107 protein-coding genes and 2 tRNA genes (1 of these 109 only partly in view) are annotated in these 113,784 nt (G+C 64.3%); 51 read left to right on the forward strand and 58 right to left on the reverse strand.

Annotated elements, in window-relative coordinates; genetic code table 11:
- Positions 1–284: 284 nt before the first annotated feature.
- A complete protein-coding gene (locus C8N34_RS00005) occupies positions 285–1,127 on the forward strand; it encodes an EamA family transporter (RefSeq protein WP_108126721.1) in 843 nt (280 codons plus the stop codon).
- 23 nt (positions 1,128–1,150) lie between these two features.
- On the opposite strand, the gene C8N34_RS00010 is transcribed toward C8N34_RS00005, so the two are convergent.
- On the reverse strand, positions 1,151–1,774 hold the full coding sequence (locus C8N34_RS00010; RefSeq protein WP_108126723.1) for a Dabb family protein: 624 nt from the start codon (positions 1,772–1,774) through the stop codon (positions 1,151–1,153).
- Positions 1,775–1,816: 42 nt separating this feature from the next.
- A complete protein-coding gene (locus C8N34_RS25870) occupies positions 1,817–2,431 on the reverse strand; it encodes a hypothetical protein (RefSeq protein ID WP_145693508.1) in 615 nt (204 codons plus the stop codon).
- Between the two features lie 149 nt (positions 2,432–2,580).
- Between C8N34_RS25870 and C8N34_RS26110 the strand changes: the two genes are divergently transcribed.
- The 6 genes from C8N34_RS26110 (at position 2,581) to C8N34_RS00030 (ending at position 5,098) form a co-directional block, all read left to right on the forward strand.
- On the forward strand, positions 2,581–2,748 hold the full coding sequence (locus C8N34_RS26110; protein ID WP_158640432.1) for a hypothetical protein: 168 nt from the start codon (positions 2,581–2,583) through the stop codon (positions 2,746–2,748).
- Entirely contained in the window at positions 2,735–2,941 is a 207-nt protein-coding gene (locus tag C8N34_RS00015) for a hypothetical protein (RefSeq protein ID WP_229825663.1), read from the forward strand. Before C8N34_RS26110 ends, C8N34_RS00015 begins: the two co-directional genes overlap by 14 nt.
- 69 nt (positions 2,942–3,010) lie before the next feature.
- Positions 3,011–3,811, forward strand: a complete 801-nt coding sequence (locus tag C8N34_RS00020) for a DUF6538 domain-containing protein (RefSeq protein WP_108126725.1) — start codon at positions 3,011–3,013, stop codon at positions 3,809–3,811.
- 69 nt (positions 3,812–3,880) lie between these two features.
- On the forward strand, positions 3,881–4,252 hold the full coding sequence (locus C8N34_RS00025; RefSeq protein ID WP_108126727.1) for a hypothetical protein: 372 nt from the start codon (positions 3,881–3,883) through the stop codon (positions 4,250–4,252).
- On the forward strand, positions 4,252–4,413 hold the full coding sequence (locus C8N34_RS26620) for a hypothetical protein (protein ID WP_211317718.1): 162 nt from the start codon (positions 4,252–4,254) through the stop codon (positions 4,411–4,413). The genes C8N34_RS00025 and C8N34_RS26620 overlap by 1 nt, the downstream gene beginning before the upstream one ends.
- A 100-nt stretch (positions 4,414–4,513) precedes the next feature.
- Complete coding sequence (locus C8N34_RS00030; protein WP_108126729.1) at positions 4,514–5,098, forward strand: hypothetical protein; 585 nt, start codon at positions 4,514–4,516, stop codon at positions 5,096–5,098.
- A 387-nt stretch (positions 5,099–5,485) separates the two neighbouring features.
- Here C8N34_RS00030 and C8N34_RS00035 read toward each other — a convergent pair.
- Both C8N34_RS00035 and C8N34_RS00040 read right to left on the reverse strand, forming a co-directional pair.
- Positions 5,486–5,560, reverse strand: a tRNA-Gln gene (locus C8N34_RS00035).
- 141 nt (positions 5,561–5,701) lie between these two features.
- Positions 5,702–5,776, reverse strand: a tRNA-Gln gene (locus tag C8N34_RS00040).
- A gap of 82 nt (positions 5,777–5,858) precedes the next feature.
- Between C8N34_RS00040 and C8N34_RS00045 the strand changes: the two genes are divergently transcribed.
- The 3 genes from C8N34_RS00045 (at position 5,859) to C8N34_RS00055 (ending at position 9,694) form a co-directional block, all read left to right on the forward strand.
- Positions 5,859–7,037, forward strand: coding sequence for a BaiN/RdsA family NAD(P)/FAD-dependent oxidoreductase (locus C8N34_RS00045; RefSeq protein ID WP_108126731.1), 1,179 nt, complete (start codon positions 5,859–5,861; stop codon positions 7,035–7,037).
- Between the two features lie 118 nt (positions 7,038–7,155).
- A complete protein-coding gene (rpe, locus tag C8N34_RS00050; RefSeq protein WP_108126733.1) occupies positions 7,156–7,851 on the forward strand; it encodes a ribulose-phosphate 3-epimerase in 696 nt (231 codons plus the stop codon).
- A 79-nt stretch (positions 7,852–7,930) separates the two neighbouring features.
- Complete coding sequence (locus C8N34_RS00055) at positions 7,931–9,694, forward strand: SulP family inorganic anion transporter (protein ID WP_242013740.1); 1,764 nt, start codon at positions 7,931–7,933, stop codon at positions 9,692–9,694.
- On the opposite strand, the gene C8N34_RS00060 is transcribed toward C8N34_RS00055, so the two are convergent.
- Positions 9,695–10,879: an NAD(P)/FAD-dependent oxidoreductase gene (locus C8N34_RS00060; RefSeq protein WP_108126735.1), complete on the reverse strand. Its 1,185-nt coding sequence runs from the start codon at positions 10,877–10,879 to the stop codon at positions 9,695–9,697. It abuts the gene before it with no gap.
- Positions 10,880–11,089: 210 nt separating this feature from the next.
- Here C8N34_RS00060 and C8N34_RS00065 point away from each other — a divergent pair, with 210 nt between their 5' ends.
- On the forward strand, positions 11,090–11,872 hold the full coding sequence (locus C8N34_RS00065) for a helix-turn-helix transcriptional regulator (RefSeq protein WP_158640433.1): 783 nt from the start codon (positions 11,090–11,092) through the stop codon (positions 11,870–11,872).
- Between the two features lie 4 nt (positions 11,873–11,876).
- On the opposite strand, the gene C8N34_RS00070 is transcribed toward C8N34_RS00065, so the two are convergent.
- The 3 genes from C8N34_RS00070 to rpsB form a co-directional block, all read right to left on the reverse strand.
- Positions 11,877–12,317: a hypothetical protein gene (locus C8N34_RS00070; protein ID WP_108126739.1), complete on the reverse strand. Its 441-nt coding sequence runs from the start codon at positions 12,315–12,317 to the stop codon at positions 11,877–11,879.
- A gap of 115 nt (positions 12,318–12,432) precedes the next feature.
- The gene (gene tsf / locus C8N34_RS00075; protein WP_054303587.1) at positions 12,433–13,341 is read right to left on the reverse strand and encodes a translation elongation factor Ts; all 909 of its coding nucleotides are present in this window, start codon (positions 13,339–13,341) and stop codon (positions 12,433–12,435) included.
- A gap of 70 nt (positions 13,342–13,411) precedes the next feature.
- Entirely contained in the window at positions 13,412–14,176 is a 765-nt protein-coding gene (rpsB, locus tag C8N34_RS00080) for a 30S ribosomal protein S2 (RefSeq protein ID WP_108126741.1), read from the reverse strand.
- Positions 14,177–14,485: 309 nt separating this feature from the next.
- On the opposite strand from rpsB, the gene C8N34_RS00085 reads away from it, so the two are divergent.
- From C8N34_RS00085 to C8N34_RS00095, 3 genes are all read left to right on the forward strand, one after another.
- Positions 14,486–15,376: a PfkB family carbohydrate kinase gene (locus C8N34_RS00085; protein WP_108127379.1), complete on the forward strand. Its 891-nt coding sequence runs from the start codon at positions 14,486–14,488 to the stop codon at positions 15,374–15,376.
- Positions 15,373–16,290, forward strand: coding sequence for a pseudouridine-5'-phosphate glycosidase (locus C8N34_RS00090; RefSeq protein WP_199750622.1), 918 nt, complete (start codon positions 15,373–15,375; stop codon positions 16,288–16,290). Before C8N34_RS00085 ends, C8N34_RS00090 begins: the two co-directional genes overlap by 4 nt.
- Before the next feature lie 62 nt (positions 16,291–16,352).
- Entirely contained in the window at positions 16,353–17,069 is a 717-nt protein-coding gene (locus tag C8N34_RS00095; protein ID WP_108126743.1) for a DUF502 domain-containing protein, read from the forward strand.
- Here the strand turns inward: C8N34_RS00095 and C8N34_RS00100 are convergent.
- Together C8N34_RS00100 and C8N34_RS00105 are read right to left on the reverse strand one after the other, a co-directional pair.
- Positions 17,040–18,074 (reverse strand): patatin-like phospholipase family protein, encoded by a 1,035-nt coding sequence (locus C8N34_RS00100; RefSeq protein WP_054303718.1) that lies wholly within the window; start codon positions 18,072–18,074, stop codon positions 17,040–17,042. The genes C8N34_RS00095 and C8N34_RS00100 overlap by 30 nt on opposite strands.
- 37 nt (positions 18,075–18,111) lie before the next feature.
- Positions 18,112–18,885 (reverse strand): 3-hydroxybutyrate dehydrogenase, encoded by a 774-nt coding sequence (locus tag C8N34_RS00105; RefSeq protein WP_108126745.1) that lies wholly within the window; start codon positions 18,883–18,885, stop codon positions 18,112–18,114.
- 293 nt (positions 18,886–19,178) lie between these two features.
- Between C8N34_RS00105 and C8N34_RS00110 the strand changes: the two genes are divergently transcribed.
- Positions 19,179–20,996 carry an extracellular solute-binding protein gene (locus C8N34_RS00110; protein WP_054303582.1) on the forward strand — a complete coding sequence of 606 codons (1,818 nt, stop codon included), beginning with the start codon at positions 19,179–19,181 and terminating at the stop codon, positions 20,994–20,996.
- Positions 20,997–21,245: 249 nt separating this feature from the next.
- On the opposite strand, the gene C8N34_RS00115 is transcribed toward C8N34_RS00110, so the two are convergent.
- Positions 21,246–21,869 (reverse strand): helix-turn-helix domain-containing protein, encoded by a 624-nt coding sequence (locus tag C8N34_RS00115; protein WP_054303581.1) that lies wholly within the window; start codon positions 21,867–21,869, stop codon positions 21,246–21,248.
- 66 nt (positions 21,870–21,935) lie between these two features.
- Here C8N34_RS00115 and C8N34_RS00120 point away from each other — a divergent pair, with 66 nt between their 5' ends.
- The 4 genes from C8N34_RS00120 (at position 21,936) to C8N34_RS00135 (ending at position 27,078) form a co-directional block, all read left to right on the forward strand.
- Positions 21,936–23,450: a class I adenylate-forming enzyme family protein gene (locus C8N34_RS00120; protein WP_108126747.1), complete on the forward strand. Its 1,515-nt coding sequence runs from the start codon at positions 21,936–21,938 to the stop codon at positions 23,448–23,450.
- Positions 23,447–24,085 carry a DsbA family oxidoreductase gene (locus C8N34_RS00125; protein WP_108126749.1) on the forward strand — a complete coding sequence of 213 codons (639 nt, stop codon included), beginning with the start codon at positions 23,447–23,449 and terminating at the stop codon, positions 24,083–24,085. The genes C8N34_RS00120 and C8N34_RS00125 overlap by 4 nt, the downstream gene beginning before the upstream one ends.
- A gap of 2 nt (positions 24,086–24,087) precedes the next feature.
- Complete coding sequence (locus C8N34_RS00130) at positions 24,088–25,284, forward strand: Bcr/CflA family efflux MFS transporter (RefSeq protein ID WP_108126751.1); 1,197 nt, start codon at positions 24,088–24,090, stop codon at positions 25,282–25,284.
- A 135-nt stretch (positions 25,285–25,419) separates the two neighbouring features.
- Positions 25,420–27,078, forward strand: a complete 1,659-nt coding sequence (locus tag C8N34_RS00135) for a calcium-binding protein (protein ID WP_108126753.1) — start codon at positions 25,420–25,422, stop codon at positions 27,076–27,078.
- 48 nt (positions 27,079–27,126) lie between these two features.
- Here C8N34_RS00135 and mfd read toward each other — a convergent pair whose 3' ends face one another.
- Complete coding sequence (mfd, locus tag C8N34_RS00140; RefSeq protein ID WP_108126755.1) at positions 27,127–30,594, reverse strand: transcription-repair coupling factor; 3,468 nt, start codon at positions 30,592–30,594, stop codon at positions 27,127–27,129.
- Between the two features lie 52 nt (positions 30,595–30,646).
- Positions 30,647–31,171 carry a hypothetical protein gene (locus C8N34_RS00145; protein WP_054303575.1) on the reverse strand — a complete coding sequence of 175 codons (525 nt, stop codon included), beginning with the start codon at positions 31,169–31,171 and terminating at the stop codon, positions 30,647–30,649.
- A gap of 170 nt (positions 31,172–31,341) precedes the next feature.
- Here C8N34_RS00145 and hemB point away from each other — a divergent pair, with 170 nt between their 5' ends.
- Together hemB and C8N34_RS00155 are read left to right on the forward strand one after the other, a co-directional pair.
- Positions 31,342–32,340: a porphobilinogen synthase gene (gene hemB, locus C8N34_RS00150; protein ID WP_054303717.1), complete on the forward strand. Its 999-nt coding sequence runs from the start codon at positions 31,342–31,344 to the stop codon at positions 32,338–32,340.
- A gap of 134 nt (positions 32,341–32,474) precedes the next feature.
- A complete protein-coding gene (locus C8N34_RS00155) occupies positions 32,475–33,023 on the forward strand; it encodes a lipid-binding SYLF domain-containing protein (protein ID WP_108126758.1) in 549 nt (182 codons plus the stop codon).
- Positions 33,024–33,106: 83 nt separating this feature from the next.
- Here the strand turns inward: C8N34_RS00155 and C8N34_RS00160 are convergent, their stop codons facing one another.
- A complete protein-coding gene (locus C8N34_RS00160) occupies positions 33,107–33,976 on the reverse strand; it encodes an NAD(P)-dependent oxidoreductase (protein WP_108126760.1) in 870 nt (289 codons plus the stop codon).
- A gap of 79 nt (positions 33,977–34,055) precedes the next feature.
- On the opposite strand from C8N34_RS00160, the gene C8N34_RS00165 reads away from it, so the two are divergent.
- Positions 34,056–36,521 (forward strand): penicillin acylase family protein, encoded by a 2,466-nt coding sequence (locus tag C8N34_RS00165; RefSeq protein ID WP_108126762.1) that lies wholly within the window; start codon positions 34,056–34,058, stop codon positions 36,519–36,521.
- Between the two features lie 230 nt (positions 36,522–36,751).
- On the forward strand, positions 36,752–37,789 hold the full coding sequence (locus tag C8N34_RS00170; protein ID WP_108126764.1) for a hypothetical protein: 1,038 nt from the start codon (positions 36,752–36,754) through the stop codon (positions 37,787–37,789).
- Positions 37,790–37,829: 40 nt separating this feature from the next.
- Here the strand turns inward: C8N34_RS00170 and hflX are convergent, their stop codons facing one another.
- The 10 genes from hflX to dusB form a co-directional block, all read right to left on the reverse strand.
- On the reverse strand, positions 37,830–39,104 hold the full coding sequence (gene hflX / locus C8N34_RS00175; protein WP_242013757.1) for a GTPase HflX: 1,275 nt from the start codon (positions 39,102–39,104) through the stop codon (positions 37,830–37,832).
- A 62-nt stretch (positions 39,105–39,166) separates the two neighbouring features.
- Positions 39,167–39,400, reverse strand: coding sequence for an RNA chaperone Hfq (gene hfq, locus C8N34_RS00180; RefSeq protein WP_054303569.1), 234 nt, complete (start codon positions 39,398–39,400; stop codon positions 39,167–39,169).
- 137 nt (positions 39,401–39,537) lie between these two features.
- Positions 39,538–41,052, reverse strand: a complete 1,515-nt coding sequence (locus C8N34_RS00185) for a potassium transporter TrkG (protein WP_108127383.1) — start codon at positions 41,050–41,052, stop codon at positions 39,538–39,540.
- A gap of 17 nt (positions 41,053–41,069) precedes the next feature.
- Entirely contained in the window at positions 41,070–42,446 is a 1,377-nt protein-coding gene (trkA, locus tag C8N34_RS00190) for a Trk system potassium transporter TrkA (protein WP_054303568.1), read from the reverse strand.
- 85 nt (positions 42,447–42,531) lie between these two features.
- A complete protein-coding gene (locus tag C8N34_RS00195) occupies positions 42,532–42,891 on the reverse strand; it encodes a hypothetical protein (protein WP_108126768.1) in 360 nt (119 codons plus the stop codon).
- A gap of 1 nt (position 42,892) precedes the next feature.
- Positions 42,893–44,302 (reverse strand): nitrogen assimilation response regulator NtrX, encoded by a 1,410-nt coding sequence (gene ntrX, locus C8N34_RS00200; RefSeq protein ID WP_054303566.1) that lies wholly within the window; start codon positions 44,300–44,302, stop codon positions 42,893–42,895.
- A complete protein-coding gene (locus C8N34_RS00205; protein ID WP_108126770.1) occupies positions 44,299–46,545 on the reverse strand; it encodes a sensor histidine kinase NtrY-like in 2,247 nt (748 codons plus the stop codon). The genes ntrX and C8N34_RS00205 overlap by 4 nt, the downstream gene beginning before the upstream one ends.
- A gap of 123 nt (positions 46,546–46,668) precedes the next feature.
- Complete coding sequence (locus tag C8N34_RS00210) at positions 46,669–48,033, reverse strand: response regulator (protein WP_108126772.1); 1,365 nt, start codon at positions 48,031–48,033, stop codon at positions 46,669–46,671.
- A complete protein-coding gene (locus tag C8N34_RS00215) occupies positions 48,033–49,136 on the reverse strand; it encodes a two-component system sensor histidine kinase NtrB (protein ID WP_054303563.1) in 1,104 nt (367 codons plus the stop codon). Before C8N34_RS00215 ends, C8N34_RS00210 begins: the two co-directional genes overlap by 1 nt.
- Entirely contained in the window at positions 49,133–50,113 is a 981-nt protein-coding gene (gene dusB, locus C8N34_RS00220) for a tRNA dihydrouridine synthase DusB (protein WP_108126774.1), read from the reverse strand. Before dusB ends, C8N34_RS00215 begins: the two co-directional genes overlap by 4 nt.
- 198 nt (positions 50,114–50,311) lie before the next feature.
- Between dusB and C8N34_RS00225 the strand changes: the two genes are divergently transcribed.
- From C8N34_RS00225 to C8N34_RS00235, 3 genes are read left to right on the forward strand one after another with little or no spacing between them, the layout of a single operon-like run.
- Positions 50,312–51,436, forward strand: coding sequence for a bifunctional 2-C-methyl-D-erythritol 4-phosphate cytidylyltransferase/2-C-methyl-D-erythritol 2,4-cyclodiphosphate synthase (locus C8N34_RS00225; RefSeq protein ID WP_108126776.1), 1,125 nt, complete (start codon positions 50,312–50,314; stop codon positions 51,434–51,436).
- Positions 51,433–51,930 carry a phosphatidylglycerophosphatase A family protein gene (locus tag C8N34_RS00230; protein WP_199750624.1) on the forward strand — a complete coding sequence of 166 codons (498 nt, stop codon included), beginning with the start codon at positions 51,433–51,435 and terminating at the stop codon, positions 51,928–51,930. Before C8N34_RS00225 ends, C8N34_RS00230 begins: the two co-directional genes overlap by 4 nt.
- On the forward strand, positions 51,927–52,409 hold the full coding sequence (locus C8N34_RS00235; protein WP_108126778.1) for a CinA family protein: 483 nt from the start codon (positions 51,927–51,929) through the stop codon (positions 52,407–52,409). The genes C8N34_RS00230 and C8N34_RS00235 overlap by 4 nt, the downstream gene beginning before the upstream one ends.
- Here C8N34_RS00235 and C8N34_RS00240 read toward each other — a convergent pair.
- A complete protein-coding gene (locus C8N34_RS00240; RefSeq protein ID WP_158640434.1) occupies positions 52,371–53,450 on the reverse strand; it encodes an AI-2E family transporter in 1,080 nt (359 codons plus the stop codon). The genes C8N34_RS00235 and C8N34_RS00240 overlap by 39 nt on opposite strands.
- A gap of 12 nt (positions 53,451–53,462) precedes the next feature.
- Positions 53,463–53,924: a type II toxin-antitoxin system RatA family toxin gene (locus C8N34_RS00245; RefSeq protein ID WP_054303557.1), complete on the reverse strand. Its 462-nt coding sequence runs from the start codon at positions 53,922–53,924 to the stop codon at positions 53,463–53,465.
- A gap of 68 nt (positions 53,925–53,992) precedes the next feature.
- Between C8N34_RS00245 and hpt the strand changes: the two genes are divergently transcribed.
- From hpt to C8N34_RS00260, 4 genes are all read left to right on the forward strand, one after another.
- Positions 53,993–54,538, forward strand: a complete 546-nt coding sequence (hpt, locus tag C8N34_RS00250) for a hypoxanthine phosphoribosyltransferase (protein ID WP_054303556.1) — start codon at positions 53,993–53,995, stop codon at positions 54,536–54,538.
- Complete coding sequence (locus tag C8N34_RS00255; RefSeq protein ID WP_108126780.1) at positions 54,535–55,029, forward strand: mismatch-specific DNA-glycosylase; 495 nt, start codon at positions 54,535–54,537, stop codon at positions 55,027–55,029. The genes hpt and C8N34_RS00255 overlap by 4 nt, the downstream gene beginning before the upstream one ends.
- Positions 55,026–55,199, forward strand: coding sequence for a hypothetical protein (locus C8N34_RS26115; RefSeq protein WP_170120515.1), 174 nt, complete (start codon positions 55,026–55,028; stop codon positions 55,197–55,199). The genes C8N34_RS00255 and C8N34_RS26115 overlap by 4 nt, the downstream gene beginning before the upstream one ends.
- An 83-nt stretch (positions 55,200–55,282) precedes the next feature.
- Complete coding sequence (locus tag C8N34_RS00260; RefSeq protein WP_108127387.1) at positions 55,283–56,170, forward strand: cytochrome c; 888 nt, start codon at positions 55,283–55,285, stop codon at positions 56,168–56,170.
- Positions 56,171–56,243: 73 nt separating this feature from the next.
- Here the strand turns inward: C8N34_RS00260 and lipA are convergent, their stop codons facing one another.
- Positions 56,244–57,194, reverse strand: coding sequence for a lipoyl synthase (lipA, locus tag C8N34_RS00265; RefSeq protein ID WP_054303554.1), 951 nt, complete (start codon positions 57,192–57,194; stop codon positions 56,244–56,246).
- Between the two features lie 105 nt (positions 57,195–57,299).
- Between lipA and C8N34_RS00270 the strand changes: the two genes are divergently transcribed.
- On the forward strand, positions 57,300–57,980 hold the full coding sequence (locus C8N34_RS00270) for an aquaporin (RefSeq protein ID WP_108126782.1): 681 nt from the start codon (positions 57,300–57,302) through the stop codon (positions 57,978–57,980).
- A 32-nt stretch (positions 57,981–58,012) separates the two neighbouring features.
- Here the strand turns inward: C8N34_RS00270 and C8N34_RS00275 are convergent, their stop codons facing one another.
- A complete protein-coding gene (locus C8N34_RS00275; RefSeq protein WP_108126784.1) occupies positions 58,013–59,134 on the reverse strand; it encodes a DUF6456 domain-containing protein in 1,122 nt (373 codons plus the stop codon).
- Positions 59,135–59,364: 230 nt separating this feature from the next.
- Here C8N34_RS00275 and C8N34_RS00280 point away from each other — a divergent pair, with 230 nt between their 5' ends.
- A complete protein-coding gene (locus C8N34_RS00280; RefSeq protein WP_108126786.1) occupies positions 59,365–59,658 on the forward strand; it encodes a DUF6477 family protein in 294 nt (97 codons plus the stop codon).
- Positions 59,659–59,727: 69 nt separating this feature from the next.
- Here C8N34_RS00280 and C8N34_RS00285 read toward each other — a convergent pair whose 3' ends face one another.
- On the reverse strand, positions 59,728–61,278 hold the full coding sequence (locus C8N34_RS00285) for a trimethylamine methyltransferase family protein (RefSeq protein ID WP_054303550.1): 1,551 nt from the start codon (positions 61,276–61,278) through the stop codon (positions 59,728–59,730).
- A gap of 256 nt (positions 61,279–61,534) precedes the next feature.
- Between C8N34_RS00285 and guaA the strand changes: the two genes are divergently transcribed.
- From guaA to C8N34_RS00330, 9 genes are all read left to right on the forward strand, one after another.
- Positions 61,535–63,094 (forward strand): glutamine-hydrolyzing GMP synthase, encoded by a 1,560-nt coding sequence (gene guaA, locus C8N34_RS00290; RefSeq protein WP_108126788.1) that lies wholly within the window; start codon positions 61,535–61,537, stop codon positions 63,092–63,094.
- Positions 63,091–63,369 carry a putative quinol monooxygenase gene (locus tag C8N34_RS00295; RefSeq protein WP_108126790.1) on the forward strand — a complete coding sequence of 93 codons (279 nt, stop codon included), beginning with the start codon at positions 63,091–63,093 and terminating at the stop codon, positions 63,367–63,369. Before guaA ends, C8N34_RS00295 begins: the two co-directional genes overlap by 4 nt.
- A 72-nt stretch (positions 63,370–63,441) precedes the next feature.
- Complete coding sequence (locus C8N34_RS00300) at positions 63,442–64,335, forward strand: DMT family transporter (RefSeq protein ID WP_108126792.1); 894 nt, start codon at positions 63,442–63,444, stop codon at positions 64,333–64,335.
- 98 nt (positions 64,336–64,433) lie between these two features.
- Entirely contained in the window at positions 64,434–65,603 is a 1,170-nt protein-coding gene (locus C8N34_RS00305) for an OmpP1/FadL family transporter (RefSeq protein ID WP_054303546.1), read from the forward strand.
- Positions 65,604–65,719: 116 nt separating this feature from the next.
- Positions 65,720–66,589, forward strand: coding sequence for a hypothetical protein (locus tag C8N34_RS00310; RefSeq protein WP_054303545.1), 870 nt, complete (start codon positions 65,720–65,722; stop codon positions 66,587–66,589).
- A 24-nt stretch (positions 66,590–66,613) separates the two neighbouring features.
- Positions 66,614–67,537 carry a homoserine O-acetyltransferase MetA gene (gene metA / locus C8N34_RS00315; RefSeq protein WP_054303544.1) on the forward strand — a complete coding sequence of 308 codons (924 nt, stop codon included), beginning with the start codon at positions 66,614–66,616 and terminating at the stop codon, positions 67,535–67,537.
- On the forward strand, positions 67,530–68,474 hold the full coding sequence (locus tag C8N34_RS00320) for an alpha/beta fold hydrolase (RefSeq protein ID WP_242013741.1): 945 nt from the start codon (positions 67,530–67,532) through the stop codon (positions 68,472–68,474). The genes metA and C8N34_RS00320 overlap by 8 nt, the downstream gene beginning before the upstream one ends.
- A gap of 29 nt (positions 68,475–68,503) precedes the next feature.
- On the forward strand, positions 68,504–69,385 hold the full coding sequence (gene ppk2, locus C8N34_RS00325) for a polyphosphate kinase 2 (protein WP_108126796.1): 882 nt from the start codon (positions 68,504–68,506) through the stop codon (positions 69,383–69,385).
- A complete protein-coding gene (locus tag C8N34_RS00330; RefSeq protein WP_108126798.1) occupies positions 69,378–69,992 on the forward strand; it encodes a TetR/AcrR family transcriptional regulator in 615 nt (204 codons plus the stop codon). Before ppk2 ends, C8N34_RS00330 begins: the two co-directional genes overlap by 8 nt.
- On the opposite strand, the gene C8N34_RS00335 is transcribed toward C8N34_RS00330, so the two are convergent.
- The 5 genes from C8N34_RS00335 to C8N34_RS00355 form a co-directional block, all read right to left on the reverse strand.
- Positions 69,986–70,996, reverse strand: coding sequence for a capsular polysaccharide export protein, LipB/KpsS family (locus tag C8N34_RS00335; protein WP_158640435.1), 1,011 nt, complete (start codon positions 70,994–70,996; stop codon positions 69,986–69,988). The two genes, C8N34_RS00330 and C8N34_RS00335, sit on opposite strands and share 7 nt — an antisense overlap.
- Positions 70,996–72,096 (reverse strand): ABC transporter ATP-binding protein, encoded by a 1,101-nt coding sequence (locus C8N34_RS00340; protein WP_108126802.1) that lies wholly within the window; start codon positions 72,094–72,096, stop codon positions 70,996–70,998. Before C8N34_RS00340 ends, C8N34_RS00335 begins: the two co-directional genes overlap by 1 nt.
- Entirely contained in the window at positions 72,093–72,902 is an 810-nt protein-coding gene (locus C8N34_RS00345) for an ABC transporter permease (RefSeq protein ID WP_054303539.1), read from the reverse strand. The genes C8N34_RS00340 and C8N34_RS00345 overlap by 4 nt, the downstream gene beginning before the upstream one ends.
- On the reverse strand, positions 72,899–73,789 hold the full coding sequence (locus C8N34_RS00350) for an ABC transporter permease (RefSeq protein WP_054303713.1): 891 nt from the start codon (positions 73,787–73,789) through the stop codon (positions 72,899–72,901). The genes C8N34_RS00345 and C8N34_RS00350 overlap by 4 nt, the downstream gene beginning before the upstream one ends.
- Before the next feature lie 313 nt (positions 73,790–74,102).
- Positions 74,103–75,506, reverse strand: coding sequence for an aminotransferase-like domain-containing protein (locus C8N34_RS00355; protein ID WP_108126804.1), 1,404 nt, complete (start codon positions 75,504–75,506; stop codon positions 74,103–74,105).
- An 84-nt stretch (positions 75,507–75,590) separates the two neighbouring features.
- On the opposite strand from C8N34_RS00355, the gene C8N34_RS00360 reads away from it, so the two are divergent.
- Entirely contained in the window at positions 75,591–75,803 is a 213-nt protein-coding gene (locus C8N34_RS00360) for a DUF1127 domain-containing protein (RefSeq protein ID WP_108126806.1), read from the forward strand.
- Positions 75,804–75,941: 138 nt separating this feature from the next.
- On the opposite strand, the gene rpsI is transcribed toward C8N34_RS00360, so the two are convergent.
- The 4 genes from rpsI to C8N34_RS00380 form a co-directional block, all read right to left on the reverse strand.
- Positions 75,942–76,427 (reverse strand): 30S ribosomal protein S9, encoded by a 486-nt coding sequence (rpsI, locus tag C8N34_RS00365; RefSeq protein WP_054303536.1) that lies wholly within the window; start codon positions 76,425–76,427, stop codon positions 75,942–75,944.
- Positions 76,428–76,429: 2 nt separating this feature from the next.
- A complete protein-coding gene (gene rplM / locus C8N34_RS00370) occupies positions 76,430–76,894 on the reverse strand; it encodes a 50S ribosomal protein L13 (RefSeq protein WP_054303535.1) in 465 nt (154 codons plus the stop codon).
- A 260-nt stretch (positions 76,895–77,154) separates the two neighbouring features.
- Positions 77,155–77,940 carry an SseB family protein gene (locus C8N34_RS00375; RefSeq protein WP_108126808.1) on the reverse strand — a complete coding sequence of 262 codons (786 nt, stop codon included), beginning with the start codon at positions 77,938–77,940 and terminating at the stop codon, positions 77,155–77,157.
- Positions 77,927–78,532 carry a uracil-DNA glycosylase family protein gene (locus tag C8N34_RS00380; protein WP_054303533.1) on the reverse strand — a complete coding sequence of 202 codons (606 nt, stop codon included), beginning with the start codon at positions 78,530–78,532 and terminating at the stop codon, positions 77,927–77,929. The genes C8N34_RS00375 and C8N34_RS00380 overlap by 14 nt, the downstream gene beginning before the upstream one ends.
- Before the next feature lie 109 nt (positions 78,533–78,641).
- On the opposite strand from C8N34_RS00380, the gene C8N34_RS00385 reads away from it, so the two are divergent.
- The 4 genes from C8N34_RS00385 to kdsA all read left to right on the forward strand — a co-directional run bounded on the left by C8N34_RS00385 (position 78,642) and on the right by kdsA (position 83,162).
- Complete coding sequence (locus tag C8N34_RS00385) at positions 78,642–79,853, forward strand: Na+/H+ antiporter NhaA (protein WP_108126810.1); 1,212 nt, start codon at positions 78,642–78,644, stop codon at positions 79,851–79,853.
- A gap of 154 nt (positions 79,854–80,007) precedes the next feature.
- Positions 80,008–80,667 carry an ABC transporter ATP-binding protein gene (locus C8N34_RS00390; protein WP_054303531.1) on the forward strand — a complete coding sequence of 220 codons (660 nt, stop codon included), beginning with the start codon at positions 80,008–80,010 and terminating at the stop codon, positions 80,665–80,667.
- Entirely contained in the window at positions 80,645–82,321 is a 1,677-nt protein-coding gene (locus C8N34_RS00395; RefSeq protein ID WP_054303530.1) for a KpsE/RkpR family capsule polysaccharide export protein, read from the forward strand. Before C8N34_RS00390 ends, C8N34_RS00395 begins: the two co-directional genes overlap by 23 nt.
- A gap of 10 nt (positions 82,322–82,331) precedes the next feature.
- Positions 82,332–83,162: a 3-deoxy-8-phosphooctulonate synthase gene (kdsA, locus tag C8N34_RS00400; protein WP_108126812.1), complete on the forward strand. Its 831-nt coding sequence runs from the start codon at positions 82,332–82,334 to the stop codon at positions 83,160–83,162.
- 61 nt (positions 83,163–83,223) lie between these two features.
- Here the strand turns inward: kdsA and C8N34_RS00405 are convergent, their stop codons facing one another.
- A complete protein-coding gene (locus C8N34_RS00405; protein ID WP_235451296.1) occupies positions 83,224–84,228 on the reverse strand; it encodes a TDT family transporter in 1,005 nt (334 codons plus the stop codon).
- Between the two features lie 81 nt (positions 84,229–84,309).
- Positions 84,310–85,101, reverse strand: coding sequence for a phytanoyl-CoA dioxygenase family protein (locus C8N34_RS00410; RefSeq protein WP_108126814.1), 792 nt, complete (start codon positions 85,099–85,101; stop codon positions 84,310–84,312).
- Positions 85,102–85,187: 86 nt separating this feature from the next.
- Between C8N34_RS00410 and C8N34_RS00415 the strand changes: the two genes are divergently transcribed.
- Both C8N34_RS00415 and speB read left to right on the forward strand, forming a co-directional pair.
- Complete coding sequence (locus C8N34_RS00415) at positions 85,188–86,078, forward strand: LysR family transcriptional regulator (RefSeq protein WP_054303527.1); 891 nt, start codon at positions 85,188–85,190, stop codon at positions 86,076–86,078.
- 39 nt (positions 86,079–86,117) lie between these two features.
- Positions 86,118–87,077, forward strand: a complete 960-nt coding sequence (gene speB, locus C8N34_RS00420; RefSeq protein WP_108126816.1) for an agmatinase — start codon at positions 86,118–86,120, stop codon at positions 87,075–87,077.
- On the opposite strand, the gene C8N34_RS00425 is transcribed toward speB, so the two are convergent.
- The 6 genes from C8N34_RS00425 to C8N34_RS00450 all read right to left on the reverse strand — a co-directional run bounded on the left by C8N34_RS00425 (position 87,066) and on the right by C8N34_RS00450 (position 94,266).
- On the reverse strand, positions 87,066–87,845 hold the full coding sequence (locus C8N34_RS00425) for a GNAT family N-acetyltransferase (protein ID WP_108126818.1): 780 nt from the start codon (positions 87,843–87,845) through the stop codon (positions 87,066–87,068). The two genes, speB and C8N34_RS00425, sit on opposite strands and share 12 nt — an antisense overlap.
- A gap of 144 nt (positions 87,846–87,989) precedes the next feature.
- Entirely contained in the window at positions 87,990–89,075 is a 1,086-nt protein-coding gene (locus tag C8N34_RS00430) for an ABC transporter ATP-binding protein (RefSeq protein WP_108126820.1), read from the reverse strand.
- A gap of 13 nt (positions 89,076–89,088) precedes the next feature.
- Positions 89,089–90,708 carry an alpha-glucosidase gene (locus C8N34_RS00435; RefSeq protein WP_108126822.1) on the reverse strand — a complete coding sequence of 540 codons (1,620 nt, stop codon included), beginning with the start codon at positions 90,706–90,708 and terminating at the stop codon, positions 89,089–89,091.
- A 7-nt stretch (positions 90,709–90,715) separates the two neighbouring features.
- On the reverse strand, positions 90,716–91,843 hold the full coding sequence (locus tag C8N34_RS00440) for a carbohydrate ABC transporter permease (RefSeq protein WP_108126824.1): 1,128 nt from the start codon (positions 91,841–91,843) through the stop codon (positions 90,716–90,718).
- Positions 91,843–92,835: a carbohydrate ABC transporter permease gene (locus C8N34_RS00445; RefSeq protein WP_054303521.1), complete on the reverse strand. Its 993-nt coding sequence runs from the start codon at positions 92,833–92,835 to the stop codon at positions 91,843–91,845. The genes C8N34_RS00440 and C8N34_RS00445 overlap by 1 nt, the downstream gene beginning before the upstream one ends.
- A gap of 81 nt (positions 92,836–92,916) precedes the next feature.
- Entirely contained in the window at positions 92,917–94,266 is a 1,350-nt protein-coding gene (locus C8N34_RS00450) for an ABC transporter substrate-binding protein (protein WP_108127389.1), read from the reverse strand.
- A gap of 246 nt (positions 94,267–94,512) precedes the next feature.
- On the opposite strand from C8N34_RS00450, the gene C8N34_RS00455 reads away from it, so the two are divergent.
- From C8N34_RS00455 to C8N34_RS00465, 3 genes are read left to right on the forward strand one after another with little or no spacing between them, the layout of a single operon-like run.
- A complete protein-coding gene (locus C8N34_RS00455; RefSeq protein WP_054303710.1) occupies positions 94,513–95,538 on the forward strand; it encodes a LacI family DNA-binding transcriptional regulator in 1,026 nt (341 codons plus the stop codon).
- A complete protein-coding gene (locus C8N34_RS00460) occupies positions 95,531–96,847 on the forward strand; it encodes a GH1 family beta-glucosidase (RefSeq protein WP_242013743.1) in 1,317 nt (438 codons plus the stop codon). The genes C8N34_RS00455 and C8N34_RS00460 overlap by 8 nt, the downstream gene beginning before the upstream one ends.
- A 51-nt stretch (positions 96,848–96,898) precedes the next feature.
- Positions 96,899–97,849 carry a glucokinase gene (locus C8N34_RS00465; RefSeq protein ID WP_054303520.1) on the forward strand — a complete coding sequence of 317 codons (951 nt, stop codon included), beginning with the start codon at positions 96,899–96,901 and terminating at the stop codon, positions 97,847–97,849.
- Positions 97,850–97,902: 53 nt separating this feature from the next.
- Here C8N34_RS00465 and C8N34_RS00470 read toward each other — a convergent pair whose 3' ends face one another.
- The 12 genes from C8N34_RS00470 to glgB form a co-directional block, all read right to left on the reverse strand.
- Positions 97,903–98,688: an FAD binding domain-containing protein gene (locus C8N34_RS00470; RefSeq protein ID WP_108126826.1), complete on the reverse strand. Its 786-nt coding sequence runs from the start codon at positions 98,686–98,688 to the stop codon at positions 97,903–97,905.
- A 10-nt stretch (positions 98,689–98,698) separates the two neighbouring features.
- Entirely contained in the window at positions 98,699–101,071 is a 2,373-nt protein-coding gene (locus C8N34_RS00475) for a xanthine dehydrogenase family protein molybdopterin-binding subunit (RefSeq protein WP_108126828.1), read from the reverse strand.
- A 58-nt stretch (positions 101,072–101,129) separates the two neighbouring features.
- The gene (locus C8N34_RS00480; protein ID WP_054303517.1) at positions 101,130–101,615 is read right to left on the reverse strand and encodes a (2Fe-2S)-binding protein; all 486 of its coding nucleotides are present in this window, start codon (positions 101,613–101,615) and stop codon (positions 101,130–101,132) included.
- A 40-nt stretch (positions 101,616–101,655) separates the two neighbouring features.
- Complete coding sequence (locus tag C8N34_RS00485; RefSeq protein ID WP_108126830.1) at positions 101,656–102,177, reverse strand: SRPBCC family protein; 522 nt, start codon at positions 102,175–102,177, stop codon at positions 101,656–101,658.
- Positions 102,178–102,250: 73 nt separating this feature from the next.
- Positions 102,251–104,470 (reverse strand): hybrid sensor histidine kinase/response regulator, encoded by a 2,220-nt coding sequence (locus tag C8N34_RS00490; protein ID WP_054303515.1) that lies wholly within the window; start codon positions 104,468–104,470, stop codon positions 102,251–102,253.
- Positions 104,471–104,476: 6 nt separating this feature from the next.
- Positions 104,477–105,610 carry an FIST N-terminal domain-containing protein gene (locus C8N34_RS00495; protein WP_054303514.1) on the reverse strand — a complete coding sequence of 378 codons (1,134 nt, stop codon included), beginning with the start codon at positions 105,608–105,610 and terminating at the stop codon, positions 104,477–104,479.
- A gap of 7 nt (positions 105,611–105,617) precedes the next feature.
- Entirely contained in the window at positions 105,618–106,295 is a 678-nt protein-coding gene (locus tag C8N34_RS00500) for a response regulator transcription factor (protein ID WP_054303513.1), read from the reverse strand.
- Positions 106,296–106,394: 99 nt separating this feature from the next.
- Entirely contained in the window at positions 106,395–108,026 is a 1,632-nt protein-coding gene (locus C8N34_RS00505; RefSeq protein WP_108126832.1) for an alpha-D-glucose phosphate-specific phosphoglucomutase, read from the reverse strand.
- Positions 108,023–110,140, reverse strand: coding sequence for a glycogen debranching protein GlgX (gene glgX, locus C8N34_RS00510; protein WP_108126834.1), 2,118 nt, complete (start codon positions 110,138–110,140; stop codon positions 108,023–108,025). Before glgX ends, C8N34_RS00505 begins: the two co-directional genes overlap by 4 nt.
- Entirely contained in the window at positions 110,137–111,567 is a 1,431-nt protein-coding gene (glgA, locus tag C8N34_RS00515; protein ID WP_108127393.1) for a glycogen synthase GlgA, read from the reverse strand. The genes glgX and glgA overlap by 4 nt, the downstream gene beginning before the upstream one ends.
- Positions 111,568–111,710: 143 nt before the next feature.
- Entirely contained in the window at positions 111,711–112,985 is a 1,275-nt protein-coding gene (glgC, locus tag C8N34_RS00520) for a glucose-1-phosphate adenylyltransferase (RefSeq protein ID WP_108126836.1), read from the reverse strand.
- A 30-nt stretch (positions 112,986–113,015) separates the two neighbouring features.
- Positions 113,016–113,784, reverse strand: partial view of a 1,4-alpha-glucan branching protein GlgB gene (gene glgB / locus C8N34_RS00525; protein WP_108126838.1) — the 3' portion only. The gene runs 1,427 nt beyond the window's last position; 769 of the gene's 2,196 nt are visible here — the last part of the coding sequence; its start codon lies beyond the right edge, outside the window; it ends in the stop codon at positions 113,016–113,018.

Consider the following 113,784-nt stretch of genomic DNA (forward strand, 5'->3'; position numbering starts at 1 on the left):
CCATCCGCCGTCTTCGAACGCCTCCGTCATGCGCATGACCACGATCCATGCCCAAGCTGAACGAAAGCGGCAGGACAGGTCCGTCTGCCGCGCGGAAAAGCGGCTCTGCCGGGCCAGAATGCTGCGGGTTCGAGGCTTGATCCACCCGACTTCGGCCGTTTGCGCGACGACAGACACCGCTCGGGGCGAAAAACGCTTGCCCAGCGAGCAAAATCAGGCGATCTTGAAGTCAAGCGGCAGGCCACTTGGGGAATGTCGGTTTCCACAGGGCGGGGCGCACAGGCATGACTCCCTTCGTTTTTGCGGCCGTGCTGATTTCCGCCGCCATGCACGCAAGCTGGAACGCGCTGGTGAAGGTGCAGGGCGACCGCTTCGCCTCGATCACGCTGACCTCGTTCGGCATGATGGTCTCGGCCGCGCCGTTCCTGTTGGTCGTCGATGTGCCGGGTCCGAAAGTGTGGCCCTGGATCATCGCGTCCGTCATCATCCATATCGGCTACCGGCTGTTCCTGATCCGTGCCTATGAGCATGGCGACCTGGCGCAGGCCTATCCGCTGGCGCGCGGCACCGCGCCGCTGATGACCGCCGTCGGCGGCGTCTTCGTGCTGTCGGAGGTGCCGAGCGGCCTGGCGATGCTGGGCATCCTGCTGCTTTCGCTCGGCACGCTCCTGATGTCGCTGCGTGGCGGGCAGGCGGCGGTGCCGAACCGCGCCGCGGTCGGCTATGCGCTGACGACGTCGCTGTGCATCGCCTGCTACACGCTGACGGACGGCAGCGGCGTGCGGCTGGCGCCGACGGCCGCGAGCTATGCGGCCTGGCTGTTCGTCTGCGACGGGCTGTGCGCCGTCGTCATCGGGTTCTTCTATCGCGGGCGTGGCCTTCTCGCCGCATCCGGACGCGAATGGGCCAGCGGGATCGTCGCCGGGGTTCTCAGCGCCGCCGCCTATGCCATTGCCATGTGGGCGATGACCCAGGCGCATGTCGCCTCCGTCGCCTCGCTCAGGGAGACCTCGATCCTGTTCGCCATGCTGATCTCCGTGTTCGCGCTCGGCGAGCGCATGACGGGTTGGCGCGGTGCCGCGGCGCTGTCCATCGTCGCCGGGGTCATCGCGCTGAGGATGGGGTAGCGCGCGAGCGGCGGCGGCGGGATCTACACTGTTGCCGCCAAGTCGAGATCGATCACCAGCAGGCCGTCGGTGCCGCCCGCGAGCGCCGCCACCAGCCGCGCGCCGGCGCGCTGATGTTCGGGATGCGCCAGATAGGCGTCGCGCGCGGCTTCGTCGTCGAAATCGACGGTGAAGCTGTGGGTGAAGCCCCGCGCGAAAGGCTCCGGGCTGACATTGGCGGAAAAACGCACCGGCCCCATGCCGCCGACATGTTCGCGTAGCGCCTCCAGGTCGGCACGGATCGCGGCTTTCTCGTCTGTCGGGACATCGTCAATAGATTCCTCAACTAACGCTCCGGCGCAAATACCGGATGGTTCAGCACTCACGATCACCTTCCCGGCGGGCACATAGAGTGTGACCTTCTCACCAGGCCTGATATTGGCGGCATGTAAGGCGTTAATGTAAACTTTGGTAGCACATGCTCCGCCATAAATTCCTTCGTCACGCTTTACGATTAGGATACCCTTGTCAGGGCCAGGATCTGAGAAAGACTTCGAGAAAACCCTACTAATCGCCACCTCTTTTGCTGAATCATTAGGTAAGGTTTTGGATGAGCATGCAGCAAGAATTGATGCGCAAGTTGTTAAAAATATTATGCCTTTAATCATGCCTAATGACTTTCATCAATGAGCCGCGTATCGAGCTAGGCCTCAAGTGGGAGAAAATAACATATTACCGTCTGTGATCCGGTCTTTGGTCAGGAGATAGTAAGCGTATCCACCAACGATCACGATGGCGACAAAGCCTGTCGCTATGGCCACATTGACCGCCATAGGAACACCTGCAACAAGAATGACTTCATTTGCTGCGATTGCATTCGAGAGGGCAATGGATTTGATGATGGGGAAACCCGCCACGGCTCCAGCAGTTGATTGCCCAATCAACGCGCCTGCTGTGGCTGACGCAGCGAATAGTTTTGCACTAACTGCACTTGTTACTGTTGCGGAGGCAAGCAAGACGCTGGTGGGGCCAAGGGCTAGGATTGAAACCGTTGCTGTAGCAGTGCCAAAAGTAGCCGCTATGAACGCGCCAGCGGTGGCTCCGGCTATAGCGGTAACTTTCGTAGCAATCGCCGTCGCCCCAGAAGCGACGATTGCGGTGCCCGCAGACGCAGACAGAAAGGCTGTCGCACCCGTGCCTACTACAGCGGCCCCTGCGATTTTAGCAGCAACAAAAGCATCCCGATGATCAATTACACCATCCCCATTGACATCAAGGGTCGCCATCATCTTGTTTTTCGCTGCGATGAGCTTCTTGGCTGGCATGCCTAGTCACTTCAATGGGTTGCGTCCACCTCAATAATTAGAAACTTTACTCGTTTTTTGCCCCTTCACAATAGGCTTTTGCCTGACGCGTACAAGAAAAGAGAGATTCCTCCCGTATATGAATTAGGAAGTAGAAACAGGAGCTTACCATGAAGGCGTTCAATATTTTTGGCTTAGCCGGAGGTTTTCTTTTCGCAACGCGTGGCTGGATCAGCCTTATGTTGGTGGTGTGGGTGGCAGGCCGGGTCAGTCATGGGCTGGCCATGGCCTTGTTCAAGGAGTGCCTGAAGGCAGGGTGGTTCGGTGGAACCCGGTGATGTGGTGGTGATCCGGGACTTTGACGAGGTGCCCGAGCATCTGTTCCGCGTCGCACAGGTGCTGGTGGGCGGCATTACGGGGGTGGCTCTGACAGGGCCGCTGGCGGGCGAATACGGGGAGCCGGAACGCTCGATGATACTCAGGGTTCTGGACCCCGAAGAGGCAGGGCAGGGAACCTCGTTATCCCTGTAAGCCAAGGCGAAGCATCAGAAAAATCAGGATCAACTCGAAACTGGGGCCTTTGCCCCAAAAGGAGGACGCATGTCCGTTCGTATTCAGTATGCCTATCTCAAGCAACAGACGTGGCTTTACCGCCGCAACTACCCCAAGGAACTGCAAGCCGTTCTCGGGCAGGCCTACAAGCAGTCGCTCAAGACCGGGGATGCCCGGATTGCAAAGGCACGGGCTGCCGAGGTCAATGCAAAGTATGAGGAGATCATTGCAAAGGCCAAGGCGGGGCAGAAGGTGGAGAAGCCCGAACCTGTCAAGGTTCAGCCTGCGGTCTTTACCCCGGTCGTGGTGGTGGGCAAAAAGACCGTGGCCGAACTGGCGCGGGACTACCTGAACCGCCGTTCGGGAGAGTTGCAGCAAGGCGGATTCAAGTCGGTGCGGTTCTCGGTGGGGCTGTTCGTCTCGGCCTTCGGGGCAAAACCGATCGGGGCAATACGCAGGGAAGATGCCCTGTCCTTCCAGCGGCGGGTTGCCCTTCTCGGCCCGAATGTCGGCAAGTCCGGCAAGACCAAGGGTTTCGGGCTGGACCGGTTGGTGGACCTGAGCACGGGGGACAGGATCAGCGCCAGAACCCAGAAGCGTACCGTGGGGCAGGTGGGGCACTTCATGGACTGGGCGGTCTATGAAGGTCAGCTTTCAGAGAACCCCTTTACGATGGTTCGGGTGGAGGTGAAGGGGAAACCCCGAAGCTATGCCGCCTTGACCGATGACGAGGTGCGCAGGTTGACCGCAGTGGAGGACGGGAGGATTGGCGCTGTCCTGACCACCTGCCTGTTGACCGGGATGCGGGCGGGAGAAGCTGTGGGACTGGTCAGGGAGGATCTGGTCTGAAAGGACAATCTGGGCTGGTTCGCCTGATCCCGAGGTTCTCGGGCTGACAGTGTTCTAGGAGTAAAGAGTATGACCGCCGAACTGACCGGCCTGATTATCAAGCTGGAAGCGCAAACCCGCCAGCTTCAACGCGACTTCTCCCGCGCCAATGCGATACAGGCCAAGGCGTCGCGCCAGATGGAACAGAAGGCCAAGCAAAGCGCCGACAAGATCGCCGCAACCTATGAAGGCATGGGTGGGCGGATCGGCGCGGCCTTCAAAAGCCTCCCCGATACCGCCTATGACCGCCTGCTGTCTGATCTGGCCGGGGCCTTCATGGCCGCCGCCACCAGCACCGGCACCGACCTGCGCGACAAGCTGGCCGAGGTGCTGGCCGCTGCGGACGTTCTGCCTGAGGCTTGCCGGGGGAATTTTGCGGAAGGGGTGGCGGTGGCGGCGTGATGGAAAGTTTTCAAAACGACTGTAATTTAGTCTGTTCACTGAAAATTCTGCCGCATATGTGGGCGAAAAATAAAAAACAGCCAAAAACGCAAAATCTTGAAATTGCCTACGGCAGAAAAATTCTGGCTCGTGCAGTCACGAATCACGGCAAAATGCCCTGACAGACGGCGGAAGGCCAACCCGGCCTCGGAAACTGAGAAGGCTTCCGCCCCTGTCCTGAGACTATCGACTACCAAACGCAATCAGACATGAGGTTCTGAAATGAACATTAAACTTTCGTCCATCACTGAAACCAACATCCAGAAGGAGGCCGATATGGCTATGGATAACACGAACACGCCCGAAACCGCAACCGCCGAGGCGGGCCACTTGGAGGCCGTCTATGGCGGTGGAACTCGGTTCGTCATGCGGGACGTCGCCTTTGATATGCTGTTGGACATGGACAGCCTTCAAAGTGCTGTGCGTCAGGCCTTGTGTGGCATCACGAACGGAACCACCGAAGCCTTTCTTGAGGTGTTTTCCGAATCCGAACATGCTGTCCCGGTGTATGAATTTTTTGTCGGTGAAACCGGCAAGTTTATGTTTGAACTGCGCGAGGCGACTGTGAAGGCCTTGACCCGGTCCGATACCGCCGCGCAGGCAGAGCTCGCGGATGTGCTGGTGCACTGGAATATTCTGCCGGAACGTCTGGCGGAGCTTTATCGCGCGACTGAGGAGGCCGAGCGTCTGGTGAATGACTTGGCCGAGAAGGCGCGGGGCGGCTCTGATATCGCGCTCGTGGCGCTTCTTACGGCTAAGGAATCTTGTCTGGCTATGGTCGCTGATATTGAGAAGCTGGCGGCCTGACCGCGACCAAAACGGGCGCCTTCACTGGCGCCCGTTTTTCTTTCCATCCCAACCGACATTCCTCGGCCCGCGCGTATGAATAGGTATGCGGTGGACACGCCGGGCCGAGGCTTCTGGCCGAATGTGTTGCGATCAGTCGGAAAGTGCGCGGGTCTATTCACGCCCATCAACCCCGACATGGCACGGCGGCAAAGTTCTCCGCTGCGCGGTGCCAGTTCTGGTTCGTTTCAAACCAATGGGAAGGGCGGGGCGTTTGCCTCGCCTTTTTCTTCATCCCGTGGAGAGTCGCAACTGTGGTTCCCGGCCCATGTGGAACACCCACAAGACTGTAACACATGGCGACACGGCCATGTTATTAAGTCTTTGATTTTAAAGGGAAAATTTGATTGGCTGGGGTGCTAGGATTCGAACCTAGGTATGGCGGTACCAAAAACCGCTGCCTTACCACTTGGCGACACCCCAACCGTGGGGCGGTGTTTAGTCAAAGCCGCGCCCCCTGACAAGAGGGTCTGAAAGGAATTTCGAAAGTTTTGTGAAATATGAAGGACTTGCGGGCCAAAGTTAAGTCTTTGGTGCACTGGGCAGGTCATACTGTGGAGGATTTGGCTGGGGTGCTAGGATTCGAACCTAGGTATGGCGGTACCAAAAACCGCTGCCTTACCACTTGGCGACACCCCAACCGTGCGGCGGTGTTTAGCCAAGCTTCGCGGAGGGTGCAAGAGGCTTTTGCAGGCTTTCCGACCTGTGCTAAGCCGCCCGCATGACCGAAGTGGATGCAATCATTCTTGGGGCCGGGGCGGCCGGGCTTTTTGCCGGGATCGAAGCGGCGCGGCGAGGCCGTCGCGTGCTGGTGGTCGATCATGCGAAGGCTGCGGGCGAGAAGATTCGCATCTCGGGCGGCGGGCGCTGCAACTTTACCAATCTCGACATCCGGGCCGAACGCTTTCTGTCGAGGAACCCGCATTTCGCGCTGTCGGCGCTGAAACGTTATACCCAATGGGATTTCATCGCGCGGCTGGATGCGGCGGGAATCGCCTGGCATGAAAAGACGCTGGGGCAGTTGTTCTGCGATGGCTCGGCCACTCAGATCGTGCAAATGCTGACCCGGCATCTGGCCCAGGCGGGTGGCATGCTGTGGCTCGGGACAGAGCTGGGGGCGGTGACGCGGGACGGGCCGGGTTTTCGCGTCGAGACCGCGCGCGGCGCGGTGATGGCGCAAAGCGTGGTGGTGGCGACGGGCGGCAAGTCGATCCCGAAGATGGGCGCGACCGGCTATGGCTATCGCATCGCCGAGAGCTTCGGTCTTGGGCTGGAAGAGACACGCCCGGCGCTCGTGCCGCTGACGCTCGCCGCGCAGGAGCTGGAGCGGACGAAGCTGCTGTCCGGCACGGCGGTGACCGGCAGCGCCAGCCATGGCCGCACGCGGTTCGACGAGGCGGTGCTGTTCACCCATCGCGGGCTGTCGGGGCCTGCGATCCTCCAGATCAGTTCCTATTGGCGCGAAGGTGATGCGATCACGCTGGACCTCGCAGGCGGTCAGGATGCCGGTGCGGTGCTGCGCGCCCAGCGGCAAAGCGGCGGGCGTATCGCGCTGCGCACGGCGCTGGCGCGGGTCGTGCCGGAAAAGCTCGCGCGGTATCTGGAGGAAGCTTCGGGCCTGACTGGCAATCTGGCCGATCAGCCGAACGCGGCGCTCGACCATCTGGCAGCGCTGGTCCATGCGCATCGCATCACGCCGGTGGGCAGTGAAGGCTATCGCACCGCCGAGGTGACGCTGGGCGGGGTCAGCACCGATATGCTGGATGCCCGCACGATGGAGGCGAAGGCTGTACCGGGGCTCTATTTCATCGGCGAGGTTGTGGATGTGACCGGCTGGCTGGGCGGCTACAATTTTCAATGGGCGTGGTCGTCGGGCTGGGCGGCGGGTCAGGTTATTTGAATCTGATAATGATGATTATGTAATATAAACTATCATGCGAAGCCTGAAAACCCTGTAACGCTTGCATTCCGGCCCGGCGAAGGCCAAAGAACGATCAGCAGCCACAAGGACCGCGCCCATGACCTTCTCCCGCGCCATCAAGATCGCCCCGTCGATCCTTTCCGCCGATTTCGCCAATTTCGGTGCCGAATGCGAAGCCATCGAGGCGCAAGGCTGCGACTGGGTGCATGTCGATGTGATGGACGGCCACTTCGTTCCGAATCTGACATTCGGGCCAGCCACTTGCGCGGCGATCCGCAAGCACATCAAGGGCGTGATGGACGTGCATCTGATGATCGCGCCGGTCGATCCTTACATCGATGCTTTCGCCCAGGCCGGTGCCGATGTTCTGACCGCGCATCTAGAGGCCGGGCCGCATATCCACCGCACGCTTCAGGCGATCCGCGCGCATGGCATCAAGGCGGGTCTGGCGCTGAACCCGGCGACCGGGCTGGATAGCCTGTCTTATCTGCTCGACATGGTGGATCTGGTCTGCGTGATGACGGTGAACCCCGGCTTTGGTGGCCAGAAGTTCATTCACAGCCAGGTCGGCAAGGTGCGCGCCCTGCGCGCCATGATCGGCGACCGGCCGATTCACATTGAAATCGACGGCGGTGTGACACCGGAAACCGCGCCTTTGGTGGCGGCAGCCGGGGCTGATGTTCTGGTCGCGGGTTCGGGCGTGTTCAAGGGTGGCTCGGTTGCTAATCCGGCGCCCTATGGCGAGAATATCCGGGCCATCCGTGCCGCGGCTGAGGCCGCCCGGCAAGCCTAATACATATTCAATACTTGCAATGTGATTTTTCCGGGGCTATTCCGGCCTGATCTGCCGTTCCGGCATGACGGAGTCTGCGATGCGCCTGAATCCACGCCGCTACCTGCCGATCCTGGATTGGGGATCGCGCTACACCGCCGAGACGCTGGGCAATGACCTGCTGGCGGCGGTGATCGTGACGATCATGCTGATCCCGCAATCGCTGGCCTATGCGCTGCTGGCGGGCCTGCCGCCCGAGGTCGGGCTTTACGCCTCGATCGCGCCCCTGGTGCTTTACGCGCTGTTTGGCACCTCGCGGACGCTGGCGGTGGGGCCGGTTGCGGTGGCAAGCCTGATGACGGCGGCGGCGGTGGCGCCGCTGGCGGCACAAGGCACGCCGGAATACCTTGGCGCGGCGGTAGCTCTGGCGATGCTGTCAGGCTTGATGCTGCTGGCGATGGGTGTGCTGCGGCTGGGGTTTCTGGCGAATTTCATCAGCCATCCGGTGATTTCCGGCTTCATCACCGCCTCAGGCATCCTGATCGCCGCCGGGCAACTTCCGCAGATCCTTGGCGTTTCAGCACGGGGCGAGACGCTGCCGCATCTGCTGTCCTCGCTGTGGGCAAAACTGAGTGACACCAAACCTTCGGCCCTCGTGATCGGCGGCGCGGTCATTGCTTTCCTGTTCTGGAGCCGCACGCGGCTGAAACCCTTGCTGATCGCGCGGTTCAACCTCAGCGCAAGGCTGGCGGGCGCGCTGTCGCGCGCGGCGCCCATTCTGGCCGTGGCGCTGACCATCCTCGCGGTCAAGCTGTTCGCCCTGACGCTGCCGGTGGTGGGCGACATCCCGCGTGGTCTGCCTGTGCCCACCCTGCCCCCGTTCGACCCGGTTCTGTGGTCACAGATCGCGGTGCCCGCGCTGCTGATTGCGCTGGTCGGCTATGTGGAGACGATCTCGGTCGCGCAGACTCTGGCCGCCAAACGCCGTCAGCGTATCGACCCGGATCAGGAGCTGATCGCGCTGGGCGCCGCGAATGTCGGCGCCGCCGTCTCGGGCGGCTTTCCGGTGACGGGCGGTTTCGCGCGATCTGTTGTGAACTTCGACGCAGGCGCCGAAACCCCGGCGGCGGGCGCCTTCACCGCCGTGGGCATGGCCGCCGCCACGCTGTTCCTCACGCCGCTGCTGGCCGATCTGCCGAAAGCCACGCTGTCGGCCACCATCATCGTGGCGGTGCTGAGCCTTGTTGATCTGGGCGCCCTGCCCCGGACCCTGCGCTACAGCCGTGCCGATTTTGCCGCAATGCTGGCCACCATTCTGGTGACGCTGGTTCTGGGGGTGGAAACCGGCATCAGCGCCGGGGTGGCGCTGTCACTCGGGCTGCATCTGTGGCGGTCATCGCGCCCGCATGTCGCGGTGGTGGGTCAGGTGCCGGGGACCGAGCATTTCCGCAATATCGACCGGCATAATGTGGTGACGGCGACCGATGTGCTGTCGATCCGCATCGACGAAAGCCTTTACTTCCCGAATGCGCGCTTTCTGGAAGATCGCCTTTTGGCCGAAATCGCCGATAACCCCGGCCTGCGCCATATCGTGCTGATCTGCAATGCGGTGAATGTGATCGACAGTTCGGCGCTGGAAACGCTGGAGGCGCTGAATGCCCGCCTGCGCGACGGCGGCGTGACGCTGCACCTGTCCGAGGTGAAAGGCCCGGTGATGGACCGCCTGTCGCGCAGCCATTTCCTGCACGAACTCAGCGGCCGGGTTTTCCTGACGCAGTATGATGCGATGGTGGCACTCGCACCCGCCCTCACCGCAGAAACCCGCGCGGCGGCACGGGTGGAAACGGCGAAGGCGGCGCGCTGATCAGACCACCGCGCGTTCGCGGAACGGGCGGTTTTCCAGCATCCGCGCGACCGACAGGTCGCTGAGGTCGATGCTCTGCCAGCCGCCGGTCAGCAGATGTTCGGCAATGCCGCGCCCGACGGCGGGCGATTGTTGCAGCCCGTGGCCGGAAAAACCGTTCATCAGAAACAGGTTCGGCAGTTCCGGGTGCGGCCCGAGAATCGCGTTCTGATCCAGCGTGTTATAGGCGTAATGCCCGACCCAGTGGCGCACCACCTTCACCGCGTCGAACCCCGGCGCGCGATTGTAAAGCTGCTCCCAGATGACATCCTCGAACAGATGCAGGTCGGGGTCGAAATCATCCGGATCGCAGGGGCCATCGTCCTGCGGCACGGTGGCGGTGATCCAGTGTTCATGCTCGGGGCGCAGATAGTAGCCCGCATCCACCAGCAGGGGCGCCTCTGGGTGGCGGGCGTTCGGCGCGTCAATTACGAAGACGGTGCGCTTGCGCGGCTCCACCGCCAGATCGAGGCCTGCCCAGCGGCAGATCTCGGCCGCGCGGGTGCCGGCGGCATTGATTGCGGCGGCGCAGGCGATGGTGCCGCGCTTTTCCAGCGTCACCGCCGTTACCCGCCCGCCTTCCACCGTCAGCCCGGTGGCGCGGTCGGTCACAAACTCCGCCCCCTGCGCCCTTGCCGCCGCGCGGAAGCCTGCGAGCAGGCCCATATTGTCAAACCAGCCTTCATCGCGGCTGCCGAAAGAGCCTGCGGTGATGTCGTCCACCTGCATCCATGGAAACCGCGCCTGCACTGCCTCGGGCGCCAGCACCTCGGTCGCGGCGCCATGGGCGCGCTGCATCGCGGCCACTTCCTCAAGGATCACCCGCCCCTCGTCGCTGTGGCTGAGGAACAGATAGCCGTTTTCCCTCAGACCCAGCGAGCCAACGCCCGCCTCGACCCCAAGGCTTTCGCGGAAATCACGGATGAAGCCCACGCCAAAGCGCGAGATTTCCACGTTCACCGCCGTGGTGAATTGCTGGCGGATCGAGGCGACGGAAAGCGCGGTGGAGGCTTGCGCGAAGCTGGTGTCACGCTCCGCCACCAGAACACGCAGGCCGGGCTGCATCCTGGTCAGCCAGAACGCTGCCGAAGCGCCCATGACCGCGCCGCCAATGATGATCACATCATACCGATCCTGCTGTTCCATTGCCTGCCTCTGCACCGTTTGGCCCGTGCTATCGCAGTCCGCCCGCCGCTGCCAGCCCATCCGCGACATGCCCCGCTTGCCCGCGCCAGTCATAAACTTTTGATTGAACGGTCAGTATTTCGCGCGCATATGCCCGTGGGAAGGTCGACAGGCCGCAGTGGAACAGGCAGCCTTGAAACAGATGACTCGGACCTTGCGAAAGGCATGCTGGTGACGCGGATTCTTGACCTGCTGAACGGAATCGCGACGGCCAAACAGACGGCTGAAGTCTGGTCCATGGCGACCGGATTCTTTGCCGATCTCGGTTTTGCCCGCGTGAACTACGGCTTCAGCCGGTTCCGGCACGGGGCCTCAATGGGGCGGCCAGAGGATATGCTGTTTCTCAGCACCTTCGACCCCGGCTATGGCCAGATGTATTTCGGAGGCGGCTTCTATGCCCGCACGCCGCTCTATCGCTGGGCGCTGGAGCATGACGGGCTTTGCACCTGGCGCTGGGTGGCCGAACGTCACGCCGCAGGCCAGCTTGCGCCGGACGAGGCGCAATCGGTGGCGCAGAATGCGGCGCTTGGCCTGACCGCAGGCATCACCATCAGCTTCCCTGAGGCCAGCCCGCGCCAGAAGGGTGCGTTGGGTCTGGCCGCTGACCCCGGACTGAACCATGACGATGTGGATGCGGTTGTCGCAGGCGAAGGCGCTGCCTTGCAGGCCGTTGCCCATGCCATGCATCTGCGCATCTGTCACCTGCCCTTCACTCCGCAGCGCCGCACGCTTTCGCAGCGCCAGCGCGAGGCGCTGGAATGGGTGGCCGAGGGCAAGACCACGCAGGAGGTCGCGCAGCGCATGGGGGTTTCCGTCGCCATGGTGGAAAAGCACTTGCGGCTGGCCCGGCAGGCGCTCAATGTGGAGACCACCGCCCAGGCCGTCGCCAAGGGCACCCTGCTGAACGAAATCCTGCATCACCGCCTGTCGCCGGTTCTGCGCGCAGCGGAATAGGCGCTTACGGAAGAAGGCTGGTGCTGAAAGACTGGTTCAGGCGTTTGGACGCTTCGGTCATAGCGGCCAGCGGATGCCTCAGGAACCCTGCAAGCCCCGCGCCGGAAAAAACCACGCCGACATCCGTCGCCTTGCGCCCGCGCCGATCCAGCACGCAGGTCAGAACGCCCGCCGTATCGCCGTAGCGGCTGTGAAACTGCACATCCGGCCAGGTGCCGACCACCACGGTCGATGTTTCAAGGAAGGTGACCATCCTGGTCAACCGGACCCGGCGCAGCCCTTCATATTGCGGAAAGATCGCTTTCTGGAAGGCCGAGACACAGGCCTCGTCGCGTGCCTTCCAGTCAGCGGCACGGAGGCTGTAATCGCGCTTCACCGTGACTGTATCCGCAAGGGCAGAACTGGCACAGAAAGCGGCTGCAAACAGAAGGATGGAAAAGCGCAACGGGAAGCTCCGGCCAGGGAATCGCACACATGCACTATCGTCCCCGGCGCGCCGCTGTCACCTGCAAAAGAAAACGGCGCCCGAAGGCGCCGTTTCTGTCGGTCTGGAAACCGGATCAGCCCTGAAGCGCCTTGGCGACTTCGGCGGCGAAATCCTCTTCCTTCTTCTCGATGCCTTCGCCGACGGCGACGCGGGCATAGCCGGTGATTTCAACGCCAGCCTCTTTCGCCGCAGCTTCCACGGTCAGGTCGGGGTTGATCACGAAGGCCTGACCCAGCAGCGTGTTCTCGGCGAGGAACTTCTTCATCCGGCCGGGAATGATGTTGTTGTGGATCACCTGCTCCGGCTTCGGCTTGGCCGAAGTGGCGTTTTCTTCCAGCGCCTTGGCGGTCTGCACAGCCAGTTCACGCTCCAGCACGGTCGGGTCCAGCGTGGCTTCCGACAGCGACAGCGGCGCGGTGGCGGCGATGTGCATGGCGAATTGTTTGCCGATGGCCTGCGCCTTGGCGGCGTCACCTTTCAGCGCGACCAGCACGCCGATCTTGCCCATGCCTTCGGTCGCGGCATTATGGACGTAGGAGACGACGGTATCGCCTTCCAGAACGTGCAGACGACGCAGGGTCATGTTCTCGCCGATACGGGCGATGGCATTGGTCAGCACCTGTTCCACGGTCTCGCCGTTCAGATCAGCGGCTTTCACCACTTCGATCGACTCGCCGGTTTGCAGGGCAACCTTGGTCACTTCGCGCACGAGGTTCTGGAAGTCCTCGTTCTTGGCCACGAAGTCGGTTTCCGAGTTGATCTCGACAGCCACGCCGCGGCCATTGCTGACGGCGACGCCGATCAGGCCCTCGGCCGCCACGCGGTCGGCCTTCTTGGCGGCTTTCGCCAGACCCTTGGTGCGCAGCCAGTCCACGGCGGCTTCCATGTCGCCATTGGTCTCGGTCAGCGCCTTCTTGGCGTCCATCATGCCCGCGCCGGTCGACTCGCGGAGCTCTTTCACCATCGCTGCGGTGATCGTCATGTGTATTCTCCCAGAAACGGATGATCCCGACGGGCTATGCGCCCGCCGGGTAACGTCTGTGCGACAAAGCTCAGGCTTCGGCGGCAGCCTCTTCCTCGGGCGCTTCTTCCAGCGCGCCAAGGTCGACGCCGGCGGCACCAAGCTGAGCCGACATGCCGTCAAGCGCGGCACGGGCCATCAGGTCACAGTAGAGCGAGATCGCGCGGGCGGCGTCGTCGTTGCCCGGGATCACATAATCCACGCCCTTGGGCGAGCAATTGGTGTCGACCACGGCCACGACCGGGATGCCCAGCTTCTGTGCCTCGAGGATCGCCAGATCCTCTTTACCCACGTCGATGATGAACAGCAGGTCCGGCACGCCGCCCATTTCACGGATGCCCCCCAGCGAAGCCTGAAGCTTGGCCTGCTCGCGTTCCATGTTCAGACGCTCTTTCTTGGTCAGACCTTCGGCGCCGGTGGCCAGCAGTTCGTCGAACTGCTTCAGGCGCTGGATCGACTGCGAAACGGTCTTCCAGTTGGTCAGCGTGCCACCGAGCCAGCGGTGGTTCATGTAGTATTGCGCGCATTTCTCGGCGGCTTCGGCGATCGGCTTCTGGGCCTGACGCTTGGTGCCGACGAAGAGGATGCGGCCGCCCTTGGCCACGGTATCGCGCACGACTTTCAGAGCCTGGTCCAGCATCGGGACGGTCTGGGTCAGGTCGACGATATGGATGCCGTTGCGGTCGCCGTAGATGTACTGACCCATCTTCGGGTTCCAGCGCTGGGTCTGGTGGCCGTAGTGAACGCCAGCTTCAAGCAGCTGACGCATGGAAAACTCGGGGAGCGCCATGTCCATTTCCTTTCCGGTTTGCGCCTCGGCGAAGCCTTGAGGGATCTCTCCCAACCGGCGGACCCGCGGGGATGTCTCCCCCGAAAGCCCAAGCCTCGCCTGTGAAGTGCGCCGCCTTTAGCGCCTGTGCCGGAGGATTGCAACCCCCTGCCCGGCTTTCGCGCCTCTGGCACCTGTCGGATGCCTCCGGCGGGGATATTTTTGCCAAGATGAAGACACACCGTCCTCCGCTTTCATCTTGGCCTTAAATATCCCCGCCGGAGGCTCCCGCAAGCGTCACTTGCGCAAAGGCCGGGCTTGGGCGACAAGGCAGACATGACACCTGACATCCTTTGCATTGGTTCGGTCCTGTGGGACATCATCGGCCGCTCGCCCGCCGTCATGCGGGTAGGATCGGACGTGCCGGGCCGCATCACCCGGCTGCCGGGCGGCGTGGCCATGAACATCGCCATGACACTGCGCCGTTTCGGGCTGGTGCCGGGTCTGATCACCGCCATCGGCCGCGATGCCGAGGGCGAGGAGCTGGTGGCCGCCTGTGCCCGGATGGGCATGGTGACCGATCATATCTACCGCTCCGAGGATCTGCCGACCGACCGCTACATGGCGGTCGAGGGCGCGAACGGGCTGGTGGCGGCAATTGCCGATGCGCATTCGCTGGAGGCGGCGGGCGACAAGATCCTGCGGCCGCTTTCAGATGGACGCCTGGGCAGTGCATCCGCGCCCTGGGCCGGGCCGATCGCGCTGGACGGCAACCTGACCGAGGCGCTGTTGTCCGAAATCGCCGCTTCGCCGCTCTTCGCCCTGTCGGACCTGCGGGTCGCCCCCGCGAGCCCCGGCAAGGCCGAACGCCTGCGCCCGCTGATGGCGCATCCGCGCGCGACGCTTTATGTCAATCTGGAGGAAGCGGGGCTGCTTTGCGCCGCCGAATTCGCCGCTGCCCCCGCGGCGGCCGAAGGCCTGCTGGCCCGCGGCGCGCATCGGGTGCTGGTCACCGATGGCGGGCGGCCATGTGCTGAAGGCAAGCGGGGCGCTGGCGTCATCTCGGATCGCCCGCCCGAGGTGCTGGTGACGCGGATCACCGGCGCGGGCGACACCTTCATGGCCGCGCATATCGTGGCCGAACAGCGCGGCGCCAGCCGCGAACAGGCGCTGGCCGCCGCCCTGCGCGCCGCCGCCATCTATGTATCAGGAGAAATCGGATCGTGACCCTGCCGCTGACATTCACCCCCGAGGTCCGGGCCGCGCTGGACGAGGGCCGCCCCGTGGTGGCACTGGAATCCACCATCATCACCCATGGCATGCCGTTCCCACAGAATGTGGAAGCCGCCCGCGCGGTGGAGGCCGAAGTGCGTGCGCATGGCGCCGTGCCCGCCACCATTGCGGTGATGGACGGGCGCATCCACATCGGGCTGTCTGATGCGGCGCTGGATGCGCTGGGGCAAGCTCAGGGTGTCATGAAACTCAGCCGCGCCGATCTGGCGGCCTGTCTGGCCATGGGGCGCATGGGGGCAACCACGGTGGCTGCCACCATGATCTGTGCCGCGCTGGCGGGGATCGAGGTCTTTGCCACCGGCGGTATCGGCGGCGTGCATCGCGGCGCCGATACAAGCTTCGACATTTCGGCCGATCTGCCGGAATTCGCACTGACTGCGGTGACCGTGGTGGCAGCCGGAGCCAAGGCCATCCTCGACCTGCCGAAGACGCTGGAGGTTCTGGAAACCCAGGGTGTGCCGGTCATCGCCTATGGTCAGGATGCCTTCCCCGCCTTCTGGTCCCGCGATTCCGGCCTGCGCGCGCCCCTGCGGATGGACAGCGCGGCCCAGATCGCGGCGGCACAGGTGATGCGCGGTCAACTGGGCCTCTCCGGCGGGCAACTGGTGGCCAACCCGATCCCGGCCGAGGCGGAAATCCCGCTGGACGAGATCGGCCCCGCCATCGAAACCGCGCTGGCCGAGGCCGAGGCGCAGGGCATCGCTGCCAAGGAGGTCACGCCCTTCCTGCTGGACCGCATCTTCGCGCTGACCGATGGCCGCTCGCTGGATGCCAATATCGCCCTTGTTCTGAACAATGCCCGGCTTGCTGCGCAGATCGCGGGCGAAATCGTCCGCCTGCGGGCGTAACGCAGCGGCAAACGGTTGAAACCGCCGCGCGCAGCACCATGCTCGCGCGGCAGGAGTGCCCGATGACCCCCGATCAGCCCACCGAACCCCACCGCCGCCGCAGCCTGTTTGCCGGACTTCGGGCCAGCTTCCTGACCGGGCTGGTCGTGGTTCTGCCCATCGGGCTGACGGTCTATCTGGTCTATGCGGTGATCGGCTGGATCGACAGCTGGATCATCCCGCTGATCCCGCACAACTGGCGCCCCGAGGCGCTGATGGGGTATTACTTCGGCCCCGGCATGGCCTATCCGGTGCGCGGCGTCGGCGTGGTGGTGTTTCTGCTGTTCACCATCCTTGCCGGATGGGTAGCCAAGGGCCTGATCGGCCGCACGCTGATCGCCCGGACCGAGGCGCTGGTCGACCGGATGCCGGTCGTCCGGTCAGTCTATGGCGGGTTCAAGCAAGTCACGGAAACCTTCTTCGCCAAATCCGAGCGCAGCTTTGATCGCACCTGTCTGGTGGAATTTCCCCGCCCCGGCTGCTGGGCCGTGGGATTTGTCGCCACCACGGCCAAGGGCGAGATCGCCGCGAAACTGCCGACCGACCGGCAGATGATCGCGGTTTTCGTGGCGCTGACCCCCTTTACCTCGGGCATCCTGCTGTATCTGCCCGAGGAAGATGTGATCCTTCTGGACATGAAGGCCGACGAAGCGGTGAAGCTGATCGTCTCAGCCGGGCTGGTGGCGCCGACCGCGAAAGATATGCGCGCCCTAGCCGAACAGGCCGCGCAGGTCGATTGAGCTTTCGCGGCCGATGCTGGCCTTGTGCCGGTGCAGGAAGCCCGCGCAGGCCTTGCGCCCCGCCGCCTTCAGCCGGGCCAGAAACGCCGGATCGGGGCTGAGCTTGCTGCCCGCGTCGAGTTCATTCATCAGCTTTTCATCTGACACCAGATGCAGGTTGATGTCCTTCATCGCGCCTTCGGGCATCCGCCCCTCGGCAATCAGCCGTTTGACAAAAGCGACCGAACGCAATTCGCCCAGCAGTGCGGCATTGAAACTGATTTCGTTGATCCGGTCCTGAATCTCGACCGGCGTCATCGGGATCGCGTCGCGCCGCAGCGGGTTGATGGCGATGACGAGGATATCGTCGGGCAGATGCGGCAGATACAGCGGGAACAGCGCCGGATTGCCGGTGAAACCGCCATCCCAGAACACTTCCATCTTGCCGGTCGCAGGATCTTCCAGCTCGATCGCCTGAAAGGCTGTGGGCAGGCAGGCAGAGGCAAGCAGCGTGGCCGGCGAAATCTCGGCGCCAGAGAACACCCGGATCTTGCCGCTGCGCACATTGGTGGCGCTGACGAACAGGTCAGGCCCCGCCGTGGAACAGACATGGGTGAAATCGAAACGCGCCACCACCTCGTGCAGCGGATTCTGCCAGAACGGCCCCCAGGAATAGGGGCTGAAGATTTGCGCCGCGATCCCGGCGGGGGAGACGGGCACCGCCGCCGCAGCGACCTCGGCCATGGCTGTCGCCATGGGAAAGGCCGCCGTGACCCAGCGCGCCACCCGCAGGTTGCCCAGCTGGCCGACATCGGTCCATAGCCGGTCAAGGCTTTCACGCGCGGCCTGCGGCCCGCCCTGCAACAGCCCCATCTTCAGCGCGGCTGCATTCAGCGCCCCCGCCGACGTGCCGGTGATCCCCGCGATTTCGATATCCGGCTCTTCCAGCAGCCGGTCGAGCACGCCCCAGGTGAAGGCGCCATGCGCGCCCCCGCCCTGCAAGGCCAGATTGAGGCGCAGCGTCACCGGGCCGCGCCCCTGCCGTTCATCGGGGCAGACTGCATCACATCGCGGTCCAGCCGCCATCGACGCTGATCGTCGTGCCGGTAATCTGGGCTGCGGCGGCGCTGGACAGGAAGACCACGGTGCCGCCGATTTCCTCAACCGTGGCGAACTGGCGCGAGGGCTGACGGTCCAGCATGACTTCGCGGATCACCGTCTCGCGATCCATGTTGTGCACCTTCATCTGGTCGGGGATCTGCGCCTCGACCAGCGGGGTCAGCACATAGCCGGGGCAGATCGCATTGCAGGTGATGCCCTTGCCCGCGGTTTCCAGCGCCACCGTCTTGGTCAGGCCGACAACGCCATGCTTGGCCGCGACATAGGCCGACTTGAACGGCGAGGCGGTCAGGCCATGCGCCGAGGCGATGTTGACGATCCGTCCCCAGCCCGCCTTGCGCATGCCCGGCAGCGCGGCCGCCGTGGTATGAAAGGCCGAGGTCAGGTTGATCGCGATGATCGCATTCCATTTCTCGACCGGAAAATCCTCGACCGGCGACACGAACTGGATACCGGCATTATTCACCAGAATATCGCAGCCGCCCGCCTTTTCGATCAGGCCACGGCAATCCTCGGCCTTCGACATGTCGGCGGCGATATAGCGCACATTCACACCATGTTCCGCCGCCAGTTTCGCGGCCAGCGCGTGATCCTCGTCGCGGTCGGTGAAGCTGTTGATCACCACATCGGCTCCGGCTTTTGCCAGTTCGATGGCGGTGCCAAGGCCGATCCCCGAATTCGATCCGGTGACGACCGCCCGTTTTCCCTTCAGCGTCATGTCGCTTCTCCTGTACTGGATACGCCGTCAACATAGGCGTTTGACGCGGCATCGCCAGCCTTTTCGTGCCGCATTGCAGCACAGTCCCGGGAACGTGAAAGCCAAAAAAAACGCCGGCACGAAGCCGGCGTTAAGTCTTTGAGGCAGGTTTCATACAGGCAAGAAACCTATCGAGCAGTGCCCCCTTTATACCGCGTGGCGCCGTGCAGTCCAAGTTAAAAGTTTGAAAATCCACGATTGCCGGAATAGTGTCCGGCCCAAGAAAAACAGGGCTGCGAAGGATTGTCGCCGGAATGATACAGGTTTTTTTCGGGAAATTTCGCGTGATCGCCCTGGCTGCGACGGCGATTCTCGGTGCGGCTCCGGTCTGGGGCGACTCACCCGCACATGGCATAGCTATGTATGGAGAACCTGCCCTCCCACCGGATTTTGTGTCCCTCCCCTATGTCAACCCCGAAGCGCCGAAGGGCGGCCGCATCGTGCTGGGGGAAAATGGCGGCTTCGACAGTCTCAACCCCTTCATCCTCAAGGGGGTGGCACCGCGCTACATCGCGCTCTACAGCACCGAAACCCTGCTGGCGCGCAGCTTTGATGAACCCTTCACCCTTTATGGCTTGCTGGCCGAATCCGTGACCACCGATTCGTCGCGCAGCTATGTGGAATTCACCCTGCGCGAGGGCGCGCGCTTTTCGGATGGCAGCCCCGTCACGCCCGAGGATGTGCTGTGGTCTTTTGCGACCCTGGGAACCGAGGGCCATCCGAAATACGCGAATGCCTGGGCCGCAATCGCCAAATCCGAAATCACCGGCCCGCGCAGTCTCCGCTTCACCTTTTCCAGCCCCAACCGCGAATTGCCACTGCTGCTGGGTCTGCGCCCGGTGCTGAAGAAGGCGCAATGGGAGGGCAAGGATTTCACCGCCTCCACGCTGGAGCCGCCCATTGGGTCGGGCCCCTATGTCGTCGCGGGTCTGGAGCCGGGGCGCTATCTCTCGCTCCGCCGGAACCCCGACTGGTGGGGCAAGGATCTGCCGGTCAATCGCGGACGGCAGAACTTTGATGAAATCCGGGTCGAATACTTCTCGCTCGACACGGCGCAGTTCGAGGCGTTCAAGGCGGGCGAGCTGTCGCTTTATCGCGAAACCAATCCGGTAAAATGGCTGCGCAACTTCGATTTTCCGGCAGTGACACGCGGCGACGTGGTGAAGGACGAAATCCCGCATGGCCGCCCCTCGGGGATCGAGGGTTTTGCCTTCAACACCCGCCGTCCGCTCTTTGCCGATTGGCGCGTGCGTGAGGCGCTGATCCTCGCTTTCGATTTTGAACAGGCCAATACGGTGCTGAATGACGGCGCTCTGCCGCGCATCGCCTCGTATTTCTCGAACTCGCCGCTGGGCATGCTGCCCGACACGCCCGCCGAAGGGCGCGAACGCGCCCTGCTGGAGCCTTTCGCAGGCGATCTGCTGCCCGGCACTCTGGAAGGCTACAGCCTGCCCAGGGGGGATGGCAGCGGCGCCAACCGCAAGAACCTGCGCGCGGCAACCAGACTGCTGGCCGATGCGGGCTGGACCGTGCAGGACGGCACGCTGCGCAACGCGGCGGGCACGGCGTTCAGCTTTGAAATCCTGCTGACCAACGGCCAGCTCGATATGATCGGGGCCGCCAGCATCTATGTCGAATCGCTGAAACGGCTGGGCATCAGGGCGCATGTCACCACCGTGGACAATGCGCAGTATGTCGAGCGGACAAATGCTTTCAACTTCGACATGACGCATTTCATCCGTGCGCTGTCGCTCAGCCCCGGAACGGAGCAGCGGCTTTACTGGGGATCGGCCGCCGCCACCGTGCCGGGATCGCGCAATTGGCCGGGCATCGCGTCGCCTGCTGTGGATGCCCTGATCGACGAAATGCTTTCCACCACCGAACCCGAGGAATTTGTCGCGGCGACACGCGCACTGGATCGTGTGCTTACAGCGGGTAGATATGTCGTGCCGCTGTGGTATTCTCCGGTCGCGCGCGTCGCGCATGACCGCCGCGTCACCCGGCCGGACCCCATGCCGCTTTATGGCGACTGGCCCGAGGTGACACCGGATGTGTGGTGGCAGGCGCAGTAAGAAACAAGAACGAAGAAACCGAGGCAGAGTGTTATGAATATCTGGAAACTGACGGCGGTTCTGGCGCTGGCTGTTCTGGCGGGCTGCAATACCGTGGATGGCGTGGGCCGCGATATTTCGGGCGGGGCAAACCGGGTCGCAGGCTGGTTCTGACCGGAAATCCGTTGTTGCGAATGTCATGGAACAGGACGGCATCGCGGATGCCGTCTTGCCTTTTGCCATGTGCAACGGGAAAAGGTTGCCCGCTGGTCAGGGCAGCGAGGTGACCCAGAGGATGGTCGCATCCTCGTCACTGAGCGAGATCACGTTATGCCCCATGGTCGCGTCATAATAAGCGCTGTCGCCCCGGCGCAGATCCACGGGTTCATAGAATTCGGAATAAAGCCGCACGATCCCGGTGAGGACATACAGGAACTCCTCGCCGTCGTGGCGCACCCAGCCGTCGAACTCCTCGGGTGTACGGGCGCGGATGGTGGCGCGATAGGGAAGCATCTGCTTTCCCTTCAGCGGCCCCGCCAGAAGTTCGTGTTCATAGGTCGTGGTGGCATGGGCCTGCCCCTCGCCCGCCTTGGTCACAGCAAGACGTCCGTTCACCTGCGCCCGCGCAGGCGGGGTAAAGAGTTGCGGCACCGAAATCGCCAGCCCGCCGGCCAGCTTCTTCAGCGCCTCATAGGTGGGCGACATCTGCCCGTTCTCGATCTTCGACAGGGTTGACCGCGCCAGCCCGGCCCGTTCCGCCGCCTGTTCCAGCGTCCAGCCCTTCGCCTTGCGCAACTCGCGCACGCGGGTGCCGAGGTCCAGCGGCTCGACAATCGTCTCCGCTCCGCTTTCGCGGGCAATACGGATCAGCGACGGGGGTTCGTTCCTGCTCATGGCACTGTGCATTACGGCAGGGCGCGGCGTCTTGCAACGCGCTCGCACGGGGAATAGCAAGGCCGGATGTTGTCCCTTACCGATCCTGGCGCGCCGATCCCGGTTCCGGCCGCGTTCAATCTGGCCGCGCATGTTCTTGCGGCAGGTGCTGCCACACCCGACAAGCCCGCGCTTCAGATCGTCCGCCCCACCGGCGCGGAGCGCTGGAGCTATGCGCGGCTGATCGCCGCCGTTCGGGGGGCCGCTACCGGCCTGCTGGCCGAGGGTCTGCATCCCGGCGACCGGGTGCTGCTGCGGCTGGGCAATGAACCGGCTTTCGCTGTGGCCTTCCTTGGCGCCATTGCCGCCGGTCTGGTGCCGGTGCCGACCTCGGCGCAGTTGACGGGAACCGAGATTACCGCGATGGCTTCCCGTCTGTCACCGGGTCTGGTGATCGCGGGGGACGGCGTCGCCCTGCCCGACCTGCCCGATATTCCGGTGCTGGCCGCTGCGCGGCTCGCCGCCATGACCGATCTGCCGCCTGCCGAATGGCACATGGGCCGGGCTGACCGGCCCGCCTATATCGTCTTTACCTCTGGCACCTCGGGGCGTCCGCAGGCGGTGGTGCATGCGCATCGCGCTATTCTGGGCCGCGGGCTGATGCACCAGGGATGGGAGGGGCTGGGCCCCGACGACCGTCTGATGCATGCCGGCGCCTTCAACTGGACCTATACGCTCGGCACCGGGCTGATGGACCCCTGGACGGTGGGCGCGACCGCGCTGATCCCCGGTGCCGGGGTGACGCCCGCGCAGTTGCCTCTGCTGCTGAAGCGTTTCGACGCCACGATCTTCGCCGCTGCCCCCGGTGTGATCCGCCAGATGCTGCGCGGCACCCTGCCCGCCCTGCCGCGCCTGCGCCATGGTCTCAGCGCCGGGGAAACCCTGATCCCCGCCCTGCGCAGCCAGTGGCAGGCCGCCACCGGCACCGACCTGCACGAGGCGCTGGGCATGTCGGAATGTTCCACCTTCATCTCGGGCAGCCCCGACCGTCCGGCGCCCGTGGGCTGCGCGGGCTTCCCGCAGGCCGGGCGCCGCATCGCGGTGCTGGGAGACGCTGGCCCGGTGCCGCGTGGCACGCCCGGCACGCTGGCGGTGGGGGCAGATGATCCGGGTCTCATGCTCGGCTATCTGGATGCGCCCGAGGCGACCGAGGCGCGGTTCCGTGGCGGCTGGTTCCTCACCGGCGATCAGGTCTGCATGCGCGAGGATGGCGCCATCACCTATCTGGGTCGCGACGACGACCAGATGAACCCCGGCGGCTATCGCGTCTCCCCCATGGAGATCGAGGCAGCGCTGGCGCATCTGCCGGGCGTCGAGGATCTGGCGGTGACCGAGGTCGAGGTGTCGCCCGGCAACCGCGTCATCGCCGCCTTTTACACCGGCCTCACCGCGCTGGACCCCGCGCCGCTGGAGACCGCCGCCGCCGCGTCGCTGGCCCGTTACAAGCAGCCGCGTATCTGGCAGCAGGTCGCCGCCCTTCCCCGCAACCCCAACGGCAAGCTGAACCGCCGTGCGCTTGCCGCGCTCTGGACCCCGCAATGATCCGTCTCGATGTCTTCGCCGATCCCGTCTGCCCGTGGTGCTATCTGGGCAAGGCCCAGCTTGACCGCGCGCTGGAGGCCAATCCCGACCATCCGTTCACATTGGAATGGCATCCGTTCCAGCTGAACCCCGGCCTGCCCGCCGAAGGGGTGGACCGTGCCGATTACATGCTGCGCCTCTTTGGCACGCAGGAGCGCGCGGTGCAGGCGCATCTGCGGCTGGAAGAGCTGGGCCGCGAGGCCGGGGTCAATTTCGATTTCGCGGCCATCACGCGCGTGCCCAACACGCTGGACGCCCATCGCCTGATGCACTGGGCCGGGTTGGAAGGGCGGCAGGGCGCCGTGATCTCTGCCATGTTCCGTGCTTACTGGCGCGAGGGACGCGATATTGGCGACCGGGCGGTTTTGGCCGATCTCGCCGAAGCCGCCGGAATGGATCGCGCCATGGTCGCCCGCCTGCTGGACAGCGACGCCGACCGCGACACGGTGCTGGGCCGTGACGCCCATGCGCGCGAGCGCGGTGTAAATGCAGTGCCGACCTTCATCATTGCCGATACCTATGTGGTATCGGGCGCCCAGAAGCCCGCATTCTGGGCCGATGTGATCCGCGACATCGCGGAAAGAGGAGACGAGTGACCATGACGACGCGCAGGCTGTCACAACCCGAATTCATCGCCATGATCGCGTTTCTTTTCGCGCTCATCGCCTTTTCCATCGACGCCATGCTGCCCGCGCTGCCGCAAATCGCGCTGGAACTGACGCCCGACGCCACGAACCGCGCGCAGCTGATCGTGACCAGCTTCGTTCTGGGCATGGGGCTGGGCACTTTCTTTGCCGGGCCGCTGTCGGACAGTCTTGGGCGCAAGCGTGTCATCCTCGGGGGGGGAGCGATCTATGCGGTGGCGGCTATCGTCGCGCATTTCGCGCCGACGCTGGAAACCGTGCTGGCGGCGCGCGTGGTACAAGGCATCGGTGCGGCCGGGCCGCGTGTCGTGTCGCTGGCGCTGGTGCGCGACCTCTACAAGGGACGCGAGATGGCGCGGATCGTCAGCTTCGCCATGATGATCTTCACCCTCGTCCCCGCCGTGGCACCGCTGATCGGCAGTTTCATCATCGCGGGCTTCGGCTGGCGCGCGATCTTCCTTGGCTTCCTGTGCTTCGCGGCAGTGCCGCTGCTGTGGCTGACCCTGCGCCAGCCTGAAACGCTGCTGCCTGCCGCCCGCCGACCGCTGAGCGTGCCTGCACTGGTGCAGGCGCTGCGCGAGGTTCTGACCAACCGCATCGTGGTCATCGCGATGCTGGCGCAGACCTTCTGCTTTGCCGCGCTGTTCGGCACGCTGTCCTCGACCCAGCAGATCTTCGACACCACCTTTGGCCGCGCCGAAAGCTTTCCGTTCTGGTTCGCGCTGATTGCCATTCTGTCGGGCAGCGCCAGCGTCATCAACGCCACGCTGGTGGTGCGGCTGGGCATGCGGCTTCTGATCAGCACGACACTGGCCGCGCAAGTCGCCCTGTCGCTGTGTTTTGCCCTGATTTCCGCCAGCGACCTGCTGCCCCCCGACCTTTACTTCGGTGTCTATGTGTTCTGGACCATCACCGTCTTCATGGTGGCGGGCCTGACGCTGGGCAATCTGAACGCCCTCGCGCTGGAGCCGGTGGGTCATATCGCCGGGATGGCGGCCTCGGTCACCGGCTCGCTGGCGACGGTGGTCGCGGTTGCAATCGCCGCCCCGCTGGGTCTTGCCTTCGACGGCACGCCCGTTCCGCTGGCCTTCGGGGTCTGTGCCCTGACGGCTGCGGGCTTCCTGCTGATGAAACTCATGCCGGGCCGCTGATTGCGGCCCGATTCTTTTTTCCATTTCCGGGCGAGTTTTCTGCGCCCGACAATGATTTTTCACATTTTCGCCCCGCTTGACCATTAACCACAGGGCCACAGGGGCAAGACACATCCATTTTGCAGAGGACAACACATGACGACCATTACCCTCACCGGCTTTCAGGTCGGTTACTCGGCCTCGACTCCGAATGCTATTTCTGCGTCGACCATCGACATCGTGGCGAATACCGGCTTCGGCTTCGAATACAGCTTCGATGCGCCCGTAAGCGGTGACTATTCTTCCATCACCATCACCAAGATCGTCGGTTCGGCCTATGGCGTGAACGTCGACGGCGGGCCGGTCAACCTGAATACCCAGGCGGCCATCGCCGAAGTGAACTGGGGCGGCACGAACTTCACCAAGATCATGCGCGTGACGACCTCGGACGGTAATGACCACTTCTTCGTCATCGACGGTGATGAACTGCCGGCTTTCGCGGATATCAACGCCTACAACGCTTTCCTGGCTGACGCCTATGCCAGCTCGGATGTGAGCGAATGGTCTAGCACCCGTCTCGGGCCGGGCTTCCGTCTGTATCCGAAAAACTTCGACTCGATGTCGGGCACGGCCGAAAACGATCTGATCATCGGGATCGACGGCGTGCATGACTGGAGCGAATCCTATCTGAGCGCGGGCATCGGCGATGACACCGTGTCCGGCACGGTGGGCGATGACAAGCTGCGCCTTGGCTCGGGTGCCGATTTTGCGGATGGCCGCGGCGGCAATGACCGTATCTTCGGGGAAGCGGGCAACGACAGCATTAACGGCGGCACCGGGGCCGATACCGTTGACGGCGGGACCGGCAACGACTCCATCAGTGGTGGCGCCGACAATGACCGTCTGCTGGGCCGGATCGGGGATGACACGATCAGCGGCGATGCTGGCAACGATTATATCCATGGCGGCTCCGGCACCAACCTGCTGGATGGCGGCACCGGCGACGACACCGTGACCGGCGGCAGTGGCGTCGACCAGATCTTTGGCGGCGTCGGCAACGACCGCGTCCTGGCCGGTGGCGGCAGCGATCTGGTGGATGGCGGCGATGGCAATGACAAGCTCAGCGGTGGCTCCGGCAATGACACGCTCTACGGTGGCGATGGCAATGACACCGTCAGCGGCGGTTCCGGCAATGACGTGATCCAAGGCGGCGCGGGCACGAATACGCTCGCTGGCGATGCCGGAAACGATACGATCAACGGCGGCAGCGATGCCGACAAGATCACGGGCGGCTCCGGTAACGACCAGATCACCGGCCAGTCCGGGGACGATGTGATCAACGGCGACAGCGGCGACGATCAGATCGACGCGGGCCTCGGCAACGATACCGTTCTGGGCGGTGCCGATAACGATACGATGTTCCTGGGCGGCGGCAACGACCGTGGCGATGGTGGCAGCGGCAACGATGCGATCACCGGGGGCAGCGGCACCGATACGCTGATCGGCGGCACCGGCAACGACACGCTGGATGGCGGTTCGGGCGATGACCGGCTGAGCGGCGGTCGCGGTGCCGATACCTTCGTCTTCGGCGACAACGGCGGTTCGGATACGATCACCGATTTCCGCGATGGCGTCGACACGCTGCTGATCGACACCAACCTGGGTGTGTCGAACTTCACCGAACTGCGCGATCTGGGCGAGGCCGTGGGCCGCAACCTCGTGTTCACCTTCGAAACGGGCGACACGCTGACCCTGCGCAATACCAAGATCTCGCAGCTGGCGGGTGACGTGGTGTTCGACGACTTCCTGCTCTGACCGGCAGTCGACAGATGTGAAAGGCCCGGGCCAGCGCCCGGGCCTTTTTCATTTGCCTTTTGGTTTCAGCACCTTTTCCGCCAGATCGCGGGCGATGCCAAAGGCGCCGCGAATGCGGTCTCCCTCGGTCGGCCAATCAACAGCCAGCACGATCTTGTTGCCTGCGACCTTGGCCCCGCCCTGCTGGGCCTGAAGATATTCCACCAGCCCCGCCGGATTAGCGAATTTGTCATTGTGGAACTGCACCGTGGCGCCTTTCGGCCCCGCATTCAGCCGCGAGATGCCCGCCTTCTTGCACATCGCCTTGATGCGCACGACCAGCATGAGCGTGTTCACCTCTTTCGGCAGCGGCCCGAAACGGTCGATCAGTTCGGCGGCGAAACCCTCCAGCTCCACCTTGCTCGCCAGATGGCTGAGCCTGCGGTAAAGCCCCAGCCGGATATCCAGATCGGGCACATACTCCTCGGGGATCAGCACGGGAACGCCAAGGTTGATCTGCGGCGCCCATTGATCGTCGACCGGCGCGAGGCCGGTGATCTCGCCCGATTTGATCTTGGAAATCGTCTCTTCCAGCATCTGCTGGTAAAGTTCGTAGCCGACTTCCTTGATATGGCCTGACTGTTCCTCGCCCAGCAGGTTCCCCGCCCCGCGCAGGTCGAGGTCGTGGCTGGCAAGGTTGAACCCGGCACCGAGGCTGTCGAGGCTCGCCAGCAGCTTCAGCCTCTTCTGCGCCTGCGGCGTCAGCGGGCTGCGCGGTTTGGTGGTCAGATAGCAATAGGCCCGGGTTTTCGACCGGCCGACGCGACCCCGGATCTGGTAAAGCTGGCTGAGGCCGAACATGTCGGCGCGGTGCACGATCATCGTGTTCGCTGTCGGAATATCGAGCCCGCTTTCCACGATCGTGGTGGCCAGCAGCACGTCGTATTTCCCGTCGTAGAACTCGTTCATCCGCTCATCAAGATCACCCGCCGCCAGCTGGCCATGCGCCACGACATAGCTGACCTCCGGCACATGGGTCCGCAGGAAATCCTCAATCTCGGGCAGATCGGCCACGCGCGGCACCACGAAGAAGCTTTGCCCGCCGCGATAGCGTTCGCGCAACAGTGCCTCGCGCAGCGTCACGGTATCGAACTCGCTGACATAAGTACGGATCGCCAGCCGGTCCACTGGCGGGGTGGCGATGATCGAGAGGTCGCGCACGCCCGTGAGCGACAGTTGCAACGTGCGCGGGATCGGCGTCGCGGTCAGCGTCAGCACATGCACCTCGGCGCGCATTTCCTTCAGCCGCTCCTTGTGGCTGACGCCGAAATGCTGTTCCTCGTCGATGATCAGCAGCCCGAGGTTCCTGAACTTCACCCCCTTCGCCAGCAGCGCATGGGTGCCGACGCAGATGTCCACGGTGCCATCTTCCAGCCCCTTGCGGGTGGCGGCGGCATCCCTGGCGGAGACGAAGCGCGACAAGGGCCGCACCTCGATCGGGAAGCCGCGGAAGCGTTCGGCGAAGCTGCGGTAATGCTGGCGCGCCAGAAGCGTGGTCGGGCAGATCACCGCCACCTGCATCCCGGCCATGGCGGCGACAAAGGCGGCGCGCATCGCGACCTCGGTCTTGCCGAAGCCCACGTCGCCCACGACCAGCCGGTCCATCGGATTGCCGGCCTCAAGATCCGCCACCACATCGGAAATCGCGTTCAGCTGATCGTCGGTTTCCTGATAGGGGAAGCGCGCGGCAAAGGCCTCCCATGCCGAATGCGGCGCCTCAAGGATCGGCGCATGGCGCAGGTGACGTTCTGCGGCAATCCGCATCAGCCGGTCGGCAATCTCGCGGATACGCTCCTTGAGCTTTGCCTTCTTCGCTTGCCATGCCCCGCCGCCCAGACGGTCCAGCAGCCCGTCCTCATGACCATAGCGGCTGAGGAGTTCGATATTCTCGACCGGCAGATAAAGCTTGGCATCCTCGGCATAGACCAGATGCACATATTCATGCGGCGGGCCGGGGCGGTTGCGCGGCGGTTCGGGCACGCGCAGGGTTTCGAGCCCCACGAACCGCCCGACACCATGTTCGACATGCACCACCAGATCGCCGGGGCTCAGCGTGCCAAGGTCTTGCAGGAAGTTCTCGGCCCGTTTCTTGCGGCGCGGCTTGCCCAGCAGGCGGTCGCCCAGCACATCCTGTTCGGAAATCACCGCAAGGCCCGGCGCGGTAAAGCCCTCGTCCAGCGCCCAGACCGCGAGGAACAGCCCGCCCTTGCCTTCCGGCACTGCGCGCAGATCGGCGACTTCAGCGGTGGCCGAAAGCCCCTGATCCTCCATCAGCCCCTTCAGCCGCTCGCGCGCCCCTTCGGACCACGAAGCAATCACCACCTGCCGCTCTGTCCGCAGGCTGCGCACATGATCGGCCAGCGCACCGAACAGGCTCAGGCTTTCGACCTGTCGCTCGGGCGCGAAATTGCGCCCGATCCGCCCGCCCGCATCCAGAACGCCCGGACCGGGGCTTTGCGGCAAAGGCGAAAGCTGGATCACCCGATGCCCGGCAATCGAAGCCTCGAAGGCGGCGTCATCCAGATAAAGCGCCTCGGGCGGACACGGTTTGTAAACCGTATCCATGCGCCCCTTGACGCCCAGATGTTCACGCCGCGCCTCATATTGGTCGGCGATCCCCTCCCAGCGCGACAGCCGTGCGGGTGTCACCTGATCGTCCAGCATGACGCTGGCATCGGGGAGATAGTGGAACAGCGTCTCCAGCCGGTCATGGAACCACGGCAGCCAGTGCTCCATCCCCTGATGTTTGCGGCCCGCGCTGACCGCCTCGTACAGCGGATCATCCGTCGTGGCACCGAATTCGATGCGATAGGTCTGGCGGAAGCGGGTGATCGCCGCCTCGTCCAGCATGACCTCCGACACCGGCGCCAGATCGACGGCCGTCAGCTTTTCGGTCGTGCGCTGGCTTTCAGGGTCGAAGCGGCGGATGCCATCCAGCACATCGCCGAAGAAATCCAGCCGCACCGGCCCACCCTCGCCCGGCGGATAGATGTCAACGATACCGCCGCGCAGCGCGTAATCGCCGGGTTCGGTCACGGTGGTCGTCGGTGAAAACCCCATGCGCGCCAGGTAGTCGCGCAAGGCGCCCTCGTTCACCCGTTCGCCCACACGGGCAGAGAAGGACGCCGCCCGCACCACCTCGCGCGCGGGCAGGCGCTGCGTCACCGCGTTCAGCGTGGTCAGCAGGATGAAGCGATCCGCCACCCCATGCGCCAGCAGCGCAAGTGTCGCCATCCGGCGGGCCGAGATTTCGGGATTGGGCGACACCCGGTCATAGGGCAGGCAGTCCCAAGCCGGGAAATCCAGCACCAGCGCATCGGGCGCCATGAAGGCCAGCGCGCGGCGCATCGCCTCCATCCGCTTGTCGTCGCGCGCGACATGCACCACGGCCCGGCCACGCGACAGTTCCTTCGCCAGCAGGCAGGCATCATATCCCTCTGGCGCACCGCCGAGGACGATCTTCATCTGTTCCGACATGAGCCCCGATCTAACCCCTGCGTCGCCGAAGTAAAGCCTTGCCCGGAACCGCCTAGCCCAGAACGCCGATATGCATGTTCTGGTACATCCCCCACAGCGAGGTCAGCAGAATGGCGATCATCCCGATCAGCTGCGTCCCCATCCGCAGATGCACCAGCCGCCGCACCAGCACCTCGCCCCGGTGGTCGCCATCCGCGATGCGGTGGGCGCTGCGGACCGAAAGGGTCGAGACGACCACCATGGGACAGAACAGACAGAAGGCGGCCTGGGCGAACTCGATCCCGTAGTAAAAGCCCAGAACCACCAGCAGCGTCAGGATGAAGGCCACGAACCCCGCGATCCACAGACCCGAGACATGGGTGATGTAAAGCAGCCGGTTCACATTGACCCGCGCCATCGCCTCCAGATCCTCCAGCGCCTGACCGCCGCTGCGACGCGCGCGCAGCACTAGATCGAAGGGCACCCCCAACACCCAATGGCTTGTCATCGACCATTGCACCGCCAGCATGATCCAGAACCACAGGTTCGAGAATGACCGCATGTCGATCAGTTCGAATATGGTTTCATACCACTGCATGCAACTCTCCGGTCGTGTCCCGCCGTTCGGAAACGGCCGCCCCGGCAAATGGCGGGACTGCGGCATTCCTATCCTTGCAGCGCAGGCTTTTCCATGGCAGGCAGAAAAAAATCCGGCGCGGGGTGGCTGGCCCATCCCCGCAAATCAGGACTTGCCGCAAGGACATGACGATGCATCCCAGCCAGGCCGCCTTTCCCGCCACCCGTTTCCGCCGTGTCCGCCGCACGGAAAGCCTGCGCCGGCTGACACAGGAAAATGTGTTGACAACCAATGACCTGATCTGGCCGATCTTCATTCGCGACGGCGAGAATATCCGCGAACCCGTGATGTCGATGCCCGGTGTCGACCGGCTGTCGATCGACCTCGCGGTGCAGGCGGCGGAAGAGGCGGCGGCGCTTGGCATCCCGGCGCTCTGCCTCTTTCCCTATACCGATCCTTCTGTCAAAACCGAGACCTGCGAAGAGGCCTGGAACCCCGACAACCTGACCAACCGCTGCATCCGTGCCATCAAGGCGGCAGTGCCGGAAATCGCGGTGATGACCGACATCGCGCTCGATCCCTATAACTCCAACGGCCATGACGGCCTTGTGCGCGACGGCATCATCCTGAATGATGAAACGGTCGAGGCGCTGGTCCGCATGGCGCTGGCGCAGGCCGACAGCGGCGCTGACATCCTCGGCCCCTCCGACATGATGGATGGCCGGATCGGCGCGATCCGCGCGGCGATGGAAGCCGCGGGCCACAAGGACGTGGCGATCCTGTCCTATTCCGCCAAATATGCCAGCGCGTTCTACGGGCCGTTCCGCGATGCCGTGGGCGCCTCGGGCGCGCTGAAGGGGGACAAGAAGACCTATCAGATGAACCCCGGCAACAGCGACGAAGCCCTGCGCCTGATCGAGCGTGACCTGCGCGAGGGCGCTGATATGGTGATGGTCAAGCCGGGCATGCCCTATCTCGATATCTGTCGCCGCGTGAAAGACAGCTTTGGCGTACCGACCTATGCCTACCAGGTCTCCGGTGAATATGCGATGATCCGGGGCGCGGCCCTGAACGGCTGGATCGATGGCGAAAAGGCCATGGTTGAAAGCCTTCTGGGCTTCAAACGCGCTGGCTGCGACGGCATCCTGACCTATTTCGCCCCCGCCGTCGCGCGGCTCCTGCGGGCCTGACGGGCGGTCTTTCGCCGGAACCGGCCCTGCCGCCGGTCAAGGGCAAGTGACATGCGCCACCTGATCCGCTATATGTGGATTGGACGGCCCGTCAGAGGCCATGCGGCAGCGCCGCAAGCAATGAGAGGCAGAGCATGATCGACAGACGCACCTTTCTTCTGTGCTCGGGCGCGGCCTTCGCGCTGGGCGCCTGCGGCAATGGCGTGGGCGGGCGTGGCAGCGCCACAATCGACGCCCGTGTGGACGAGACGCGGAACTACCTGTTCAACCGCTACCCCGGCACGCGCGATCTCGCCTCCAAGGCTTACGGCGTGCTTTACATGCCGCTGGTGACCGAGGCGGGCTTCGGGATCGGCGGCGCCTTCGGTCGCGGGGCGCTGCGCATCAATGACGTGACGGTGGATTACTATTCCGCCGCGAAGGCCTCCATCGGGCTTCAGATCGGTGCTCAGCAATATGCCCATGCACTGTTCTTCATGACGCAGGATGCACTCAGCGATTTCCGCCGCTCGCCGGGCTGGGCTGCTGGTGCTGACCTGAAATACGCCACTCCGGAACAGGGCGCCTCCATTGGCAAGGACACGACCGAAATCGACCCGGTGATCGCGCTGGTCTTCGGTCAGGCGGGCCTGATCGCGGGAGCCACGCTGTCGGGCACCAAATACACCCGCATCATCCCGTAAAGCGAAAGGGGCAGGAAAACCCGCCCCATTTGCTTCTTGCCGAAATACTCCGGGGTCCGGGGCAGCGCCCCGGTCCTGTCGGTTCAGTCCCGCGTCAGGCGCCGGATCAGGCTCGATGTGTCATTGCGCCCGCCGCCCATGTTCTGCACTTCCTTGTAGAACTGGTCCACCAACGCGGTAACAGGCAGCGACGCGCCGATCTGGTCAGCGGTTTCCAGACAGATCTTCAGATCCTTGCGCATCCAGTCCACCGCAAAGCCGAAATCGAACTGACCGGACAGCATGGTCTTGTGGCGGTTGGCCATCTGCCAGCTTCCGGCTGCCCCCTGGCTGATCACCTCGACCACCGCCTCGCCGTCAAGCCCCGCCTTCTGCCCGAAGGCCAGCGCCTCCGACAGGCCCTGTACCAGGCCGGCAATGCAGATCTGGTTCATCATCTTGGCAATCTGCCCGGCGCCGCTGTCGCCCAGACGGCGGCAGATGCGGGCATAGGCGGCTATCACCGGCTCGGCCCGGTCATATTCGGCCTGGGCACCCCCGCACATCACGGAAAGCACGCCATTCTGCGCCCCGGCCTGCCCGCCGGACACAGGCGCATCGACGAATCCCTTGCCTTCCCCGGCGGCGACCGCCGAAAGTTCACGCGTTACCTGTGCCGAAACCGTGGTGTGGTCGACGAAGATCGCACCGCGCTCCATCCCTGAAAAGGCGCCATCCGCGCCAAGGCAGACGCTGCGCAGGTCGTCATCATTGCCGACGCAGACCATCACGAATTCCGCCCCCTGGGCCGCCGCGCGCGGCGTGGCGCCCCAGCCACCGCCAAATTCCGCAACCCAGGCCTTCGCCTTCGCCTCGGTCCGGTTATAGACCATCACCTCATGGCCCTTCGCCACCAGATGTCCCGCCATCGGATAGCCCATGACCCCAAGGCCGAGAAATGCCACCTTCGCCATCGTGAACCCTCCTGCAATTGCCCCCGGACGCAGGATCGACTAGGAACGCATCTCGGGTTCAAGGTCAAGGACGCGCCCCATGCTCATGGTTTTCCGCTGGATGCTCCGCATTTTCACGGGGCTTGTCGTTCTGGCCGGTCTGGCGCTGGTCGGGGCGTATTATTTCCTGTCGCGGTCCCTGCCGGATTACAACGAGGATTTTACCCTGCAGGGGCTGCATGCCCCGGTCGAAATCGTGCGCAATAATGACAATGTGCCGCATATCTTCGGCTCGGATGACCGGGACGTCTATTTTGCGCTGGGCTTCACCCATGCCCAGGACAGGCTGTGGCAGATGACCATGCTGCGCCGCACCGCGCAGGGGCGACTGTCCGAGGTCTTTGGCAACCGGACCCTGAAGATTGACGAGCTGATGCGGCGCTATGACCTCTATCGCTATGCGACTGAGGCGGTGGCCGTTCAGGATGACCCGACCCGCGCCGCGCTGGAGGCCTATGCAGAAGGCGTCAATGCCTGGATTTCCGAGGTGAATCGCGGCGCCCGCGGGCGTGGCGCGCCGGAGTTCTTCTTTTTCTCGAACGAGATCGCTGCATGGCAGCCCGCCGACAGTCTGGCCATCCTCAAACTGATGGCCTTGCAACTGACGGGCCAACTGGAGGATGAGGTGATCCGCGCCCGGATGTCGCTGACCCTGCCGGAGCAGCGCCTGCGCGACATTCTGCCCGATAATCCGGGTCAGGCCATCGCCGCCCTGCCCGACTATGCGCAGATCGTGCCCGGCCCCTTCCCGCAGGGCGCCCCGCGCCGCTATGCGGAAGATCCGCTGTCGCCCTTCCCGCGCCGGGGCTTTTCGGGGGCCTCCAATGCCTGGGCGGCGGCTCCGTCACGGGCGGCTGCCGGCGGCACGCTTCTGGCCAATGACCCGCATCTGGGCTTCACGGCGCCGACGCTTTGGTATCTGGCCCGGCTGGAACTGCGCTCGGGCGGTGTGATCGGCGCGACGATTCCGGGCGTGCCCGTCGTGCTTGCGGGCCGGTCCGAGGCTTTGGGCTGGGGTCTGACCACTGCTTATGTCGACGATCAGGATCTGCATATCGAAGAGGTCAATCCCGCCAATTCCGAAGAATACCGCACCCCGGACGGCTGGAAGAAATTCGAAACCCGCCGCACCATCATTCAGGTCAAGGATGCGGCCCCGGTCACCATCACCCTGCGCTGGACCGACAATGGCCCGGTGCTGCCCGGCTCGCATTACGATCTGGCCACTATCACCCCGCCCGGCCATGTCATGTCGCTCAGCTGGACCGCGCTGACAGCGCAGGACACTTCGATGACCGCCGCCATCCGCCTGATGGGTGCAAAAAGCACTGCCGAGGCGATGGAGGCAGGCCGCCTGTTCGTGGCCCCCGCGCAGAATCTGATGCTCGCTGACCGCGAGGGCATCGCCATGCAGATCATTGGCGCGGTGCCGCAACGCGATGCGCGCAACCAGACCCGCGGCCGGATGCCCTCGCCCGGCTGGCTGGCCGAAAACCGCTGGCTCGGAACCTTTCCCTACGAGGAAAACCCGCGCTTCGTGAAACCCGCGACCGGCATTCTGGGCAATACCAACAACAAGACGGTGGACCAGCCCTTCCCCCGGCACCTGTCCTACAACTGGGGCGATACACAGCGCGTGCAACGCTGGCTGACGCTGATGAAGACGCGCGAGGTGCATACCCGTGAAAGCTTCATCGAGGCGCAGCTCGATACCGTCAGCCCGACTGCCCGCGCCATCCTGCCCCTGGTCGGCGCAGATCTGTGGTTCACCGGCGAGGCCGCCCCCGAGGGCACGCCCGAACGGCTGCGCCAGCGCGCGCTGGAACTGATGGCCAAGTGGAACGGCGAGATGAACGAACATCTTCCCGAACCGCTGATCTATCAGGCCTGGATGCGGGCGCTGCAAGACCGGCTGATCCGTGACGAGATCGGGCCGCTGGCGGATTCCTTCACCAAGATCGAGCCGGTGTTCCTGGAACGCGTCTACCGCAATATCGACGGCGCAGGTGCATGGTGTGATGTCATCCAGTCGGCACAGGTGGAGACCTGCACCGACATGGCCCGCATCGCACTGGATCAGGCGCTGCTGGAGCTGTCCGAGAAATACGGCCGCAATCTGGAAAGCTGGCGCTGGGGCGATGTGCATCAGGCGGCCCACGACCATCCGGTGCTGGGGAATGTGCCGATCCTGCGCTATTTCGTGAATATCCGCCAAAGCACCAGCGGCGACGACAATACGCTGATGCGGGGCAGCCCAAAGGGCACCGGCCCCGACCCCTGGCTGAACGTCCATGGTGCGGGTTATCGCGGCGTCTATGATTTCGCCGATCCCGACAGTTCGGTCTTCATCATTGCCACCGGGCAGTCGGGGCACCCGCTCAGCCGTCACTATGACAATCTGGGTGAACGCTGGCGGCGGGGCGAGTACATCCCGATGTCGCTCGACCCGGTTCTGGCCCGCGCGGCCTCGGTCGGCGACAGCCACCTGCGCCCGCCTGCGCCCTGAGCCTCACAAATTAGGGCGGAAATGCGGCGACATTCAGGCGCCACTTTTGTCCTGCCTTGCACGCATCGCGCAAACCATTGATAAAAATGAGTAGTTTCCGTGTCCGATATGGAAACGGACATTTTCCGACTGCCACATGGCGTCCATGCCTTGAATTTGCCACAAACCTCACGGGGGCGCAAAGAGTGACCGGACCTGCAAAGGGCCGCGCTCAGGCTATGGGGACAGTCATGGCAGACAGCAGACTATACGAATATAATCTTGAAGGCGTGAAGTTCACCGCCGAACTCTACATCGGCCAGTCGGGCGAGGTCGAAGCGAAGGTCACGATGCTGGAGGGGCATGCCGACTTCAATACGATGTATTGGGGCGATGACTCCTTCGTGGGCGACAGCGCGACGGTCGACAACCCGAACCACCAGCCGATCGACCTTGAGGCCGCAGGCATCAAGTGTCAGGACGTGCAATTCGACCACGCGCAGAAGATGTCGGCCCCCGGCTTCGAATGGGAAGGCGCGGACAAGCCGACCTATCTGGAAGCGGGCGAAACCGGTTTCGTCACGCTTTCGGGGGAAACCAACCTCGACAATGTGGATGTGCTGGGCTTCTGGGGCACCAACGCCTCGACCCCGGATGGCGAGATGAATGCGGTCGCCGGGGACGGTATTGCGGATTGCGGTGAAGACGACTGCGATCACGACCACGGCGGGGAAGATGACGAGGACGGCGATGATTGCGACGGCGGCAAGTCGCATCACGGTGGCAAACATTGCGGTGGCAAGGATGACCACGGCAAGGACGACGATGACGACAAATCCTGCGGTGGCTGGGGCAAGTGGGATCGTGACGACGACCACGGCGGCAAAGGCGGCTGGGGTAAGGGCTCCGACTGGGGCAAAGGTCACGACTGGGGCAAAGGCAACGATTGGGGTAAGGGCAACGACTGGAGCCATGGCGGCAGCTGGGGCAAGGGCGATTGCGGCACCGGCAAGGATGTCGGCTGGGGCAAAGGCGCTTCCTGGGGTAAGGACTGGGGCCATGGCAAGGGCGGCGAGGCCGATTGCGGCGGCAGCAGCAAGGCCCTGGGCTGGTTCAAGCCGCTGGGCGGCGGTCTGGCCTCGAAGTTCATCAACCTCGATCCGGCCAAGTTCTATGAATCCTGCATGACCCAGAAAGATGCGGACGAAGATCAGGACCAGAGCCACCAGAACGAGGACGACGACGATCATCCCGGTGGCGGCCACGGCGGCTGGCACGCCTTCCTGTGACCTGAAACAGAACGGGCGGCCTCCTGGCCGCCCGATTTCATCACAGTTCGCGGTAGCGTTTTTCCTGCCGCGCGGTCCAGCGCACCCGGATGGCCCAGCCCTCTTCGCCCTGCACTTCTTCCTGCACCACGCCTTCGGCATGCAGCCAGGCGCGCCTGCGCCCCTCGGCAAAGCCAAGCATCAGATCACGGTCGGACTTCTCTTCATCAAATGCGCGGCTGACAGCCTCCAGCAGCGTATCAATGCCCTCGCCGGTCAGCGCCGAAACGGCGAAAACCCCGTCGCGCGTGGCACTTTGCGCCAGCAACGCCTCATGCGTGGTGGGGTCCAGCAGATCGAGCTTGTTCCAGACCTCGACCTTCGGCGTTTCCGCCTTCACCCCGAGACTTTGCAGAATATCGGCCACATCCGCTGCCTGTTCGGCGGTTTCGGGATGGGCAATATCGCGCACATGCAGGATCAGATCGGCCTCAAGCACCTCTTCCAGCGTGGCGCGGAAGGCGGCGACCAGTTGCGTCGGCAGGTCCGAGATGAAGCCCACCGTATCCGACAGGATCACCTTGCGCCCCGAGGGCAGCGTGACACCGCGCATCGTCGGGTCCAGCGTCGCGAACAGCATATCCTTGGCCAGCACCTCGGCCCCGGTCATCCGGTTGAACAGCGTCGATTTGCCTGCGTTGGTGTAGCCCACCAGCGCCACCACCGGAAACGGCACCTTGCGCCGGGCACTGCGGTGCAGTTCGCGCGTTTTCACCACCTTTTCCAGCTGGCGGCGAATGCGGATCACCTGATCGTCGATGGCGCGACGGTCGGCCTCTTTCTGCGTCTCACCGGGGCCGCCGACGAAGCCGAAGCCGCCGCGCTGACGTTCCAGGTGGGTCCAGGCCCGCACCAGCCGCGTGCGCTGATAGCTGAGCGCCGCGAGTTCGACCTGCAAGACCCCTTCCCGCGTCCGGGCGCGATCCGCGAAGATTTCAAGGATCAGGCTGGTGCGATCCAGCAGCTTGACGCCCCATTCCTTTTCCAGATTGCGTTGCTGGATCGGCGAAACCGGGCCGTCGATCAGCACTAGTTCCACCTCTTCAGCGTGAAACTTCGCCTTCAGTTCGGCCAGCTTGCCCGATCCGAACAGCGTGCCGGGGTGCACACGCGGCAGGCGCACGACCTCGGCTCCCAGAACCTCCATCCCCGGCAGGGCGACGGCGAGCGATTCGGCTTCGGCCAGGCGAAGCTCGGGCAGGCGTCGGGACGATTCCGCCCGGATATCGGGGTGGAGAATCCAGGCACGCGTGGGTTGCGCGGCCGTCTCATGCAGATCAACCCCACCGTCGCGGGACGGCGGGGCGAAGCTGTCTTCATCCTCGGGAAGATCGGAAATCAGTCTTCACCCTCGTAAAGATTGATCGGCGCGCCCGGCATAATGGTGGAAATCGCGTGTTTGTACACAAGTTGCGATTGACCGTCGCGGCGCAGCAGAACGCAGAAGTTGTCAAACCAGGTGATAACGCCTTGCAGCTTCACCCCGTTGATCAAAAAGATGGTAACCGGAACCTTCGCCTTCCGGACATGATTCAGGAAAGCGTCCTGCAAATTCTGTTTATCGGCAGCCATTCTTTATTGCCTTTTTTTGTCGCGCGGTTCTGTCCGCCGCCCCTTCCCAGTCGTTCCGTCAGGCAGCGGAATCAGTATGTCTGGCAAATCTGCCAGATTCCAGCCCCAAAATCAGGCCGTTATCGCCCACATGAACATTACTTCCGCCATTGCTCGGGTGCCAGAAGCGCCAGAAGGGCCAGCGCCTCGACCCGCCCCAGCACCATGGCGAAGCCCAGAACCAGCTTGGCGGGCGTGCCAAGTGCCGAAAACAGAACGGCACTTTCTCCGGCGAAGCTGGCAATCGGTCCGGTGGTGGACAGGGCGGAAATCGCAAGGATCAGTGACTGGTCGAACCCCTGCCCGGTCAGCGTCAGCGCCGCGACAATGACCGCGATTGAAACGGCAAACAGCATGAAGAACACCCAGGCCAGCCGCGCGCCCTCTCCCCGCAGCCGCCGCGCCACCGTGCCCTGCCCGCCGATGGAATGCGGATGGATCAGCCGTTCCATCTCGCGCTGGCCATGGCGGAACAGCGCATAGACCCGCAGGAGCTTTACCCCGCCCGCCGTGGTGGCGACACCGCCACCGATCATCGCAAGGCCCAGAAGGATCAGCCCGTGCGTCTCCAGCCCCGACCAGAGCTGCGCTGCCGCCCATTGCGACGAAGGCAGCCCGGTGGTCGTCAGGAAGGACAGGGTGGTGAAAGCCGTGCCCCAGAGCACGCGCAGAAACGAGACGAGGTTCTGCCCCTCGGCATTCTCGATGGCACCGACCCAGTGACGCAGGAACAGCACGCCTGTGACCACGAAGACGATGGCAGCGGCCATGCGCAGTTCGGGGTCATACGGCAGGCTGCGGGCGCGCTCGCCCAGGGCCGGGCCGGCCGGATAGGCGCGGCGGGTGATGGCGGGCAACAGGAACAGCGCGATCAGGATCTCGCCCGGAATGCCCGAACCGGAAACACCTGCATTGCCGCCGGGCATGATGCCGCTCGTCGAAACCGTGGCCATCGCCAGACACAGCGCGCGGAACCCGGCCTCGCCCATCAGCACAAGCCCGCACCACAATACCAGTGTGAACCCCGCATAGGCCGGGAAAAGCTGTACCGCGAAGCGGGTCACGCGTTGCGACGGGTCCGCGATGCGGGTGATTTGCGGTGCGCCTGCGCCCGGTGTGCCGCGCCCGGCCAGAACCTCCATCCCGCCAAGGTTCATCGGCAGCAGCACAGCGACGCCCATCAGCAGTATGAAGAAGCCACCCAGCCAGCCGACCAGTGCCCGCCACAGATGCAGCGAATCCGACAGCCTCCCCGGCGTTTCATAAACAGTGGCACCTGTGGTCGTGAAGCTTGACAGCATCTCGAACCAGGCATTGACGAAAGAGGTGTCACGCACCGCCTCGTTCAGCGGAACCGCCAGCATCAGCGGCAGCACCAGATAGGCCCCGACCAGCGCCTTCAGATGGCTGTGCCGGGCATCGCGCGGCTGCCAGTTGGCCGTGGCCAGCGCAATCATGCCGGTCAGGATGGAAAAGATCAGCGCGCCATAGGCAAAGGCGCGCCCCACCGGATAGTCGCGATGGGCAAAGGCATAGGCCGCAGGAACCAGCATCGCAGCCGTCGCAATCCCCATCAGGATCACCAGAAGCGGCAGGTTCAGCAGGCGGCGCATCGGCATCGGCCGCGCCCTCAGAAGAAGTCGATGGAGACTTGCAGCAGCCGCTCCACCTCGGGCACGTCCTTGGCCATGGCAAACATGGCGATGGCATCGCCCTCGTCGATGCGCAGATCGCCAGTGGGCTTCATCACCTTGTCGCCCTTCATCACCGCGCCGACCAGCACGCCTTCGGGAAACTCGATGTCGCGGATCAGCCGCCCGGCCAGCGGCGAAGTGCCCAGAACCTGCGCCTCGATCACCTCGGCCTCGGCATCGCCGATGGAATAGATCGCCCGCACCCGGCCATGCCGGATATGCCGCAGGATCGACGAAACCGTGGTGGCGCGCGGGTTGATATAGGCGTCGATGTCCAGCTCCGCCATCAGGGGCACCAGCGTCGGATCGTTCACCAGCGCAATCGCCATGGGGCAGCCCGCCGATTTTGCCCGGACCGAGACCAGCATGTTGGTCTTGTCGTCATCGGTCACCGCCAGCACCGCATCAGCACGGTCAATGGCGGCTTCCATCAGCAGGTCGATATCCATTCCATCGCCGTTGAGAACGATGGTGCGTTCCAGATTGTCGGCAGCAAATTCTGCGCGGGCGCGGCTTTTCTCGATCACCTTGGCGCGGATGCGGTCGGTTCGTGCCTCCAGCGCTTTGGCGACCTCCAGCCCAACATTGCCGCCACCGATGATGACCACCCGCTCCTGCTTCTTGGCGGCCTTGCCGAAGATATCCAGCGTGCGGCCCACATCGTCGATATGGGTGAAGACATAAATCTGATCTTCCGCGAACAGCTGGTCGCCCGGTTCGGGCGTAAACAGCCGCCCCTGCCGCCGCACGCCCACAACGATGGCGCGCAGGGTGGAAAAAAGCTCGTTCAGCTGCCGCAGCGGCGTGTTCAGCACCGGGCAATCCTCGGCCAGAACAATACCCAGAAGCTGCGCCCGGCCATCAAAGAAGCTTTCTGTATCGAAAGTCGTGGGCGCCGCCAGCCGCTGCATCGCCGCCTCGGCCACTTCCTTCTCGGGGCTGATCACCACGTCGATGGGCAGATGGTCGCGGCGGTAGAGATCGGAATAGATCGCATCCAGATAGTTCTGCGCCCGAAGCCGCGCGATCTTGCGCGGCACGTTGAACACGGAATGCGCCACCTGACAGGTGACCATGTTCACCTCGTCCGAATGGGTGGCGGCGATGATCATGTCTGCATCGCGCGCGCCCGCCCGGTCCAGCACATCGGGATAGCTGGCGAAGCCGGTAATCCCCTGCACATCCAGCGTTTCTGTCGCCCGGCGCACCAGATCGGCGCTCATGTCGACCACGGTCACATCGTTGCGTTCGCCCGAGAGGTGGCGGGCGATCTGCCAGCCCACCTGTCCCGCCCCGCAGATGATCACCTTCATCGGAAACTCCCGGCCCTGATCGGGTCAAGGCATGGCATGGGCGGCCGATGGGGTCAAGAAGCGCGCGGCCCTCCCTGACCTGTGGTCAGGGTCGCCGCGTGTGAACCTCGTGCCCCTGCCCGGCTTCGCCTTCGATGCGCCAGCCCCCTTCCAGCCGCCCCGGCCCTACCTGTCGCAGCACGCCCAGCAGATGCCCGCCCATGACCGAGCCGATGACCAGCCTGTCACCGTCGATCAGACAGATGCCTGGCATCGGGTTGTCGCCGTCGCCCGCATAGGTCGCGGTGCAGGCGCCGGTCGCGTCAGTGGCCAGTTCCATCACATCGGTATAGGACGAGCCATCCAGATCGGTGCCCGCCACGTCATAGATGCCCGGCAGGATCGGCTCGGCCAGAGCCGCGCCCGCCGTCAGGAAAACCAGACCGAGGCCGAAGGCGCCGCGCATCTCAGTCCTCGCCCTCGTCATCCTCGTCCATCTCGCCCGCGCCGCGCGCCTTGGCGCCGGTCACCACGCCAAGCGATTTCAGCTTGCGATGCAGGGCCGAGCGCTCCATGCCGACGAAATTCGCCGTCCGGCTGATATTGCCGCCGAAACGGTTGATCTGGGTCAGCAGATATTCCTTCTCGAACAGCTCGCGCGCCTCGCGCAACGGCAGGGTGGCCAGCTGGCCCCCGATCACCAGCCGCCCGTCATCGCTGCCGCCGCTTTCCTGTCCCGGCAGCTCGCGCGCTTCGATGGGGCCGGAACCGTCACCGAGAATCAGGATGCGCTCGATCACATTGCGCAACTGGCGCACGTTACCCGGCCAGAGCATCGTTTGCAGCATCGCCTCGGCATCCGAGGTCAGCTCGCGCTGCGGCAGGCCCTGGCTGCGGTGGAACATCTCGATGAAATGCCGGGTCAGTTCCGGGATGTCATCGCGGCGTTCCTCCAGCGAGGGCACGGCAATCGGCACCACATTCAGCCGGTCATACAACTCCTGCCGGAAGCGCCCGGCGGCAATTTCCGCCCGCAGGTCGCGGGTGGTGGAGCTGATGACCCGCAGGTCCACGCGCACCTTGTCTTGTCCGCCCGCGCGGGTGAACTGCTGTTCCACCAGAACACGCAGGATTTTCGACTGGGTGCCCAGCGGCATGTCGGCCACTTCGTCGAAGTAGACGATGCCGCCATGCGCCTGCTCCAGAAGCCCCGGTTCGACACCGCGTTCAGGCGTCTCGCGACCGAACAGCACCTCTTCCATCCGCTCGGGTTCGATGGTGGCCGAGGTGACGGTGATGAAGGGCGCACCGGCACGATTGGAATGGGTGTGGATATAGCGCGCCGCCAGTTCCTTGCCCGATCCGGCCGGGCCGGTCAGCATGACCCGTCCGTTCGACTTCGTCACCTTGTCCAGCTGGCCCTTCAGCGCCCGGAAGGCCACCGACCCGCCCAGCATTTCCGACGAGGTGACATCGCGGCGGCGCAATTCGCTGTTTTCGCGGCGCAGGCGCGAGGTTTCCATCGCGCGGCTGACCACGACCATCAGCTGATCAATGTTGAACGGCTTTTCAATGAAATCGTAGGCGCCCTGTTTGATGGCCGCCACCGCGATCTCGATATTGCCATGCCCCGAGATGATGACCACCGGCACATCCGGGTTGTCGCGCTTGACGGTCTTCAGAATGTCGATCCCGTCCATCCGGCTGTCCTTCAGCCAGATGTCGAGGATCATCAGCGCCGGTTGTTCGGCATTGATCTCGGCCATGCAGTCGTCGGCATTGGCCGCCAGCCTGACCTGAAACCCCTCGTCGCGCAGGATATCACCGATCAACTCGCGGATATCCCGCTCGTCGTCGACTATGAGAATGCTGCTCATGCGTCCTCCTGGCCTTCCGTGGCCGTTGTTCTGCCCCGTCCGCGTGCCGGCCGCACCGCCCTTGGCAGGCGGATTTCGGCCATGGCGCCGACGTGGGAATTGCCTTCGAACAGCGGGGCATCGGTCAGCACAAGCGCCCCGCCATGTTCCTCGATGATCTTCTTGACGATGGGCAGGCCGAGGCCCGTGCCCTTGTCGCGCGTGGTCACATAGGGCTCGAACAGCCGCGCGCGGTCGGGCGGCAGGCCGATGCCATTATCGGCGATGGTGATATGCGCTTCCTGCGCATCCACCACCAGTGCCACCCGGATTTCCGGGCGGTAGCCTTCGGGCGCGCCCTTCTCGATCAGCCCCTCGACCGCCTCGCCCGCGTTCTTGATCAGATTGGTCAGCGCCTGCCCGATCATGGTGGCATCCAGTTCCATCGGCAGCGGCGTGTCGGGCAGGTTGGCGGTCAGCGTGACATCGGGCAGCCCCATGTCCTGCAACACCACCGCATCGCGGACCAGCTTTACCAGATCGGTTTCGCGCCGGTCCGGTTCGGGCATACGGGCGAATTTGGAAAACTCGTCCACGATCCGGCGCAGGTCATTGGTCTGCCGCACGATGACTTCGGCATACTGGTCAAGGTCGGCCGCCTGATCACCCACCAACGGGCGGAACTTGCGCTTGATGCGTTCCGCCGAAAGCTGGATCGGGGTCAGCGGGTTCTTGATCTCATGCGCGATGCGGCGGGCAACGTCGCCCCAGGCCGCCATGCGCTGCGCGCTGACAAGCTCGGTCACATCGTCGAAGGCCACAACGAAGCCTTCCAGCTTGCCGCTGTCGTTGCGCCGCACCGCCATCCGCACCAGAAGGCTTTCCATGCGGCCATTGCGGGTCAGTCGGATCTCCTCCTGCACCGCCGCGCCGCCGCCCTGGCGCAGCCGGTCGAACAGCGCCGCAAACTCCGGCACCGCCACCGCCAGCGCCATATCCGACTGACCGTCGCGGAAATCGAGCAGCCGCTCCGCCGCGCGATTGACGAAATCCACATCGCCCTCGGCATCAAGGCCGATCACCCCGGCTGTGACGGAGGACAGCACGCTGTCGAACAGCCGCCGCCGCCGCTCCGATTGCCGGTGGCTTTCCATCAGCGCGTCGCGCTGGCCCTTCAGCTCGCGCGTCATGGTGTTGAACACCCGGCCGAGGGTGGCGATTTCGTCGTCGCCCTCCTCCTCGATCACCTGCACGTTCAGGTCGCCCTCGCCCACACGCGCCGCAGCCGAAGCCAGCCGCCCCACCGGCCGGCTGAGCCGTTCGGCAAACCACAGCCCCAGCCAGATCGCCGCCAGAATGAGGATCAGCGCGAACCCCAGATACAGCAGCCCGAATTCGAACAGGATGCGCCCGCGCGCCTTTTCGACCTGCTGATAGAAGCGTACGGTTTCCTTGGTTTCATCCAGCAGGCTCAGCAGATTTCCATCCACCTCGCGCGAGATATAGAGGTAACGGTCGGCAAAGGCATCCAGATGCACCAGCGCGCGGAATTCGTTGTTGTTCCAATCCTGTATAACGACAACCTCACCCTTCTGCGCGCGGGCGATCTCGTCCGGTGCGGGCTTTTCGAAGTCGAACAGATAGGATTTGTCGCCGCGCGTGCGCAGTTCGCCACCGCCATCAATCAGGAAGGCCTCACGCAATCCGCGCTGCACCCGCTCCTGCGCATCGGTCAGCACCGGGCGCAGCTGGTCATCCTCCAGAAAGAAGGTCGATTGCTTCGTGACATTGATATAGGCGGCCAGTGCCTCGGCATCCTGCACCAGCGCCTCGCGGTGTTCCCGTTCATAGGCTTCGGCAGCAGCCATCGAGGCCCCGACCACACGCTGCACCCGATCCGAGAACCAGCCCTCCAGCCCGACATTCACCGTCAGCACGGCGAAGACCGCCACCAGAACCGTAGGGATCAGCGCCACCAGTGCAAAGACCCCGGTCAGTCTGAGATGCAGTGCCGATCCGGCGGATTGCCTGCGGCGATCCGCGATCATGCGGATCACCCGCGCCAGAACGAGGGCGGCAACGACCAGTGCGTAAACAAAATCCGCCAGCAGGATGACCCGCAGGCTGGACGAGCTGGCGCCATCGTTCATCGGCCCAAGGACCAGCAGGGTCGCAATCACCAGCACCGGGGCCAGCACAACCAGACCAAGGGTCATGGCCGTCTGCACCCGCCGCTGTCGCCGCAACCGGGAAAGCCGGATCATCCAGCCGCTGTTCGCCGCAGCGCGCACTCTTGCCCCCAATCCGTCCGGGGCCCTGTGTCCCCGCAGCCATATCTTGCGGCGTGAGTCGGGCAAAACCCGAAAGACACGCCATATGTTGCGGTTTTACATCAGTTTGCGGCGGCGTGTCACGCGAATATCCAGCTCGGTGATCTTCTTGCGCAAGGTATTGCGATTGATCCCAAGCAGATCGGCACATTTCGCCTGATTGCCCCCCGTGGCATCCAGCGCAATCTCGATCAGGGGCGCCTCAACCTCGCGCAGGATCCGGCCATAAACACCGGGCGGTGGCAGTTGCCCGCCGTGCAGATCGAAGTAGCGCTTCAGATGCCGCGCGACCGAAGCGGACAGTTTGTCGCTTTCGCCGATGCCCTTCATCGGTTCGGGCAGCGGCAGGCTGCCGATGGCCGATTCGACCTCGACGCGGCTGATCTCGGGTTCCGAGGAGGTCACCATCAGCCGCTTCAGCGTGTTTTCCAGCTGGCGCACATTGCCCGGCCAGCTATAGGCCCGCACCAGTTCGCGGGCCTCCGGCGAAAGCCGCCGCACCGCGCCGAAGTCACGCTCGCCCCGCGCAAGGAAATGCTCGGCCAGAAGCGGGATGTCATCCACCCGCTCCCGCAGGCTCGGCACATGCAGCGTCACGCCGCCCAGACGGTAGAACAGATCCTGCCGGAAGGCGCCCGCCTCCATCCGGCCCGCAAGATCGGCCTGCGAGGTTGCCATGATGCGCGGCGCATTGTCGCCCAGCATGTCGAGCATGCGGACGATGCGCGCCTGGGCCTCGTCATCCAGATCTGCCACCTCGTCGAACACAAGGCTGCCACCGCGCGCCCTGGACAAAAGCGTCGCAGGCCCTTCCAGCCCTTGCAGATCTGCGGCCTGCGCCACCACGAAGGGCATGGTGCGCCGGTCTGAAAAATCGTGGATCGCACGCGCGATGAGGCTTTTGCCAGTGCCGCTTTCCCCGGTGATCAGCACCGCCAGATCGGTGTTCATCACCCGCGCGACCAGCCGGTACAGCGCCTGCATGGCCGGCGTCCGCCCCACCAGCGGCAGGTCGTCGGCGGAATCGCGCGGCGCACTTGCCTGCTTGGCCGGGCGGCGCTTCACATCCAGCGCGCGGGCCGACCGCTTCATCAGATCGGGCAGATCAAAGGGTTTGGGCAGATAGTCGAACGCCTCGGCCTCGGCGGCCTGAATTGCCGTCATGATGGTGTTCTGAGCCGAAATCACGATAACCGGCAAACCGGGCCGCATCCGCCCGATCTTCGGCAGCGCCTCAAGCCCGTTGCCATCGGGCATGATGACGTCCGAAATCACCAGATCGCCCTTCCCCTCTTCGACCCAGCGCATCAGCGTCACCAGCGAGGAGGTCGCATGCACCTTGCACCCCGCGCGGGTCAGTGCCTGGGTCAGCACCGTGCGGATCGTGCGATCATCGTCGGCAACCAGAACCGTACCATCCATCAGCCAGCTTCCTTCTTCTGCAAGTCACGCGGCGCCACGGGCAGCGACACGCGGAATACGGTGCGGCCGGGGACGGAATCGACCCCGATCCAGCCTTCATGTTCGGTCACGATCTTCGACACCAGCGCGAGGCCCAGCCCCGTGCCGTTTTCCTTGCCCGAGACGAAGGGCTCGAAGATCTCGGCGGCGATGCCGGGCGGCAGGCCGGGGCCATCGTCGATGATTTCCACCTGAAGCGGCAGCGCCTTGCCGGTGCCATCCCGGCGGCGCAGGCGCAGCGACAGGTCATAGCGGGTGCGCAGCGTGATCGTGCCCCCCTGCGGCCCCGCCGCCTCGGCCGCGTTCTTGATGAGGTTGAGGAACACCTGCATCAACTGGTCGGGGTCGGCATGGGTCGGCGGCAGCGAGGGGTCGTATTCCTCGACAAAGCGCATCTTGGCGGCAAACCCCATCATCGCCGACTTGCGCGCCCGGTCCAGCGCGTCGTGGATGTTGACCACACGGCGATCCGGCGGACGGACATTGCCGAACTGCTCCACCTGTTCCAGCAGCTTCACGATGCGGCGGGTTTCCTCGACAATCAGATCGGTCAGTTCGCGGTCCTCTGCCGAGAGGCCCATGGACAGAAGCTGCGCCGCCCCGGCAATGCCTGCCAGCGGGTTCTTGATTTCATGCGCCAGCATCTCGGCCATGCCGATCGCCGATTTTGCCGCTGTCTTGGCCGCCCCTGCCCGGCCCAGCCGGTCGGCAATCTCGCGTGGGGAAATCAGCAGCATCAGCACATCGGGGTTGTCGGCCATCGGCGCGATCTGCACCGTGCATTGCACTGGCGGACGCTCGCCCGTCGTCACATCGACATCATTGATGAACAGTGCCGACTGGTTGGCACGGGCCCGCGCGAAAGCCTCGTCCATTTCGGCGTCGATATGAATGCGGTCAAAGACCGGCTGGCCCTTCAGGCTGCGGGCCGAGGCATTGAGAAACAGCTCAGCCGCCGGGTTGGTTTCCAGAATGCCGCTCTTTTCGTCGACCAGCAGCGCCGGAATCGGCATCGAGGCCCAGACGACACCCGGAACCGGATAGGGCTGCCGGTATCCTTTCATGCCGCCGCCCTTTCCTGCTGCCGGAAGGTCTCGCGCAGAGCGCGCGAAACCTGCGCAGGCACTTCGCCGGTGATGATCGGCCCTCGCGCGGCCTCAAGCCCCGCCACCTCCAGATACCAGCCCAGATGTTTGCGCGCGATGCGCAGCCCGAGGTCGACGCCATAGAAGGCCAGCATCGCCTCGTAATGCCCGATCACCAGATCGGCCAGGGCATCGCCCTGCGGCACCTGCGGCAGCGGTTTGCCATAAAGCGCCGCCGCCACCTGCGCCAGCAGCCAGGGTCGCCCCTGCGCGCCACGCCCGATCATCACCCCATCGGCGCCGGACTGCCGCAGTGCCTCGGTCGCCGCTTCGGCATCCACGATGTCGCCATTGGCGATCAGCGGCACGCTCACCACCTGTTTTACCGCGCGGATCGCCGCCCAGTCGGCCTGACCCTTGTAGAACTGGCAGCGCGTGCGGCCGTGGATGGTGACCATGCGCACGCCTGCGGCTTCGGCCCGCCGGGCAAGTTCCGGCGCATTCATCAGATCATCGTCCCAGCCCAGCCGGGTCTTGAGCGTCACCGGAACCTGCACCGCGCCCACCACCGCCTCGATCAGCCGCAGCGCATGGTCCAGATCCTTCATCAGCGCCGAACCGGAATAGCCGTTCGTCACCTTCTTCGCCGGGCAACCCATGTTGATGTCAATCACGCGGGCGCCCTGTCCCTCGACATAGCGCGCGGCTTCGGCCATCCACCATGGATCACGCCCCGCAAGCTGCACCGAGGTCGCGGCCTCGCCAAAGCCCAGCTCCGCCCGCGCGCGGGCCAGCGGGCGGGCCTGCACGACCTCCTGGCTCGCGACCATCTCGCTTACGACCAGCCCTGCGCCGAACGAACCGACCAGCCGGCGGAACGGCAGATCGGTAATCCCGGCTAGCGGTGCCAGCAGCACCGGAGGGTCAAGCTGGATGTCGGCCAATTGCAGAGGCACCTTGGGCGTTCCTTGTCTGTTAATTCGGCAGCTACCCCTGCCACGGGCGGGTGACAACGGCAAGACGCCGCAAATCTGTGCGGAAAACCGACATCGCACAAATTATAGGCAATTATTAGCCCCGCTGCCACCGCATTGTCAGCACGCGGGCCTTGGCCTATGCAATGCGGCATAGACGTCAGGCCAAGGGAGACCCGCATGACGACAGCCGCCATCATCGTCGCCGCAGGGCGCGGCCGCCGCGCGGGGGGCGAGATTCCAAAGCAATGGCAAAGCCTTGCCGGGCGTCCTGTGCTGGCCCATACGCTCGATGCCTTTGCCGGGCTGCGCCGGGTGCTGGTGATCCGTCCCGGGGATCGCGCGAGGGCCGAGGCTTTGGGCAGCGACGCCCTGCTGGTGGACGGCGCCGATACCCGAGCCGGATCGGTGCGCAACGCGCTGGAGGCTCTGGCGGGCAGCGATGTGACCCGCGTGCTGATCCACGATGGCGCACGCCCACTGGTTTCACCTGCTCTGATCGCCCGGATCGCCGCGGCGCTGGATCATGGCCCTGCCGCCGCCCCGGCGCTTGCCGTCACCGATGCGCTGTGGCGTGGCGAGGCCGGCGTGGTCAGCGGAACGCAGTCGCGCGAGGGGTTGTGGCGCGCGCAGACGCCACAGGGCTTTCGGCTGGCGGAAATCCTTGCCGCCCATCGCGCCCATCCCGGCGAGGCCGCCGATGATGTGGAGGTTGCGCGTGCAGCCGGTCTGCCGGTTGCCATCGTGCCCGGCGAAGAGGACAATATCAAACTTACCTTCCCCGGCGATTTCGCGCGGGCGGAGGCCATTCTGAAAGGGCGCGGCATGGAGATACGGCTGGGCAACGGTTTTGACGTTCACGCTTTCACCGAGGGCGATCACGTCTGGCTGTGCGGGGTAAAGGTGCCGCATGACAAGGCGCTGCTGGGCCATTCCGACGCCGATGTCGGGATGCACGCGCTGACCGATGCGATTTACGGCGCACTGGCGCAGGGCGATATCGGGCGGCATTTCCCCCCGTCGGACCCGCAATGGAAAGGCGCCGAAAGCCATATCTTCCTGAGACATGCCATTGAAATGACGCGCGAAATGGGATTTACACTGTCCAACTGCGACGTGACCCTGATCTGCGAACGCCCCAAGGTTGGCCCGCATGCCGAAGCGATGCGTCGCGCGCTGGCTGCGATCATGGGGGTTGAGATTCACCGCGTCAGCGTCAAGGCGACCACCTCTGAACGGCTGGGTTTCACCGGCCGCCAGGAAGGTATCGCCGCCATCGCCACAGCCACGCTGGTGCAGCAATGATCCGGGTTCTGAATACCTTCTTCGGTCTTGGGCTGTTGCGCCCCGCGCCGGGCACCTGGGGCTCGGCCGGGGCCATCGTTCTGGGCGTTGCCATCGACCGATACCTTGGCTTCCCCGCATTGGTTCTGGCCACGATTCTGGTGACTTGTCTTGGTTTCCTCACCTGTCGCGCGGCGCTTGCCGACCGACCGGGCGAAGACCCGTCCGAGATCGTCATCGACGAGGTGGCAGGACAATGGCTCGCCCTCCTGTTCCCCGCCTTCGCCTTCTGGCAGCGCGGGCTGGAGGATTGGGCCGTGACAGCCTATCCCGGCTGGGTCGCGGCCTTCCTGTTCTTCCGCCTGTTCGACATCTGGAAGCCCTGGCTCGTCGGCCGGGCCGACCGGCGCGACGACTGGAAAGGCGTGATGCTGGATGACCTTTGGGCGGGGCTCTTCGCCGGCATCGCAGTCATCATTGCGGCGGGAATCGCCCACGGAGTGATCATGCGATGAACGTTTCAGATCTTCTTGATCTTGCACGGAAATCCGGTGCGATCCTCGCAACTGCGGAAAGCTGCACAGGCGGCATGATCGCAGTGGCTCTGACCGATATCGCCGGGTCATCCGATGTGTTCGACCGGGGTTTCGTGACCTATTCCAATGCCGCCAAGCAGGATATGCTGGGTGTCCGCGCCGAGACGCTCGCCGCCCATGGCGCAGTGTCAGAGGAGGTCGCGCGCGAGATGGCTGATGGCGCCCGCGCGCATTCCCGTGCCACGCTGGCCGTCTCGGTCACCGGCATCGCCGGACCGGGCGGATCAGAGTTCAAGCCGGAAGGTCGCGTCTGTTTCGGTCTGTCGCAGGAAGGCCGAGCAACCCTTTCCGAAACCGTGGAATTTGGTCCGCGTGGCCGGGCGGCGGTGCGCGCGGCCACGCGGGATCATGCGCTGGCGCTAATCGCGGCGGCCCTCGCCGATCCGCCCGTCGTTTGACAGCAGGATCGCGGCCGGACGGGTGAAGGGAATCGCGCCCAGAACCGCAAGGATGATCACCGTCATCGGCACAGCGAGCACTGCGCCCGGCAGACCCCAGAGCGAATACCAGGATGCAAGGCTGACCAGCACCATCATCGGGCTGAGGTTGATGCGGCGTCCCATCACATGCGGCTCAATCAGCGAGCCGATGATGAATTGCAGCGCCGACAGGATCGCCATGGTCAGGAAGGCATGCTTCAGATCGCCGGTCTGCGCCAGCGCCATCAGCGAGGGCGCCACCACCCCGGCGGCGGACCCCAGATAGGGCGTGTAGTTCAAGACCCCGATATAGATGGCCCAGAAGCCCGCCAGCTCGATCCCCATGATCTTCAGCCCGAAATAGGACAGTGCGCCGAGGATGATGTTGATGACGGTCTTGACCGCCAGAAAGCCGCCGATCCGGCTGTTGATATCGGTCGACAGCGCGATGAGCTGCGCGGCCCGGTCGCCCTGCGGATAGGCCATGTGCAGCTTCTTCACGAAGCCGGTGTATTCCAGCATCAGGAACGAGGTATAAAGCAGGATCAGCACGATCAGCCCGCCAAGGCTACCCAGGGCGCCCAGCGACTGCCGGGCCACGCCCTGAAGGTCGACATTGCTGGTGACAATCTTGCTCAGCCCGCCGGGAATGTGCTTGTCGATCTCGAACCGCGCATCAAGTTCGGCCACCAGACCGAGGATATTGCTGGAATAGGCCGGAAGGCGCTGCACCAGAACCTCGCCATTCGAGCGCAGCGTCGCCACCAGCAGGAAGATCGCCACCACGAACAGTGCGAGCACCGCGCCATGTCGCAGGATCAGCGGCAGACGACGCAGGCCCGGCACCCGGCTCATCCAGTCCACCACCGTCCAGAGCACGAAAGCCACCACCGTGGCAAAGGCCAGCGGCACCAGTACGCCCTGCGCGATGTAAAGCATCCAGACGACAAGCGCGAACAGCCCCACCGCCGCAAATGCCGTGATCACGGCCAGTGGCCGCGTCTCGATGCGTTTGGTCATCATTCCTCCCGTTCAGGCCGTCCGGCCCGGGCCATAAAGTTCCACCGCGCGCCGCTCGAAGGCGCGCACCACCCGCTGCATGGCCTCGTTGAACACAACACCGATAATGCCCTGCAAGATCGCGTTGCGAAACTCGAAATCCACGAAAAACTCCACCTCGCAGCCACCTTCCACATCGCGGAAGGCCCAGTTGCTGCGCATATGGCGGAACGGCCCGTCCAGATATTCGGTGTCGATCCGCATGTCGGCAGGCCAGAGCGTCACCCGGCTGCCGAACCTTTCGCGGAACACCTTGAACGAGATCACCAGATCCGCCTCCATCAGCTCGCCCCCGCCCGCCACAGGCTTGCGCGACCGGATGCGTGCCGCCGCCGTCCAGGGCAGGAACTTCGGATAGGAGCCGACATCCGCCACGAGGTCATACATCTGCTGCGCCGTCCATGGCAGCACCCGTTTCTCGTGATGTGTGGGCATGTCACCCCTTTCCGCGATGGCCTTCCCCCGGTATTGGGAAATGGATGCAGGGAAATCAAGGGGGAGCCATGCCGCAGCGTCCTTATGTGATCGACCAGATGATCTCGGCCAAGGCCATTGCGGCGCGGGTCGAGGCGCTGGCACGCGAGATCACCACGCATTTTTCCGGGACGGACAAGCTGGTGGTCGTAGGGCTTCTGCGCGGGTCTTTCGTGTTCATCGCCGATCTGGTGCGCGAGATTGATCTGCCGGTCGAAGTGGATTTCCTTGAGGCGTCGAGCTATGGAAATGCCATGGAATCCAGCCGGGAAGTTCGCATTCTCAAGGACTTGCGCGGCGAGATTGCCGGGCGCGATGTGCTGGTGGTGGAAGACATCGTCGATACCGGCTTCACGCTGAGCCATGTCGTCCGGCTGCTGCGCTCGCGCGAGCCGAAGCGGATGGAGGTTTGCGCTCTGCTTGACAAACCTTCGCGCCGTGAGGTCGATATCCGCGCCACCTGGACCGGATTTGAAATTCCCGATGAATTTGTCGTGGGTTACGGCATCGACTTCGCGCAACGGAACCGCAATCTGCCCTTCATTGGCAAGGTGCGGTTCACCGACCCGGAATGATCCTCCCGGATTACCTGCGCCCCGGCCTGCGGATCGTGTTCTGTGGCACTGCCGCCGGAACCGCCTCGGCCAGGCACGGGCATTACTATGCCGGGCCCGGCAATCGCTTCTGGCCGATGCTGCACGAAACCGGGCTGACCCCGCGCCGGTTGCGGCCTGACGAAGATCACCTTTTGCCGGATTACGGCCATGGCCTCACCGATCTGGCAAAAACCGCCTTCGGGCCGGATGCCAGAATTCCGGCGCAAAGCTATGATCCGGCTTCGCTATTTGGAAAGATCAACGATGTTCAACCCACCGTTCTGGCCTTCACCAGCCTGACCGCTGCCCGATTGGCGCTGGGGCGCCCCGAAGCCGCCGCAGGCCCGCTGGCCAGCGAAAGCGGCCTGCCCGGAATCCGGCTTTTTGCTTTGCCTTCGCCCTCGGCCCTTGCGAAAAGCCATTTCAGCGCGACACCATGGCATCGGCTGGCAGAGGAAATACGCGGATGAACATGCACTGGCTGCTTCGCATGGCGCGCTGGGCGCGCAATCCTCCGTCGGAGGGCCGGGTAAAACTGGTTCTGGGGGTGATTGCGGCCTGTCTGGTTCTTGCCGGGATCGAATGGGTCTGGGGCTGGCCTGACTGGCTGACGACCCAGAAAATCCCGCGGATGCCGTGATCACGCAGCCGTGACCATCCCTGCGGGGTGCCGCGACGAAAAATTCGCGCTAGCATGAGCCGGATCATTCGATGGAGACGCCGATGCGCCTGCTGCCCAGCCTCGCTGCCCTCGCCCTGCTTGCCGCCGGGACCGGCTGGTGGCTCACCGCACCGAAGCCGCTGCCCGACAGTACCTTCGCCGGGGTAACCGGGGATGCCACCCATGGTGAACAGGTGTTCACCGCCGCAGGCTGCGCCTCTTGCCACATGGCGCCCGGGGCGGAAGGTGAAGCGCAGCGGGTCCTCAGCGGCGGGCAGCGCTTTGCCTCGCCGTTCGGCACCTTCCTCGCGCCCAATATCTCGCCCGATCCGACCCATGGCATCGGCGGCTGGACGTTGGCGCAATTCGGCAATGCCGTGATGCGCGGCGTGTCGCCCGAGGGCGAACATTACTATCCCGCCTTTCCCTACAGCGCCTTCAACAAGATGACGGTGCAGGATCTGGCAGATCTGAAGGCGTTCATGGATGCTCTGCCGCCCGATGCCACGCCCAGCCTGCCGCATGAGGTGGGCTTTCCCTTCAACATCCGGCGCAGCCTTGGCGGCTGGAAGCTGCTGTTCCTGCGCGACGACTGGGTGATCGACGGCACATTGAGCGAACCCGAAACCCGCGGCCGCTATATCGCCGAGGCGCTGGCGCATTGCGGCGAATGCCACACGCCGCGCAACCTGCTGGGCGGGCTGGAGCGTGGCCGCTGGCTGGCTGGGGCACCCAACCCTTCTGGCCAAGGCACGATCCCCAACATCACCCCCGCGAAACTGGGGTGGAGCGAGGATGAGATCGTCGAATACCTGACCTCGGGCTTCACGCCGGAGTTCGACAGCGTGGGCGGTCATATGGCGCATGTGGTGGAGAACATGAGCCGGTTGCCGGAGAGCGACCGTCAGGCGGTGGCCGCCTATCTGAAGAAAGTGCCCGCATCGGAATAAGGCGCGCTGCCGGAGGAGGGCGCCAAAATTCTTGAGCAAGAATTTTGGCCCCGGCCCCGCTGGCGCGCGCTGCTCAGGCCTGGCTCAGCTTCGCCAGCCGCGCCGCGCGCAGGCGCGCGAAATCGTCACCGGCGTGATAGCTCGACCGGGTCAGCGGCGTGGCCGACACCATCAGGAACCCCTTGCCGAAGGCTGCCTTTTCGTAAGCTGCGAATTCCTCGGGCGTGACGAAACGGTCGACCCGGTGATGTTTCGGCGTCGGTTGCAGATATTGCCCGATGGTCAGGAAATCGACATCGGCAGAGCGCATGTCATCCATCACCTGCCGCACACCCTGTGCATCCTCACCGAGCCCCACCATGATGCCGGATTTGGTGAAGATCGCCGGGTCCATCTCTTTCACCCGCTGCAACAACCGCAGCGAATGAAAATAGCGCGCGCCGGGCCGCACGGTCGGGTAAAGACCCGGCACGGTTTCAAGGTTGTGGTTGAACACATCGGGCTTGGCCTCAACCACGACCTCCAGCGCGCTTGCATCGCATTTCAGGAAATCCGGGGTCAGGATTTCAATGGTGGTCTCGGGTGCGCGATGGCGGATGGCGCGGATGGTCTGGGCGAAATGCTCTGCCCCGCCGTCGGCCAGATCGTCCCGGTCCACACTGGTGATGACCACATGCTTGAGGCCCAGCGTCTGCACCGCATGGGCCACGCGGCCGGGTTCGAACACATCCAGCGCATCAGGGCGGCCGGTCGCCACATTGCAGAAGCTGCATCCGCGGGTGCAGATGTCGCCCATGATCATCATGGTGGCGTGCCCCGCGCTCCAGCATTCGCCGACATTGGGGCAGCCCGCTTCCTCGCAGACCGTGACAAGCTTGTTCGCCTTCAGGATGTCGCGTGTATCCTTGTAGCCCTGCGAAGTGGGCGCCTTGACCCGGATCCACGAAGGTTTCTTCGGCTGCTCCTGATCGGGGCGGTGCGCCTTTTCCGGGTGGCGCTGATCGGGAAGCTTGAGGTCGCGCATCGGATTTTTCCCCCTGACGGCCGCGTGTCACCGGACATAAGCCTTTTGGCACGGGCTGACAACATGTCGTCGGCCCCCGAGGGATTGTAATCAGTGGAGGCTCTCATGCCCAAGAAAATCATTGCCGAGGCTTTCGGCACCATGGTCCTTGTCCTGTTCGGCTGCGGATCGGCCGTTCTGATGGGCGATCACATCGGAATGATGGGAATTGCGCTGGCCTTCGGCCTGTCCATCGTTGCGGCGGCCTATGGGATCGGGGCGATCTCGGGCGCGCATCTCAACCCGGCGGTGTCGCTGGGCATGGTGACGGCGGGGCGGATGCAGATCGGCGCCTTTGTCGGCCATGTCGCGGGTCAGGTCATTGGCGCGATCCTCGGCGCGGCGGTGCTTTATATGATCGCGAGCGGCCGCGCCGGATATTCGATTGCCGTAGACGGGCTGGGGCAGAACGGGTTCGGTCCGGGCTATCTGGGCGAATACGGTCTGGGTGCGGCGCTGGTCTTTGAATTCGTGATGACCTTCATCTTCGTGACGGTCATCCTTGGCGCCACCGGCCCCGGCTCGGTTGCCGGGTTTGCCGGTCTCGCCATCGGCCTGACGCTGGTGGGTATCCACCTTGTCGGCATCAATGTGACCGGCGTTTCGGTCAACCCGGCGCGCAGCCTTGCCCCGGCGCTGTTCGTCGGTGGCAAGGCGCTGGCAGACCTCTGGGTCTTCATCGTGGCGCCTCTGGCGGGCGGAGCGCTGGCGGGTATGGTCAACGCGCTTGGCTTCACCCGCGCCTGAGCGCTGCGTGGGCGGCCCTGCGCGGGGCCGCCTTACCCGATCAGCGGACCGGCGCGGCCATAGGTTTCGTCATAATGCCGACGCAGCCGTTGCAGCGCGATCCGCAGTACGATCTTGCCCGAGCGCGCGGCCCAGCCCATGCGCTTTTCCGCGACCTCCAGCCCTTCCAGATGACAGCAGACCCGCAGCGCGACGTCGCCCAGCCCCGGCCCCAGATCGCGCAGGGCAAGCGCCACGCGATCCCGCGCCGCCAACGGCGCAGCTGAGCCCGGACGGGGCTCGACCATCTCACCGGCAGGCAGGAACCCATCCCAGCCCTGCGGGATGCGCCCGCCGATATGGGCCAGTTCGAAATCCTCGCGCAGGCGTTCCGCCGCCTGCACCAGTTCCGGCTCCAGAAAGGCGCGGCCATCCTTGTCGCGCCGTCGTGCCAGAACCGCGACCGGGCTTTCAGTCAGTGTATAACGCAGGCGCCGCGCCGCCGCGCCACCTTCGGCCTCCACAGGATCGGCAGTGCCAAAGGCTGCGGCAGCTTCGGCCAGACCAAAGGCGCCGTGATGCGCCTGACGGCGGCGATCCTCCTCCTCCACCAGCCGTTTCAGCGCCGCGCGGCCCTGGGTGGTGATTTCGTAACTGGTCAGCCGTCCCTGCTTACGCACACCGATCCAGTCTTTCAGCGCGAAGGCCTGTGCCACCGCCCGGTCCAGAACCGCCGTCTGCACCATCTTGCCATCCCGCCCCGTGCGCAGGACAGCAGCCTTTTGCATTTCAGGGGCGATGGCCATGACGGCGCCGGGTTCTGCCATACGGCGCAGCACGCGCCGCGCCTCGCGGTCGATCCCGGCTTCATCCAGTGTGACGGGGGTCGGGCGGATCGGGGCGGTCATCTCGGGGGCGTCCTTTCTGTCGGGGTCCGGGGTTACGGAACCAGCCCCCTGCGCCCGCGCCAGCGCGGCCAGCGCCTCGTCCACCAGCGGATCATCGCGCCGCGCCTCGTAGCGGCGCACCTGACGCATGACGGTCGAGGCTGCCAGCCCCTCGCGCCGTGCCAGTTGCCGCAACGACAACCCGTCCTCGGTGTGGTCGAGATACAGCCGCACGGCATCCGGCAGCCATGCGGGTAGGGTGAAATCGGCACTCAGGTTCGGTTCCATGCTCTTTGTCCTGTGGCCCGCCCCCGGCCACCTGCCCCGTTCTTGGACATATGCAACCGTGGGTGGCTTTGGTTACCCGTTCGTTAACAAAAGCGCCAACGCCGGGATGAGCCGGATAATTGTTTACGATCTATGAACAAAAGCTGCGGCTTCCGCGCGGTGACTCCGGCGATGACGCAACGCGAGGTTGCGCCGTGTCATTGTTTCCAGATCGAACACGGGAGACTGCCATGACCGATTTCCGCGCCCTGCTTGCCGACCTGCGCCGCCCGCGCCTTCTGATCCGCGCCGCCCGCTACGGGATGACGGATTACCGCCGCGACCGGGATCTGAAACGGTTGTTGCGTCAGGACAAGCCACTGGGCCCGGAAAAGACCCTGCCCCGGCTGATCGACGAAGAGGAGCGGCTGGAAAGCATCCGCCGCGCGGGCGATGCCAGCTATTCGCTGAACCAGCATATCGAGGTATTGATTGCGCTGATGTCGGAATTGCACCTGTTGCCACGCCCGCAACAATCGATCTGACCGGCCGACAGATGGCAAAAGGGCCGCCCCGTGCCGGGCGGCCCTTCATCGTTTCACATTTCGCGACGATCAGATGAAAGCGTCCGGCTCGGCCGCCTTCTTCTGCGCGACATAGGCGTCCAGCGCCTCGCGGATGCCCTCGTCCAGCGCCGGGGCCTGATAATCGCCCAGCAGTTTCTTCACCCGTTCCGAGGCCAGTTGCTCGGTGTCGCGGGCGCCTTCCTCGTCCCAGGTCTCGAAGGGCTTGTAGTCCAGCAGGTCCGAGCGCCAGAAAGCGGTCTTGAAATTCGCCTGGGTATGGGCGCAGCCGAGGTAATGGCCGCCCGGACCGACCTCGCGGATCGCATCCATCCCCTGCCCGTTTTCGTCCACCGAGACGCCCTTCGCCAGATGGTGCAGCGTGCCAAGCTGGTCGGCATCCATCACGAATTTCTCGTAGCTGGAAACCAGGCCGCCTTCGAGCCAGCCGCAGGCGTGCAGCATGAAGTTCACGCCCGCCAGCAGCGCCATGTTCAGGCTGTTCGAGGTCTCGTAAGCCGCCTGCGCATCCGGCAGTTTCGAGCCGCAGAACGACCCGCCCGAACGGTAGGGCAGCCCCAGACGCCGCGCGAGCTGGCCCGCGCCATAGGTGATATGCGCGGCTTCCGGCGTCCCGAAGGTCGGCGCGCCCGAGTTCATGTCGATCGAGGTCACGAAGGCGCCAAAGATCACCGGCGCGCCGGGACGGATCAGCTGGCTGTAGGCCACGCCCGCCAGAACCTCGGCCAGAACCTGCGTCAGCGTGCCTGCCACCGTAACGGGCGCCATGGCACCACCCACGATGAAGGGCGAAATGATCGCGGCCTGCCCGGCCTTGGCGTAAACCTCCAGCGCCCCCATCATCACGCTGTCAAAGGTCAGCGGGCTGTTGATGTTGATGAGGCTGGTCATCACGGTGTTCTGGTCGACGAAATCCGACCCGAACAGGATTTTCGCCATTTCGACCGAATCCGCCGCACGCACCGGCTCGGTCACAGAGCCCATGAAAGGCTTGTCCGACAGCGTCATATGGGCGTGCAGCATGTCGAGGTGACGCTTGTTCACCGCCACGTCGGTCGGTTCGCAAACCGTGCCGCCGCTGTGGTGCAGCCATTTCGACATATAACCCAGCTTCACGAAATTGCGGAAATCCTCGATGGTCGCATAGCGGCGGCCACCCTCACGGTCGCGCACGAAGGGCGGGCCGTAAACCGGCGCCAGCACCAGCGACTTGCCGCCGATTTCCACATTGCGCTCGGGGTTGCGGGCATGCTGGGTAAAGCTCGACGGGGCGGTGGCGCAAAGCTTGCGGGCCAGACCGCGCGGGATATGCACGCGCTCGCCGCGCACATCGGCGCCTGCCGCCTTCCACAACGCCAGCGCGCCGGGGTTTTCAAGGAAATTGACGCCGATCTCTTCTAGAACCGTCTCGGCATTCCATTCGATGATCTGAAGCGCTTCCTCGTTCAGGATCTCGAAATTCGGGATATTGCGCTCGATGAAGCGCGCGGTGTCAAAGCTGATCCCGGTCCGCTCGGCGCGCCGCGCCGCCCCGCCGCCACCGCCGCGCGCCCGACGCCCTGCTGTTGCCACATCGCTCATGTCCAAACCTCCGAAATGCGCGATCCCGCGCGCCGAACTTGCCCCTATATGCCGCCAAGCCGCGACCGGCCGCTCCCCGTTTGCGTCGCATCCGTCCCAAAAACGACATCGGGCGCCACAGCACGGCACGACAACCGTCTTTCATCTTGGCACAAATATCCCACGGGGGTGCGGGGGTGTGAAACCCCCGCGTTCCGCCACCCGTCACAGGCGATTCCGCCTTGCGATTCTGGCCCTGCAAAGCTAATTCCCGGCCATGACACATCCGCATCAACGCCTCCTGATCATCGACTTCGGCAGCCAGGTCACGCAGCTTATCGCGCGGCGCCTGCGCGAGCTGAAAGTCTATTGTGAAATCCACCCGTTCAACCGCGTGAACGAGGCCTTCCTGAGGGAGTTCGCACCGAAAGCGGTGATCTTCTCGGGCGGTCCCGCCTCGGTCTATGCCGAAGGCGCGCCGATGCCTCCGGCGGGCGTGTTCGATCTTGGCGTGCCGATCCTTGGCATCTGCTATGGCCAGCAGGTGATGATGCACAGCCTTGGTGGTCATGTCGAAGGTGGCCATGGCACCGCTGAATTCGGCCGCGCCAGGGTTACCCCGACGGACGACCGGCTGCCGCTGCTGGAGGGCTGGTTCGCGGAAGGCCCCGAACAGGTCTGGATGTCGCATGGCGACCATGTGTCGAAAATTGCGCCGGGCTTTCAGGTCTATGGCACCTCGCCCAATGCGCCCTTCGCCATTACCGCCGATGTGTCGCGCAACTTCTATGCCGTGCAGTTCCACCCCGAGGTGCATCACACTCCGAAAGGCGCGAAACTCTACGAGAATTTCGTGCGTCTGGCGGGCTTCACCGGCGACTGGACCATGGCCTCCTACCGCGAGGATGCGATCCAGAAGATCCGTGATCAGGTCGGCGACCGCAAGGTGATCTGCGCGCTTTCGGGGGGCGTTGACAGCTCTGTCGCCGCGATCCTGATCCACGAGGCCATTGGCGAGCAACTGACCTGTGTGTTCGTCGATCACGGGCTGATGCGGCTGAACGAGGCCGAGGAAGTCGTGACGATGTTCCGCGAGGCCTACAACCTGCCGCTCATCCATGCCGACGAATCCGATCTGTTCCTCGGCGCGCTGGAAGGCGTGTCCGACCCCGAGGTGAAGCGCAAGACCATCGGGCGGCTGTTCATCGAAGTATTCGAGAAACATGCCAAGGCCATCGGCGGCGCTGATTTCCTGGCCCAGGGCACGCTTTACCCCGATGTCATCGAATCGGTGTCGTTCAGCGGCGGCCCCTCGGTCACGATCAAATCGCACCACAATGTCGGCGGCCTGCCCGAGAAAATGGGCATGAAGCTGGTGGAACCGCTGCGCGAGCTGTTCAAGGACGAGGTGCGCGCGCTGGGTCGCGAACTTGGCCTGCCCGCCAAATTCATCGGCCGCCACCCCTTCCCCGGCCCCGGCCTCGCCATCCGCTGCCCCGGCGAGATCACCCGCGACAAGCTGGAAATCCTGCGCCGCGCCGATGCGGTCTATATCGACCAGATCCGCAAGCACGGGCTTTACGATGAAATCTGGCAGGCCTTCGCTGCCATTCTGCCGATGCGCACCGTCGGCGTGATGGGCGACGGGCGCACCTATGATTACGCCGTGGGCCTGCGCGCCGTGACCAGCGTTGATGGCATGACCGCCGATTACTACCCCTTCACCCACGATTTCCTTGGGGAAACCGCGACGCGGATCATCAACGAGGTCAAGGGCGTGAACCGGGTGTTCTACGACTGCACCTCGAAACCGCCGGGGACGATCGAACTGGAATGATCCGTCTTCGGGGCCAACTCGTCTGTGTCAGCGATACCGAACGCGCGGCCGTGCTGGCGCATGTGGCGGACCATGTTGCGCTGACGCGGGCCGAGCCCGGCTGTCTGAGCTTCGAGATCGCGGAAACCGACGATCCCTTCGTTTTCGAGGTGATGGAAAGCTTCCGCGACCGTGCGGCCTTCGACAGCCATCAGACCCGCACCCGCGGCAGCGCGTGGTTTGCCGCCACGCGCGGCATCCTGCGCGATTTCCGCATCGAGGAAATCGGCGACTGATCCGGTTCGCAGGGCTGGACATTCCCCCCGCCGCGCGCCACCACTTTGCGGCGCGACGGGGAGGAACGGGCGATGCAGCAGCAACAACCGCTGAAGGCGGCGATCTGGATGATCGGCTCGATCCTGTCGTTTACGGCCATGGCCATCGCCGGCCGGGCGGTAGCCGGGGTGCATGACACGTTCGAGATCATGCTCTGGCGCTCGGTCACCGGCATTGTGCTCGTGGTCGGGGGGGCGGCGTTGTTCGGTCGGCTGGGCGAGGTGCAGACCAGGCGCCTGCCGCTGCATCTGGCCCGCAACATCTCGCATTTCACCGGGCAGAACCTGTGGTTCTGGGCGCTGACCAGCATTCCGCTGGCGCAGGTCTTCGCACTGGAGTTTACCTCACCGCTTTGGGTCGTGCTGCTGTCACCTCTGTTCCTTGGTGAAAAGCTGACCCCGGTGCGTGCGCTGGCAGCGGGACTTGGTTTTGCGGGCGCATTGATCGTGGCGCGGCCGGATTTCGGGGCGCTCAATCCGGGCGTGGTGGCTGCCGCCGCTTCGGCCATCGGCTTTGCCGGATCGGTCATCATGACCAAACAGCTGACGCGCAATGAAAGCCTTGTGTCGATCCTGTTCTGGCTCACACTGATGCAGACCGGGCTGGGCCTCGCGGCCGCCGGGATGGATGGCCAGATTGCCCTGCCGACCCAGGCCACCCTGCCCTGGCTCGTGCTGATCGGTGCCTGTGGCGTCGTTGCGCATCTGTGTCTGACCAAGGCGCTGTCGCTGGCCTCCGCCTCGGTCGTCGTGCCAGTTGATTTTGCCCGCCTCCCGATCATCGCACTGGTCGGTATGGCGCTGTATCACGAAGCGCTTGACGGCTGGGTTCTGGTTGGTGGCCTGATCATTCTGGGCGCAAATCTTTTGAACATCCGGGCGGCCACCCGCGCTAATTTGTCACATCGTAACGTAACGAATCCCTGACGTGGCGTCATTGATTGACCGAAAAGCCCGGCACACCCTAGGCTTTCAGTCAACCGGCGGAGGATGCGGCCGGGTTTCAGGAATGAGGGGAGGACGTCATGAAAAGCATCATGACATCTGTTGCGGCTCTGGCCGCCTGCGCAGGCGCGGCGCAGGCCGGGGGAATTGACCGTTCGGGGCAGCCGATCGGCGTGATCTTCGAGACAGGCAACTACGTCGAACTGAGCTATGGTCAGATCAACCCGAGCGTGACGGGCAACGATCTGGCAATCTATGGTGGCCGTCCGACCGGCAGCGTGGCTGACAAGCACAGCCTGCCCGGACTCGCCCTCAAATACGACTTCAATGACAAGCTGTCGGGCGCCCTGATCTACGATCAGGCTTATGGGGCAGACATCCTGTATGATCCTGCGCAATCGGTGATGCTGGGCGGTACCGAGGCGAAGGTGAACAGCCAGGGCCTGACCGCCCTGCTGCGCTACAAGTTCAACGAGAATTTCTCGGTCCATGGCGGTGTTCGGGCTTCCAAGGCTTCGGGGCATGTGACGCTGAAGGGGCTGGCCTATGGCCCGGCTTTCAACCCGGCGGACCCGACGACCTATCGCTCGCTCAATGGCTATTCCGTCGATCTGGCCGATGACTGGGCCGCGGGCTATGTCATTGGTGCGGCCTATGAAAAACCGGAAATCGCGCTGCGTGTCGCGCTGACCTACTTCTCGAAGATCAGCCACAAGTTCGACTCGGTCGAAACCCTGCCCGGCGGTGCTGCGGCAGCGGCGGGCGCAGCCACGGTGGCCGCCATCACCGAAACCGATACGCCGCAGGCCGTGAACCTCGATTTCCAGACCGGCGTCGCTAAGGATACCCTGGTCTTCGGTTCGGTCCGCTGGGTGGACTGGAGCGATTTTCAGGTGGCGCCGAGCACCTTCTTCGGCCCCACCGCAGGCAGTCTGACCGATCTGGAAGACACCACGACCTACACGCTGGGCGTCGGGCGCCGGTTCAATGAAAACTGGTCGGGGTCGATCTTTGCGACGTGGGAGCCGGGTGGCAGCAAGCTCGTGTCGCCGCTGGCGCCGACGAATGGCTACAAGGGGATCGGTGTCGCGGCGGTCTATACCCGTGATAACATGAAGGTGACGATGGGCGCCCGTTACCTGCGTCTTGGCGATGCGGACCCGGAAACCGGCACGCCCGATGTGGCCCGCGCCAATATGCGCGACAACACCGCCATCGCCGTCGGTGTGAAGGTCGGCTTTACCTTCTGATCACCGGATCATCCCGACCGGAAAGCCCCGCACCCGTTGCGGGGCTTTCTTTTTCGCGTGTATCCGGTTTCGCCCCGCGTTAGGAAGACGGCAAGGATCAAGCGAAGGCGGTTGGAATGATCTACGGCTCGGCACAGGACTGGCGAAAGGCAGAGCGGCGGCGCGTGCTGATGTTCGGCATGTCGGGCCTTGGCAAGACGCATCTGTCTTCGATGCTGCGCGGTGCGGGCGGCTGGTTCCATTACTCCATCGACTACCGGATCGGCACCCGCTACATGGGCGAATACATCGCCGACAACTTCAAACGTGAAGCGATGAAAGTGCCGTTCCTGCGGGAACTGCTGCTGACGGATTCCGTCTATATCGCCTCGAACATCACCTTTGATAACCTCGCCCCGCTGTCCACCTACCTTGGCAAGCCCGGCAATCCGGCGAAAGGCGGCCTGCCCTTTGCCGAATACATGCGCCGGCAGGACCAGCACCGCGAGGCCGAGGTGGCGGCGCTTCTGGATACCATGCGTTTCATCGACCGCGCCGATGACATCTATGGCTACGGCAATTTCGTCTGCGATTCCGGCGGCTCGATCTGCGAGGTGGTGGACCCGTGGAACCCGGCCGATCCCGTGATGACGGCGCTGTCGCAGAACCTGCTGATGGTCTGGATCAAGGGGTCTGATGCTCATACGGCCGAACTGGTCCGCCGCTTCGACCGGGCACCCAAGCCCATGTATTACCAGCCGCATTTTCTGGAACGAATGTGGGACGAATACCGCAGCATGACGGGCGAGGATGCCATGCAGGTCGACCCGGACGCCTTTGTCCGCTGGACCTATGCCCAGGCTCTTGCCCATCGCCAGCCCCGATATGCCGCCATGGCCGACTGGGGTGTGACGGTCACCGCCGAAGAGGTCGCCGAGGTGCGCGACGAGGCGGGTTTCATCGACCTGATCGCCAGGGCCATTGAAGCGCGCGCCCCGCGCACATAACTGCTCCGCCGAACGGAGAAAGACATGCCGATTACCCTGCCTGAAACCCTGCCCGCCTTCGATGTGCTGAGCCGCGAGGGCATCATGGTCATGAGCCCCGAGCGCGCCGCGCGTCAGGACATCCGCCCCCTGCGCATCGGTCTGCTGAACCTGATGCCCAAGAAGATCCAGACCGAGAACCAGTTCGCCCGGCTGATCGGCGCGACGCCCTTGCAGATCGACTTTCAACTGATCCGCATGAGCGAACATCAGACGAAGAACACCGCCGCCGAACATATGGAAACCTTCTACCGCCCGTTCTCCGAAGTGGAGGAGACCGGCGAGAAGTTTGACGGCCTGATCATCACTGGCGCGCCCATCGAACATCTGCCCTTCGACGAGGTGACCTATTGGGAAGAATTGCGCCGGGTCTTTGCCTGGACGCAGACCCATGTGCATTCCACCTTCGGCGTCTGCTGGGGTGGCATGGCGATGATCTACCACTTCCACGGCGTGCAGAAACATATTCTGGATCACAAGGCCTTCGGCTGCTTCCGGCACCGCAACCTTGCCCCCGCCTCGCCCTATCTGCGCGGGTTCTCGGATGATTTCGTCATCCCGGTCAGCCGCTGGACCGAGATCCGGCAGCCCGAGGTAGCGGCACGCCCGGCGTTGCGGACCCTGCTTGGCTCTGACGAGGTCGGCCCCTGTCTGGTTGAAGACCCCGCGCATCGCGCGCTCTACATCTTCAACCATTTCGAATATGACAGCGACACGCTGAAACAGGAGTATGACCGCGATGTAGCGCAGGGCACGCCGATCAACGTGCCGATGAACTACTACCCCGACGACGATCCCTCCCGTCCGCCGCTGAACCGCTGGCGCAGCCATGCGCATCTGCTTTACGGCAACTGGATCAACGAGATCTATCAGACCACGCCGTTCAAGCCGGAGGAGATCGGTGCTTGAAAGCCTGATCGCCGGGGGGGCGCTGGCGGCTTTCGGGGCCTTTGGCACCCGCCGCCGTGCCGCCCGGCGCGAGGCACGGCGTAAGGCGGCCTTTCCCCCCCTGGGGCGGCTGGTGACCGTGGAAGGCCACAGACTGCATCTGTTGCAGATGGGCAGCGGTCCCGATCTGGTGATGATCCATGGAGCCAGCGCCAACCTGCGCGAGTTCGCCATGGACCTGGCGCCGCGTCTGGCGGGGCGGTTTCGCATCACGCTGATTGACCGGCCCGGCCTCGGCTGGTCAGATCCTGTGCCGGAAGATACGCCGGGGGAACAGGCGCGCCTGATGCGGCTGGCGGCGGAAAGCGCGGGTGTCGCCCGGCCACTGGTGCTCGGCCATTCCTACGGCGGCGCGGTGGCGCTGGCCTGGGCGTTGCAGGCACAGGTGTCCGGGGTGCTGATGCTGGCTGGGGCCGCGATGCCGTGGGAGGGCGGGCTCGGCCCCTGGTACCGGCTGACCGCCTCTGGCATGGGCCGTGCACTGGTCATTCCGCTGGTCAGCGCTTTCGTGCCAGCCCGCCAGATCGACCGCAGCATCGCGGCCACCTTCCTGCCGCAACAGCCGCCGCCCGGCTATTCCAAGGCCGCCGGTGTCGGGCTTCTGCTGCGCCGCGACACACTGGCCCGCAATGCGCGTCAGGTGAATGCGCTGCTGCCGCATATCAGGGCCATGCAACCACAATACCATACAATTGGCGCGCCTGTCGAAATCCTGCATGGTGATGCCGATACAATCGTGCCGGCCCATGTTCATGCCGGGCCGCTGGCAACCCTGTTGCCCGATGCGGCGGTCACCCTGCTGCCCGGCCTTGGCCATATGCCGCACCAGACCCACCCCGAGGCTGTCGAGGCCGCCGTGATGCGCCTTGCGGCCCGTGCGGGCCTGCGCCTAGAGTAACCCAGAGTTCGGTATCCGTGGAGACTGTGATGGACCTGCCTTTCGACGGCGCGATCAGCCGCTATTTCAAGGAAGACGCCCCGAAATCGGTGCGCAAGGCCATTGAACAGGGCGGCAAGAATGACATTCTGTCAAAGGGCTATGCCTACCGCGAGGAAATCTCGAAGAAAGACTACGAGGCGCGGATGGAGGCGCTGCAACCGCAGCTCGTGCGCCTGCAATCCGACATCAAGTCAACCGGCAAACGGGTGATCCTTGTGTTTGAGGGCCGCGATGCGGCGGGCAAGGGCGGCACCATCAAGGCGCTGACCGAAAACCTCAACCCGCGTGGCGCGCAGGTTGTTGCGCTGTCGAAACCCTCGGACCGCGAAAGCTCGCAATGGTATTTCCAGCGCTATATCGACTGGTTTCCGGCGGCCGGAGAAATGGTGATCTTCGACCGCAGTTGGTACAATCGCGCGATTGTCGAGCCGGTCTTCGGCTTCTGCACCCAGAACCAGAAGGAAGGCTTCTTCCGTCAACTGCCGGAGTTTGAACAGATGATCGTGCAGGAGGGCATCACCTTCCTGAAATTCTGGCTGGATGTCAGCCAGCCAGAGCAACTGCGCCGCATGCTCGCCCGGGAAAGCGACCCGCTGAAACAATGGAAGCTGTCACCCATCGACGTCGAGGGGCTGACCAAATGGCAGCCCTATTGCGAGGCGATCGCCGAAACCTTCGAACGCAGCCACACCGGCTTTGCCCCCTGGACGGTGATCCGGTCGGATGACAAGAAACGCGCGCGGATCGCGGCGATCCAGACCGTGCTCAACGCGCTGGAGTTCAAGGGCAAGGATCGCGGCGCCATCGGCCTGCCCGATCCGGCGATCTGCGGCGGGCCGGAAATGTGGTCTGACGGGGCGGATGACTAAGCGCGGCTATCATCACGGCAATCTGCGGCAGGCGCTGGTCGAGGCGTCGCTGGCGCTGATCGCCGAAAAAAGCCCGCAGGGCTTTACCTTGTCGGAAGCGGCAAAGGCGGCGGATGTGACACCCGCCGCTGTCTACCGCCATTTCGCGGGGCGGGACGACCTGCTGGCCGAAGTGGCGCGGCAGGGCTATGAGATCTTTGCCGCGCTGATGGAATATGCCTATGACGACGGCAAGCCTTCGGCGCTGGCGGCGTTCGAGGCGACGGGTCGGGCCTATCTGGCCTTCGCCCGCAAATATCCCGGTCACTACATGGCGATGTTCGAAAGCGGGCTGTCGCCGCAGGCTTACCCGGACCTCGCGCAGGCCTCTGCCAAGGCGCGGTCGGTGCTGGAACGGGCGGCCGCGCATCTGTCAGAGCATATGCCGCCCGACCGGCGCCCCCCGGCCTCGATGTTCTCGGCCCATATCTGGGCGATGAGTCACGGCGTGGTCGAGCTGTTCATGCGCGGCAATGGCGCGAAAAGCCCCTTCCCGGCCGAAGACCTGCTGGAAGCCGGGATCGGGATTTATCTGCGTGGACTTGGCCTGTTACGGCCGGATCAGTAGAAACCGGCATCCTGACCAATGCGAAAGCCCTTGGCGCGGATGCGTTCCAATACAATCGGCAGGGCGCGGGCGTGATCCTCGATACAATTCTGCCTGAGGAACCAGGTCAGGAATTTCGCATGCGGCCAGTCGCGTGACATCGCCGCAGCGATGGCCTCGGCCAGTCGCGACGGATCGGTCAGCGTGATTGCGTTCTGCCCGAAATCGGTCTGCCCCGCCAGGACGACCGGCTTGCGATGCAGAAACGCCTCGAACCCCACGGCAGAAGTGACGGTCAGCACGCAGGCACAGGCGGCCAGCAGATCGTGGATCGACGCATCGGTGACATAGACGCCCTGCCCCGGATCATGGCGCGCGCGCAGCCAGTCCAGCTCCTCGGGCGTATTGTTCGGATGCGGTTTGATACAAAGCGCGCGGGCGCCCTTTGTGGCAATCGCCGCCTCCACCAGTTCCGGCACTGTCAGGTAATGGCGGTGAAAGCGGGGCGGTTTGAAATCCTGCGCGAACAGCGCAAGGCAGCCCGCAGGCAGATCTTCCCCCCGTTCCGCTTGCGGGAACTTCGAGAAATTGGCGCCGATGAATTGCTCCGCCAGTCGCGCATGGAACTTCTGCGCGAAACGATCCGCCACCAGCCTTTCATCAAAGACACGCAGCCGGTGGCTGGAGTTGTTGCGACTGCCGATTTCATCGAAATACCAGTAGCCCCGCAGATAGCCGGGGACCGAGTGAAAGGCGTTGGGCGCGTATCCCGGCCGGTCTTCCATGAAGACATGCAGATGCCCCCCCTGCGCCACCGCCAGGGACGCCCCCTCGGCACTATAGGGCACGACCTCGACGCCCCAGCCAGCCTCCGCCGCATGATCCGCCAGCGCCCCCAACAGGCGAAAGCCGCCACGGCACAGCGTGGCGGCCAGCTTGTCGCGAGCGTGGAAGATCAGCGTCGGCGGCAAGGCGTCCAGACGTGCGCGGGTCAGCCAACTGCCGTCCCGCGCCTGCAAGCGCATCAGCGGAACATCACCAGCGCGCCGGGGCTCCATGCCACGCGGGCACGGGTGCCGATCTCCAGCACCGGGCGGCCAAAGACGTTGCGCATCGAAATCCGCAGCGCCTCGGTGGTGCCATCCAGCTTCACATCGTAATAGGTCATGTCACCGAAATAGACGACCTCCTCGATGGTGCCCATGACCTCGCGGTCGGTGGCGGTCTGGCTGTCGTAGAGGATGGTCAGCGTCTCGGGGCGGAAGCCGACGACGGCGCCCTGCCCGGCCTCGCCCGCCATCACCTGATCGGTGCTCAGCGTCATGCGGCCGAAGCCCTGCGCCTCCACCTCGATGCCGCCCGCGCCTTCCGACAGAACCTCGGCTGGCAGAAAATTCATCGTGCCGATGAAATTCGCCACCTTCCGGCTGTTCGGACGACGATAGAGCGTTTCCGGGTCGGCAAGCTGGGCGATCTGTCCCTCGAACATCACGGCGATACGGTCCGACATGACCAGCGCCTCTTCCTGGTCATGGGTGACCAGAACGAAGGTGATGCCGACCTCGCGTTGCAGCTTGATCAGTTCAACCTGCATCTGTTCGCGGATTTTCTTGTCCAGCGCCGAAAGCGGCTCGTCCAGCAGCAGCACCTTGGGCTTGAGGATCAGCGCGCGGGCCAGCGCCACGCGCTGCCGCTGGCCGCCTGAAAGCGCATGGGCGGCGCGTTTGCCGTATCCCTTCAGGCCCACCATCTCCAGCGCCTCAGCCACAGCCTTGGCCTTTTCGTCCTTTGATCGCGGATCGCGGCGCAGGCCGAAGCCCACGTTTTCCTCGACCGTCAGGTGGGGGAAGATGGCGTAGCTCTGGAAGACCATGTTGGTCGGCCGCTTGTTGGCCGGAACATCGTCCATCTTCTTGTCGTCGATCAGCACCGCACCGGAGGAAATATCCTCGAACCCCGCGATGGTGCGCAGCAGCGTGGTCTTGCCACAGCCCGAGGGGCCCAGAAGCGAGAAGAACTCTCCCGCCTTGATCGTGGCGTTGATCCCGCGCAGGGCGTGGTAATCGCCATAATATTTATGGACGTCCCGGAACTCGATCATGTTCGGCTTTTCGGTCGTGGTCACAGGAAGCCTCCGGTATCCTTGCCGCCCGATTTTGCGATGCCGCGGCGGCGGAAATATTCAGCGATGGTCAGAAGAACGATGGAGATACAGACGAGGATGGTGCCAAGCGCCATCACCGCCGGAACCTTGGCCGGGAAGCGGAACTGCCCGAAGATATAGACCGACAGCACGGTCTGATTGCCGCCAAGGAAATAGGCGATGATGAATTCATCCAGGCTGATGGTGAAGCTGATCAAGAGCGACGAGATGATACCAGGCATCACCAGCGGCAGGATGATCAGCCGGAAGGTCGAGGCCGGGGTTTCACCCAGATCATATGCAGCTTCCTCCAGCGAGCGGTCAAGCGACTGGAAGGCCGAGGTCAGGATCGCCACCGCAAAGGGCGTGCAGATCAGCACATGCCCCAGAATGATGGTGAACAAGGACAGCGGCACGCCAATCGCGATCAGCACGACCAGCAGCGCCATCGATACGATCATTTCCGGCAGCACCATGGGCAGCATGATCAGGCCCAGGATGCCGGGCTTGCCCGGAAACTTGTAGCGGGTCGAGGCGCGGGCCGCGAAGATGCCGAGGATGGTGGAAAACACCGCCGCCGAAACCGCGATGGTCAGCGAATTGCGGAAGGCGATGAACAGGGTCTTGTCCGCCCACATCTCGGCGAACCAGTTGGTCGTGAACCCTTGCAGCGGGAAGGCAATGACGCGGCTGTCGTTGAAGGCAAACAGCGGCAGCAGCACGATCGGTGCATAGAGGAAGGCCAGATAGGCCAGCGCGTAAATGCGCAGCGACGGGTTCTTCCTCATTTGCTCTGCCCCCTCAGGAAGCGGCGGTTCAGCAGAAGGAACACCACCGATACCACGGTCACGATCAGCATGGCGGTCACCGCGATGGCCGATCCCAGCGCCTTGTCGTTCTGCTTCAGCATGATCGCCTCGATCCGGTTGGCGATCATGGGAAGCTTGCCGCCGCCAATCAGTTCGGGCGTCACATAGTCACCGATGGTCGGGATAAAGACGATGAGCACCGCCGCAATGACACCTGGCATCGACAGCGGCAGCGTGACACGGATGAAGGTCATCAGCTTCGACTCGCCCAGATCCTGCCCGGCTTCCAGAAGCGAGCGGTCGATCTTTTCAAGGCTCACGAAGATCGGCAGGATGGCGAAGGCCGCATAGGCATGGGCCAGCGTCATGATCATCGAGCCGAGCGAATAGTTGATGATGGTCAGCGGCTCGCCGATGATACCAAGGCTCATCAGCCCCGAATTGATCACGCCGTTATAGCCAAGGATCACCTTCCACAGGAAGACGCGGATCAGGTAGGAGGTCCAGAACGGAATGGTGATCAGGAAGATCCACATCGACTTGCGTTCCGGCTTCACATGGAAGCTGACGAAATAGGCCACCGGATAGGCCAGCAACACCGTTACCAGCGTCACTACGCTGGACACCGTCAGCGACCGTATCATCAGCGCCTGGTCGATACGGCCGGTCCAGACCTTCAGGTAATTGTCGAAGGTCAGGCCCGAGGAGAGACCCACCTTGCTGTCGACCATCAAAGAATAAAGCACCACTGCCGCCAGCGGGGCGGCAAGCAGCAGGATCGCATAGATCGCCGTGGGCGATACGAGCGCAAGCCCGTTGGCCGCTTCGGAATTTCTGAAGCGGCCGCGTGCAGCCCCCTGTTCCATCATGCCCCCTGTCCAGAACGGCCCGGCACCTTAGGGCGCCTGTTGCCAATTGCTTGTTCCTTATACCCGATTTTCTGGCATAGGGCCGCTCACAAGAAAAGGGGAGAAATCGGATATCCGGCCTGCGAGGCCGGAACAGACCATGGACATATCTTTGCAAGGCCATGAAATCTCGCAAAAAATAATTTGATCATTTTTTCATGTGCCGCCGGACCTGTCGCTGCGGAATTGCCGCAAAATCCGACAGGTCGGCCAGGCTTCGCACAAAGCCCGGCAGCCTTGAAAACAGCGCCGCAACAGGCATGGGCCGGAATCAGACCGCCATATCCGACGGCGGATGCCCCAGAAGCCGCGCCAGAGTCGCAACCGCGCTGGCATAGCGATCCGCAGGAATTGCCCCCGCCAGCGCGATGCGCAGCGCATGCGGCGCCCGGCCATGGATCAGCGCATATTCATCGGCCTGCCGGATCAGCACGCCCTCCGCCTCCGCCTGCCGGGCGAAGGTCGAGGCCCGCCAGCCCGAAGGCAGCGGCACCCACAGGAAGGGCAACCCCGCCTGCCAGCGGATATCGAACCGCCCCAGCGCATTCACCGCCGTCATCAACCGGCTGGCAAACACCTCCTGCACCTTGCGGCGGATCTCCTGCGCGGCCCCGCTTTCCAGCAGTTCCAGTGCCAGATCCGACACCGGCCGCGCCAGCGCGAAGAACCCGTGCTGCGCCGTCAGCCGCCCCGCCTCGCCCATGCCTGAGGGGCAGACCACATAACCGAACCGAAGAGCCGCCGAGACCGATTTGGACATCGACCCCACATACCACGTCCGTTCCGGCGCGATGGCATGCAGCGTGGGCAGATTGCTTTCCGTGATCGAATAGCAATCATCCTCGATGATCTGAAGGTCATAGCGGCGGGCGATGGCGGCGATTTCGGCGCGCCGCGCCGCCCCCATCCGGCAGGCCGTCGGGTTCTGCGCCTCGGGCGTCAGGACAAGGATCTGCGCACCATGGCGTCGGCAGGCGGCCTCCAGCGCGTCGGGCAACATGCCTTCGTCGTCGATTTCCACCCCCACCACATCGGCGCGCACCAGTCGCGCGGCATGACGGATGCCGGGATAGGCCAGATCTTCGGTCAGGATCACCGGCCGGTCGCCGCGCAGGCAACAAAGAAAGACCAGCAGCAGCGCATTCTGCCCGCCATGGGTCAGCGCGATATCCTCCGGCCCGAAGGCGCCCAGAAGACGGTCGGACAGCCAGTCACAAATGGCGGCGCGCAAAGGCGCCTCGCCCCGCTGCGAGGGATAATCATGCCAGGCCGCATCCAGTCCCTGCCCGATCTTCTGCAACGCTTCCGAAAAGGCCGCACCCTGACCGACATCGGGCAGTTGCGGCGACCGCAGATCAACCAGCCACGGCTCGTCACTGAGGTCACGCTCCTGAAACAGTGCCTGCGTCGGCCCCAGACGCGGCGCACGGGCGGCAACGAACGTGCCGCGCCCCACCGTCGCGGCCAGCAGCCCCTCCTGCGTCGCAAGCTGATAGGCGCGGCTCACCGTGCCCGGCGTCACATGCAGCCGCCAGGCCAGATCGCGCACGGTCGGGAGCTGCGCACCGGGCGCGAGCTCTCCCAGACGGATCGCCTCGCGCAATGCGCGGGTCAGGGCGAGATATTTCGGCCCCGGATGGCTGTCGAGGTCCGGCTGCCAATTTGTATCAGTCACAATCTAGCCCTCGCATTCGCCACGCCGCCATTGTATCAATGACGCATAACCGAAACCGAGGTTTGTATCAATACAAAAGGTGCCATGATGACCCGGACCGATCTGACCGCCCCCATGCTTTCGCTGCCGCCGGTGTCGCGGCTGGTGTTTGCCGTGGCGCATAAGGTGATGACCTGGGAACTGCGCCGTCAGGCGCGCCGTGGCATCGCAAAGCTCGACACCCATCTGCTGCGCGACATCGGCCTCGACCCGATGACCGCCGCGCAAGAGGCACAAAAGCCGTTCTGGCGCGACTGACCCCATTCCCTTCCTGTCGTACCCCTGACTGGGCCGGTTTTCCGGCCCTCTTTTTTTGCCTGCTTTTGCCCGCGCACCCGCCGCAAAGCAAAAGGCCCGCGGAACACCGCGGGCCTTTCGTAAAACCGGAAAACCGGATCAGCGCTTCGAGAACTGGAACGAACGACGGGCCTTGGCCTTGCCGTATTTCTTCCGTTCCACAACGCGCGAGTCGCGGGTCAGGAAGCCCGCCGCTTTCAGCGCACCGCGCAGCGAGGGTTCGTAGAGTTGCAGCGCCTTCGAAATGCCGTGCTTCACCGCACCGGCCTGACCCGACAGACCACCACCGGCAACGGTGGCGTAAACGTCGAACTGGCCTTCGACATTGGCAACTTGGAACGGCTGACGCAGGATCATCTGCAGCACCGGGCGGGCGAAGTAAGCCGCCATTTCCTTGCCATTGACGGTGACCTTGCCCGAGCCGGGCTTGATCCAGACGCGGGCAACCGCGTCCTTCCGCTTGCCGGTGGCGTAGGAACGGCCCAGCGAATCGCGCTTCGGCTCACGCACGGGCGCTTCGGCAACCGCGGCAGCCTCGCCCGAGACGGCCGCTTTCAGATCGTCGAGGGATTTGATGTCAGCCATGATCAGGCGCTCCGGGTGTTCTTGGGATTCAGAGCCTTCACGTCCAGGACGGTCGGCTGCTGCGCTTCATGCGGATGCTCGGCCCCGGCGTAAACGCGCAGGTTGGTCATCTGCTGCTTGCCCAGACGGTTACGGGTGATCATGCGCTCGACGGCCTTGGTCACCACGCGCTCGGGATGCGCGCCTTCCAGCACTTCGCGCGCGGTGCGCGACTTGATGCCGCCCGGATGGCCGGTGTGCCAGTAGTAACGCTTGTCATTGCGCTTGTTGCCGGTCATCTGCACCTTGTCGGCGTTGATGACGATGACATTGTCACCCATGTCCATGTGGGGGGTGAAGGTCGGCTTGTTCTTGCCGCGCAGGATATTGGCGACAATCGTGGCGAGGCGGCCCAGAACGACGCCTTCAGCGTCGATCAGGATCCACTTCTTCTCGATATCCGCCGGAGTAGCGGTGAAGGTTTTCATATCAGACCCATGGAATTGTCGGGACGCGGACGCCCCTCTATCTCGGATGCGGGCTTTTCCTGCATTTCCACGCGCCGGTCAAGCGTCGCGCAATCAATAATTTTCAGCAAAAACATATACATACGAAATAGGTATCAAAATACCCCAAAATCCGCCTTCATCTTGGCCCAAATATCCCCGCCGGAGGCCCCCGGAACCGGGCGGCGCAGCCCGCCCGGTGACAGAAAAGCTTGCCGCCGCAGGCGGCGCCATCTGAAAAGTTACCGAAGCACCGGGGGTTTCGCAGGGTCCATGCCGGGCGCCTGCGGCGCGGGTGGCTCTGCCGCCACCGTCACCGGCAGATCGAAGCGCAGCGCGACGCGGGCCATGGCTGCTAGCACCGCCGTGTCCCCGTCCAGGAAGGCCACATCCATCTCGCCCGCCTCGACGCCCGAGAAGGTCAGCGCCTCGGCCGCCGCACGGGCGAGCGCGGTCTGTGCGCCTTCCACCGCATCGACGAAAGCCAGCATATGCCCCTGCCGCCCGCCCTCATAGATCACCGCCGCCAGCAGCGCATGCGCCGCCAGACCACCCGCTCGGGCGAGTTTCGCATCCAGCCCCTCGATCAGGCCTTGCGGCAGCCCGCGCGGCGGCTCGAACCGCTCGGGCCGCGCCTCGGCTTCCTCGGGGCCATGGGCCAGCGTTTCGGCCAGCCAGTCCACCGCGAAGGGTGGCAGCAGCATCGAGGACGGCGCCACCCCGAGATTCACCCCCAGCCCGATGCCCTGCCCGGCCAGCAGCCCGGCGATCACCCGCCCCGGCAGCGCCGCATAGGGCGCGGGCATGCCGGTGAAAGCGCCCAGCCGCTCCTCGGTGTCGAACACCAGAACCACCGGCCCGTCCTCAAGATCAAAGACACGCGGCGCCAGCGTCTCGCCCTCGGCTTCCTTTTCCAGCAGCAGGATCATCTCGCCATCGGCGAGCCGCTCATAGAACCGCAGACGCGGCGCGTCATCGCCGTCGGGCGCGGCGGCCATGGCCTCATAGGCAAGATCAAGCGGGGTCATCGGGGCCCTCCATCGCGGCGCGGATGCGGGCGCGCAGCTCGGGCAACAGCTCGGCGGCGAACCACGGGTTGCGTTTCAGCCACCCGCTATTGCGCCAAGAGGGATGAGGCAAGGGGATAATCCCGCGCGCCACCGTGCTGCGCCAATCCGCCACCACCTGTGCAACCGGGCGACGGTCGTCCAGATGCCAGCGGATTGCCGCCCCGCCCACCGCCAGCACCAGCCGTGCCGCGCGATGTTCAGCCAGCACCCGCGCCCGCCAGGTCTGTGCGCAAACGGGCGGCGGCGGCAGGTCGCTGCCCCTGGCATCGTAACCGGGAAAGCAGAAGGCCATCGGCAGGATTGCAATGCGGCTCCGGTCATAGAAGGCAGCCTCGTCCAGCCCCATCCAGTCGCGCAGCCGATCGCCCGAAGGATCGGTGAAGGGCTTGCCCGACTGATGCACCCGCAGCCCCGGTGCCTGCCCCGCGACGATCACCCGTGCCCGCGCGCCATGCCACAGCACCGGGCGCGGCACATGCGCGGTTGCCGTCGCCGCAAAGCGCGCAGCGCACAGCCGGCAGGCGGCGATTTCCGCGGCGAGTTCCTGCATCCCCTCCGGTGCCTCGTTGCAACACCGGCGCCGCCCCGCCCCTGCGTGCCGTTGCCGCGCCATACCCCCGAGGATAGGACAGCACAAAGACCAGCGCCATGGTGAACTGATGTATCGCGTTTCCAGCTTCATCCTGCATTTCGCCCGTGCCCTGCTGGCGGGCAGCCTCGTGGCGACCCTCTGGGTCAATCTCGATCCCGCCAGCTATTACGATGTGATGGAGCATGGGCTGTTCCCGCTGCCTTTCCCCGGCTGGATCGTTGCCGACCATGTGCGTGCGACCCTGATCACGCTGACTTCTGACCTGCTGATGGCGTTCTTCTTCTTCCTGCTGGGCAAAGAGCTTTGGGAGGCCAACATGCTGGAGCGCGGTGCCCTGCACGGGCGGCGCGGAGCGCTGCCCTTCATGGCCACCATGGGCGCGGTCGGTGGGGCGGTGCTGGTCTGGCTGCTGGTCTCGGCCCTGATCGAAACGGCGGAAGAGGCCAGTTTCGGCAGCGGCTGGGCGGTGCCCGTCGGCTGCGACGTGGTGATCGGCTATGCGATCGGGCGGCGGCTGTTCGGGCCGCAGCATCCGGCGCTGCACATGTTGCTGCTGATCACCATCGGGGCGGAACTGGCGGGGTTGCTGGCGCTGGCCCTGATGCGCCCGGACGAGGCGCTGCGCCTGCTGTGGCTGCTGCTGCCCCTTGCGGCGGCGGCGGGGGTCTGGCTGCTTTACGGTCGCCATGCCCGGTCGGAGCGGGAAACCGAACGTCAGCGGGCGCTGCACCTCTGGCCCTATGTAGTGGCAGGCGCGCTGAGCTGGACCGGCGTCGCGGCGGCGGGCCTTCCGGGCGCGCTGGGGCTGCTTCCGGTCATTCCGGCCATTCCGCATGCTCGTCGTGCCTTCGGCCTGTTCGCCGAGGCAGAGGAGTTTCTGCACGATCCGCTCAACCGCTTTGCCCATCTGCTGATGCGGCCGCTGGTGGGCGTACTGTTTCTGTTCGGCCTGACGCGCGGCGGCATCGACCTTGGTGCCTTTGCCCCTACCACGCTCGTGACGCTTGCCGCCTTCTGGATCGGCAAGCCGCTGGGCCTGATGGCGGGCACGCTGATCGCGCTGCGCCTGTTCGGCCTGCCGCTGCCGCAGGGGCTGACCCTTGCCGACATGGCCCGCATCGGCGCCATCGCCGGAAGCGGCTTCACCGTGCCGGTCCTGTCGCTGGATACCGCCATCCCCGGTGGCGCCATGGCCGAGGCCGCCCGCCTTGGCCTCGCCCTGACCCTGCTGGCGGGGCCGCTGCTTCTTCTGCTGTCCCGCGCCCGTCCGTCCCGCTGACGATTGCCAAACCCGGCCTGCGGCTGACATAATATAGCCTGATTGCTTTTGCATATCGGTGCGGTAAAGCGTGACGAGGTATTAAGGAATATGCCCTATCCGGGGAGACAACCGGAACGGATCGAACGCATCAGGCAGATGCGGTGAGGCCCCGATGATCGAGTTCGAGAACGTCAGCAAGTCCTTCTGGACCGGCAAGCAGCGCAAGGTCATCCTTGACCAGGCGTCGTTCCGGGTCGAGATCGGCAAATCGCTCGGCATTCTGGCGAAGAACGGCACCGGCAAGACCACCATCATCAACATGATGGCCGGGCTGGAAAAGCCTGACGAGGGCCGCGTCATCCGCACCTCGCGCATTTCCTTCCCTCTGGGCTTCATGGGCGGCGTGGTGAACAAGCACACCGCCACCGAAAACTCACGCTACATCGCCCGGCTTTACGGCCTTGACCCCGATTACGTCGAAAGCTTCTGCCGCTGGCTGTGCGGGCTGAACGAATATTTCGACATGCCGGTGGGCACCTATTCCGCCGGGATGCGCTCGCGGTTCAGCTTCGCGCTGATGCTGGCGCTGGATTTCGACATCTACCTGATCGACGAGGGTATGCCCGCCACCACGGACCCCGAGTTCAACCGCAAGGCCGGGTCGATCCTGAAGCAACGTCTGCAAAACACCACCGTTGTCGTGGTCTCGCATCAGGCCTCGACACTGGAAAGATTCTGCCACCAGGCCGCCGTTCTGGCGGGTGGTCGGCTTTACATGTTCGACTCTCTGGAAGAAGCGAAACGTCTTTATGACTACAAAGCTAACGGCTAAGCGATTCCGCATTCGTCGCCCCGATCCGGTGCAACCGCTGCCCTCGCGCGCGGCGGAGAAGCCTGCGCCGAAGGACGGCATGCTGTTCGAGCAGCCGGAAGACGGTTTCGGCGACATGACCTTTGTCACGCCACGCCCGCAGGACCAGGGGACGACCCGCGATATCGGGCCGACCGATCTTGAGGCGATCCGTCGCGAGGGGCTGACCGGGCGGCAACTCCGGCTGGCACGCCGTCTGGCACAGAAGCATGAAATGCCCGCCACATCTGATTTCGATGCGGTGCGGCTGCTGCGGCAGGCGGGGATTGATCCGTTCCAGCGGACCAACCTGATCGAACTGGTTGGTGGCACTGAAACCGAAGCGGGCGGGGATGGCGGAGGGTTGCCGCCTGCGCCGGGCAGCCGCGCGCTGGTGCCCGAGGGCGACGGTGTAAAACTGCCGCAGACCATCAAGCCGGTGCAGGTTCCCTCGACCGAAGTGCGGGCCGAGACGAACCATGCGGCCGAAATCATGCGCATCCAGCGCGATCTGGCCCGCCGCCGCCGCCGCCGCGCGGCGCTGCTGTCGCTGCGACTGATGTTCTTCATCGGCCTGCCCACGCTGCTGACAGGCTTTTACTTCTTCTTTGTCGCGACTCCGATGTATGCGACAAAAACCGAATTCGTGATCCAGCAATCCGGCGACAGCATGGGCGCGGGCCGCGCAGGGGGCCTGGGAGGCCTGCTGACAGGCACCGGCTTTGCCACCTCACAGGATTCGATCACGGTGCAGGGGTATCTGCAATCACGGGATGCGATGTTGCGGCTCGACGCCGATCACGGTTTCCGCGCGCATTTCGAAAGCGACCAGATCGACCCGATCCAGCGCCTTGCCCCGGACGCCAGTTTCGAATCCGCCTACAAGGCCTATACCCGCCACATCCACATCTCCTATGACCCGAGCGAGGGCATCATCAAGATGGAAGTCGTGGCGGCCAACCCCGAGAAATCTGCCGAATTTGCCCGTGCCCTCGTCGGCTATGCAGAGGAACAGGTGGATCAGTTGACCCACCGCCTGCGCGAGGACCAGATGAAGGGTGCCCGCGAAACCTATGAGAATACCGAACGTGATATGCTGGCGGCACAGCAGAAGGTGGTCGACCTTCAGGAACGCTACAAGGTGCTCAGCTCCGAGGTCGAGGTCAGCCTGATCACCACGCAGATCGGCAATCTGGACACCCAGCTGACCGCCGACCGGCTGTCGCTGCAACAGATGGAAAGCAACGCCAATCCCAACAAGGCGCGGATGGAGCCGCTGAAACGCCGGATCGCCACGCTGGAAAGCGAAATCGCCAATCTGCGCGCCAAGCTGACCGAGGCGGGCGATGGCCAGCAAAGCCTTGCTGTCGTGCAGGGGGAACTGATGGTGGCGCAATCCGATGTGGAAACCCGCCGCCTTCTGCTGGCGCAGGCACTTCAGGCGATGGAGGCTGCGCGGATCGAGGTCAACCGTCAGGTGCGGTATCTCTCGCTTTCGGTGAGCCCGATTCCGCCGGACGAGCCCACCTACCCCCGCGCATTTGAATATACCATGGTTGCACTGTTCATCTTTGCCGGTATCTACCTGATGATCTCGATGACTGTCGCCATCCTGCGCGAACAGGTCTCGGCATAAGGAGAGACGGATGAAACAGGTGCAGATCGGCGGCTTGACCGCCGGTAACGACCAGCCGCTGCTGGTCATCGCGGGGCCCTGCCAGCTGGAAAGTCTGGACCACGCCCAGATGATCGCGGGCCGCATGGCCGAGGCCTGTGCGGCCGCCGGGGCGCAGTATGTGTTCAAGGCCAGCTACGACAAGGCCAACCGCACCAGCCTGAAAGGCAAGCGTGGTCTGGGCATGGATGCCGGGCTGAAGGTGCTGGAGGCGGTGCGCGCCATGGGCATGCCGGTCCTGACCGACATTCATGATGCCGAACAGGCCCGCGCGGCAGCGCAGGTGGTGGATGTGATCCAGATTCCTGCCTTCCTCTGCCGCCAGACCGATCTGCTGATCGCCGCCGGGGAAACCGGCGCGGCGGTGAACATCAAGAAGGGCCAGTTCCTCGCGCCCTGGGACATGGCGAATGTGGCCGAAAAGGTGGAAAGCACCGGCAACGACCGCATCCTGCTGACGGAACGCGGCGTCAGCTTTGGCTACAACACGCTGGTCGCCGACATGCGCAGCCTGCCGACCATGGCGCGCTCTGGCTGGCCGGTGATCATGGATGCCACCCATTCGGTGCAACAGCCCGGCGGTCAGGGCGGCAGTTCCGGCGGGCAGCGCGAATTTGCCCCGGTCATGGCGCGCTGCGCCGTCTCCATCGGGATCGCGGGCGTGTTCATCGAAACGCATGAAGCGCCGGACAGCGCGCCTTCGGACGGGCCAAACATGATTCCGCTGGATCAGATGCCTGCGCTCATCGACAGCCTGATGGCTTTCGACCGGCTGGCGAAGGCCGATCCGCTGCGCGTCTGAACAAACCCTGCAACGCCCGGGACGCTCGGGCGCCTCCCGGCATCAGTGGCAGGCGGAGGCCCTAGGCCTCTGCCGCGTTCGTGCGGGCGGCAAGGCTGCCCCCGGCCCAGGCTTTCAGCACCCGGAACAGCACCAGAGGGACCAGCCCCAGCGCCAGAACCAGAACGATGGTTCCGGTGACATCAAAGCCCTGAAGGAACAGCGCCGAGGCGAAAGCCGCCAGCGGGAAGGTAAAGGCCCCCCACATCGGGCTGAAACCGCTGACCGTGATCCAGCGGGCCGCCCCGACCAGCGCGAGGAAGATGGCCCCCGAGACGGCCAGAAACGCCAGGGCCCAGTCATTCAAGCCCAGAAGGCTCGCGACGCCGGACAGCAGGCAGGCAGGAGACAGGTGAATCGCCAGAAGCGGCCGAAGCGGCGCCGGCGGAATACGGCGGAACAGTTGCAACAGCGAAACCGCCCAGATCGCCAGCGCGGCCAGGCCGGTGGCGGCAAAAATCAGCAGCGACAGCCCGATCAGCCCCAGGGGCGCGGCGCTCAGCCCGCCGATGATGAAGCCCACGAAATGCAGATGCCAGGCAGGGGTCACCTCGCGCGCCTCGGCCGGGCCGGTGGCAAAACTGTAGATCAGCGCAGCAGCCAGCGCGGCATGCAGGCCAAGACCCGCAAAAAGCAGCCCCTGCGCCATGGCCGGAACATAGGGCAGAATTGCGACGGAGGTCAGCAGCAAGCCCAGCGACCCCGCCGCAAGGCCCGCCCGGCCCGGCAGCACCCGCAGATCCTCGAACAACACCGAAGGGCGGCGGGTCAGCTTTACCAGATAGCCGAAGGCCGCGAACAGCCAGAGCGCGACGGCAGCACCCAGCACCATATCGCCGATCTCCGCAGGCAGCCCCAGCGCCGGCAGCCCGCGCCGCAGGGCAAGACCCAGGCCAAGAGCGCCCATCAGAACCGGAAACACCGCGGGCGGCATCCGCGCGAACAGCGCCGGGCGGCGCGGCGGAAACTCGGGCGGCGGATAGACGCGCGGCCGGTTCATCTGCGGTGCGGGCTTGGGGTCGGGCATGGGCACCTCCGGTTCGGGTTGTCCCAGCCCTAGCCTATCGGAGGAAACCGCGAAAGTGCGGCAAAGCCGCACCCTGCCGGATCAGCGCAGATAGGGAAACCAATCCTCGCGCAGGCGCTGCCCCGGCTGCATCTCGTGCCCCGGATAGGGCGGCGAGGTTCGGCCCGGCCGCTCCACATAGCGCGCATCGTCCCCCACCAGCCGCAGGCTGAAGGCGCGCCGCCGCGTAGCGGCATTGTTGCCGCGCGCGCCATGCAGTGTGCGATAGTTGAAGGCCACGGCATCGCCCGGCTCCATCTGCCATTCGCGCACCGGCATGCCTTCGGCATCCGGGTCGGGGACCGGCATGTATTTTTCGCTGTTGGGGTAGAAGCTCGTCTCGGCCAGCCAGCGCGTCGGCAGCACTTCCTTTTCCCACCGATGCGAACCCGCGACACAACGCAGGCTGGCCTCGCGCACCGGGTCCAGCGGCGACCAGAAGCTGACCGTCTGCTGCCCCTCGACGAAGTAATACGGGCCGTCCTGATGCCACGGCGTCGGTTTCGAGGTGCCCGGCTCTTTCACCAGCACATGATCGTGGAACATCTGCACCCGGTCAGACGCCATCAGCTGCGCCGCCACCTCGGCCACGGCGCTTTCGCGGATCACACGCTCGAACTCGGGAATGCGACCCCAGTTGCAATAGTCATCGAAGAAGCGGCCGCCCTCGCCGGGTTTGAGGTTCTCGGCCGCATAGGGACCTGGTTCAGCCATATTGCGCTCCACCCCGGCGCGCAGATCCTCCACCCAGTCGGCCCAGAGGCCACGGACCAGCACCACTCCTTCGGTCTGGTAGGTTTCGATCATTTCGGGGGTGATCTCGATCTTCGCCATCGCGGGCCTCCTGTTGCGCTTGGCAGAAAGGTGACGCGTGGCTAACATAGTTTCAAATAATATCTTCGCATGTTCGAGATAGATAAATGCTATCAGTTACCCTGCGCCAACTGGAGTATGCCGTGGCCGTGGCCCGCAACGGCGGCGTGACGGCTGCCGCGCAGGCACTGAACATCAGCCAGCCCGCGCTGTCGGTCGCCCTGTCTCAGCTGGAGGCGCAGCTCGGCAAACCGTTGTTCCTGCGGCGCCCACGCGGCCCCGCCGTTCCCACCGCCTTTGGCCGCGATTTTCTGGAAGCGGCAGAGACCCAGCTGGCCTCCATGGCGCGGCTGATGGCGGGGGATGCCGCGCCCGCCGCCCCGGTGCGGCTTGCGGTGTTCGAGGATCTGGCGCCGGTGATCCTCGGTCCCCTGCTGGCAGCGCTGCCCGCCGACCTTCCCGTCACCCCCGGAGTGCTGGGGTTCGAGGCGATGACCGATGGCCTTGGTCGCGGCCAGATCGACCTTGCCCTGACATGGGATCTGGGCCTGCCGCTCAGCGTGACGCGGGAAGAGGTCGCCCGTGTGAAGCCGCATGCCGTCATGGGTCCGCGTCACCGGCTGGCGCTGCGCGCCGGGGTGTCGCTGGCGGAACTGGCCGATGTACCGCTTATCCTCGCCGATCAGGGGCTGTCAGTCGGGCATATGCGGGCGCTGTTCGCCCGGCGCGGCCTTGCACCCCGCATCGCCCATCGCACCGCGACGCTGGAGTTGATGCGCTCTTTCGCAGCCAACGGGCTGGGGGTCGGGCTCAGCTACACCGCGCCGGTGCCGGGACAAAGCTATGATGGCGCCGCGCTGGTGACGCGCCCGGTGCTGGATGCCGGTGCGGGCGAGCCACTGGTGCTTGCCGTCGCGCGCGACAATGCGCTGTCGCCTGCGGGCGAGCGGCTGGCCCGTCTGATCGCCGCGCGACGGGGCTTCTTGCCGAAAGGCTGAACCCCGGTCAGGATCGCCCGAAACAACAGGGAGATTCCGATGAGCGGCCACGCCTACGAGACCGGACGCCTCAACCTGCCCTTCGTGGGCATTTCCACCTTCGGCAAGCGCCCCTATCAGGCCGACTGGAGCCGGATCGAGGCTGATGCCGCCGTGATGGGGGCGCCGTTCGACTTCGGCACCCAGTTCCGTGCGGGCGCGCGCTTTGGCCCACGGGCGGTGCGCGAGGCGTCCACCCTGTTCAGCTTTGGCCATGCCGGCGCCTATGATCACGAGGACGATTGTACCTATCTTGGCAGCGATGTTCGCATCGTGGATATCGGCGACGCCGACATTGTGCATACCGACACCGAGACGAGCCACGCCAATATTGAGGCCGGAGTCCGCGCCATCCTGAAGGCAGGCGCCTTGCCCGTGGTGATCGGTGGCGACCATTCGGTGAACATCCCCTGCATCCGCGCCTTCGACGATCAGGGCCCGATCCACATTCTGCAAATCGACGCGCATCTGGATTTCGTCGATGTGCGTCACGGTGTCCGGCACGGCCATGGCAATCCGATGCGGCGCGCGGCGGAGAAGGATTATGTGACCGGGATCACCGCGCTGGGCATCCGCAATGTTTCTTCCACGACGCAAGAGGGATATGAGGCCGCGCGCGCCATGGGCGACGACATCCTCAGCGTGCGACAGGTGCGGAAGCTGGGTTGCGACGGGGTTCTGGCCCGAATCCCGAAGGGTGCGCGGCTTTACGTCACCATCGACATCGACGGCTTCTGCCCCTCGATCGCGCCGGGCACCGGCACACCTTCGCACGGCGGGTTCCTTTACTACGAGGTGCTGGAGATCCTGCAAGGTGTCGCCCGTGACCACGAGATTGTCGGCATTGATCTGGTCGAGGTGGCGCCAGACTACGACCCGAGTCAGTCAACGGCCATCCTCGCCGCGCAGGTCTTGCTGAATTTCCTCGGTTTCATCTTCCATGCGCGGTCACAGCGGTAACACAAGGCCGGTCGGCCCAAGGTTCACCAGCCTGGCGCCCGTGCCGAGCTTGAACCCGGCAAGGCCCGGATTGCCCGCATCGACAGGCCCAAGGTCGATGCGGGTCACGCCGCGCCCCCGCAGCAGCAAAGCAGCGTGCCAGAGCATCGCGCGATGCGCCTCGATCCGGCGCCCCTCTGCGCTGGTCCAGGCGATCAGATAGGTCGCCGCCGCGCCATGGATCAGGAACAGCATGGCAGCCAGCATCCCGCCCTTGCGGGACACATGCAGGATCAGCCGCTCCCCCCGCCAGGCGGCGAGAAAGGCGGCCCCCAGATTGCGGTAACCGCGCGCCCTGCCCTGCGCCATGTCCTTGTTCAAAAGGCCTTGCAGGATTGCATCGTGACCCTCTGAAATATCTGTGCATTCTGACCAATTCAGATGACCGCGCCATTTCGGGGCCAGTGCCTTGCGCAAGACCTCTGACGTCGGACTCACATCCCATTCTGCATGGTGCCGCGCCGTGATCAGCGGCAGAATCCCCGCTGCTGTGCTGGTCGCCACTGTCACCCCGGCATGACGTGCCAGAGGCGCGAGGCATATACTGGGCGGCGGTCGGTGAACCATCCGCAGGCCGCGCCGTGTAATCACCTGCACCGGGACGTTGTGCAGCAGCGCACGCTCTGCCCGCGCCCCGAGTCGTACCAGAGCCGCCCCATAGCTGCGGCTTTGCTGCAAGGGCGGCGCGGGGACCAGTATGTCCCATTCGGAATCGGTCAGACTTTTCATTCCGCCATTAACCGGCAGGAAAGTTTAAGATGCGATGAAGCGGTCATGGAGAAGTTGCCACAACCGCCTCGCCTGACACTTTGGGTGCCCGCGCTGATCGCACTGGCGCTATCGCTGCTGTTCCTCGCCGGGCTGGCGCTTGTTTCAGCGATAGAGCAGCGAACGGCCGTTGTGGAACAGGTGCAGCTTGGCCGGATCGGCAGTCAGATGCACCGCGCTGTGCCGAAGCCCCTGATGGATACCCGGCAGCTTCGCCACCACCGGCGCCGCCTCGCCCGCGCGTTTGAAATAAAGCAGCGTCACCTCGCCAAGCGCCTCGGTAATTTCCACCTCGCCGGTGTAAAGCGCGGGGGTGTCACTGGGCACCATATCCTCGGGCCGCACCCCAAGGTTCACCGCCAGCCCCAGATCCGCGTCCCCGGTGGGGATCGCCGCGATGGCCTCGCCGCCGCCATCCAGCTTGACCCGCGTCTCGGCGCCGGTGGCGACAATCTTGCCGGGCAGCAGATTCATGGCAGGGCTGCCGATGAATTGCGCCACGAATTCGTTCTCGGGCCGTTCATAAAGCTCCAGCGGGGTGCCAACCTGTGCGATACCGCCACCGGCCAGAACCACGATACGGCTGGCCAGCGTCATCGCCTCCACCTGATCATGCGTGACGTAGATCATGGTCGATCCGGGCATCGCCTCTTTCAACTGTGCAATCTCGATCCGTGTCGCCACCCGCAAGGCAGCGTCGAGGTTCGAGAGCGGTTCGTCGAACAGATAGACCTTCGGGTCGCGCACGATCGCCCGCCCGATGGCCACGCGCTGCCGCTGCCCCCCGGAAAGCGCCTTGGGCAGACGATCCAGATAGGGCGTCAGTTGCAGGATACGCGCGGCATTGTCGACCGCCGCGTCAATCTCCGCCTGCGGCTTCTTCGCGATTTTCAGCGCAAATTCCATATTCTGCCGTACGGTCATATGCGGATACAGCGCATAGGACTGGAAGACCATGGCGATGCCGCGCTGCGCAGGCGGCACTTCATTCATACGCACACCGTCAATGGTGAAATTGCCGCCGGTGATGCGCTCCAGCCCTGCGATCATCCGCAACAGCGTGGACTTTCCGCAGCCCGAGGGCCCGACAAACACGATCAACTCGCCCGTCTTGATATCGAGGTCGATGTTCTTCAGAACCTTGACCTCACCATAGGCCTTTTCGACCCCGGTCAGCTTCAGATCGGCCATAAGCGCCCCTCCCTCAGACCCGACGGGCCAGGCAATAGTGCCATGGACCCAGGTTAGCCTTTCCTTCGATCACCGGCTGCGCGCCAAGAGCACCGCCAATCGCCTCCCACCGCCCATCGGGCAGGTGAATGTCTTGCGATGCTTCTCCCAGATTGAACGCACAGAAGATTTCTTCCGCGCCCTGCCGGGTGAAGCGGATCACCGGGCCCTCGGCCGTGATTCCGGTCATATCGCCATAGCGCAGCACCGGATGGGCGCGGCGGAAGGCCAGCGCGGCGCGGTAGAATTCCAGCATGGAGTCCGCCACGCCTGCCTGTGCGCCAACGGCCCGCGCCAGATGCGGTGGCGTCACCGGCAGCCAGGCGCGCGGACCCGCAGTAAAGCCACCCTGCGCATTGTCCTTCTGCCAGGTCATCGGTGTGCGTGCGCCATCACGACCCTTGAACTCGGGCCAGAACTCTATTCCGTAGGGGTCTTGCAGATCCTCAAAGGCAATTTCTGCCTCGGGCAGCCCCAGCTCCTCGCCCTGATACAGGCAAACCGAGCCACGCAGGCACATCAGGAGCGCGGTATAAGCCTTTGCACCCTCTTCCGAAAGTTGCCAGCGGGTGATGTGGCGCACCGTGTCGTGATTTGAATAGCTCCAGCACGGCCATGCATCCGGCGCAGCAGCGGCCATACGGGCAAAGGTCGCCTCCACCCCCTCGGCGGTCAGGCGCCTGGGTTGCAGCATCTCGAACGGGTAGCACATCTGCACCTTGTCGCCGCCCGAAGTATATTCGGCCATGATCTCCAGCCCGCGCTGCGCATCGCCGACCTCGCCCACCGCGGCCGCACCGTAAGGCGCCAGAACGGAACGGAATTTCCGCAGAAATTCAAGGTTCTCCGGCTGGTTCTTGTCGAACAGGTGCATCTGGTGGTTATAGGGGTTCACCGCGGGCGCAATGGAATCGTTGCGCAGTTCCTTTGGCAGCGCAGGATTGTCTCGCAAGTATTTGTCTGCGAAATAGAAATTGATGGTGTCCAGTCGAAAACCATCCACTCCGCGTTCCAGCCAGAACCGCGCAACGTCAAGCTGCGCTTCCTGCACATCCGGGTTGTGGAAGTTCAGATCGGGTTGCGAGGTCAGGAAGTTGTGCAGGTAATATTGCTCGCGCCGTGCATCCCAGCTCCAGGCCGAGCCGCCGAAGATTGACAGCCAGTTGTTCGGCGGCGTGCCATCAGGCTTCGGATCGGCCCAGACATACCAGTCGGCCTTCGGGTTATCCCGGCTCTGCCGGCTTTCGCGGAACCACGGATGCCGGTCGGAACTGTGCGACAGCACGAGGTCGATCATCACCCGCAGACCCAGATCATGTGCCCGCGTCACCAGCGCATCGAAATCGGCCAGTGTGCCGAACATCGGATCGACGTCGCAATAATCGCTGACGTCATAGCCGAAGTCCTTCATCGGCGAGGTGAAGAACGGGCTGATCCAGATGGCATCGGCGCCGAGGGTCGCGATGTGATCCAGCCGCGAGGTGATGCCCGGCAGGTCGCCGATACCGTCGCCGTTGCTGTCCTGAAAGCTGCGCGGGTAGATCTGATAGATCACCGCGCCGCGCCACCAGTCGGGGTCTTTGGGAAGGGTCATGGGTCTCTCACTTCACGGAGCCGGCCAGCAGGCCGCGCACCAGGTATTTCTGCATTGCGAAGAACACGATCAGCGGCACAGCGATGGACACGAAGGCCGAGGCGGCAAGAATTTCCCACTCGCCCCCTTTCGACCCCATCAGCTCGCGCAGGAGGCCGGTCATCACCAGCTGGTCGGGGTTGTTGCCCAGGAAGACGGTGGCGACCAGCAGGTCGTTCCAGGTCCAGAGGAACTGAAAGATCGCAAAAGAAGCCAGCGCCGGAAAGCTGAGCGGAAGGATGATCTTGAGGAAGATCTGGAAGTCGGTCGCGCCATCGACGCGCGCGCTTTCGATGATCTCGCGCGGCAGGCCGACCATGTAGTTGCGCAGAAGGTAGATCGCCAGCGGCAGGCCGAAGCCGGAATGCGCGAGCCAGATCCCGATGTATTCCTTGCCGATGCCCAGTTGGTTGTGCAGCTTCAGAAGCGGGATCAAGGCCATCTGCAAGGGCACGACCAGCAGGCCCACCACAGCGGCGATCAGCAGCGCGCGGCCCGGAAACTCCATCCACGCCAGTGCGTAGGCCGCGAAGGCCGCGATCAGGATGGGGATGATGGTGGCGGGAATGGTTACCGTCATGGTGTTGAGGAAGGCGCGGCCCAGCCCTTCAGCAAACATCACGCGGCGGTAATTGTCGAGCGTGAAGCGCGGCGGGGTGACGGAGCTGACGAAGATGCGGGGCGAGCGGCCCTCGAACTGCGCGGGCGCGGTCAGGCGGTAGTCCCCATTGGCCTGCACCGCCAGCTTTACCCCGTCCTTCAGATCGGCCTCGGCCCCCGGCGCGAAGGCATCCGGCGCGCGGGAGTTCACGCCGAAGGCCGTGACCTCGCCCCCTGCGCCGTCAAACACATTACCGTCGATCACCCAGAGCGGTCCGTCCTGCCGTTGCGTATCTGCATCCCCGGCGCGATAGACGATGTTCTGTTCAGCCGGGAACAGCGACCGCCACCAGCCCGAGGTGGTGATCTGGTCGCGATCACGAAAGGACGAGACCAGCAACCCGATGGTCGGCAGCACCCACAGAAGCACCAGCGCGGCGGTGGCCAGATGCACGGCCCAGACCAGCGAGGACTTGGTTCCTGCGATATTGTCCATCAGCGCATCTCCTTCCGGGCATTGCGGATGTTCCAGATCATGATCGGCGTCACCATCAGCATGATGACCAACGCCACGACCGAGGCGCGCCCGGTATCATTGCCGCGGAACATCCAGTCGAACATAAGGTTCGCCAGCACCTGCGTGCCCCACTGGCCATTGGTCATCGCCAGCACGATGTCGAAAACCTTCAGCACGGTGATGGTGATCGTGGTCCAGACCACTGCAATGGTGCCCCAGATCTGCGGCACCTTGATGCGGGCGAAGATCTGCAAGGGAGAAGCACCGTCGAGGATCGCGGCCTCCACCGTTTCCTCGGGGATGCCGCGCAGTGCTGCGGACAGGATCACCATGGCAAAGCCGGTCTGAATCCAGATCAGCACAATCATCAGCATGAAGCTGTTGCCCGGCTCCAGCGTCAGCCAGGTTTGAGGCTGCCCGCCCAGCGAGACCCAGATCGCGTTGAGCATGCCGATCTCGGTCTGGCCATCGCCGCGATAGTCGTAGATGAATTTCCAGATCACCGAGGCCCCGACGAAGGAAATCGCCATCGGCATGAAGATCATCGCCTTGGCAAAATTGCCCCAGCGGATACGGTCGGTCAGGGCGGCGGCGATCAGACCGAAGAAGGTCGATGCGGCGGGCACCACCAGCAGCCACAGAAGGTTGTTGCGCATCGATTCCCGAAACTTTGAATCGCTGACCAGCCACGAATAATTGTCGAAGCCGACATAGGTCTGGCCGGTGGAATCGTGGAACGAATACCAGACCGACACGAAAACCGGATAAACCAGATAGACCGCCAGCAGCAGCACGGCAGGCAGCAGGAACAGCCAGGGCCGGATCTGGGCCGCACGGGCGATATTGCGCCCGGCATCTGCCCCGCGTGGTGGCAGCAGCGTATCGAGGATCAGGTTCGACAGAAAGAAATAGGCGACGCATCCGAAGACACCGATCACGATGGTGCCGCCCGCCATCAGTAGCTGTTCCATGTTTCCCCCAAGCCTCCAAGACAGCCGCAGACTCCCCGCCCGGATTGCTCCGGGCGGGATGCACTCGTTACATCGCGCGTTTTACTTCAGCGTATCCCAGGTCTTCTGGATCTCGGCCGCCACGGCCGCCGCATCCTTGCCACCGGAATAATCGACCATGCCGGTCCAGAAGGCCCCGGCGCCGATTGGTCCGGGCATCAGGTCAGAGGCGTCAAAGCGGAAGGTGGTGGCGTTCAGCAGGATGTCGCCCATCTTCTTCAGCGTCTCGTCGCCGTAAGCCTCGGGGTTGACGCCCTTGTGCGGGGTCAGGAAGCCCTTCTGCGCCATCCAGACCTCATGCGCGATGGGCGTTTCGAGGAACTGGATGAAGGCGCGCGCGGCGGGGCTGTCCTTCATCATCCCGAACACCGTGCCCGCGCCCAGCACTGGCTGGCCCAGATCCTTGCCCGCATAGGCCGGGAAGTAGAAGAAATCGGCATCCTGCCCGATCACCGTGCCTTCGGGGAAGAAGGACGGAATGAAGCTGGCCTGACGGTGCATGTAGCAGGCTGGCGGCGAGGCAAACAGGCCCTTCGGGCTGTCACGGAAATCGGTGGAGGCGACACCGCCCGCGCCCCCCGCCACCCAGGCATCGTTGCGCGCGAAGGCGCCATATTCCTCGATGGCATTGACCACGATGGGATCATCGAACTTCAGATCATTGCTGACCCAGCGGTCATAATTCTCGGGCGTGGTGGTGCGCAGCATCATGTCCTCGACCCAGTCGGTCGCGGGCCAGCCGGTCGCCCCGCCCGAGCCAAGCCCGATGCACCACGGCGTGCCGCCGTCATCGACGATCTGCTGCGACAGCGCCTTCAGCTCCTCCATGGTCTTTGGCGCTTCATAGCCCGCGTCCTCGAAATTCTCGGGCACATACCAGACCAGCGATTTCAGGTCGGCCTTGTAGAAGAAACCGTAAAGTCCCGGCGTGCCATCCTTGCCGGGGAAGGTCGCCAGATCGACCCAGCTTTGGCCGGCAGCATAGTTTTCGGCCACCCATTTCGCGGTCTCGTCGCCCAGCGGCACCACAAAGCCCTTGCTGGCCAGATCGCGCAGCAGGCCAGGCTGCGGGAAAACCGCGATATCGGGCGGCGAGCCCGCCTGCGCGTCAATAACGATCTGCTGTTCAAAACTGTCGGAGCCGCTGTAATTCACCTTGGCGCCGGTTGCCGCCTCGAAATAGGCGATGACGCTTTCGACCAGATCCTTGTCAGGCCCAAGCCAAGGGCCAAGGATCGTCAGTTCCTGCCCCGACAGATCCTGTCTGAACGCCTCGAAGCTGTCCCAGTTCAGCCGCGCATCCTCGCCCGGCGCGAATTTCAGGTCACGCGCCCCGGCCTGCCCGCCCATCAGCGCCAGAACCGCCACACCGGCGCACAGGCTCCGTTTCATTGTCATCCTCCCGTTCCTCCTCCATCGGTGCTTCATTCCGGCACCGTCCCCGTCGCGGAATCACATTTCAAACCGCTTTGGATTGGCACAGCTAAGACATCCCCGGCCCGGCTGTCAACGAATCTTCGACAAAAGTCGCACGCAACCCTTGAGATCACGGCGGAAAAACAGATGATTTGGGCTTTGACGCCCCCGCCCCGGACGGCTAACATCCCGGCGAATTTGAAACGCTTTGGCTGCACGCACATGAATCTCAAGGAGCTGGCCCGCAAACTCGACCTGTCACCCACAACGGTGAGCCGGGCCCTGAACGGCTATCCCGAAGTGAACGAGGCCACTCGCGAAAGAGTAGCTGCCGCAGCCAAAAAATACAACTATCAGCCGAATACCCGCGCCATCCGGCTGGCGACAGGGCGCGCCATGGCCGTGGGCCATGTCATTCCGCTGGCGACACGGCACGAGATCGTCAACCCGGTCTTCGCCGATTTCATCGCCGGTGCGGGTGAAGTCTATTCCCGCAACGGCTATGATCTGCTGCTGTCCGTCGTTTCGGACGATGATGAGGAACGCGCGTATCGCGAACTCAAATCTCGGGGGACGGTCGACGGGGTGATCGTGCATTCGCCACGGATGCGCGATGAGCGCATTCCGCTGCTGCACGACCTTGGCATCCCCTTTGTCGTCCATGGCCGCGCCACCGACAGCCCGCGCCCCTACCCCTGGGTTGATGTGAACAACCGGCGCGCCTTCCAGCGGGCCACCGAATTCCTGCTGGATCTCGGCCATCGCAGGATCGCACTGATGAACGGGCTGGAATTCATGGATTTCGCGCTACGTCGCCGGGCCGGATATGAGGCTGCGCTGGCTGCACGCGGCATTCCTGTTGATCCCGCGATCATGGCCAGCGAGGAAATGACGGAAACCAGCGGTCACCGGCTCGGGGCGGCGCTGCTGTCCGGCCCCAACCCGCCCACGGCCTTTCTGGTTTCGTCCATCATCATGGGCCTTGGCATCCGCCGCGCGATTGAAGAGCGCGGTCTGCAAATGGGCCGGGATGTTTCCGTCATCGTTCACGATGACGAGCTGAGCTATCTGCGCAACGGTGACGACCTGCCAATCTTCACTGCCACCCGGTCTTCCGTGCGCGAGGCCGGGCGGCAGGCGGCGGCCATGCTGATCGGGCTGATCCGGGGTGAGGCGGGGGCGCCGCGCGAGTTGCTGATGGAGGCAGAGTTGATCATCGGTCAATCCACAGGCCCGCATCGTGGCTGATCCGATCCCGCCGCGCGCCACCTTCCCGCCAGGCTTCGTGTTCGGTGCCGCCACCGCCGCTTATCAGGTGGAGGGCACGCGCTTCGGCGGCTGTGGCCCCTCGCACTGGGAGACTTTCGCCGCCACCCCTGGCAATGTGGTGCGGGCCGAGGATGGCGCCACCGCCTGCGACCATTACCACCGCTGGCCCGAGGATCTGGACCTTGCCGCCCGCGCCCACATGGATGCCTGGCGCTTTTCGACCAACTGGTCGCGGGTGATGCCGGATGGCGTGACGGTAAACCCCGAGGGTCTGGATTTCTATGACCGGCTTGTCGATGGCATGCTGGCGCGCGGGCTCAAACCGTTCCTGACGCTCTATCACTGGGATCTGCCCGCTGCGCTGGCCGATCTGGGTGGCTGGCGCAACCGCGACACCTGCGCGCGTTTCGCCGATTTCGCCGAGGTGATGGCCCGCCGAATTGGCGACCGCGTCGCTACCACCGCCACGATCAATGAACCGTGGTGCGTGGCATGGCTGTCGCATTTCCTCGGAGCCCATGCGCCGGGCCTGCGCGACATCCGCGCCGCCGCCCGCGCCATGCACCACATCCTGCTGGCACATGGCATGGCGATGGAGCGGCTGCGCGGGCTGGGACAGCGCGATCTGGGAATCGTGCTGAACTTTGACCGTGCGGTGCCTGCCAGCGAAGCCCCCGCCGACCTTGACGCCGCTGCCCGTCAGGACGCGATCTTCAATCGCTGGTTCATCGAGGCGATCACGAAAGGCGCTTACCCGGCCGAGGCGCTTGAGGGACTGGCGCCGCATCTGCCGCAGGGCTGGCAGAACGATATGGCGGTGATCCGTCAGCCGCTCGACTGGCTGGGCGTCAACTACTACACCCGCCACATCCATGCCGCCGCCCCCGGCCCCTGGCCCGCCACGCGCGAGGTGGAAGGCCCGCTGCCGAAAACCCAGATGGGATGGGAAATCCACCCCGAGGGGCTGGAACATTTCCTGACCCGCCTCGCCCGCGATCACGTCGGCAACCTGCCGGTCTATGTCACCGAAAACGGCATGGCACTGGCCGAGCCGCTGGACGATTCCACCCGCACGGCTTTCGTCGCGGCCCATCTGCACGCCACACAACGCGCCATCGCGGCGGGAGCCAATGTGCAGGGGTTCTTCTACTGGTCGATGCTGGACAATTACGAATGGGCCGAAGGCTATGAAAAGCGTTTCGGCCTCGTGCATGTTGATTTCGAGACCTTGGCAAGGACCCCGAAAGCATCTTATCACGCGCTCGCACAGGCATTGGCACACAACTGATGCCCCTACGGTTGCTCTGGCCCGGCATCCGCTTATGCAACGGAGGAAAGCATGAGTGACCCCTTCTCGCTGGTAGCCGACATCGGTGGCACCAATACCCGCGTGGCCCTTGCGGATGGCAAGACCATCCGGCCTGACAGCATCCGCCGCTTCCGCAACGCCGAGTTTCCGGGGCTGGAAACCATCCTGCGTCGCTATCTGGATGATGCGGGCGTGAAAGATTGCGCAGGCACCTGCATCGCGGCGGCAGGTCCGGTGCAGCATGGCATCGCGACGATGACCAACCTGAGCTGGACCATAGACGGCGCGGCGCTGACGCGTGCCACCGGCGCGGAACGCGTCGCGATCCTGAACGATCTTCAGGCGCAGGGCCATGCCCTTGGCCATATCGCCGAGGACAAGCTGGCCCGCATCATCGACGGCCCGGTGCAGTCAGAGGATGCGAAACTGGTGGTCGGTGCAGGCACCGGCTTCAACGCAGCGCCGGTGCATGACGCGCGCGGGGTGCGCATCGTCGCCGCCTCAGAATGCGGCCATATCAACATGCCCATTCGCACCGAGGCCGATCTGCGGCTCGCCCGTTTCGTGGAAACCGCTCACGGCTTTCCGGGGGTGGAGGATGTGCTGGCCGGTCGCGGGCTGGAGCGGCTTTACGCCTTCGTGCGCAGCGAAGCCGGTCATCCGGGCGAAAAATCCGCTGCCGAAATCATGGGGGCCCTCGCCGAAGGTGACCCGGAGGCCGAGGCTGCCGGGCGCCTTTACGTTCGCCTGCTGGGGGCCGAGATCGGCAATCTGGCACTGGTGCATCTGCCCTTCGGCGGCATTTTCCTGATCGGCGGTGTCGCCCGTGCCTTCCAGCCCTATCTGGAGCGGTTCGGTTTCACCGAAGCCTTCCGCGACAAGGGGCGTTTCGCGGGCTTCATGGCCAATTTCACCGTTTCGGTGATCGAGGATGATTATGCCGCACTGACCGGATGCGCCGTCTACCTCGATAACCTCTGAAAATGCAGAAAAGCCCGCCGGTTGGCGGGCTTTTCTTGTTTTCGTTATGAAGATCAGGCCGCAGCGACGGCGCGCTTGGTCAGCACCTTGCACAGATGCGCGCGATAGGCGCCGGTGCCATGCAGGTCGCTGATCATGTTGTCGCCCGACAGGCTCAGCCCCTCCAGCGCCTCGGGCGCGAAATTCGCGCTCAGCGCCTCTTCCGCCTCGGTCCAGCGGAACACGCCGTCATTCGACGCCCCGGTGATCGCCACCCGCACGCCATCGGCGTATTTGGCGACAAACACGCCCGTGAGGGCAAAGCGCGAGGCCGGCTGGTTGAACTTCACATAGGCCGCCTTCTGCGGGATCGGCAGACGCACGGCGGTGATGATCTCACCCTCTTCCAGCGCGGTAGCGAACATGCCCTGAAAGTAATCGTCCGCCGCAATCTCGCGCCGGTCGGTGACAATGGTTGCCCCCGAGGCCAGCGCCGCCGACGGATAGCAGGCCGACGGATCATTGTTGGCAAGGCTGCCACCAATGGTGCCCCGGTTACGCACCGCCGGGTCACCGATGTTCCCGGCCAGCGCCGCGAGTGCCGGATACTGCGCCGCCGCCTCGGCCGCCACCACCGCATGCGGCGTGGCCCCGCCGATCACCAGCGCACCGCCTTCCGCCTTGACGCCCTTCATCTCAGCAATGCCGGTCAGGCTGACCAGCATGTCGGGCTGATTCAGGCGCTGTTTCAGCGTCGGGATCAGGGTCTGACCACCGGAGAGCGGTTGGGCACCCTCCTCGGCCAGTGCCTTCACCGCCTCTGCGATGCTGGAGGGTTTGACGAATTCGAAGTTGTACATCCTGACCTCCTCAGCCGTTCAGCGCCGACCAGACACGGGCGGGCGAAACGGGCATGTCGATATGGGTGATGTCGGTGCGACCGGCACGATGGAAGGCGTCGATCACCGCATTGACCACGGCGGGGGGCGAGCCGATGGCCCCGGCCTCGCCGCAGCCCTTCACCCCCAGCGGGTTGTGGGTGCAGGGCGTGACGCAGCTGTGATCCACCTTGAAGAACGGCACATCCTCGGCGCGCGGCATGGCGTAATCCATGAACGACCCCGACAGAAGCTGGCCGTTTTCATCGAAAACGCAGTTCTCCATCAGGGCCTGACCGATGCCCTGCGCCAGCCCGCCCTGCACCTGACCTTCAACGATCATCGGATTGACGATATTGCCGAAATCGTCTGCCGCGCTGAAGGCCACGATCTCCACCTTGCCGGTTTCGGGATCGACCTCGACCTCGCAACCATAGCCGCCCGACGGATAGGTGAAGTTGGACGGGTCGTAGAAGGCGGTTTCCTCCAGCCCCGGCTCCATGCTTTCCAGCGGGTAGTTATGCGGCACATAGGCGGCCAGCGTCACCCCCGACCAATCCACCGACTTGTCGGTGCCCGCGACCGAGAACTTGCCGTCCTTCAGCTCGATATCCGCTTCAGACGCTTCCAGAAGATGCGCCGCGATCTTCTTGGCTTTATTGATGATCTTGTTCGTCGCCTTGACGATAGCCGACCCGCCGACCGCAAGGCTGCGCGACCCGTAGGTGCCCATGCCCATCGGCGTGTTCGAGGTATCGCCATGCACGATCTCGATCTGGCCTGCGTCAATGCCGATCATCTCGGCCACCACCTGTGCGAAGCTGGTCTCGTGCCCCTGACCGTGGCTGTGTGAGCCGGTAAAGACCGACAGCGAGCCGGTGGCATTCACCCGGACCGTGGCGCTTTCATAAAGCCCCGCACGGGCGCCAAGCTGCCCCACGAGGTTCGAGGGTGCGATACCGCAGGCTTCGATATAATGCGCCACGCCAAAGCCGCGCCATTTGCCCCGCGCCTTCGCCTCGGCTGCGCGTGCCTCGAAGCCCGCGTAATCCGAGATTTCCAGCAGCTTATCCATCGTGGCGTGATAGTTGCCAGTATCGTAGACCACGGCGACCGGGGTCTGATAGGGGAACTGGTCGGGCTTGATGAAGTTCTGGCGGCGCAGCTCTACCGGGCTGACACCCAGCTCACGCGCGGCCTTGTCGACCAGGCGTTCCAGCTGGAAGGTCGCCTCGGGGCGACCCGCGCCGCGATAGGCGTCGACCGGCACGGTATTGGTGAACACCGCCTTCACGTTCACATAGATCAGCGGCGTCCGATAGTTGCCCGCCATCAGCGTGCCGTGCAGCCAGGTCGGGATCGACGGTGCGAAGGTCGAGAGGTAAGCCCCCATATTCGCGTAGGTTTCCGTCCGCAGCGCGGTAAAGTTGTTGTCCTTGTCCAGCGCCAGTTCGATCTTGGTCACATGGTCACGCCCCTGCGCGTCGGAAATGAAGGCCTCCGAGCGGGTCGATGTCCATTTCACCGGCCGGTTCAAGGTCTTGGCGGCATAAGTAACGATAGCCTCTTCGGCATAGTGATAGATCTTGGACCCGAAACCGCCGCCGACATCCGGCGCCACCACACGCAGTTTGTGTTCAGGGATACCCAGCACGAAAGCGCCCATCAGCAGACGGATCACATGCGGGTTCTGCGATGTGGTATAAAGAGTGTGCATGCCACCGGCGCTGTCGAAATCGCCGACGGCGACGCGCGGTTCCATCGGGTTGGCGACCAGACGGTTGTTCACCAGTTCCAGCGTCGTGACATGGGCCGCGTTCTTGAACGCCTCTTCCACCGCAGCCTTGTTCTCCTCGACAAAACCCCAGTCATAACAGAGATTTGAGCCGATCTCCTCATGTACCTTCGGCGCATCGGCCGCAATCGCAGCCTTCATGTCCAGCACCGGGGTCAGTTGGGTGATATCCACCTCAACCGCCTCTGCCGCGTCGCGCGCCTGTTCCAGCGTTTCGGCCACCACAACGGCGATCGGATCGCCGACATGGCGCACCTTGCCCTCGGCCAGAACCGGGTGCTTGGGCTCCAGCATCGGCTTGCCGAAACGGTCGGTCACCTGCCAGCCACAGGGAATGCCGCCCACGCCCGCGAAATCGGCGGCGGTGAACACCTTCAGCACACCGGGCATCGCCTCGGCTGCCGCCACATCCACCTTGTTCAGCATGCCATGCGCCACATCCGAGCGCACAAACCAGGCATGAGCCTGGCCGCGGATATTGATGTCGTCCGTATAGCGGCCCTTTCCGGTCAGGAACCGCACATCCTCGCGCCGCTTGGTGCTGGCGCCGATGCCACCGTCTTTCGGCATGAATACCTCCCTTATAGCGATACGTCAGAAACGCACCGCAAATCCCTGTTCCTGAAGCTTATTCCGCTGCAATCTGCCCGACATCCTGCCCCGAGGCCGCCAGCACCGCCTTGACGATGTTGTGGTAGCCCGTGCAGCGGCAGATATTGCCTTCCAGATGGTGCCGCACCTCGGCTTCGGTCGGTTTGGGGTTGTCGGCCAGCAGGGCCGCCGCGCTCATAACCATGCCAGGGGTGCAGAAGCCGCATTGCAGGCCGTGGTGATCCTGAAACGCCTGCTGGATCGTCGACAGCGATCCGTCGGCATTCGCCATGCCCTCGATGGTCCTGACTTCGGCGCCCGCCACGTCCTGCGCGAAAGTGGTGCAGCTTTTCACCGCCTTGCCGTCGATATGCACGACACAGGCACCGCATTGCGAGGTATCGCAGCCGACATGGGTGCCGGTCATCCCCAGCCCCTCGCGCAAAAAGGTGGAAAGGAGCGTGCGCCCTTCCACCTCGCCGGAAACGGACTTGCCGTTCACCGTCATCGAGACTTTCGCCATTTCTTCCTCCCTGGCTTTATTGCGTGCTGGGTTGCGGTTCTCAGCTGATCAGCTTCTTGAACCAGCCCTTTTTCTGTTCCGGCGCGGCCTCGTCGGCGGCGTCTTCGGCCTCGGGTTCTGCCGGGCCCTCGACGGCCTGCTGGAACCGCTCGAAGAATTCATCGGCCATCTTCTTGGCAAAGCCGTCGATGATGCGGCTGCCAAGCTGCGCCAGCTTGCCACCGACATTGGCCTCGACCTCATAGCTCAGGCGCGTGCCCTCGGGGATCGGCTCGAACCGGACCCTCGCGCCGCCCTTGGCAAAGCCCGCAGCACCGCCCTTGCCCTCGCCCGTGATGGTCAGGCTTTCGCCTTCCACAATGTCAGAAATGGTCACGACGCCCGTGAACTTCGCCTTCACCGGGCCGACCTTCTGCACCACCACGGCCTCATAGCCATCCGCGACGCTGCCGGTCACGCTTTCGCAGCCCGGCACCGCAGCACGCAGCATCTCCGGGTCCAGAATGGCGTCCCATACCGTTTTCGGATCGGCCTTGATGTCGCGCTGGTCTGTGAGTTGCATGGAAATCCCCCTCGTTCTGACCTACGCTAACAGCAATCCGGCGCAGGCCGCTATCAAACCATAGTCGTAAGTCTCACATCCCCGTGGGGAGTCGGGCAAGCCAGGATTCAAGCGCGCGCGGGTCCAGTGGTTTCAGGAACAGTTCTGCCCCCAGATCGAGGCAGGCGCGGCGGATGCCGGTTTCGCGACCCGCCGTGATCAGGCTGACCGGCAGATGCGGGTGCCGTGCGCGGATCTCGCGCAGGAAATCAAGGCCCGAGCGACCCTCGCCAAGCTGCTGGTCCACGATGAACACATCGGGCAGGATACCGATTTCCTCGATCAGCGCCTCGGCCTCTTCGGCATTGGCGGCGTCCAGCACCGTCATGCCCCATTTTTCCAGCATCAGGCCAAGGGCACGGCGCAGGTCAGGTTCATTCTCGATCAGAAAGACAATGCGATCCGGCGTGGGCCGCGCGGCAGGTTCGATGCGTGGCGGGGCGGGCAGTGCCTCCACTCCCGGTTCGGCACGGGCAAGCTGCACCATGAAGCAACTGCCACGCCCCGGCTCGGATTGCAGGCCAAGCGGATGGCCAAGCGCCGCGCAGGCGCGTTCGACGATGGCAAGGCCCAGCCCCATGCCTTCAGAGGCAGAGGCCGGGGCATCCAGCCGGTGAAACTCGCGGAAGATGGCGTCCTGATCTTCCTCCGCGATGCCGGGGCCGGTATCGCGCACCTCCAGCCGGATCAGCCCGCCCTGCCGCCGCACGCCCACCAGAACCCGGCCCTGCATCGTATAGCGCACAGCGTTGCCGATCAGGTTTTGCAGGATGCGCCGTAGATAGGCCGGGTCCGACACCACAACGGCCGAACTGGGCATCACGGTCAGCCGCAGCCCCTTGGCGGCGGCGATGGCGGCAAATTCCTCGCGCAGCGGATCAAGCACCCGGTTTAGCGTCAGCGCGCGCGGCGTCACCGCCAGACGGCCACTTTCCAGCTTGGAAATATCCAGCAGCGCACCAAGGATGCCTTCTACCTGCACCAGCGCGTTCTGGGCCTTGGTCACGGCCTCCTCCGCCGCCGGGTCCAGTTCCTCCGCCGGGATCGAGCCGATGAACAGCTTGGCCGCCGACAAGGGTTGCAGCAGGTCATGGCTGGCCGCCGCGACGAAACGCGCGCGGCTGGCATTGGCGCGTTCGGCATCGGCCAGCGCATCGGCCAGCTCCAGCGTGCGTTCGGTCACGCGCGCCTCCAGCGTTTCATTCACCGCAGCCAGCGCCGCCCGCGCCGCGCGTTCGGCGGTGATGTCGGTGAAGCTGAGCACGAAGCCGCCATCCGGCATTTCCTGCGCATCGGCCTGAAGGATGAACGGCCCGCGCCGCAACTCGAAGCTCAGCGTCTGGCGTTGCTTCGCCGACGCCCAGGAGCGCAGCACCTCGGCCGTCATGCCATCGCCAAAACTCGCCTCGGCACCAAAGCGTTCCATCAGCGTATCGAAGGTGACACCCGGGCGAAAGCGCGTCACGGGAATCGCCAGCAGATCGCCCAGTCGCGCGTTCCAGCCCACCAGCCGGGTCGCGCTGTCGAAAATGCAGACCCCCTGGCTGATATGATCCAGCGTGGCGCGGATGATGCGGGCCTGATCGTCCAGCATCTTGCCGCGTTCCTCGCGCTCCAGCCGGATGATATCGGTCACATCGGTTTGCAGGATCACGGTGCCGCCATTGGCAGTGCGATGCTCGGACACCTGCAACCAGCGGTCCCAGATCAGGCGCACGTTGAAGATGACATGCCGGTCCTGATGCCGCCGGCGTCGGCGCACCGCCCAGTCCTGCGGCGTTTCGCCTGCGGGCAGCGCCATGAAGCGCGAGCGGCTGACAAGGTCGATATAATCGTCAAAGGCAAGACCGGGGCGCAGATGGTCACGCAGGTCGAGCATCTGCATGCAGAAGCGCGAGTTGCACATGACCAGCACCTCGTCGGGGCCGAACAGGGCAAAGCCTTCCTGCACCGTCTCGATGGCATCGGCGAGGTTGCGTCGCGCGGCTTCGGCCTCGTGATTGGCGTCGGCCAGCCGGGCGTTCGACTGGTTCAAAAGGTCCAGCGCGCGTTCCAGATCACGGGTACGCGCGCGAACCTGATCTTCCAGCAGGGCCGCACGCTGGAACTGGGCATAGGCGGCACCGCTGTCATCGGTCACCTGCTCGACCCGGCGCATCAGCACCTCGGCAATGGTCATCAGCTTTTCTCGCTGACGTTCCGGCGGATCGGCGGGGTTCAGCAGGCTGGCGGCCCGCGGCGTCCGGTCAGGCATCGCGTCTCAGACCCCCGGCGGGTAGATGGCGACGCCGGTCATGGTCTGGTTCACATGCATGGAATTGAGCTGCTCGCCATAGGTGGAAAAACCGACCACCCGATGATCGCGCAGAATGGCGGACAATGCACCGGATTTCTGTTTCTCCATCGCCTCCATCCGGCGCAGGATGCAATCGCAGGCCAGAATGGCCGCTGGCGCGCTGCCGATGGCAAGCGCATCCAGCTCGCGCTGAAGGTGGGTCACCATGTCCTGCGGCTCGGCCAGCGTCAGCACGAGCCCCTCGTCGATGGCGGAAAAGAACACCAGATCGCCGTCAGGCGCGACGCGCTGGATGGCGCGCACATGATGTCGCCCGCCGATCCGCACCACCACCGGATGGGCGGCGAAGGTGAACGTATCCAGTTGGCCCGGATCTTTCCCCAAAAGCCGCGCATATTCCCTTGCAGCCGGTTCGGCATTGATGCAGCGCACGGTGCGGTTCGCCGGATTGGCTTCAGTCACCACCATGCGGGTTTCGGTCGGCACCAGATGATCCAGGTTGAACACCTTCACCCGGCAGCGTGACCGCACCATGGCAAGCACCGCCGCATTGCGCAGCGCGCGACCCTCGTGGATCACGAATGTCTCGCGGAAGCGCGTGCCGTCGGCAGCCGATCCGCCAAACAGCGGCACCGGCCCAAGGCCCGAGGCCAGCGCGGCGGTCAGTTCATCTTCGCGGGTGGACAGGCCGTCGACCATGAGAAAGGCAAATTCATGTTCCCAGGTCGGTGCGCGTTCCGCCAACCCGTGCCGGCTGCGGATCAGCCGCCCGATCAGCGCGTCACGTTCGATAGTGGCCAGATCGGGAATCAGCAGGATGTCAGTGGCGAAGTATTCGGCATGAAGCCCGAAGGCCACGATACTGCCTTCCGCATAGCCGTCCGCCGAAATCTCGCCCGCCGTGGTGCAGCCGATCACCGGCGCGTCAAAGGCGTTTTCGGCCAGCAGTGCCGCCAGATCGGCCTCGGGCGAGATGAACAGGAAGATGCAGGCGAACGGTCCCACCCCCAGATCTGCCGCCAGACGCGCAGCGGCGCCGGGCGTTTCCGCAGGCACCTGCGCCGTCGCCACCAGCCCCTCGCCGATCCCCCCCAGCACCGGCGCCTCAGCCGTTTTCCGGCATGATGGCGCTGAAGCTCGCCTCGCCCGCGATCAGTACGGCCTGCGTGCGGCTTTGCACCCCCAGCTTGCGCATGATGGCAGTCACATGCGCCTTCACCGTGGTTTCGGCAATCGACAAATCATAGGCGATCTGCTTGTTCAGCCGCCCTTCGCAGATCAGTTGGAGGATCTTTGCCTGCTGCCGGGTCAGCAGCGCCAGCCGCGCCAGCGCCTGTTCGCGCGATGTCACCGGCCCGTCCTCGTCATCGGGGGGCACATAACCTTCGGGCTGATAGATACCGCCTGCCCGCACCGCCTCGAACGCGGCGCGAAATACCTCGCGCCTTGCGTGTTTCGGCACGAAACCCGCCGCCCCCGCCTGAAACACCGCCGCGATGACCCGGTTATCGGCAAGGCTTGACACCACCAGCACGGGCGCCGAGCCCGCCGCAGCCTTCAGCCGGATCAGCCCGTCAAGGCCGGTCACATCCGGCAGGTTCAGATCCAGCACGACGATATCGGGCATCGGCGACAGTTCCAGCCGCGCCAGCGCCGTTTCCAGCCGGTCCACCGTTTCGACCTGCGCCACCCCTGCCACGGCGCGCAATGTGATCGACAGCGCGTCGCAGAACAAAGGATGATCGTCGATGATCAGCGCCGTATTCACCACACGTTCCGCCATGGCAAGACCTCCGTTCCTGCGATCAGTTTACCCCGGCGCGGGCGGGTGGCAAGCAAGCCGAAAGTCGTGGTTTCAACCAAACTTCCGGCCTGTCCGACCTCAGGTCACCACATCCGGTTCGGTCCGTCCGGTATGCGCGGCGATCTTCGCCAGCGCATGTGCCGCGCGGATCACCGGGGCCAGCGCCTCTTGCGGATCACGGTCAAGCCCCTCCGGCCCCGGCGCGTAGCGTTCCAGATAGACCCGAAGCGTCGCGCCCTCGGTCCCGGTGCCGGAAAGCCGCATCACGATGCGCGAACCATCGGTGAACAGGATACGCACGCCCTGCTTCTGGCTGACCGAGCCATCGACCGGATCGGTATAGGCAAAATCGTCGGCACCCGCGATCTCCATGCCTTCCACGCTTTGCCCCTTCAGGCCCGCGAGGCTGGCCCGCAACTCAGCCATCATCGCATCGGCCTTGTCGGTGGCAATCGCCTCGAAATCGTGGCGGGAGTAATAGTTACGGCCGAATCTTGCGAAATGTTCGGCCATGATCGTGGCGACCGATTGCTGGCGCACGGCCAGAATGTTCAGCCACAGCAGCACCGCCCAAAGCCCGTCCTTTTCGCGCACATGGTCTGACCCGGTGCCAAAGCTTTCCTCGCCGCAAAGCGTGGCGCGGCCCGCATCCAGCAGATTGCCAAAGAACTTCCACCCCGTCGGGGTCTCGTATTTGCCGATCCCCAGCGCATCGGCAACCAGATCGGCGGCGGCCGAGGTCGGCATCGAGCGCGCAACGCCCGCAAGCCCGCGCGCATAGCCGGGCGCCAGATGGGCATTGGCGGCCAGCACCGCCAGACTGTCCGAGGGCGAGACATAGACGCCGCGCCCCACCACCATGTTGCGGTCGCCATCGCCATCGGATGCTGCGCCGAAATCGGGGGCATCGGCTCCCATCATCTCGGCCATCAGCTCGTGCGCCCATGTCGGGTTCGGGTCGGGGTGCATGCCGCCGAAATCCGGCAAGGGCGTGCCATGGGTCACGGTGCCCTTGGCCGCACCAAGGCGGTTTTCCAGAATTTCCGTGGCATAGGGGCCGGTTACGGCGCACATCGCATCAAAGCGCATGCGGAAGCCACCGGCGAACATCGCCCGGATTGCCGGGAAATCGAACAGGGTTTCCATCAGCGCGGCATAATCGGTCACGCTGTCAACCACCACGACCGCCATGCCATCCATCGTGGTGGCCCCGATGCGGCCAAGGTCGATATCCGCCGCGTCGGAGATGCGGTATTCGGTGATCTCGGTCGTGCGCCGGAACATGGCCTCCGTCACCGCCTCGGGTGCCGGGCCGCCGTTGGCCATGTTGAACTTGACGCCGAAATCCTCCTCGGGTCCGCCGGGGTTGTGACTGGCAGACATAATGATGCCGCCATCGGTTTTATTGAGCCGGATCAAATGGCTGGCCGCCGGAGTTGACAGAACGGCATTCTGACCGACGATCACCTTCGCCGCCCCGTTGGCCGCTGCCATCTTCAGGATGGTCTGCGCCGCGCGGTCGTTGAAATACCGCCCGTCACCGCCCAGAACAAAGGTCTTGCCCGCCGCGCCGCCAATGGCGTCGAAAATGGATTGCACAAAGTTTTCAAGATAATGTGCCCCCATGAACACCGGGGTTTTCTTGCGCAGGCCCGAGGTGCCCGGCTTCTGCCCGGCGATGGGCTGGGTGGCGATGGTCAATACGGTCATTCTGATCCTCGATCGAAGTCTGCCGAAAAGACAAGCACGGAATGCGCCGGAACCTCAAGCCCCGGCACGGCGGGTTCCCGCCCGGCATCCGGACGGGTGGTATCCAGTTCCAGCCGCCAGCCCGGCGCGGTATCGGGCAGCGTCAGTTTCACCGCAGACCCCGTATTGAACACGGCGAAAATCGCCTCACGGTCGGTCAGGTCGCCTTCGGCTGCGCGGCGCAATTCGACGCAAAGACAACGGAAGGCCGGGTCGTGCCAGTCCTCGGGCCGGGGCGTGGCGCCATCGGCGCGGCGCCAGATCACATCGGGCAGCCCATCCACCGCACGCGGCAACCCGTGCAGAAAGCGCCGCTGTCGCAACACGCGATGATCCTGCCGCAGCGCGATCAGCCGCGCCACGAAGTCGGCCAGCCCGTCATCCGCCCGCGCCCAATCCACCCAGCCGATCTCGTTATCCTGCGCATAGGCGTTGTTATTGCCCTGCTGGCTGTTGCCGATCTCATCCCCCGCGAGCAGCATGGGCACCCCCTGCGACAGCATCAGCGTCGCCAGCAGGTTGCGCTTGCGCAGGCCCCGCGCGGCGCGGATCGCGGGATCGTCGCTTGGCCCCTCCACCCCCATGTTCGAGGAGTGGTTGTCGTCATGGCCGTCGCGATTGTCCTCGCCATTGGCGAAGTTGCGCTTGACGGTGAAGCTGACCAGATCCTCCAGCGTGAAACCGTCATGCGCGGTCACGAAATTGACCGAGGCGCAGGCGGTGCGCCCGGCCTTGTCAAACAGCTCGGCACTGCCCAGAAGCCGCCGCGCCAGATCGGGCACCACGCCCGCATCGCCGCGCCAGAGCCGCCGGATGCCATCGCGGAAACGGTCGTTCCATTCGCTGAACGGATGCGGGTAATTGCCCAGCTGATAGCCGCCGGGGCCAATATCCCAGGGCTCTGCGATCAGCTTCACGCGGGCCAGCACCGGGTCTTGCCGGATCGCATCGAAAAAGCCGCCGTTCGGATCGAAGCCATGCGGCTCGCGCCCCAGAACCGAGGCCAGATCGAAGCGGAAGCCATCGACATGCATGACCTCGACCCAGTAGCGCAGGCTGTCCATCACCATGCGCAGCACCATCGGATGCGACAGGTTCAGCGTATTGCCGGTGCCGGTGTCATTGACATAGAAGCGCCCGCCATCGCGCAGGCGGTAGTAGCTGCGGTTGTCCAGCCCGCGGAACGACAGTGTCGGCCCCAGTTCGTCACCTTCACCGGAATGGTTGTAGACCACGTCGAGGATCACCTCGATCCCCGCCGCATGGAAGCGGCGCACCATGGTCTGAAACTCCCAGACCTCGCCCTTGGTCATGTAGCGCGGTTCGGGCGCGAAGAAGCCGATGCTCTGATAGCCCCAGTAATTGCGCAACCCTTTCGCCACCAGAAAACGGTCATCCAGAAAGGCATGGACGGGCAGCAGTTCGATGGCGGTGATGCCCAGCTTCACCAGATGCTCCAGCACCGCATCCGAAGCGAGGCCAAGGAAACTGCCGCGCAGCGCCTTTTCAACCCCCTTGTGCAGCGCGGTCAGCCCCTTCACATGCGCCTCGTAGATCACTGTCTCGTGCCAGGGACGGCGCGGCGCACGATCCGGTCCCCAGTTGAATGACGGGTCCACCACCACCGATTTCGGCACGGCAAAGGCACTGTCGCGAGGGTCAAAGGACAGATCGGCGCGCGGGCTGCCAACCTTGTAACCCATCAGCGCATCCGACCATTTCAGCCGCCCCGAAAGCTGCCGCGCATAAGGGTCCAGCAGCAGCTTGCTCGGGTTGAAGCGATGGCCGCCTTCGGGGGCGTAAGGCCCGTGCAAGCGAAAGCCGTAATGCGTGCCCGGGGTCAGCCCGCCGATATGGATATGCCAGATGTCGCCATCCCGGTCGCGCAGCGGTATACGGCACAGCTCACGCCGGCCATCGGGAGAAAACAGGCACAGCTCCACCCGTTCGGCATGGGCTGAGAAGAGCGCGAAATTCACCCCCTCACCGTCGAAACTCGCCCCCAGTGGCCAGGGGCGGCCGGGGGTCAGCGTATGCCCGGCCAGCCGGTCGGGAAGGCCATGCGCCGCGATCATGGCCGCAGGATACCGTCATACAGCCGGGCATAGGCCGCGGCCGAGGCCGCCCACCCGACCGGCTGCGCCATGGCGCGGCGGCGGATCTGCGCCCAGAGTTTCACATCGGCATGAAGCGCCGCCAACTGCCGCAGCGCGCCCGCGAAGGCGGTGGCATCGGTCGGGTGGAAGATGATGCCGGTCGCCGTTCCCGCCGCCAGCGCCGCCGGATTCGCCGTAATCACCGTATCGGCCAGCCCGCCCACCGCCGCGACCACCGGAATGGTGCCGTAGCGCAGCCCATACATCTGCGTCAGCCCGCAGGGTTCAAACCGCGAGGGCACCAGCACCGCATCGCCGCCCGCGAACATCCGGTGGCTCAGCGCCTCGTCGTAGCCGATCCGCACGCCGACCCTGCCGGGGAAGCGCGCTGCCAGATCCAGCATCGCCGATTCCAGCGCCGGGTCACCGGAGCCGAGCATCACCAGCCCGCCGCCCGCTGCGATGAATTCAGGCAGCACCTCGGGCAGCAGGTCCATCCCCTTCTGGTCGGTCAGGCGGCTGACCACGATGGCCAGCGGCCCCGGCACCTCCTCCAGCCCGAATTCGGTGCAAAGCGCGGCGCGGTTCGCGACCTTGCCCCTGATCCGGGTGGCGGTATAGGGCACCGCCTCGGCCTCGGGCGACCAGACGCTTTCGTCCACGCCGTTCAGGATGCCTTGCACCTCTGCCGCCCGTGCGGCCACGATGCCTTGCAGCCCCATGCCGAATTCGGGGCGCATCAGCTCCTCTGCATAGCGGGGCGAGACCGTGGTGATGCGATCCGCCGTCACCATCCCGGCCTTGAGACTGGACAGCCCGCCGTAATACTCCAGCGAGGCGGCGTGGAACTCATGCGCGGGCAGCCGCAGCGTGGACAGCATCGAAGCCTCGGCCCAGCCCTGGAAAGCGATATTGTGAATGGTCATCACCGTCGCCACATCGCGCGGGCCACCGAAGGCAAGATAGGCGGGGGCGAAGCCCGCCTGCCAGTCATGCGCATGCAGCACCTGCGGGCGCCAGCCATCGACCAAACCATGCCGCGCGATTTCTGCCGCGACCCAGCTCAGCGCGGCAAAGCGCTGGGGATTGTCCGGCCAGTCCGCACCGCCGCTGTTATAGGGGCCGCCTTCGCGGTCATAAAGATGCGGCGCGTCCAGAAGCAGCACCGCAATCCCGTCGACCTCGCCCGCCTTCACCACGCCACGCCCGCCGAACAGATCGTCCCGCGCGAAAACCTCGGGCCAATCGGCACAAAGCGGGCGCAGGGCGCGATAGGCGGGCAGAAGCACCCGCATCTCCCATCCCTGCCCGGCCAGCGCCCCCGGCAGCGCCCCCACCACATCAGCCAGCCCGCCGGTCTTGGCCAGCGGCACGCATTCCGACGCCACAGACAGCACCCGTTTCATCGTCATCCCCGGCCCCTCATTTTCCGTCCACAAATATCCTGGGGGGTCGCAGATCGTGCGCCATCGGTTCAAGACCGATCGGCGACGGGTAAAGCCCCCGGGTCTTTGAAGTCAGGTCACGCCCCCCATTTGGCGTGTTGCCCCTACAGCTTCGCCCGCGACCAGCGGTCGATCATGTCCTGCGTGATCAGCACCACACCGCCCTCGCTGCGCCGGAACCATTTTGCATCTTCCTCCGGGTCTTTTCCGATCACCAGACCCTCGGGGATTTTCACGCCGCGGTCGATGACGCAATGGCTCAGCTCCGCGCGGCGCCCCACATCCACCTGCGGCAGCGCGACCACATGGTCAAGCGAGGCCCAGCTATGGGTGCGGCAGCCGGTGAACAACAGGGAATTGCGCACCTCCGACCCCGAGACGATGCAATCGCCCGAGACGAGCGAGGACACTGCATAGCCGCGCCGCCCGCCATCCTCGTCATGGATGAACTTCGCAGGGGGCACCAGCTCGGCATAGGTCCAGATCGGCCAGGAATTGTCGTACAGGTCCAGCTTCGGCACAAAATCGGTCAGGTCGATATTGGCCTGCCAGAAGGCGTCGATAGTGCCGACATCGCGCCAGTAGGGTTCATCCTCCAGCCCCGTCGTCACGCAGCTTTCGCTGAAGCGATGGGCCATGGCCTTGCCGTTCTTCACGATGTCGGGGATCAGGTCATTGCCGAAATCGTGGCTGGAGTTCGGGTCTTCGGCATCGCGCAGCAGCAGGTCGCGCAGGAAGTCCCAGTTGAAGACGTAAATCCCCATCGAGGCAAGGCTATGCGCCGGATCACCCGGAATGGTCGGCGGGTTCTTCGGCTTTTCCAGAAAATCGGTAATGCGCCCGTCGCCGTCCACATGCATCACGCCAAAGGCCGTCGCCTCGGCCTTCGGCACGGTGAGGCAGCCGATGGTCACATCGGCGCCGGTCGCCACATGCTGCACCAGCATGATTTCGTAATCCATCTTGTAGATATGATCACCCGCCAAGATGATGACGTATTTCACCCCGTAGCTGTCCACGATGTCGATGTTCTGCGCCACCGCGTCGGCGGTGCCCAGATACCATTTGCTTTCATCGACGCGCTGGCTGGCGGGCAGGATGTCCAGATATTCGTTGCGTTCGGCGCGAAAGAAGTTCCAGCCGCGCTGCATGTGGCGGATCAGGCTGTGCGCCTTGTATTGCGTGGCAATTGCCATCTTGCGCACACCCGAGTTCAGCGCATTCGACAGCGCGAAGTCGATGATCCTGGTCTTGCCGCCGAAATAGACCGCAGGCTTGGCGCGCCGGTCGGTCAGCTCCTTCAGGCGCGAGCCGCGTCCGCCTGCCAGCACGAAGGCCATGGCCTGCGAGGAAAGTCTCTGGTTCGGTCTTGCCTTCATGGTGTCCTCCTCCGGGCCTCCTCGCCCGCACTAATGAATGTCTTGCCGCAAAAAGACTGCCGACAGCGGCGGAAGCGTGATTTCGGCGGAATGCGCCTGCCCGTGATGCGGCACGGCTTCGGCGGTCACGCCGCCCATGTTGCCAAGATTGCCGCCACCATAGATTTCGGCATCGGTGTTCAGCGCCTCGGTCCAGGCACCACCTGCGGGCAGCCCGATGCGCAGGCGCCGCTCCACCGGCGTCATGTTCACCGCCACAGCCACCTGCGCCTCGCCCGGCGCGCCCTTGCGCAGCCAGGCATAGGTCGATCCCTCGGCATCATTGGCCTCAAGCCACTGGAACCCTTCGGGGCGGCAGTCGTTCACATGCAGCGCCGGTGTCGCACGATACAGCGTGTTCAGATCGCGGATCAGGCGCTGCATGCCCCGATGCTGCGGCCCCTCGCCCGGGTCATCCAGCAGATGCCAGTCAAGGCTCTGGCTGTAGTTCCATTCCCGCGCCTGCGCGAATTCGCAGCCCATGAACAGCAGCTTCTTGCCGGGGTGCCCCCACATGAAGCCGTAATAGGCGCGCAGGTTTGCGAACTTCTGTTCACCATCACCCGGCATCCGCGCCAGCATGCTGCCCTTGCCATGCACCACCTCGTCATGGCTGATTGGCAGGATATAGTTTTCCGACCACGCATAATGCAGGCCGAAGGTCATCTGGTGATGGTGGAACTTGCGATAGACCGGATCGCGGCCGATATAGGCCAGCGTATCGTTCATCCAGCCCATGTTCCACTTGAAGCCGAAACCC

This window comes from Gemmobacter caeni, from assembly GCF_003054195.1.
GTDB lineage: Bacteria > Pseudomonadota > Alphaproteobacteria > Rhodobacterales > Rhodobacteraceae > Gemmobacter > Gemmobacter caeni.

Coding starts and splice junctions, on each gene's coding strand:
- C8N34_RS00005 (WP_108126721.1), top strand. CDS start 285: ATGACTCCCTTCGTTTTTGCGGCCGTGCTGATTTCCGCCGCCATGCAC.
- C8N34_RS00010 (WP_108126723.1), bottom strand. CDS start 1,774: ATGATTAAAGGCATAATATTTTTAACAACTTGCGCATCAATTCTTGCT.
- C8N34_RS25870 (WP_145693508.1), bottom strand. CDS start 2,431: ATGCCAGCCAAGAAGCTCATCGCAGCGAAAAACAAGATGATGGCGACC.
- C8N34_RS26110 (WP_158640432.1), top strand. CDS start 2,581: ATGAAGGCGTTCAATATTTTTGGCTTAGCCGGAGGTTTTCTTTTCGCA.
- C8N34_RS00020 (WP_108126725.1), top strand. CDS start 3,011: ATGTCCGTTCGTATTCAGTATGCCTATCTCAAGCAACAGACGTGGCTT.
- C8N34_RS00025 (WP_108126727.1), top strand. CDS start 3,881: ATGACCGCCGAACTGACCGGCCTGATTATCAAGCTGGAAGCGCAAACC.
- C8N34_RS26620 (WP_211317718.1), top strand. CDS start 4,252: ATGGAAAGTTTTCAAAACGACTGTAATTTAGTCTGTTCACTGAAAATT.
- C8N34_RS00030 (WP_108126729.1), top strand. CDS start 4,514: ATGAACATTAAACTTTCGTCCATCACTGAAACCAACATCCAGAAGGAG.
- C8N34_RS00045 (WP_108126731.1), top strand. CDS start 5,859: ATGACCGAAGTGGATGCAATCATTCTTGGGGCCGGGGCGGCCGGGCTT.
- rpe (WP_108126733.1), top strand. CDS start 7,156: ATGACCTTCTCCCGCGCCATCAAGATCGCCCCGTCGATCCTTTCCGCC.
- C8N34_RS00055 (WP_242013740.1), top strand. CDS start 7,931: ATGCGCCTGAATCCACGCCGCTACCTGCCGATCCTGGATTGGGGATCG.
- C8N34_RS00060 (WP_108126735.1), bottom strand. CDS start 10,879: ATGGAACAGCAGGATCGGTATGATGTGATCATCATTGGCGGCGCGGTC.
- tsf (WP_054303587.1), bottom strand. CDS start 13,341: ATGACGATCACCGCAGCGATGGTGAAAGAGCTCCGCGAGTCGACCGGC.
- rpsB (WP_108126741.1), bottom strand. CDS start 14,176: ATGGACATGGCGCTCCCCGAGTTTTCCATGCGTCAGCTGCTTGAAGCT.
- C8N34_RS00085 (WP_108127379.1), top strand. CDS start 14,486: ATGACACCTGACATCCTTTGCATTGGTTCGGTCCTGTGGGACATCATC.
- C8N34_RS00095 (WP_108126743.1), top strand. CDS start 16,353: ATGACCCCCGATCAGCCCACCGAACCCCACCGCCGCCGCAGCCTGTTT.
- C8N34_RS00105 (WP_108126745.1), bottom strand. CDS start 18,885: ATGACGCTGAAGGGAAAACGGGCGGTCGTCACCGGATCGAATTCGGGG.
- C8N34_RS00110 (WP_054303582.1), top strand. CDS start 19,179: ATGATACAGGTTTTTTTCGGGAAATTTCGCGTGATCGCCCTGGCTGCG.
- C8N34_RS00115 (WP_054303581.1), bottom strand. CDS start 21,869: ATGAGCAGGAACGAACCCCCGTCGCTGATCCGTATTGCCCGCGAAAGC.
- C8N34_RS00120 (WP_108126747.1), top strand. CDS start 21,936: ATGTTGTCCCTTACCGATCCTGGCGCGCCGATCCCGGTTCCGGCCGCG.
- C8N34_RS00125 (WP_108126749.1), top strand. CDS start 23,447: ATGATCCGTCTCGATGTCTTCGCCGATCCCGTCTGCCCGTGGTGCTAT.
- C8N34_RS00130 (WP_108126751.1), top strand. CDS start 24,088: ATGACGACGCGCAGGCTGTCACAACCCGAATTCATCGCCATGATCGCG.
- C8N34_RS00135 (WP_108126753.1), top strand. CDS start 25,420: ATGACGACCATTACCCTCACCGGCTTTCAGGTCGGTTACTCGGCCTCG.
- mfd (WP_108126755.1), bottom strand. CDS start 30,594: ATGTCGGAACAGATGAAGATCGTCCTCGGCGGTGCGCCAGAGGGATAT.
- C8N34_RS00145 (WP_054303575.1), bottom strand. CDS start 31,171: ATGCAGTGGTATGAAACCATATTCGAACTGATCGACATGCGGTCATTC.
- hemB (WP_054303717.1), top strand. CDS start 31,342: ATGCATCCCAGCCAGGCCGCCTTTCCCGCCACCCGTTTCCGCCGTGTC.
- C8N34_RS00155 (WP_108126758.1), top strand. CDS start 32,475: ATGATCGACAGACGCACCTTTCTTCTGTGCTCGGGCGCGGCCTTCGCG.
- C8N34_RS00160 (WP_108126760.1), bottom strand. CDS start 33,976: ATGGCGAAGGTGGCATTTCTCGGCCTTGGGGTCATGGGCTATCCGATG.
- C8N34_RS00165 (WP_108126762.1), top strand. CDS start 34,056: ATGCTCATGGTTTTCCGCTGGATGCTCCGCATTTTCACGGGGCTTGTC.
- C8N34_RS00170 (WP_108126764.1), top strand. CDS start 36,752: ATGGCAGACAGCAGACTATACGAATATAATCTTGAAGGCGTGAAGTTC.
- hfq (WP_054303569.1), bottom strand. CDS start 39,400: ATGGCTGCCGATAAACAGAATTTGCAGGACGCTTTCCTGAATCATGTC.
- C8N34_RS00185 (WP_108127383.1), bottom strand. CDS start 41,052: ATGCGCCGCCTGCTGAACCTGCCGCTTCTGGTGATCCTGATGGGGATT.
- trkA (WP_054303568.1), bottom strand. CDS start 42,446: ATGAAGGTGATCATCTGCGGGGCGGGACAGGTGGGCTGGCAGATCGCC.
- C8N34_RS00195 (WP_108126768.1), bottom strand. CDS start 42,891: ATGCGCGGCGCCTTCGGCCTCGGTCTGGTTTTCCTGACGGCGGGCGCG.
- ntrX (WP_054303566.1), bottom strand. CDS start 44,302: ATGAGCAGCATTCTCATAGTCGACGACGAGCGGGATATCCGCGAGTTG.
- C8N34_RS00205 (WP_108126770.1), bottom strand. CDS start 46,545: ATGATCCGGCTTTCCCGGTTGCGGCGACAGCGGCGGGTGCAGACGGCC.
- C8N34_RS00210 (WP_108126772.1), bottom strand. CDS start 48,033: ATGGATGGTACGGTTCTGGTTGCCGACGATGATCGCACGATCCGCACG.
- C8N34_RS00215 (WP_054303563.1), bottom strand. CDS start 49,136: ATGAAAGGATACCGGCAGCCCTATCCGGTTCCGGGTGTCGTCTGGGCC.
- C8N34_RS00225 (WP_108126776.1), top strand. CDS start 50,312: ATGACGACAGCCGCCATCATCGTCGCCGCAGGGCGCGGCCGCCGCGCG.
- C8N34_RS00230 (WP_199750624.1), top strand. CDS start 51,433: ATGATCCGGGTTCTGAATACCTTCTTCGGTCTTGGGCTGTTGCGCCCC.
- C8N34_RS00235 (WP_108126778.1), top strand. CDS start 51,927: ATGAACGTTTCAGATCTTCTTGATCTTGCACGGAAATCCGGTGCGATC.
- C8N34_RS00240 (WP_158640434.1), bottom strand. CDS start 53,450: ATGACCAAACGCATCGAGACGCGGCCACTGGCCGTGATCACGGCATTT.
- C8N34_RS00245 (WP_054303557.1), bottom strand. CDS start 53,924: ATGCCCACACATCACGAGAAACGGGTGCTGCCATGGACGGCGCAGCAG.
- hpt (WP_054303556.1), top strand. CDS start 53,993: ATGCCGCAGCGTCCTTATGTGATCGACCAGATGATCTCGGCCAAGGCC.
- C8N34_RS00255 (WP_108126780.1), top strand. CDS start 54,535: ATGATCCTCCCGGATTACCTGCGCCCCGGCCTGCGGATCGTGTTCTGT.
- C8N34_RS26115 (WP_170120515.1), top strand. CDS start 55,026: ATGAACATGCACTGGCTGCTTCGCATGGCGCGCTGGGCGCGCAATCCT.
- C8N34_RS00260 (WP_108127387.1), top strand. CDS start 55,283: ATGCGCCTGCTGCCCAGCCTCGCTGCCCTCGCCCTGCTTGCCGCCGGG.
- lipA (WP_054303554.1), bottom strand. CDS start 57,194: ATGCGCGACCTCAAGCTTCCCGATCAGCGCCACCCGGAAAAGGCGCAC.
- C8N34_RS00270 (WP_108126782.1), top strand. CDS start 57,300: ATGCCCAAGAAAATCATTGCCGAGGCTTTCGGCACCATGGTCCTTGTC.
- C8N34_RS00275 (WP_108126784.1), bottom strand. CDS start 59,134: ATGGAACCGAACCTGAGTGCCGATTTCACCCTACCCGCATGGCTGCCG.
- C8N34_RS00280 (WP_108126786.1), top strand. CDS start 59,365: ATGACCGATTTCCGCGCCCTGCTTGCCGACCTGCGCCGCCCGCGCCTT.
- C8N34_RS00285 (WP_054303550.1), bottom strand. CDS start 61,278: ATGAGCGATGTGGCAACAGCAGGGCGTCGGGCGCGCGGCGGTGGCGGC.
- guaA (WP_108126788.1), top strand. CDS start 61,535: ATGACACATCCGCATCAACGCCTCCTGATCATCGACTTCGGCAGCCAG.
- C8N34_RS00295 (WP_108126790.1), top strand. CDS start 63,091: ATGATCCGTCTTCGGGGCCAACTCGTCTGTGTCAGCGATACCGAACGC.
- C8N34_RS00300 (WP_108126792.1), top strand. CDS start 63,442: ATGCAGCAGCAACAACCGCTGAAGGCGGCGATCTGGATGATCGGCTCG.
- C8N34_RS00305 (WP_054303546.1), top strand. CDS start 64,434: ATGAAAAGCATCATGACATCTGTTGCGGCTCTGGCCGCCTGCGCAGGC.
- C8N34_RS00310 (WP_054303545.1), top strand. CDS start 65,720: ATGATCTACGGCTCGGCACAGGACTGGCGAAAGGCAGAGCGGCGGCGC.
- metA (WP_054303544.1), top strand. CDS start 66,614: ATGCCGATTACCCTGCCTGAAACCCTGCCCGCCTTCGATGTGCTGAGC.
- ppk2 (WP_108126796.1), top strand. CDS start 68,504: ATGGACCTGCCTTTCGACGGCGCGATCAGCCGCTATTTCAAGGAAGAC.
- C8N34_RS00330 (WP_108126798.1), top strand. CDS start 69,378: ATGACTAAGCGCGGCTATCATCACGGCAATCTGCGGCAGGCGCTGGTC.
- C8N34_RS00335 (WP_158640435.1), bottom strand. CDS start 70,996: ATGCGCTTGCAGGCGCGGGACGGCAGTTGGCTGACCCGCGCACGTCTG.
- C8N34_RS00345 (WP_054303539.1), bottom strand. CDS start 72,902: ATGAGGAAGAACCCGTCGCTGCGCATTTACGCGCTGGCCTATCTGGCC.
- C8N34_RS00350 (WP_054303713.1), bottom strand. CDS start 73,789: ATGGAACAGGGGGCTGCACGCGGCCGCTTCAGAAATTCCGAAGCGGCC.
- C8N34_RS00360 (WP_108126806.1), top strand. CDS start 75,591: ATGATGACCCGGACCGATCTGACCGCCCCCATGCTTTCGCTGCCGCCG.
- rpsI (WP_054303536.1), bottom strand. CDS start 76,427: ATGGCTGACATCAAATCCCTCGACGATCTGAAAGCGGCCGTCTCGGGC.
- rplM (WP_054303535.1), bottom strand. CDS start 76,894: ATGAAAACCTTCACCGCTACTCCGGCGGATATCGAGAAGAAGTGGATC.
- C8N34_RS00375 (WP_108126808.1), bottom strand. CDS start 77,940: ATGACCCCGCTTGATCTTGCCTATGAGGCCATGGCCGCCGCGCCCGAC.
- C8N34_RS00380 (WP_054303533.1), bottom strand. CDS start 78,532: ATGCAGGAACTCGCCGCGGAAATCGCCGCCTGCCGGCTGTGCGCTGCG.
- C8N34_RS00385 (WP_108126810.1), top strand. CDS start 78,642: ATGTATCGCGTTTCCAGCTTCATCCTGCATTTCGCCCGTGCCCTGCTG.
- C8N34_RS00390 (WP_054303531.1), top strand. CDS start 80,008: ATGATCGAGTTCGAGAACGTCAGCAAGTCCTTCTGGACCGGCAAGCAG.
- C8N34_RS00395 (WP_054303530.1), top strand. CDS start 80,645: ATGACTACAAAGCTAACGGCTAAGCGATTCCGCATTCGTCGCCCCGAT.
- kdsA (WP_108126812.1), top strand. CDS start 82,332: ATGAAACAGGTGCAGATCGGCGGCTTGACCGCCGGTAACGACCAGCCG.
- C8N34_RS00405 (WP_235451296.1), bottom strand. CDS start 84,228: ATGCCCGACCCCAAGCCCGCACCGCAGATGAACCGGCCGCGCGTCTAT.
- C8N34_RS00410 (WP_108126814.1), bottom strand. CDS start 85,101: ATGGCGAAGATCGAGATCACCCCCGAAATGATCGAAACCTACCAGACC.
- C8N34_RS00415 (WP_054303527.1), top strand. CDS start 85,188: ATGCTATCAGTTACCCTGCGCCAACTGGAGTATGCCGTGGCCGTGGCC.
- speB (WP_108126816.1), top strand. CDS start 86,118: ATGAGCGGCCACGCCTACGAGACCGGACGCCTCAACCTGCCCTTCGTG.
- C8N34_RS00425 (WP_108126818.1), bottom strand. CDS start 87,845: ATGAAAAGTCTGACCGATTCCGAATGGGACATACTGGTCCCCGCGCCG.
- C8N34_RS00430 (WP_108126820.1), bottom strand. CDS start 89,075: ATGGCCGATCTGAAGCTGACCGGGGTCGAAAAGGCCTATGGTGAGGTC.
- C8N34_RS00435 (WP_108126822.1), bottom strand. CDS start 90,708: ATGACCCTTCCCAAAGACCCCGACTGGTGGCGCGGCGCGGTGATCTAT.
- C8N34_RS00440 (WP_108126824.1), bottom strand. CDS start 91,843: ATGGACAATATCGCAGGAACCAAGTCCTCGCTGGTCTGGGCCGTGCAT.
- C8N34_RS00445 (WP_054303521.1), bottom strand. CDS start 92,835: ATGGAACAGCTACTGATGGCGGGCGGCACCATCGTGATCGGTGTCTTC.
- C8N34_RS00450 (WP_108127389.1), bottom strand. CDS start 94,266: ATGAAACGGAGCCTGTGCGCCGGTGTGGCGGTTCTGGCGCTGATGGGC.
- C8N34_RS00455 (WP_054303710.1), top strand. CDS start 94,513: ATGAATCTCAAGGAGCTGGCCCGCAAACTCGACCTGTCACCCACAACG.
- C8N34_RS00465 (WP_054303520.1), top strand. CDS start 96,899: ATGAGTGACCCCTTCTCGCTGGTAGCCGACATCGGTGGCACCAATACC.
- C8N34_RS00470 (WP_108126826.1), bottom strand. CDS start 98,688: ATGTACAACTTCGAATTCGTCAAACCCTCCAGCATCGCAGAGGCGGTG.
- C8N34_RS00475 (WP_108126828.1), bottom strand. CDS start 101,071: ATGCCGAAAGACGGTGGCATCGGCGCCAGCACCAAGCGGCGCGAGGAT.
- C8N34_RS00480 (WP_054303517.1), bottom strand. CDS start 101,615: ATGGCGAAAGTCTCGATGACGGTGAACGGCAAGTCCGTTTCCGGCGAG.
- C8N34_RS00485 (WP_108126830.1), bottom strand. CDS start 102,177: ATGCAACTCACAGACCAGCGCGACATCAAGGCCGATCCGAAAACGGTA.
- C8N34_RS00490 (WP_054303515.1), bottom strand. CDS start 104,470: ATGCCTGACCGGACGCCGCGGGCCGCCAGCCTGCTGAACCCCGCCGAT.
- C8N34_RS00500 (WP_054303513.1), bottom strand. CDS start 106,295: ATGGCGGAACGTGTGGTGAATACGGCGCTGATCATCGACGATCATCCT.
- C8N34_RS00505 (WP_108126832.1), bottom strand. CDS start 108,026: ATGACCGTATTGACCATCGCCACCCAGCCCATCGCCGGGCAGAAGCCG.
- glgX (WP_108126834.1), bottom strand. CDS start 110,140: ATGATCGCGGCGCATGGCCTTCCCGACCGGCTGGCCGGGCATACGCTG.
- glgA (WP_108127393.1), bottom strand. CDS start 111,567: ATGAAACGGGTGCTGTCTGTGGCGTCGGAATGCGTGCCGCTGGCCAAG.
- glgC (WP_108126836.1), bottom strand. CDS start 112,985: ATGAAGGCAAGACCGAACCAGAGACTTTCCTCGCAGGCCATGGCCTTC.